Below are 115,343 nucleotides of genomic sequence, written 5' to 3'. Positions count from 1 at the left end.
GGCCCCGAAGCCCTCACCGACGCCCAACTCGCCGACCGCGTCGCCGCCGCGCTCGGCCGCCCCGTCGGCCGCGTCGCCCTCACCCCCGGCGACCTCGCCACCGCCCTCGCCGGCCAGGGCGCGCCCATCGGCTTCGCGGAGGACCTCGCCGAACTCCTCCGGGGCGCGGCCGCCGGCTCCCTCGCCGAGGTCACCACCGCTGTCCCGGACCTCCTCGGCCGCCCGGCCCGGACGGTGGACGAGTTCCTGGCCGACAACCTGACGGAACTCCGGAAGTCGGCCGACGGCCAAGGGAGTTGAGCCCGCGATTCCGGCGGGGTCAGGACCGGCGGCGCCACCATGCCGCACCCGGGTCCGCCGGCGGCTCGTGATGCGTCCGCCGCAGGAGCACCCGCGTCCGAGCGCTCCACCCGCACTGTCGTGGACGCGCACGGACCGCACGCTCAGCGCCACCGCGACGACCCCGGGCGACAACCGCTCCCGTTCGAGCACCCGCACAGCACCGTTCGCCGCACCCGACCGCCCAGGCACCGGGCCCCGTCGGGTGGCCGGGGGCAACTGTGGCTTCGGCGGGTCGAGTTGGGTGAACCGGGCCCGCCCGCCCGAGGCGTCTCGGTAGGGTCGGGCGCATGGCCGAGCCGCGCGTTCTGCATGTGATCACCGACCCGCGGGCCCGTGGCGCGCAGCGTTCGGCGCGGGATCTGCACGGCGAGTTGGTGCGCCGGGGGCAGGCGTCCGAGGTGGTGGCGCTGCATCCGCATCCGGACGCGGACCCCGGGGAGCCGGTGGCCGTGCTGGGGCCGTCCCGCCATCATCCGGACACGCTGCGGGCGCTGCGGCGGGCGGCCGGGCGGGTCGACGTGGTGGTGGCGCACGGCTCGTCGACCCTGCAGGCGTGTGCGCTCGGGCTGGTGGCGTCCCGCACCCCGTTCGTCTACGTGAACATCGGCGACCCCCGGCACTGGACGTCGACTGTCGCGCGGCGCCTGCGGGTCGGCGCGTTCCTGCACCGGGCCGCCGCCGTCGCCGCGATCTCCCCGCAGGCCGTGGACCTGCTGCGCACCCGGTTCCGGCTGCCCGCCCGCAGGCTGCACGTGCTGCCCAACGCCCGCCCCGCAGAACGCTTTTCGCCGCCCGCCGACGCCGCCGAGAAGGCCGCCGCCCGGGCGGCTCTCGGGCTGCCCGGGGACGGGCCGCTGGTCGCCTGGATCGGCGCCCTCAGCCCCGAGAAGCGCCCCGACGTCGCCCTCGCCGCGCACGCCCTCCTCCCCGGGACGGTCCGACTCGCGCTCGCCGGCGAAGGCCCGCTGCGCGCGCGCCTCACCGCCGACGCCGGCCCCCGCACCCACCTGCTCGGCCCGCTCGCCGACCCCGCGCCGCTCTACCGGGCCGCCGACCTGCTGCTGCTGACCAGCGACTCCGAAGGCGTCCCCGGCGTCCTGATCGAAGCCGCCCTCGCCGCGCTGCCCGCCGTCGCCACCGACGTCGGCTGGGTCTCCGACGTCGTCCGCCCCGGCGAGACCGGACTGCTCACACCCCCCGGCGACCCCGCCGCGACCGCCGAAGCCCTCCGCACCCTCCTCGCCGCCGACCGCACCCCGTACGGCGACGCCGCCCGCGCCCACGCCCTCGCCCACTTCGACCTCGACGCCGTCGCCACCCGCTGGCAGCACCTGCTGCGCCGGACCGCCCGCACTCGCTGACGCCGATGTCGGACCGCGCGGATACCGTCGTCCGATGGCCATGGGACACACGTATTTCGGGCGACTGGACATGGACGCGCTCCACGACACCGACGTCGTCTGGGAGGGCACGGCGCAGCTGGGGGACGCCCAGGTCGAGGCCCGGCTCTGGGCCGGACCGTCCGCCCAGCCGTCCGCCGAGGAGCTGGACGACCTCGCCGCCCGCCTCACCGACCTGCCGGCCCTCGACGCGGCGGCGCGCACGGCCCTGCGCGCGTACCTGCACGAGGACCGCTCCTTCATCGACTTCCACGTCGACGAGCTGGAGGACAGCGGGACGGCCGCCCGGCTCGTCCGCGAGGCGGCGGGCGCGGACGTCGGGCCGGACGCCTTCGTGGCGGCCATGCGCCTGACCGGCATCGGGCTGTGGCCGACCGGCCGGTCCGAGGGCCGACCCCCGGTCGTGCTGGACTACACCTTCGAGCCCGACCTCGGCGACCAGATCCTCGCCGTCAGGGCGACCCGGGCCGGGGCGGTGGCCTCGGTCGACTGGGAGAGCTGACGGCCCCGGGTGTCGGCGGCAGCGGTGATCGTGTGGCGGGGCCGGTGTTCCGGCTGGACCGGTTCGAGGTGAACGGCGTCACACCGGCCGCACCGTCCGAACCCGAACCGAACCCGAACCGGACCGGCCCTGACGGGAGTTGGCGTCCGCGCGCCGTCCCGGACGTGTAACAGCGGCGTTCCGGACGGATACCCGAGGAACCGTCCGACAGACGGACGCGTGGTGACGCATGCCCCGCCGACCGGCGGAGCGGACACCAGCCCCCGCAGGAGCCCCCCATGAACCTCCGCACGCCCGCCGCAGCCGCCCTTCTCGCCTGCTTCGTCCTCGCCCTGACGGCCTGTGACCCCGACACCGCCGCCAACCCGGCGCCCGCCACCAGCTCTGCCGCGGGCGGCTCGGCGGCCGCGCCGTCCGCCGGGGCCTCCGCCGGCGGCACCGGCGCCACCGGCGGAAAGTCGTCCGCGCCCGCCAAGCCCGCCGCTGATGTCAAGGCGTGCGGCGGCTCGGAGAAGGAGAGCGACGTCAAGGCCGAACTGACCCTCGACCGGAGCGCCGACCCGCGGATCACCGGCGTCATCAAGCTCACCAACACCACGAGCACGGACTGCGTCGTCTACGGCAAGGCCGACCTGCGCACCGACCACACCACGCAGTTCGAGAAGCTCGTCAGCGGCGTCCTCGGCTCCGGCACCTTCGCCACCGACAAGGCCAACGGCACCGTGCTGCACCCCAACGTGCCGGTGTACCAGGCCGTCACCTGGCTCGCCTCGCCGCCCGTCGCGCCCAACTCCTCCTGCACCACCGGCTCGCTGCTGGTGATGGTCCGCAACGAGGGCGTGCTGACCCTGCCCATGCCGGTCAAGGACGCCCGGTACTGCCCGGTCAAGGCGGAGGGCTCCGACCAGGTGCAGATCGGCGTCCCGCAGGCCTCCGAGGCCGAGGCCAAGGCCCAGCTGCGCGCCCTCGGCAAGTGACCCCGGGCCGGTAGGCGGGGCCGAGGTGGGTGAGCGAGCGGGGGCGCGCCCGCCCACCGGGCACCTGAGGTCCCGCCAATGTCCGGACGTCCGACGTCAGTTCGACCGCCACTGCTCCGTTCCGGCGAATTCCGCCGACCGGGGCCGGATCACCTGGCCCGCGCCCGGGCGGGCTGCCACGCTGCCCTCGTGAAGCCGCTGTTGAGAACCACCGTCCTGATCGCCGTCGCCGGGGGCCTGGTCGCCGCCCCGGCCGCCGCCGCCCACGCCGTGTCCGCGTTTCCGACCGCGTCGCACGGCCTGACCGGGAAGCAGCTGCTGACTCCCGATCAGTACCTGGCCGCCGCCAAGCAGCACCACCACGCCCCGCCCCCGGCCCAAGAGGCCCACGGGTCACAGGCCCCCGCGCCGCAGGCCCCGGCACCGCAGTCCGCCGCCCCGCAGGCCCCCGCGCCGCAGGGTTCGACGAACGGCCCGAAGGCCACCCGCACCCACGAGGCCGTCGAGTTCTTCTGGTACGACTGCATGCACTCCGCAGCCCTCGAAGCGCCGCTCGCCGACTGGGCCGCCAAGCACCGCTCCGACGTCACGCTGCGCCGCATCCCGGCGATCTGGGTCGGCAGCCCCGACGAGGCCGAACAGCGCGCCCACGCACGGCTGTTCTACACCCTCGACCGGCTCGGCGAGGTGGATCGCCGGCAGGCCGCCGTGTTCCGCGCCGTCCGCGACGAGCACGCCGACCTGACCACCGAGCAGGGCGCCGCCGACTGGGCCGCCGGGCACGGCATCGACTCCGCCAAGTTCCGGGCCGCGTACCGCTCCGCCGAGGTGGACCGGGCGGTGGAGCAGGCGCCCAAGCTGTTCGCCGACTACCAGGTCAACGAACTGCCCACGGTGATCGTGGACGGCAACGGCCGCACCTCGCCCACCCGGGCCGGCGCCGTCGACAACATGCCCGCCGCCCTCGACCAGTTGGTCGCCGAAGCCCAGTAGCACCGGCGCCTCGCGTCCGGCGAACTTCCCTGGCTAGCGCGTCAGTTCGGCCCGAAACCGTCGACAACCGGGCTGAGCTGGCGCAATCTTCACGGAACCCGCCCGCCGCCCCCACACTCTGTGTCATGGTGGTCGCCGGGCCCGGCCGGACCGCAGCGTCCGCCCGGCGCCGACACAGTCGACACAGACACCGGGCGCGGCCGTGCCGTGCCCGGAGAGGGCGGGAGTCCGTGGGGGGACAGCGCGCACAGGTCATCGACGACCGCGAGGACCGGCACCCGCCGGGCGGCGTCGCGATCCCGGACGGACCACCGCCCGAACTGGTCTTCAAACGACGGCTGCGCCCCGTCCAGGTCGCCCACGAGCTGTGGGCGGCACGGGAGTTGGTGCGCGCACTGGCCGAACGCGACCTGCGCGCCCGGTACAAGCAGGCGGTGCTCGGCTTCGCCTGGGCGGTGCTCACCCCGCTCGCGCTGTGCGCCATCTTCACGCTGGTCTTCCACCGCGCCGTGAAGATCGAGACCGGCGCCGTGCCGTACACGCTGTTCGCCTATGTCGGCCTGATCGTCTGGCAGTTCTTCAGCAACACCATGAACCAGGGCGCGCTCAGCCTGGCCAACAACCTCAGCCTGCTGAACAAGGTGTACTGCCCGCGCGAGGTATTCCCGCTGGCCACCATGCTGGTCGCCACCGTGGACATGGCGATCGGCGTCGGCGTGCTCGGCCTGATGTTCCTGGTGTTCTGGACGGCCCCCGCCGCCACCTTCCTGTGGGCGCTGCCGCTGCTGGTGATCCAGTTCGCGTTCACCTACGGCATCGCGCTGATCCTCTCGGTGGCCGTGGTGTACCTGCGCGACGTCCGCCACCTGCTGCCGATCATCACGCAGATGGGCGTGTTCGCGACCCCCGTCGCCTACCCGCTGGCCAAGATCCCGCACCGGCTGCAGGAGATCTACGTCGGCGTCAACCCGCTCGGCGCGGTGATCGAGGGCTACCGCAAGGCCCTGCTGTACGGCGAGGCCCCCGACGGGCGGATGACGCTGATCGCGGCCGCCAGCTCGGTGGTCTTCCTGGTCGGCGGCTACCTGTTCTTCAAGAAGCTGGAAACGGGGATCGCCGATGTCGCGTGACTACCCACCGGGCACCATCCGCACCCAGCAGGTCTGGAAGCGCTTCCGCGCCGACCAGCAGCGGATGCTGCTGCGCGACCGCGTCGAACAGGCCGCCCGCCGCCTGCGCGGCGACCGCGGCGAGGACTGGCGCTGGGCGCTGCGCGACATCAACCTGCACATCGAACCCGGCGAGTCCGTCGGCCTGATCGGCTCCAACGGGTCAGGAAAATCAACGCTGTTGAAGATGCTGACCCGGGTCATGTACCCGTACGCGGGCATCATCGACGTCCGCGGCCGGATCGGCGCGCTGATCGAGATCCGGGCCGGCATCCACCCCGACCTGACCGGCCGGGAGAACATCTACCTGTTCGGCGCGCTGCTCGGCCTCAAGCGCCGCGAGGTCGCCGGACGCTTCGACGACATCGTCGAGTTCGCCCGCCTCGGCGGCGCGATCGACCGGCAGGTGAAGTTCTACTCCTCCGGCATGCAGATGCGCCTCGGCTTCGCCGTCGCCGCCTACCTGGAGCCGCACGTCCTGCTGGTCGACGAGGTCCTCGCCGTCGGCGACGCCGTCTTCCAGCAGCGCTGCCTCGACCGGATGCGCGAAGTCGCCGAACAGGGCACCACCATCGTCTTCGTCTCCCACGACCTCCCCGCCGTGCAGTCGATCTGCCGGCGCGGCGTCTGGCTCGAACAGGGCACCGTCCGGGTGGACGCCGGGATCAAGGACGCGCTGGCCGGCTACCGCGACTCCATCGAGGCGCAGTCCGAGGCCTCCGCCCGGGTCGGCGAGCCGCTGGCGCTGCTGAAGTACGAGGTCCGGGCCGGGAGCGGCGAGGAGACCCTGCACACCGACGAACCCGTCACCGTCGAACTCACTCTCGGCGGCGACTACCGCGGCGACGCCACCCTGCACCTCGGCGTCAGCGAAGGCACCTCCAGCCCGATCTTCCAGATCAGCCACGAGATCCGGCTGACCGGCGGCCATCACCGGGTCGCCTGCGTCATCCCCCGACTGCCGCTGCCGCGCGGCCGCTACACCCTGTGGACCGGCGTCTACTCCATCGGCAAGACCGACGGCGGCACCCTGATGAGCTGGCACTCCGCCGGCCAGTTCGACGTGTTCGGCCCGATGCTGGACACCCCGCCGCGCGCGGTCGTGCTCGCCGCGCCGGTCTTCGTACCGCACCAGTGGGAGGAGTGAGCGTGCGTTCGGTCCGTGTCCTGGTCCACCTCAACAACCTTGCGCTCGGCGGCGCCCAGCTCAACGCCGTCGACATCGCCCGCACCCTGCGCGACCGCGGGCACCAGCCCGTACTCTTCGCCCAGGGCGTCGACGGCCCGGCGCCGCTCGTCGAACTCGCCGCCTCCCACGACCTCGACCTCGTCGTCGCCGGCGACCCCGACACCCCGCACGCCGTCATCCGGGCCCGGCTCGGCCGGCTCGCCGACGAACACGGCTCCCAACTCGTCCACGCCTGGGAGGTCCGGGCCGCCCGGAACGCCTACTTCGGCCCCGGCCGGCAGGGCCGCCTCCCGATCGTCACCACTTTCTACGGCATCCGCATGCTCCGCGGCATGCCCCGCCACCAGCCGCTCGTCCTCGGCCTCGGCGCGCTGATGCCCGACGCGCGCACCTTCGGCCACCGCGACCTGCGGCTGATCGAACCCCCCGTCAACACCGCCGAGGACGCGCCCGGCTCGGTCTCCGGCACCGCCTTCCGCGCCGAAGTGGGCGCCGGCGAGGGCCAGTTGCTGCTGTGCATCGTCACCCGACTGGTCTCCGGCCTGGAGAAGGGCGCGGGCGTGCGACGCACCATGGCCGCCGTCCGCCTCCTCGACGACCCCTCGCTGGTCCTCGCCGTCGTCGGCGGCGGCCCCAGCGAGGAGCCGCTGCGCGCCGAAGCCGCCCGCCTCAACGCCGAACTCGGCCGCGAAGCCATCGTCCTCACCGGCCAGCGCTCCGACCCCCGCCCCGCGTACCAGGCCGCCGACCTCGTCCTCGGCATGGGCGGCTCCGCCCTGCGCGGCCTCGCCTTCGCCAAGCCCGTCATCGTCCACGGCGCGAACGGCTACACCGCCATCCACGAACCCGGCCCGCTGGTCGAACCGCACGCCTCCCGCTGCATGTACGGCCACGGCGACGGGCCCGCCGACGCCAAGGCCCTCGCCGCCCAGATCCGCGTCCTCGCCGACGACCCCGACCGCCGCGCCGAACTCGGCGCCTGGGGCCGCGACTGGGTGGTCGGCCGGTTCTCCCTCGACCACGTCTCCACCGCATTCGAGGAGATCTACCGCGAACTCCTCCGCCAACCCCCCGGCCGCACCGCCTGGCTCCGCGACCTCGAACAGATGACCCGCTACGAGTACGTCAAGCCGACGGCCCGCCGCCTGCTCACCCGCTGACCGCCCCCTCAGCCTTCCGGCCGCAGGAGGAGGGTGACGAAGCCGAAGCCGTCGCGGTACTCGTGGAGCCACTGGTCGCGGTGGCGGGCGGCCGCGTCGAGGGCCTGGTCGCGGTCCGGGCCCGGCGGCTGGTCGAGGGCCCAGTCGGTGAGGGAGCCGGTCCAGGACCACTCGTAGGCGTCGAGTTCCTCGCGGGTCGAGGTGTGCCCGGCGATCGGCCACCAGCCGGCGGCGCCGATCGCGGCCAGGACGCCCGGCAGGTCGGTGAGGTCGTCGCCGAAGAACTCCCGTGCGTGGTCCGGCGGTTGGCCGTCCCAGTAGGACTCGCCGAGCAGCAGGGTGCCGCCCGGGGCGAGCAGCGGACGGGCGGCCTTCAGGGTCGGCAGCAGGCCGTCGAAGGCGTAGGCCGCGCCGACCGACAGGACGGCGTCGAACGGCTCGGGCGTGGTGAACTCCCGGACGTCGCAGTGGTGCAGGACGATCCGGCTGGTGACACCCGCGCGCTCGGCGCTCCGGCGCCCGTCCTCCAGTGCGGCCGGGTTGCTGTCGACGCCGACCGCGCGCAGGCCCGGGTGCATGGCCAACGCCCGTACCGGCCAGGCGGCTTCACCGCAGCCGAGGTCGAGCAGCCGGCCGTCCGGGCAGCGCCGCAGCTGGCGTTCCAGCAGACGGTGCACCGAGGCGTCCGACAGCGGGGCGGCGACGGGGTGGTCACGGTGGGCGATGCGCCCGATCTCCTGACGGTCCATCAGCCCATCGTGCCAGTCCGGTCGGCGCGCTGCGGGTGCGGATAGGTGCGGCCCTTCCATGCCGCGCCGCGCCCGCGCCAGTGCCGGCCGGCGGAGTCGACCGTCATCAGCAGGTACAGCAGCGCGGTGAAGGGGAGCAGCGGGGCCTCCGTCGGCGGGCGGCCGTAGTAGCGCAGCATCGGCGTGTAGGTGCAGGCCATCAGCGCCCAGGCGGCGAGTCCGGTGACGGTCGTGCGCAGGTCGCCCGCCAGAGCGCCGGTCACCGCGGCGACCGGCGGCACCAGGTAGACCAGCGCCAGGCCGACCACCGTGCCGGCCAACAGTAGTGGGGAGTAACGGAGTTGGGCGTAGGCGCTGCGGGAGACCATCCGCCACAGCGGCGCCAGCCCCGGGTAGGGTCGGACGGAGTCGACCCGGTCGGCGAGGCCCAGCCAGGTCCGGCCGCCGGTGCGCTTGACCGCACGGGCGAGCGAGACGTCGTCGATCACCGCCCCGCGGATCGCCGCCACCCCGCCCGCCCGTGCAAGCGCCCGGCGGCGCACCAGCGAACAGCCGCCCGCGGCGGCGGCCGTCCGGCAGGCGGGACGGTTGGAGCGGCGGAACGGGTACAACTGGGCGAAGAAGTACACGAACGCCGGGACGATCAGCCGCTCCCAGCCCGACGCCACCCGCAGACGCGCCATCTGCGACACCAGGTCCAGCCCGTGCGCCTCGCCCGCCGCGACCAACTCCCGCAGCGAGCCCGGCCGGTGAGCGATGTCGGCGTCCGTCAGCAGCAGCCACTCGGCGTCCCCCGCCCGCTCGACACCGTGCCGCAGCGCCCACAGCTTGCCTGTCCACCCCTCCGGCAGCGGCGGGGGCGTGGTCACCTCCAGCTCCAGCCCCGGGCCCGCCGCCAGCGCCCGCGCCGCCTCGGCGGTGCCGTCGCTGCTGTGGTCGTCCACCAGGACGACCCGCGCCCGGCCCGGGTACTGCTGCGCCAGCAGCGACGGCAGCGACAGCGGCAGCACCCCGGCCTCGTCCCGCGCCGGAACGACGACCACCACCTCCGGCCACCGCGACGGCTCCGCACCCCCGCGCGGCAGCCGCTGATCGGTCCGCCAGAACCCCCCGTGACACGCTGCCAGCCACACCCACGCCACCAGCGCCACCACCGACACCCACCACAGCACGGTCACCCCGGCAGTCTGCCCCACGGGCGACGCGCGGACGCCGAGACACGACGGCCTGCGGCCGGGCGGAAGGGGGAGGGGCACAGGGTGGGCGGACGATCGGGCCCGGAATGTCGGCGGGTGGGGGGCGGGGAGGGCGCGTCGTCGCCGAGGCGCGACGGCCTGCGGAGGGGCGGAGGGGCGGGGAGCAGTGGGCAGGTGGACGGGTCGGGCCCGGTACGTCGGCGGGTCCGGGCAGGGAGGGCGCGCGGACGCTGAGGCACGGCGGTCCGCGGGAGGGGGCGACGACGGGGGTTCGGGACTGAGGCGGGCCAGCCTGCGGCCGGGGAGCAGGGGGTGGGTGGACGGTCGGGCCCGGGCAGGAGGGGCTGGCGGATGCCGAGGCGGGACGACGGCCGCCGGGCTGCGGTCGGTCGGAGCCCGGCGCAGCGGCCGCAAGGGGCAGCCGCTCGGGCAAGCCGGCCGCCCGACGGGCCGACCTCGGGATGCGGCGCGGGGGCAGTCTGCTGCGGCTGGTCGACGCGGGGCGTGAGGGATGCCGTCGGGGCGACAGGGTGTGCTCGCGGCAGGGCGTGTCCGGTGGATCGGGTCGAGGCCCCCGGCGGAGCCCAGTGGGGGCGGGTGCCCCGGGGAGGGTCAGACCCGGGCGCCGATGAGGACTTCGCCCTGGGGGTAGTTGAGGGCGGCGGTCTGGAGGGCGGCGGGGCGGCCGGAGTGCAGGACGGTGAGGGTGCCGGCGCCGGGGGTGGGGGAGGCGATGCGGCGGAGGGCCTGGGCGGCGACGGCGTCGGCGGAGCCGTGGAAGCGTGCGGGGACGGCCAGCGCGGAGGCGATGCGGTCGTCGACGAGTTCGTAGTGGGTGCAGCCGAGGACGACGTCGGTGGTGGCGGCCGGGGTGCGGGCCGCGGCGTAGGCGATCGCGGCGGCGATGGCGTCCTCGTCGGCGTGCTCGACGGCCTCCGCCAGGCCGGGGCAGGCGACCTCGTGGACCTCGCTCGCGTCGCCGCCGAACTCGGCGATCAGGCCGCGCTGGTAGGCGCTGCCGGTGGTGGCCGGGGTGGCCCAGATCGCCACCACGCCGCCAGCCGCGGTGGCGGGCTTGATCGCGGGGACGGTGCCGATCACGGGCAGTTCGGGCTCGAACTCGGCGCGCAGCCGGGCGAGCGCGTGCACGGAGGCGGTGTTGCAGGCGACGACCAGGGCGTCCGGCTCCAGCGCGACGGCGGCGCGGGCGCAGGCGAGGGCGTGCTCGGTGATGTCCTCGGGGGTGCGGGGGCCCCACGGCATGCCGTCGGGGTCGCAGGAGATGACCAGGTCCGCGTCCGGCCGCAGGCGGCGCAGCGCGGCGGTGGCGGCGAGCAGGCCGATTCCGGAGTCCACGAGGGCGATCTTCACGAGCAACGACTCTACCTCCGGTCGGCGCGGACCCCGGTCCGGCGAGCATCGCCCACCCTTTCTTGAACGCGTTCAAACCTTCTGTGGAAGGGCCGAGCCTTTGCGAGTGGTCGGAGGGCGTCGGCAGGATGGCCCGGCAGCCGTGACCCCGGCAGAGCGGAGTGCGCCATGAGCAGCGATCCCGTCCCGACCTACGAGTACGCCACCTACCTGAAGTCGCTGCTGGAGACGGGGGAGTCGCTGCCGCAGGACCCGTGGGAGATGCCGCCGGCCGGGCGCTGAGTCCGCCGCCTGCTCCGTTCGGCTGACGGCGGTCCGGTGGTGCGGCCGGGTCGGCCGGGGCGGGCGGCGGCGGGTGCGGAGGCTTGGGTCCCATGGGACAGGTGACGACTTCGAACGAGCGGGTGCCGGCGAGCGAGCGGGTGTCGGGGACGGCGTACACCAACCTGGTGGTCGCGACGGTGGGCTTCGCGCTGACGTTCTGGGCGTGGAACCTGATCGCGCCGCTGGCCGGCGAGTTCGACAAGACCCTGCACATGACGTCGTTCGCGCAGTCGTTCCTGGTCGCCGTCCCGGTGATCGTCGGCTCGCTCGGCCGAGTACCGGTCGGCGCGCTCACCGACCGGTACGGGGCCCGGCTGATGTTCCCGCTGATCTCGGCGCTGACCATCGTCCCCGTGCTGTTGATCATCCCGGCCCGGGACTCGTACGGGGCGCTGCTGGCGGTCGGGTTCTTCCTCGGGCTCGGCGGCACCACGTTCGCGATCGGGGTGCCGCTGGTGAACTCCTGGTTCCCCGCGCACAAGCGGGGCCTGGGCCTCGGCGTGTTCGGCATGGGCATGGGCGGCGTCGCACTGTCCGGGTACTTCACGCCGCGGCTGTGGAAGCACAGCCACGACCTGCCGTTCCTGGTGATGGCGATCGCGCTCGCCGCGTACACCGTGCTCGCCGCGCTGCTGCTGCGCGACCGCCCCGACCGGGCCGTGCCGACCGATTCGCTGGCCACCCGGCTGGGCCGGGCCGGGCGGCTGCGGGTGACGTGGGAGCTGTCCGGGCTGTACGCGATCGGCTTCGGCGGCATCGTCGCGTTCGGCGTCTACCTGCCGACGTACCTGAAGACCTGGTACCACCTGTCGGCGACCGACGCCGGCACCAAGGCGGCCGGCTTCGCGCTCGTCACCGTCGTCTTCCGGCCGTTCGGCGGCTGGCTGTCGGACCGCGTCCACCCGGCCGTGGTCACCGGCTGGGCGCTCGCGCTGACCGCGGTCTTCGCCGTCGTGCAGGCCTTCGACCCGGCGCTCAGCCCGGTCGGCACGATCGCGTTCCTGCTGATGGCCGCCGGCCTCGGCACCACCAGCGGCTCGGTGTTCGCGCTGGTCTCGCAGGTCACCCCGGTCGCCCAGGTCGGCTCCGTCACCGGCATCGTCGGCGCGATGGGCGGCCTCGGCGGGTTCGTCCCGCCGCTGGTCATGGGCGCGATCTACAGCACCAAGGGCAGCTACTCGATCGGCTTCATGCTGCTCTCCGACCTCGCCCTGGCCGGCTGCGTGTACGCGGTGGGCCGGATGCGGAACATCCGGCCCACCAGCACCGCCTGACCGCCCGCCCGTACCCACACCCATGCCCGCCCGCCCAGCAGCGGACTGGCGAATCGTTACGCCCGACGGACCGTTGCGCCGTTACGCCTGGGCGCCCAGCAGGCGCTGAACGGCCGGCTCCAGACCCGACAGGATGGTGTCGAATCGGCGGGTCGAGGTGGTGGAGTCGACCTGGAGGCGGCTGATCCGCAGCGGATGGGCCGGCAGCCGGGGGCCGAGCCGGTGGTCGGAGAGGAAACCCAGCCGGTAGCCGAGCTGGCGCAGCACCGCGTCCGCCCGCTCGTCGAACCCGCCGTCCGGGTACGCGAACGCCGACGGCGCCTCGCCCAGCCAGCGGGTCAGCGACAGGTGCGCGCCCGCGATCTCCGCCCGCACCGTCGCCTCGTCGCAGCGCCGCAGCGACGGATGCCCCAGCGTGTGGTTGCCCACCGTGACGTCCGCCTCGCGCAGCGCCCGCAGGTCCTCCGGGAGCAGCTGCTCCTGGGCCGGCGGCCGGCGGTACGCGGAGACCCGCAGCTCGGCCAGGCTGCGCCGGCGGTCCGGGTCCGGCAGGGCCTTGAGCAGCGCCAGCACCCGCGCCGGGTCCCCACCGCCGGGCAGCAGCCGGGCCCGGCCGCCGTGCCGCGCCAGGAACGCCGCCTCGTGCCACCAGAACGGCTGCTCGGTGCCGACCAGCTCGGCGATCACGAACGCGGCGGCCGGGATCCGGCGCGCCACCAGCTCCGGCAGCGCGTGCCGCAGCACCGTGCGGTCCGGGTCGTCGAAGGTCACCAGCACCGAACGCGGCGGCAGCGGCCGGCCCTCGGCCAGCGAGCGCTCCACGTCCTGCACCGACACCGGGGTCGCCAACCGTCGCAGCCGGTCCAGCTGGGCGCCGAACGACCGCGGATCGGTGATCCCGTGATAGGCGAGCACCGCCAGCCGCTGCGCGGCCCGGGCCCGGAACAACGGCTGGGCCGGACTGAAGCGCAGCCAACTGCTCCGGTCCCGCGGCTGCTCCGCCCGGACGGGGGCGGCCGGGACGGCGGCAGGCTGGGGCGGGGCGCAGACGGCGGCAGCGGTGGTGGCGTACGACACGGTTCCCCCCTCGGTCGCCGGCATGCGGCGTGGCGGTACCGTCGGCAGGCGGAGCCGGCCTCCGACCCCGGGAACGGCGGCTCCGCTCCCGAGTGATCTAGCCCGCGGCGGGTACTCCCGACCCGCACGTCGGACGGCTCCTGGATCGCTCAATGTAGTGGAGACCATCGACGTGGCGGGATGGTTGTACGGCGGACGGCGAGATTTCGCAGGCGGCTTCCGGCGGCCGACCGGAAACCGTCCGAACGGCCGACCGGGGCCGCCCGACAACGGCCCGCGCGGGCGGCCGGAGACCGGCCGCGGGGCCGCTGACCAGGGCCGAAGGGCCGTGGCCCGCCGGGCGCGGCCGGGTTACCGTGGAGGGCATGGCAGACACCCCAAGTGACCGGCCGACTACGCGCTGGTCCACCGTGTTCGGCGGCTGCGCACTGCGCCGTCACCAGTTGCTGCTGTCCCTGGTCGGCGTCGGCTGCGTGGTGCTCGGCATCCTGGTCGCCTTCCTGGTCCCGGAGAGCGACGGCCCCGCCTGGGTGATGGCGGTGACCGGCTGTCTGGCCACCGGCGTGCTGCTGCTCGCCCGGGTCGGCCTGGCGCTGCTGCGGCCCGGGCGCGGCACCGCGTCCTGACCGGGGCCCCTGAACGGTCCCGGGGTGCTTGGGGCACGGCGCCACAAGGGGTGCGAACGGCCGGAAACGTTCACCTAACGGGCAGCGCCGGTCGGATCGGCCGATTTTCGGCCTACCTCCGCACTTCTTTCACTTTTCCGCAGCAGTGGCACCACACTTCCCCCTACTGTGAGACGCATCGCCCGCGCAAGCCGCGGGCCGGGGGAGACATCAGGGTCCGGTGCGGGGGCACCGCGACCGTACTGGTCCGGTGCGGGGGCACCGCGAGGGGGAAGTCATGGCGAGCAACGCCGTCGACGCCGCACATACAGGCACGAGCGCGAACACCGGCACGAGCGCGAACACCGGCACGGGCACGAGCACAGGCACGACCGCAGGCGTGAGCACCGGCATCAGGACGAAGGTCAAACAGCAGCTGGCCCGCGCGGCCGGCCGCGTCCCCGGCGAGGGCGCCACCGTCCTCATCTACCACCGGATCGGCGGCGGCACCGCCGACGAACTCGACCTCTCCACCGCCGACTTCACCGCCCAGGCCGACCTGCTCGCCGAGCTCCCGCCCGGCCGCGTGGTCTCCCTGGACGCCGCCGCCGACCGCCTCGACGCCGGCCTGCGCACCCCCAGCACCGTCCTCACCTTCGACGACGGCTTCGCCGACACCTACGACACCGCCTGGCCGATCCTCCGCGACCGCGCCCTGCCGTTCACCGTCTACCTGGCCAGCGGCATGGTCGGCGGCCCGATGCGCTGGGAGGGCTCCACCGCCAAGGGCGCCCCCGCCGTCGGGATCGGCTGGGAGCAGCTGCGCGAAATGGCCGCGTCCGGGCTGTGCACCGTCGCCAACCACACCCGCAGCCACGCCCGCCCCGCACTGCTCACCACCGGCGAACTCGACGCCTGCGGCGACGACGTCGAGGAACACCTCGGCACCCGGCCGCGCCACTTCGCCTACACCTGGGGCACGCCCGTCCCGCACATGGAGACCGCGCTGCGGGCCCGGTTCCGCACCAGCGCCACCGGCCAGGTCGGCCGCAACCTGCCCGGCGGCGACCCCGTCCGCCTGCACCGGGTGCCGGTCCGCCGCACCGACCCGATCGACTTCTTCCGCGCCAAGCTCCACGGCCGACTGCTCCCCGAACGCGCCTACGCCCGGATCGTCGCCACCGCGAAGGCGGTGGGCGCCCGTGCCTGAGCTGCGGCTGAAGGGCGACGGCGGCCGGCCGCTGCGGGTCGCCCACCTCACCACCGTCGACATGTCGCTGCACCTGCTGCTCGCCACCGAACTGGCCGTCGACGTCGAAGCCGGCCTGGAGACCTACGGCCTCAGCGCCCCCGGGCCCTACCGGCAGCGCATCGAGCAACTCGGCGTCCAGCACCGGCCGCTGCCCTCGCTCACCCGCTCCTGGCAGCCCGCCGCCGACCTCGCCGCCGCCCGCGAACTGCTCGCCGCGCTGCGCGAGATCCGGCCCGACGTGCTGCACACCCACAACCCGAAGACCGGCGTCCTCGGCCGCGTCCTCGGACGGCTCGCCCGGGTGCCCGTCGTCGTCAACACCTGCCACGGACTCTGGGCGCAGGCCCACGACCCGCTCGCGAAACGGCTGCTGGTGCTCGGCGCCGAAGCGTTCGCCGCCCGGTTCTCGCACGCCGAGCTCTACCAGAACGCCGAGGACCACCGCACCCTCGCCCGCTGGGGCGTCCCCGCCCGGCGCGCCCGCGTCGTCGGCAACGGCGTCGACCTCGACCGCTTCCCCGCACCCGGCCCCGCCCGCGACGCGCTGCGCACCGCCCTGCGCAACCGGCTCGGCGTGCGGGACGACGAGCTGCTGGTCGGCGGAGTCGGCCGACGGGTCGCCGAGAAAGGCATCCGCGAGTACGCCGAAGCCGCCCGCGCGCTGGCCGGCAAGGCCCGCTTCGTGTGGATCGGACCGGACGACCCCGACAAGCCCGACGCCCTGCGCGCCGCCGAAGCCGGACTCGAATTCCTCGGCAGCCGCGACGACATGCCCGCCGTGTACGCCGCACTCGACGTGTTCGTCCTGCCGTCCTACCGGGAAGGCTTCTCCCGCTCCGGCATGGAAGCCGCCGCCGGCGGACTGCCCATGGTGCTCAGCGACATCCGCGGCTGCCGCGAGATCGGCACCCACGACCAGCACCTGCTGCTCGCCCCCGCGGCCGACGCCGCCGCACTGACCACCGCACTCGACCGGCTCCTCACCGAACCGGCCCTGCGGGCACGCCTGGGCACGGCCGCACGCCGCCGCGCCCTCGAACAGTTCGACCAGCGCAACGTCGCCCGGATCTCCCTGGAGACCTACGCCGCCGTCGCCCGCCGACGCGGACTGCCCTGGACCACCGACTGACCGGCGCCACCCGCACCACCGCACCCGCACACGCACTCGCACGCCAAGGACCGCAGTCTCTGCGCGCCCGCAGCCCGGCGCGCCCGCAACCCGCCCCGACCGGGGCCCACAACACCACAACGCACCAACCCAGTTGGGGGAGAAATGAAGCGAGGGGGGGACCTCGCGGTCGCCGCACTGGCCGGGATCATCGCCGTCCCGCTCGGCCTGGTGATCGCCCTCCTGATCCGCGCCACCATGGGCGGACCGGTGATCTTCCGCCAGACCCGCTCCGGCCGCCACGGCCAGGAGTTCCGCATCCTCAAGTTCCGCACCATGCGCGACAAACGCTTCGAGGACGAACCCGACGCGCCACGCATCACCCGCCTCGGCGCCCTGCTGCGCCGCACCAGCCTCGACGAACTCCCGCAACTGTGGAACGTCGTCCGCGGCGACATGGCCGTCATCGGCCCCCGCCCCACCCTGCCCGAACAGGTCGTCCACTACTCGCCCCGCCAGCGCGGCCGCCTCGCCCTGCGCCCCGGCCTCACCGGCTGGGCCCAGATCCGCGGCCGCAACTCCATCAGCTGGCCCGAACGGATCGAACTCGACCTCTGGTACATCGACCACCGCACCCTGCTGCTCGACCTGCGGATCCTCGTCGGCACCGCCCGCATGCTGCTGCGCCCCACCGGCATCACCGCCGCCGGCGGCGTCAACCCGGGCTTCCCGATCCCCGCAGAGGCCCCCGCCGCCCCGCGGGTCGTCCTGCCCCGCCAGGCGACCGCCGCCGCACCCCGGCTGGCCCCGGAGGAACTGCGCCGCTGACGGAACGATTCGCCCCTGCAAACAGGCCCTCGGGTGGCGGTGGCGGATCGTCCCGCCGCCGCCCGGAGTGCCGTAAGGTCCGGGAGCAGGCGGTGAGGGGAGAGGGACACATGCTGTGGATCGCGGGCGCCGGCGGCGTCGGCCGGGAGGCGCTGGACGTCGCGATCGCGGCGGGCGTGCCCGTCGCCGGGTTCCTCGACGACCGGCTCGCGGGCGAGCGGGTGCGCGGGCTGCCCGTCCGCAAGCCCGACGAACTCCCGGCCGGCGCAGCGTACTTGATCGGCATCGCCGACCCGGCGGTGCGGGCGAGGCTGGCCGAGGCGCTGGACGCGGCCGGCGGACGGCCGGCGACGCTGGTGCACCCGCGGGCGATCGTCGCACCCGAGACCGAACTCGCCGACGGATGCCTGGTGATGGGCGGCGCCCACGTCTCCAGCAGCGTCACCCTCGGGCCGCACAGCCAGGTCCACTACAACGCCACCGTCGGCCACGACGCCCGCCTCGGCGCCCGCGTCACCGTCTACCCCGGTGCGAACGTCTCCGGCGCCGTCCTGCTGCACGACGACGTCACCGTCGGCTCCAACGCCGTCGTCCTTCAGGGCCGTACCCTCGGGCCCGCCGCCTTCGTCGGCGCCGGCGCCGTCGTCACCCGCGACGTCCCCGCCCGCACCACCGTGATCGGCTCCCCGGCCCGCCCCATGCCCTGACCGGCTGTCCTGACCGGCTGCGCCGACCGGCCCGCGGACCGGCACACCGTAGGCTCGGGGCATGGGAATTCCTGTGTTTCTGGCCGAACTGCGCGAACTGGTGGGGCAGCGGGCCCTGTGGCTGTCGGCGGTGACGCTGGTCGTGGTGGACGACGACGGGCGGGTGCTGCTCGGGCGGCGGGCCGACACCGGGGAGTGGGCGCTGATCGGCGGCATCATCGACCCGGGCGAGCAGCCCGCCGACGCCGCGGTGCGGGAGTGCCTGGAGGAGACCGGCGTAACGGTGGAACCGCAGGCGCTGACCTCGGTGACCGTCTCCCCGGTGATCGACTACCCCAACGGCGACCGCTGCCAGTACCTCGAACTGACCTTCCGCTGCCGCCCGTTGGCGGGCGAGGCGTGCGTGAACGACGACGAGTCGCTGGAAGTCGCCTGGTTCCACCCGGACGCGCTGCCCGCCGTCGACGCGTCCGTGCAGGAACGGATCGCGCTGGCGCTGGCCGGAAACAGCGCAGCGCACTTCGCCCTGTCCGGCGCGTAGCCGAGCCCCCGGGGCGCGCAACGCCGCGCCCCGGAACGCCGGTTCGCCTCAGAGCGTCCGGAACCAATCCGCGGTGCGCCGCAGCCCCTCCGGCAGCGGGACCGGCCGGACATCCGGGAACAGCTCCCGCAACCGGGAGTTGTCGGCCTGCGAATCCCGCACGTCCCCCGGTCGGGGCTCGACGTGCTCGGCGGCGACCGGCGCGCCCAGCGCCTCGCCCATCAGGGCGATCAGCTCCACCAGCGTCGTCCGGGTGCCGAACGCCAGGTTCACCGGCTCCGCGCTGACCACCCGGCGCAGCACCGCCTCGGCCAGCACCTGCGCGACCGTGCCGACATAGGTGAAGTCACGGCTCTGCAGCCCGTCCCCGTGGACCGACACCGGGCGGCCGTGCAGCGCCGCGTCCAGGAACGCCGGCACGACCGCCGCGTACGCGTGGCCGGCCGGCTGCAGCGGACCGAAGACGTTGAAGAACCGCAGCGGGAGCACACCCAGGCCGTAGCAGTGGTGGTACGCCCCCAAGTATGCCTCGGTGGCGAGCTTGGACACCGCGTACGGGCTCATCGGGGCGGTGCGCATCGACTCGCGCTTCGGCAACTCCCGATTGGCGCCGTACACCGAGGACGAGGACGCCGCCGCCACGTACAGCCCGCCCGCCCGGCGGGCCGCCTCCAGCACCTCCAACGTGCCGGTGGCGTTGGCGTGGTGGCTGGCCAGCGGCGCCGCCACCGAACGCGGCACCGACGGCAGCGCCGCCAGGTGGACCACCGCGTCCGCCCCGGCGAACGCCGCGTCCAGCAGCGCCGGATCGAGGATCGTGCCCTCGAACAGCGTGGCGTCCACGCCCGCCAGGTTGGCCTTGCTGCCGGTGGACAGGTCGTCCACCACCCGGACCTCCGACACCTCCGGACGGGACGTCAACTCCCGGGCCAGATTGGCCCCGATGAACCCGGCCCCGCCGGTGATCACCACTCGCATCGCGCACACCACCCCTCGCCGGGCCCGGGGATCCCCCCACCGGGCCGATGCGCCGACTCTAGCCGCGCCCACCCGCCCGACGGGCCGAAAACCCGCCCGGTCGGGCCCAAACCGACCCATCGGCCACACTTCGTACGACGACCGGCAGAGACCGCATCAGCGCTTCGGACGACGCCCGGTCTCCTCCGCCGCGTCCAGCACCGCCGCCAGGTCGCCGCCGGCCGTCGCCGTCGCCACCGCCGCCACCGCGCCCTCCACGAACGGCGCGTCCGCGAACCGCACCGGGAACGGCAGGCCGTGCTCGTCCGCGGCGGTCAGCAGCGCCAGCACCGTCTCCACCGCCCCGTCCAAGTCGCACAGCACCGCCACCCCGTGGCCCTGGTCGACCCGGCGGGCCGCCGTCGCCACCAGCACCGCACTCGTGCCCAGGCCGTCCGCGATCGAGCCGCCGGTCGCCACCACCGGCGCCGGATCGTCCGACTCCGCCAGCGCCAGCGCCAACGCCCGCACCGCGTCCGCCACCTCGTGGCTGTGCGAGACCAGCACCACGCCCACCCGCCCGTGCCCGGTCGGCCGGGACGGCCGGGGCACCGTCGGCGTCGGGGCGGTCAACGTGCCGGTGGCGGAGCCCACCGGCGGGGCGGACGGCGCGGTGGTGATCGGGATGACGTCGGCGCGGCTGCCGTCCCGCTGGTCCATCGGCTGCTCCCCGGTGCGTGGCTGACTGATCGTCACCCATCCCTACCTCGAACGGACCCCGGCCGCCCGCCTTTAGCACAGGTGTCGGCCGGACACGGCCGGATCGGACCATCTCGACCACCCCCGGGGCAGACCCGGCGCGATCCGCCGAGCCGCCCGCCCGCGATGGCTACGCTGGCAGCTCGACATGACCCGCAGCGGAGGGAGCACCAGGATGGCGGCACAGGCGGCGGACCGGCGCAAGATCGAGCTGGACGTGAGCGGAGCCGAATGGCAGTCCGCGGGCGACGACCCGACCGGTGTGCAGATCGCCTTCGTCGAGGGCTGCATCGCGATGCGCAACGGCGCGGAGCCCGACGGGCCGGCCCTGATCTTCACCCCCGCCGAATGGCGGGCCTTCGTACTGGGCGCACGGGACGGCGAATTCGACCCCGCGCGGCAGGAGAAGGACTGAAACCGGAGCCCCGCGAACCGAAACGGCCCCCCCGGTGTCGAATTCGGCCGCGCACGGGCCGATTTCGGCCGTTTCGGCCATGACCGGTACGCCCGGACTGCCCCGGTCCGCACCCGTCGAAACCGCTCGCAAAGATGACGAGCGGGCATACTCCGAGGTTACAAAAGAGTTCTGATGGGCCGAAACTTGTTGACTGTCCGACAAGCCTGCCAGAGAGTAAGAGCAGGCAGACGCCGTGCCGACCGCCCCCACGCGGTCTGGCACGGCGCCCGCTTGTGCTGCCCGTCACCGGCGCCGATGACGGGCCCTCCCACCCCTGGCCGCACAGAGTGCGGCAGCCGTCGCGACGGGAGCAGGCCCGACCGGGAAGAGCTACCCCCCGGCAGGGCCGAAACCCGGATTCCGCACGCCCCCACGCGGCGGTGATCCGGGCAAGGTCCGCGAACGCGACGGCTGGAGGGCCCCCGCGGACCTGGCTCGGTATTCCATATGGCTTTGTGTGCCGCCCGACCGGGCCGCCCACCGCACAACGCCTGCTGCGTCGTCCGCAGGCTCCCGCGAGGGCGAAGACCGATTGAATCAGCAAATGGTGCTTGTGAGTTCGCACGACTTGAGCTCACACGGCCACGAACGCAGTGAGGGAATGCGCGCAAGGCACGCTGCGACAAGCCGCACCCAATGGATCTCGCCCGGAGCGGCCTTCGTGCTGAACCGAACGTAGCCCGGACGGTTGCTCAGAGTCAACATTGGTCCCTGAGCGTAGATCCCGGCCTGATCGCGGACCCACTCACCGGCCCCGGCCCACCGGGCACGTACGATGGGCCCATGTCATTTCTCCGCCGTCGCTCCGGACAGCCCGCCGGCCCGGACTTCGACGTCCTGGCCATGGATCCGGGCGACTGGCCCGGCCTGTTCGGGGCCATGATCATGGCCGCTCCGGACGGCTCCTGCCAAGGCATTTTCCTGCGCTACGACCTGCTCGGCGGCCGCGGCCCGGCCATGCTGATCGGCAACGTCCCGCAGGGATCGCCCGCCCGCGACAGCGAGGACGGCGTCCCCTTCGAGGTCCGGCAGCTGCTCGCCGCCCTGGAGAACGACGAGCCGGTCGACTTCGTCTCCGCCGAGGACTTCCCGGTCATGCTCGGCGACGACCTGCTGATCGTCCGGAAGGTCAAGGTCAGCGAAGGACGCCTGTACTGCTCCCAGTTCGGGCGCAGCGACGACGTCCAGGTCACCATCGCCTCCTGGGACCGACCGATTTCGGACGACCTCTACCAGCTCCTGAAGCCGCTTCCGGCGGAGATGTTCCAGCAGGACTAGGCGCGATGCCCCGGCCGCTGCTGCTCACCCGCCGCCTGCACGTGGACCTCCGGCGCACCGCCGGCGCGGCCTGTCCGGCGTCCTGACCCACCCCGAGTCCAGGACCGCCCGACCGACCACGCCCGCCCGGAGGCCCGCCGCCATGCCCCGCACCCCCGCGCACACCCCCGCCGTCACCGCCGTCGAACCCACGGGCACCGCCCTCGAACGGGCGCTCGGCCGACTGCCCCGGGTGGTCGACCTGCTCGCCGCCCGCGCCGCCGAACACGACCGCGACGGCACCTTCCCCTACCAGGGCATCGAAGCCGTCCACGAAGCCGGCCTGCTCACCCTGACGGTCGGCCAGCGTCACGCCGGCCCGGGCGCCGGACTCGCCGACACCGTCCGGGTGCTGGCCCGACTCGGCCGCGGCGACGCCTCCGTCGCCCTGCTCACCGCGCACACCCTGCTGCACCACGCCGAACAGGCCCGCACCGCGCCCTGGCCCGCCGCGCTCTACCGGCGACTGCTCACCGAGTCCCGCCGCGGCCCCGCCCTGGTCGGCACCCTGCGCTCCGCACCCGGCCGCCCGCCCGCCGTCTCCGCCCGCCGGCACGGCGACGCCTGGCACCTCACCGGCCGCGCCGCGCACTGTCCCGGCGCCGAAGCCCTCGCCTGGCTCGCCGTCGAAGCCCGCACCGACGAACCGCAGCCCCGCACCGGCCTGTTCCTGGTCCGCGCCGACAGCCCCGGACTGGAGATCGACCCCGCCGCCGACCAACTCGGCCTGCGCGCCGCCGCCGGCCACGACGTCCTGCTGACCGGAGCCCGGGTCGGTGCCGACGCCGCCCTGCTGACCCGCACCGCCCCGACGGGCCCGCCGCTCGCCGCCGCCTGGCGTCAACTCGCCCTCGCCGCCGTGCTGCTGGGCACCGCCCGGGCCGCGCTCGACTGGTCGGCCGGCCGCCTGCGCGGCAGCGCCGCACACCGCCGCCCGATCGGCGAGCTCGACGCCCGGCTCACCGGCGCCGAGGAACTCGTGCACGGCCTCGCCGCCCGCACCGACGCCGACCCGACCGCCGCCGAACGCGCCCCGGCCGTCCAGCTGTTGGCGGCCCGTACCGCTGCCGACACCGTCCAGCAGGCGCTCACCCTCACCGGCAGCGCCGGCCTCGACCGCCGCCACCCGCTGGAGCGCCACCTGCGCGACACTCTCAGCCTGCGCACCCAACTGCCCGCCGAGGACGCCGTTCTGGACGCCCTCGGCGGAGCGCTGCTGGGGAACTGACGGCCGATCAGCGGGTGCCGACGGCCGCGCGCACCGCGCGGCGGGCCAGCCCGGCGTCGTCGTACAGCCGGCGGATCATGATCCGCTGCTCCTCGCCCGCGCCCGGGAGGTCGTGGATGCGCAGCTCCCGCATCAGCACCAGCGTCAGGTTGACCAGGAACGCGTCCCGGGCCAAGGTGCCGCCGGACTGGGCGAGTTGGCTGATCTGCCGACGCGCCGCAGTGTCGCCCGACAGCACGCTCCACAGCACCGCCAGGTCGTAGCCGGGCAGGTACCAGCCGGCCTGCTCCCAGTCGAGCAGGACCGGGCCGGTCGGGGCCAGCAGCACGTTGCCGAGCAGCGCGTCGCCGTGGCACAGCTGGCGCGGCACCGAGGACAGGCCGTGCAGCAGGGCGCGCAGGTCGCCCGCGTCCCGGTCGGTGAGCAGGCCCAGCGAGTGGAAGCGGCCGATCTCCTGCTGGTAGTCCAGCGGCTGGTCGAACACGTCCGTCGGCGGCCGCCACAGGTTCAGCGTGCGCACCGCGCCGAGCACCGCACGCACCTCGCCCGGCGTCGGCGCGTTGGCCGGGTGCCGCTCGCGGGCCGCCGGACGGCCCGGCACCCGCTCCAGCACCAGCACGCAGCGGTCGTGGTCCGCCGCCACCAGCCGGGGGAGCCGGACCGGCGGGCGGTGCCGCACGAACGCCCGGTACACCGCCACCTCGTGGTGGAACCGGTCGATCAGCTTCGCCGCCTGCGGGCCGCGCAGCGCCGCCGGGTTCAGGCACTTGGCGACCACCGGGGCCCGGCCGATGGTGCCCGCGACCAGAATGTGCCGGGCGCCCTCGCGCAGCACCTGCCGGGGCAGGAACGCGGGACATATCCGCGCGATGTTGGCGAGTGCCGCACGCACCCCCGGGGTCTGCAGCGCGGCCGGATCCACCCGATCCACGAACGCCTCCACGCCCCGCCCCGGCATCGGACGGCCGAGCCGCCCGGCCTGCTCCGGCATCGGGCGGGTCACCAGGGTGGTGCGCCCGCGCGGGTCGCGCAGCTCCACGGCGCGCGGCGCGGGACGGCCCGCACCGGCGGTCGGGGGGCGCAGTCCGGAGCGTTGGGGGCGCGTGGCCGCGCCGTCCACCCCGTTCGGGGCGGTCGGTCGCATACCGGTGGCGGCTGTGGAGTACATGGGCGGGTGAGGGTCCTTCCTTGACCGGGGGCAACGCTTCGAGGCCCGGACGGACAGGGGTCGGGGCCGCCGGGTGGAGCGCGGGCGCCGGGCACGGAGCCGGCCCGGCGAACCGGCCGCACCCTGGGGAAATGCGTCCGTCCGACCGTCCGTGCCATGCCCGGCGCCCCCGCGCCACCCGGTCGCGCCACCCCCTGGACGACTCGTCCGCGAACGGCTCCCGACAGGCCGTCGGGTCGACATCCGGGCCGGTCGGGGGCGGTTCCGACGCGAGGTCGGGGTGGCGCATACCTACCTGACACCCGATCGGTACTGGCACACCACGTAGCGCGCCCTGGCGAACCCTGGCGAATGGTCGCTCGGCATGTGCCAGAGCCATTACTGTCGGGCTCAGCCGATCACCTGGGGGCTTCAGTTGAGCAGGGGGCCGAACAGCAGACTGGCCGACCACTTCGCCCTGACCGGCTGGTCCAAGGGCGAACTGGCGAGGCTGGTCAACCGGCGGGGTGCGGCACTGGGCGAGCAACAGCTGTCCACCGACACCTCCCGGGTCCGGCGCTGGATCGAGCAGGGCGAAATCCCGCGCGACCCGGTGCCGAGGGTGCTGGCCGCCGTGTTCACCGAGCGGCTCGGCCGTGTCGTCACCACCGAGGACCTAGGTCTCGAACGGCACCGACCCGCCAGGTCCGGCAGCACGGCAACACCGCCGACGGAACCCGGGGCGCCGGACCGGACGGCCGCGGTCCTCACCGAGTTCACGGGAATGGACCTCATGCTGAACAGACGCGGACTGGTCGGCGCCACCGCAGCCCTCGCGGCGGGCGCGGTCATCGCCGACAACCTGCACGACTGGCTCACCGGCGGCGCGGTCGCCGAAGCCGCCACCCGCCCCCTCGTCGCCCGGGGCGACGGCCCCGAACCCCTGACCGAGGCCTACGAACCGGGGCCGGTCGGAAAGGACGAAGTCGCCGCCCTGGAACGCTCGGTCGAGGTGTTCCGCGCCTGGGACGCCTCCCGCGGCGGCGGACTCCAGCGCAAGGCCGTGGTCGGCCAACTCAACGAGGTCGGCGGCCTGCTCACCCACGGCCACCCCGCCGCCCTGGAACGCCGGCTCTGGACGGTCGCCGCCAACCTCGCCGTGCTGGTCGGCTGGATGTCCCACGACGTCGGCCTCGAACCCACCGCCCAGCGCTACTTCGTGATCGCCGCGCAGGCCGCCCGGGAGGCCGACGACCGCCCCCGGGCCGGCGAGGCCGTCTCCCGCGCCGCCCGCCAGATGCTCCACCTCGGCCGCGCCGACGAGGCCCTCGACCTGATGCGACTGGCCCGGGCCGGCACCCGCCCCGCCGACGGCGCACTGCCCCGCACCCGCGCCATGCTGTGCACCGTCGAAGCCTGGGCGCAGGCCTCGCTCGGCCGGGCCGACGCCACCCACCGCGCCCTCGGCGAGGCAGAGGAGCTCTTCGTCCAATCGACCGACCGGCCCACCCCGAGCTGGATGGCGCTGTTCGACGAGGCGGAACTGCACGGCATGCAGGCCCTGGCCCACCGCACCCTCGCCGAACACGACACCGGCGCCGTCCCGGCCGCCGTCCACCACGCCCAGCAGGCCATCCGGCTGCGGCAGCGGACCGGCCGGGAACGCTCCGCACTGTTCGACCGGATCACCCTCGCCTCCGCGCACTGGATCGCGGACGAGCCCGAGGCGGCCGTGGCCCAGGCGAACCGCGTCCTCGACTCGATCGGGCAGACCTCCTCCCAACGCACCTGGGACCGGCTGCGCGCAATGGACCGGCTCTCCGTCCGCCACCAGCGCCGGCCGGAGGTCGCGGAACTGCGCGAGCGAATCCGTGCGGCGCTGCCCGCACCCCGCGCCCCCCGGCCGATCTGAGGCCGGCCGACAACCTCCCGTACGCCGGGGCGCCCGCCTTCCGGAACCGGTCGATCCGGTACGGACGGACCGGGCGCCCCGGCGCGAGCGGCGCCCGAGGCCCGGTGCGGGCAGGGCGGGCGGAGGCGGCCGGAAACAGTCGTACCTGCGGAAATCCGTTGCCCTGTGTGCGGATCGGCCCCCCAGGCGGTAACCTTCGGTGATTCCGGCGCCCGGGCGCCTGAGCTGTGCCAACCGACCCCGGCGACGGAAATCCCGTTGCCACGACGACCGCCGCAACGGATGCTGACCTCATGTTCGAGCCAGTGATAGCGCCCAGCGCCAGCCTCCTCGGCCTCCTCCAGAGAGGCCGCGGAGACGGGCAGCTGCATGCGTTGGCCGCAGACCGCGACCAGGCGATCGCCGCCGTCGAGAGCTGCGTGACCAACGACCCCCGCGCCGACTGGCAGGTCGAGAACCGCTCCTTGTACTACGCGCGGCTCTACATGGAGTTGGAGGCCCCCCTCACCGGCCTCGAACTCCACCTCACCTCCCCCGAGGACGCCACCGACACCGACGAGGCCCGCACCGGCCTCGCCCTTGCCGTGCTCGGCCACCTCGCCGGCTACGGCCGCCGCGACGCCCTCGACCTGCTGCGCGCCTACACCAGGACCGGGACCAACTGGGCCTGGGCCCTCGACGAACTCGCCCTGCGCGACACCGACGAGACCCTGCTCGCCCTGGCCCCCGCCGTCCTGAACCGCTTCCCGTCCGGACCGGAGGGCGACGCCGAACTGCGCGAAGCCATCCGCGCCGCGTACGAGCCGCGGGTCTGGCGACTGTGGGCCGTCCACCACCCGCGGGTCGCCACCGCGAGCGAGCAGTCGCCGTTCGACCTGTGGCAACGGCAGCTCAACCGGCAAGGCGTCACGCCGGGCTGGTCCACCGCCGACGTCCTCGCCTGGGCCGACCAGGGCGAAGGCACCGAACCCGGAGCCCTCGCCCGGCGCGCCGCCGCGGCCGCCCGCTGCCTCACCGCCGTGGTCCGACCCGAGGACGCGCCGCTGCTGGCCGAGGCCGCTGCCGGCGGACCGGCCGGCGCCCGCTGCGCCGCGCTGCGTCACCTGGTCGAGCAACGCGACCCGGCCGCGGCCGAGTACATCGAGACCGCCGCCGCCGACCTCGACCACCGGATCGTCGCCACCGCGCTGGAACTGCTCGGCCGGATGCGAGGTCCCGAGGCGCTCAGGCACGCCCGCCGCTGGGCCGACCCGGCCACCGGCAGCGCCGACAGCGCCCTCGGCCAAGCAGCCGTCCGCCTCCTCGCCGACGCCGGCGAAGCCTGCGACGCCCCGCTGGTGGTCGCCGCACTCCATCAGTGGATCTCGCTGAACGGTGTCACCGGCACCGCCCTCGGCAGCCTCGTCGACGGCATCGGCCGGCTCCGCGCACACGCCGCGGTACCCGCTCTGCGGCACGTGTACGGCGAAGCGGCCTCCTCGGAACTGCGCGGCCGCGCCGCCCAGGCACTCGCCGTCACCGACCCGTACTTCGGGGAGGGCCCCGCGGTCGAATGCCTGTGGGACTGCGAGGAGTCCACCCGGGAACTCGCCGCCACGCACGTCACCACCACGGGAGACGCCCGCGTCCTCGAACGTCTGCGCCGACTGGCCGCCGACCCCGCCGAGGAAGCCGAAGTCCATGCCGCCGTTCGCGACCGTTTGACGGCCCGCGACCGGTAGAGTCACGCCCATGCAGCGACCGCGAGCGCCTCGCCACGCCCTGACCGCCCTGCTCAGCCTCGGGCTGGTCCTCGGAGCGGCCGGAGCCGCCAGTGCCCACGTCGAGGTCAACTCCTCGACCGCGCAGGCGCTCGCCGTCGATGCCACCGTCACCTTCTCCGTCGAGGGCGAGTCCTCCACGGCGGGCATCAAGGACGTCAAGGTCACGCTGCCCGCCGGGCTCGCCCCCGCCGACGTCAGCTCCGTCGCGACCCCCGACGGCTGGAAGTTCACGCCCACCGCCGACGGCTTCGCCGTCGAGGGCCCGGCCCTCGCGCCCGGCGCGGCCGCCGAGTACAGCGTGAAGATCCGTCAACTCCCCGCCGCCGCCTCGGTGGTGTTCAAGACCCTGGTCGACTACTCGGACGGGCATACCGACCGGTGGATCGAACTCGCGCAGGGCGACGCCAAGCCCGAACACCCCGCCCCCGCGCTCGCGTTGCGCCCGGCCGCCGCCGGAGCCAGCGCACTGCCCGCCGCGGCGCCCTCGCCCTCGTCCTCGGCGCCGGCCGCCGAGGCCTCGGTCTCCTCGGTCGCCACCGCCCCTGCGGCCGCTTCGCCGTCGGCTTCGTCCGACCCGGTCGCGAAGTCCGACGACAACGGGGAGAGCACCACCACGATCGTCCTCGGCGGTCTGGTCGCGGTGGCCGTGCTCGGCACCGTGATCGCCCTGCTGGTGCGCCGCCGCTCCCGCCGCTAGGGCCTGCGGCCGGCGGTCGCGTGCTGCTGCCGCAGTCGGTGGCAACTCCTTTGGCAGTGCTGCCCGTTGGCCGCTGCGGGTTCGGGCGGAGGCCCGAGTGGTGAAGGAGTGGTGGAAGCACCCGCAGAGTGAGCGGGCGCGGGTGCCGGGGCTCTATCGTTTCGCCGTTCACCGAAACCTGGGGAAGGGCGGGGGTTCGCCGTGGTGATGCTGCGGTTGGATGCGCAGGCGTTGACGCGCTCCCGGTTCGCGCTGTCGCCGTTCGCGGAGACGCTGGCGGCGATCGTCCAACTCGCCCGTCCCGCAGCCGATTCGTGGCATCCGGAGTGGCACGCCCGGCACCGGGTGGAGTTCCACGCCCGGTTGCGGGCGGACCCGTACGCGCGGGGGCTGGTCGGGCTGATGTCGGCGAGCAAGCACCTGCCGGACCACCTGGCACTGCCGCCGGGCGGCGGGATGGAGACCACCCTGGAGTCCGAACTCGCCGAGGTGGCACGGGTGTCGGACGAGGTGGTGCGGGAGGCCCTGCGACTGTCACTGGCGCACAGCGCGGGTGACGGGCACCTGGACTGGTGCACCGGGCGCGGCCACGGCGCGCGGGCCGCCGAGCTGTTCCGCAGCGTCTGGGACACCCACCTGGCCGCCGAGTGGCCCGCCCGGCGGGCCGTCCTGCAGCGGGACGTCACCCACCGGGCCGGACTGTTGGCCGCGCACGGGTGGCCGCGCGCGCTGCACCTGATGAACCGTCGCAGCGCGTGGGTGGGCGCGGACGCCATCCGGTTCGGCGACCGGCCCGGGAACGATCGGGCGGTCGGGGCGGACGGGATGCTGTTCGTTCCGGTCAGCGCGCGCCGCAGCTCCTGGCTGTGCCACGTGCCCGGCCGTCCGCACGCCCTCGTCTATCCCGCGCGGGGGACGGGCACCGCCGGCAGCGCGACCGGCAGCGCGACCGGCGGTGCCCGGGCGCTCGCCCGGCTGATCGGGGCCGGCCGGGCGGTGATCCTCCGCCACCTCGACACGCCCGCCACCACCAGCGAACTCGCCGCCCTGATGGCCCAGTCCGTCGGCACCGTCGGCGGCCACCTCGCGGTGCTGCGCGACACCGGCCTGGTCGACCGCACCCGCGTCGGCCGCCGCGTGCTCTACCACCGGACTGCGCTGGGCGACCATCTCGCCGACGGCGCCTCGGAGTTGTGAGGACAGCGGGGCGTCAGGCGACGCAGAACTCGTTGCCCTCCGGGTCGAGCATGATCCACCAGTGGCCGACCGGGCCCTGGTCGTGCTCCTTGAGGCGGGTGGCGCCGAGGGACTCCAGGCGGGCGACGGTGGCTTCGAGCCGGCCGTCGGAGTGGATGTCGAGGTGGAGGCGGTTCTTGCCCTCCTTGGGCTCGGGCACGTCCTGGAAGAGGATGCGGCGGCCCTTGCCGATGCCGGAGACCGGGTCGTACGGGTCCTCGGGGTGGCGGACGGCCGCGTAGCCGCGGAACTCCTTGCGCCCGTCCGGGTGTTCGCGGACCGCGGCGGCCGGGAGGCGGCCGGCGGCGAGCAGCGAGTCGATGAGGGCGGTGGGGTCCTCCCGCTCGTATTCGAGGGCGGCGGCCCAGAACGCGGCGATGGCGGAGGCGTCGGTGCTGTCCACGACCAGTTTCCAAGCGAGTGTCATGCCACCGGATCCAATCGCACATCAGATCGATTAACAAACAGGCACGTTGACAGTGTCGGCTGCCGTGCCGCGTCATGCGAGGAAGCCCCGCCGACCGGTCGCCGACGGGCGGACGTACGTGGGGAGGGTGCGCGGCGGTAGGGGTACGGAAAAGGGGCGGGCCGCCCGGTGGTTCGGGGGCCCGCCCCTTTCGCGGGGGTGCGGGTGGGGTCAGTGCGCCGCGCCCGCGTCCGGGGTGAGGACGCCGGCGGCGACCAGGCCGATGATGGTGATGCCGAGCAGGATCCGGTAGATCACGAACGGCATGAAGCTGTTGTTCGAGATGTACTTCAGGAACCAGGCGATGGCCGCGTAGCCGACCGCGAAGGCGATCAGGGTGGCCAGGACGGTCGGGCCCCAGGCGGGCGCCGGGCCCTCGCCGATCTTGAGCAGTTCGAGACCGCCGGACGCCAGCACGGCCGGGATGGCCAGCAGGAACGAGTAGCGGGCGGCCGCCTCCCGGCTGTAGCCGAGGAACAGGCCGGCGCTGATGGTGCCGCCGGAGCGGGAGACGCCCGGGATCAGGGCCAGCGCCTGGGCCGCGCCGTAGATCAGCGCGTGCGGGAAGGTCAGCGAGCTGATCGGGCGGGCGTTGCGGACCGCGCGGGAGCGGTCGGCGACGGCGAGGATCAGGCCGAAGACGATCAGCGTGGTGCCGATCAGCCGCAGATCGCGCAGGGTGGTCTCGATGGTGTCCTGGAACAGCTTGCCGATGATGCCGATCGGCAGCGTGCCGACGATCACGTACCAGCCGAGCTTAGCGTTCTGGTCGCGTCGCCACTCGGCCTTGAACAGTGACAGCACCCAGGCCTTGATGATCGCGCCGATATCGCGGCGGAAGTAGATCAGCACCGCCGTCTCGGTGCCCAACTGCGTCACCGCCGTGAATGCCGCGCCCGGGTCGTCCCAGCCGAGGAGGGCGGAGAACACCCGCAGGTGCGCGCTGGAGGAGACCGGCAGGAACTCGGTCAGACCCTGCAGCAGACCGAGTACGGCCCCGTGGAACCAGTCGATCACCGGACTACCCCCGCGGATATCGCTCGGTGGTTCAGCATGGCGTCCGTCCTGTTCGTTCGTGGGGTGGTCCGGTTGCGGCCAGGGCCTGTCCTGGGGGGTTCGGTCCGGCGTGGCCGCATGATAGGGGCTCCAGGTGTCGGGGAACTAGCAATCGGACATATGAGGTGATTTCCCCAATAGTGGGCGGCGGTCGGGTGGCGGTCGGGCGGCCGTCCGGCGTGCAGTCAACCTCTGCGCAGGGAGCGGAAGTTCGAGAGTCGGTGCGCTTGAACGCCACTCGCCTCGCGCGGCAGAATGCTCCGCGACACGGGGGGAAGAATGGTCTGGACAACTCGCCGCGCCCTGGGCGCTGCCCTGGGCGCGCTGCTGCTCATCGGCTCGTCGGGCTGCACGTCGGGATCGGACCGGCACCAGCTGGTGATCTTCGCGGTCGAGCAGGACACGCTCGCCGACCAGCCCGTGCACCTGGTGGTGGGCGGCCTGCGGTCGGGCCAGGAGGTGACCGTCACCGCCGAGGCCCAGGACGTCGCCGGCAACGGCTGGCAGTCCAAGGCCGTCTACCGCGCGGACAGTCGCGGCTCCGTCAGCCTCGACCGGGACGCGCCGATCAGCGGCTCCTACCAGCAGGTCGACGGCATGGGCCTGTTCTGGTCGATGCTCCCGACCGACGGCATCGCCACCACGCTGTTCACCCCGCCGCCGCCCGCTGTCGGCGCCGACTTCCCGATCCGCATCACCGCCACCGCCGACGGCCCGGCCACCGCCGAACACACCGTCACCCGCCGCTGGACGGCCGACGGCGTCACCGCCACCGCGCTGAAGCTCGACACCGACCACGTCGTCGGGACCCTCTACCTGCCGCCCGCCGGGACGCCCGCCAAGACCCCGATCCTGCTGCTCGGCGGCTCCGAGGGCGGCAACTCGGGCGTCGGCGCGGCCGCACTGCTCGCCTCCCACGGCCACCCCGCGCTGGCCGTCGCCTACTTCGGCGCGCTCGGACTGCCGCCCACGCTCCAGAACATCCCGGTCGAGTACGCGGTCGGCGCGGCCCGGCTGCTGGCCGAACGGACGGGCGCCACCGGCGGCATCGCCGTCGAGGGCATCTCTCGGGGCAGCGAACTCGCCCTGCTGGTGGCCGCCCAACTGCCCGACCTGGTACGGCGGGTGGTGGTGTACGCGCCGTCCGCCGACGTCAACGGCGGCCTGCCGGGCGGGGTGGCGTGGACCGAGAACGGCGCGCCCGTGCCGACCGGGCCGATCGCGCTGGACCGGATCCCCGCCTCGATCCTGGCCGTCGCCGGCGAGCAGGACCGGCTCTGGCCGGCGCCGCGCTGGGCCCGGCAGATCGGCACCCCGACCGCCGCCGCGCCGAACCGGCAGGCCGTGCTCTACCCCGGCGCGGGGCACGCCGTCGCCGGGTTCCCGTACCTGCCCACCGGGGGCACCCTGGTCGCCCTCGACGGCACGACGCTCGACCTGGGCGGCGACGCCGCGGCGAACGAGGCTGCGCATGTCGGCGGGTGGGCGAAGTTGCTGTCCTTCCTGGACAGTTGAGGGTGACGGTGGGCGGCCGTCAGGGGGTGCGGCGGGCGGCCCACTCGGTGCGGGTGAGTTCGTGGACCACGTCGCCGTGCTCGCTGCCCGGGATCGGGTCCGGCCAGTCCTCGAAGAACGTCCGGACGTGCCGCAGTCCGGCCCGCTCCAGGACCCGGCGGGAGGCGGAGTTCACCGCCATGGTGGTGCCCACCACCCGCTCCGCGTCCAGTTCGGCGAACGCCGCCTCCACCAGCGCCACCGCCGCCTCGGTCGCGTACCCCCGCCCCCAGGCGGCCGGCAGCAGGCGGCAGCCGAGCCTGAAGCCGCACAGTGCCGTGGTGGAGGTGCGGTGCCTCGACCCGGGGCAGGGTCGGGTCGAGGTCTGAGGCTGGCGTCAGGCGGTGGCTTCCAGGGCTTGTTGGACGGCTTCGGCGACGCAGGTCCGGACCTCGGGGTTGCCGAGGATGTCGCGGATGCAGCCTTCGAGGTGCAGCTCGTTCAGCTTCACCGAGACGACCGCCGTCAGGCGGGTCTCGGGGCCGAGCGCGGCCGTCACTCCGTCACGGAAGCCGTCCAGGTGGGTGCCGTCGGCGGTGCGGTGGGAGTTGGCGAATGCCGCCACCTGCGGTTCGGCGTCGCCGGCCGGGGCGAGGGCGATTTCCATGGTCCCGCCCATCCGGGCGTCCTCGCGTTCGATGACGACGGCCTGCGCCGGGTCGCCGCCGAGGAGGGCGAGGAAGTCGAGGACGCCGTCCGGGGCGTGGAAGCGCTCGGTGTGCGGGACGTCTCCGCGCGCGTCGGTCAGGGTGAGGTCCAAGGTGCGGTTCAGCATGGCGAGTTCGCGGAATCGTTCGGACAGGGTGGCGCGGTCGAAGGTCGGCGGCTGGAAGATCTCCGGGTCGGGCCGGAAGGTGATCGTCGTGCCGGTGCCCTCCGCCGGGCCTGCCGGGTGGGGCGGGGCGATCGGCTTGCCGCAGGCGTACTCCTGGCGGGTCGTCACTCCGTCGTGCCGCTCCTCCGCGACCAGCCGGTCGGAGAGTGCGTTGACCACGTACAGGCCGAGGCTGTACCGGCTGACGAGGGTGCCGCTACGGGCCGAGGTCCACCTCGGCATGATCGTCAACTGCCCTTCCAGGCTGTGCTCGGGGAGGCCGTCGTGGGTGACCCGCACACTCCCGTCGGCCAGCAGGGTGACCTCCACCCGGTCGGCACGTCCGAGCAGTACCTCGTCGACGGCCGGTTGGGCCACCTCGTAGAGCATCTGGTGCAGGCCCCGCTCGTCGGTCGAGCCGATGTACATTCCGGGCCGTTTCCTGACGGCTTCCACGCCTTCGAGCACCACGATCGAGCTGGCGTCATACGTGTGCGACACGGTTTCCCCTCCGATGTGTCGGGCAGTGCCCCAACCCTAGGGGAAATTCGGGAAAACGCCAGGTCAGAGGCGGTGCGACGGGGGCGTGTGGGCCCCGGCGCGGGGGGTTTCGGAGGGGGGTGGCCGCCACGGTCCCGGGTGGGGGTGAGGGCGTGGCGCAGGGGGTGCGGAGGGCGCGTGCGGGGCATTTCCGGGCGGTCGTGGCGGCACGAGTTCGAGGAATTTTCCGGTGGCGGCCGTCGGGCGGCGACAGGTCAGGTGAAGGCCTCCACGCGGACGCCCGCGGAGGCCAGTGCGCCCCTGACGCGCCAGGCGAGTTGGGCCGCGCCGGGGGTGTCGCCGTGGACGCAGAGGGAGCGGGCGCGGACGGCGATGGTCTCGCCGCCGACGGCGGTGACGGTGCCGTCGCGGGCGATGCCGACGGCGCGGGCGATGACCGTCTCGGGGTCGTGCACGACGGCGTCGGGGTCGCGGCGGGGGACGAGGGTGCCGGCCCAGGTGTAGGCGCGGTCGGCGAAGGCCTCGGCAACGACGGGGAGGCCCACGCCCTCGGCGACGGCAAGCAGGCGGGAGCCGGGCAGGCCGAGCAGCGGCAGCGGGCCGTCGCAGATCGCGCCGGAGCGCAGGACGCCCGAAACCACCGCCTCCGCCTGCTCGTTGTCGTGCACCACCCGGTTGTAGAGGGCGCCGTGCGGTTTGACGTACGACACCCGGGAGCCGGCGGCGCGGGCGAACACCTGGAGGGCGCCGATCTGGTAGGCGATCTCGTCGGCGAGTTCCTCGGGCGGGACGTCCATCGCGCGGCGGCCGAATCCGGCGAGGTCGCGGTAGGAGACCTGGGCGCCGATCCGCACACCGCGTTCGGCGGCCAGTGCGCACACCCGGCGCATGGTGGAGGGGTCACCGGCGTGGAAGCCGCAGGCGACGTTGGCGCTGGTGACCACCGAGAGCAGGGCTTCGTCGTCGGTGAGGTGCCAGCGGCCGAAGCCCTCGCCGAGGTCCGCATTGAGATCGATCGCCGCTTCGGCCACTTCGCCTCGCCCGCCCTTTCCCGCACGGTCCGACCCGGGGCCCCGGGTGCCCGCTCCTGGGGGTGATCGTAGGGCCTGATCGTTTCGCCGGGGGCGGTCACCGGCCCCCGGGTGACAGGTTTTACCCGCCAGTTTCCGGGCCCGTGCCGCACCGGCCACCCGCTCGGGTGCAACGCGGTCGGGGGAGCGTCCGGCGGCGCGAATTGACGCCGGGCCGGCGGGCGGTGACGAGGGGCGCGGGCGTCGGCCGCGCGACCGGGGGAGCGGTGCGGAGGGGCGGTGCGGGGGAGCGGTGCGGAGGGGCGCGGGCGTCAGGCTCGCGGCCAGGGGCGGCCCTGGATCTTCTCGATGTCGCGGTTGAAGCGTTCGAGTATCCCGGCGAACGCGGCGAGGTCCTCGGCGGACCAGTCGTCGACCACCCGGGCCAGGCCCTGGATCGACCAGTCGCGGTCGCGGTGCAGGCGGCGCAGCCCGTCCTCGGTGATGCGCAGCTTGCGGGCAACCCCGCCGTCCGGGTCGGGGATCCGGTCGACCAGGCCGGCCCGGAGCATGGCGGCGGTCTGCCGGTTGACGGTGGAGGTGTCCAGGCCGAACGCCTCGGCGAGCTGGCCGATGGTGAGCGGGCCTTCGGTCTCGATCCGACTGAGCAGGGTGTAGGCGCTGCGGTCGAGGCTGTCGGAGCTGCCGGAGGTGCGGGCGGTGGCGAGCACCTGGTGGCGGCTGAGCAGCATCATCTCCCGCTCGATCAGGGAGAGTTCCTTGGTGTGCCGCATGCTCCTCCGTCCCGTGCGTCACTTTTCGGCAGCATATCCCGCAAGACTCAAATATGTATGGTACACAATATGTGCATCATGCATATGCAGGTGCGGAGAGTCGTAGAGAAGAGAAGAACCCCATGAGTCAGGCACGCACCGGCCCCGTCGTCGGAGTGCTCGCCGGCGCGGGCATCGTGGTCTCGCTGATGCAGACCCTGGTCGTCCCGCTGATCCCCCAACTGCCCGAGCTGCTCCACACCACCGCCGCCAACGCGTCCTGGGTGATCACCGCCACCCTGCTGGCCGGCGCGGTCGCCACCCCGGTGCTCGGCCGACTCGGTGACATGTACGGCAAGCGCAAGGTGCTGCTGATCAGCCTCGCCCTGCTGGTCGTCGGCTCGGTGATCTGCGGCCTCAGCAGCTCGCTCGCGCCGATGGTGATCGGCCGCGTCCTGCAGGGCGTCGGCGCCGGCGTCATCCCGCTCGGCATCAGCATCATGCGCGACGAACTGCCGCCGCAGAAGCTCGGCTCCTCAATGGCGCTGATGAGCTCCTCGCTCGGCATCGGCGGTGCGTTCGGCCTGCCGCTGTCCGCCGTCATCGCGGAGAAGGTCGACTGGCACGCCCTGTTCTGGATCTCCGCCGCGCTCGGCGCGCTGATCGCCGGCGCCGTCCTCGCCCTCGTCCCCGAGTCGCCGGTGCGCTCCGGCGGACGCTTCGACGTGGTCGGCACCATCGGCCTCACCATCGGCCTGGTCGCCCTGCTGCTCGCCATCTCCAAGGGCGGCGACTGGGGCTGGGCGTCCGGCTCCACGCTCGGCATGTTCGCCGTCGCGCTGGTCGTGCTGCCCGTCTGGGGCTGGTGGGAGCTGCGCACCGAACAGCCGCTGGTCGACCTGCGCACCAGCGTCCGCCGTCAGGTGCTGATGACCAACCTGGCCTCCGTGGTGATCGGCTTCGCGATGTACGCGATGAGCCTGGTCTCCCCGCAGCTGCTCCAGCTGCCCACCAGCACCGGCTACGGCCTCGGCCAGTCGATGGTCAACGCCGGCCTGTGGATGGCCCCCGCCGGCCTGGTGATGATGCTGCTGTCGCCGATCTCCGCCAAGCTGTCGCGCGCCAAGGGCCCCAAGGTCTCGCTGCTGGTCGGCGCGGTCGTCATCACCGGCGGCTACCTCGCCGCGCTCGCCCTGATGGGCCACGCCTGGGGCGTCCTGGTGTTCTCCTGCCTGATCAGCGGCGGCATCGCGTTCGCCTACGCGGCCATGCCCGCGCTGATCATGGGCGCCGTCCCGGCCTCCGAGACCGCTGCCGCCAACGGCCTGAACGCGCTGATGCGCTCCATCGGCACGTCCACCTCCTCCGCCGTCATCGGCGTGGTGCTGGCCCACATGACGGTCGACTTCCACGGCCACGCGCTGCCGTCGGAAAGCGGTTTCCGTACCGCGTTCCTGATCGGCGCCGTCGCGGCCGTGCTGGCCGGTCTGGTCACCCTCGCCATCCCCGGCATCCGCCGGACGACCGCCCTGAAGGCCGTGCCCACCGACGAGGCTCCGGCCGTCGCCGCGGGCGCCGCAGAGGGCGCCGCCGCGAAGTAGCCCGACCGTGCTGAATCACGGGCCGTCCGCAGCCGCGGGCGGCCCGTGGCCTTGGGCCCTCGCCCGACGAGATCCGAAAGGACAAGATCCGAAAGGACAAGATCCGAAAGAGAGGGCCGAGCCCGAGGCGCGGCAGTAGGGTGCGCGGATGGCGACCCATGAGCGTGAGATCACCGAACCCGTCGACCTGTGCCGTCCCGACGGGCAGCTCGACCCCGACGCCGTCGGCTGGTCCCGGACCCCGCTGCACCGGGCCAACCTGCGCGGCTGGGGACGCACCAAGCGCTTCGAGTACTGGTGTGTCACCACGCCCACCCACCTGGTCGCGCTGACCGTCAGCGACCTCGACTTCCTCACCCTCGACAGCGTCCACTTCCTCGCCTGGGACGACCACGGCGTCCTGGAGGACCACGAACGCACCGCACTCGCCCCCGGCCTGCCGCTGCGCGCCACCGCCCTGCCGGAGGGGATCGCCGGCTCCGGCGGCCCGCACGGCGCGGACCTCGTCGTCGGCCCCGAGCGCCCGAACCGCCGACAGGTCCGGGTGGCGATCCGGCACGAGAAGGACGGCACCCGGCTACAGGCCCGCGCGCACACCGCCGACCTGCGGCGGCTCGAAGTGGACCTGCTGGTCGCGCTGCCCGACGGCCACGAAACACTGTCGGTGGTCGTCCCCTGGGACGGAAAGCGCTTTCAGTACACCTCCAAGCACACCGCGCGCCCCGCCACCGGCACCGTCCGGCTCGGCAACCGCAGCTACGCGTTCGACGAGGACGCGTGGGGCGTGCTCGACCACGGCCGGGGCCGCTGGCCGCGCTCGCCCGGCTGGAACTGGGGCGCCGCGTCCGGCCGCACCGACGGGCACGTCGTCGGCCTCCAGTTCGGCGGCCAGTGGACGGTCGGCACCGGCTCCACCGAGAACGCGCTCTGCGTGGACGGCCGGCTCAGCAAGATCGGCGCCGAACTCGACTGGCAGTACGACCCCGCCGACCCGCTCGCGCCCTGGCGGATCACCACCCCCGGCAGCGACCAGGTCGACCTGACCTTCACCCCGTTCCACGACCGCCGGGTCCGCACCGAGGCCGGCCTGCTCGCCAACCGCACCGACCAGTGCTTCGGCCGCTACCGCGGCACGATCCGCACCGACGAGGGCCAACTCGTCGCCGTGGACGGACTGTTGGGCTGGGCCGAGGACGTCCGGATGCGGTGGTGACCGCAGGGCCGGGCAAAAACCGGTGTCCGGCGGGCGGGCGCGGCTGGTACAACACCGCGCGTGGACAACAACCCTGACTTCGCCGGCCCCGGCTTCGCCGAGCTGCTGCGCCTGATCGACGACCGTGCGACGGCGTTCCGCGCCGCGATCGCCGCCGCGCCCGACCTCGACGCGCCGGTGCCCTCCTGCCCCGGCTGGACGCTGCGCGACCTCGCCCAGCACATCGGCGAGGGCCGCCGCGCGTGGGCCGCGACCGTCGCGGCCGGGCCGGCCGCCACCGCCAAGCAGGACCCGATCGGCGAGACGACCGCCCCCGAGGAGCGCGAGGCGCTGCTCGGCTGGCTGGCCGCCTCCGCCGCGCTCCTGCTGGACGCCCTGCGCGAGGCCGGCCCGGAGCGCACCTGTTGGGGCTGGTGGGGCAAGTCGCAGACGCCGCTGACCGGCGCCGGCGTCGCCCGCCGCCAGCTCCACGAGATCTCGGTGCACACCTGGGACGCGCAGCTCGCCGCCGGCGCGGCCGAGCCGGTGCCCGCCGGGATCGCGCTCGACGGCGTGGAGGAGTTCCTCTCCACCATGTGCACCACCACGGAGGCCTGGCCGCACGAGGCCGCCACCGCCGACTACCACGCCACCGAGGGCCGTTCCTGGCGCAACGACCTCTCCGCCGCGGGCGCCGCCCTCGTCGCCGTCCCCGCGGACGCCGCGCCCACGGCCGCCGCCGCGGGCCCGGCGTCCGACCTGTTGCTGATGTTCTACGGCCGCTTCCCGATCGAGGATCTGAAGCTCGGCGGCGACACCCAGGTCTTCGACCGCCTGATCGACTGGGACCCGGAACGCTGACCCCGCCCGCCGCCGCGGGCGAGGGTCCGAGGCTCCGGTGGGGGAGCCGAGGGTCAGACGGAGGCGGGAACCAGGCAGAACGGGTGGCCCTCGGGGTCGGTGAGGACCGTCCAGCCGTCGCCGCCGGGCTGGAAGTCGGGGCGGCCGGCACCGAGGGCGAGCAGGGCGGCGACGGCCTGGGGGAGGTCGGCGACGGTGAAGTCGAGGTGGAGGCTCGGGGCGTCCTCGGGCCAGTTCGGGGTGCGGTCGGCGGGGACTCGCACGAAGGCCAGGCCGGGGCCGGCCGGACCGGCCGAGAGGGCGGCGAAATCCTCGCCGCTGTCGGCGAGTTGCCAGCCGGTCGCCTTCTGGTAGAAGGCGGCCAGGGCCACCGGGTCGGCGCAGTTCACGGACACGGTGGCGAGCTGGGTGAGTACGGACACGGAAACACTCCTCGGGAAACGGAAGCCGTTCGCGGCTTCGCGGAGCAGCCTCGTCCACCCGGCCCGCCCGGGTCTTGAACATCCTTGCGGGCCAAGCCCGTTGTCGGACCCGCCGAGTACCGTTCGCCGGTGCTCTCGCTACGATCCGTCGCCGCCCGCCCCGACTTCGACCTCAGCGCCGTCGCCTGCCGCAGCGACCACACCCGGTGGTCACCGCCCGAAGTGCACGGCGGCCACCGGGTGGTGCTGGTCCGGAGCGGCCGCTTCCGCCGACGCTCCGGCGGGACGGCCGCCGACCTCGACCCGAGCGTCGGCTACCTCGGCGTCCCGGGCGAGGAGGAGGCGTTCGCGCACCCGGCGGGCGGCGACCGGTGCACGGCGGTCATCGTCACGCCCGCGCTCTGGCGCACCCTCGCGGGCGACGGCGAGCGGCACCGGCCCGGCGCGTTCTACGTCGACCCGGCGCTCGACCTGGCCCACCGCCGGGTGCTGCGCGCCGCCCGGGACGGGGACGTCGACTACGCGCTCACCGAGGAGCTGCTCACGCTGCTGGCCACCGCCATAGCCCGGACGACGACCGGCCCCGCGCCCTGCACGGACGAGCACCCCGACCGCGCCCTGGTCGCGGCCGCCCGGGAGGCGATCGCCGCCGACCACCCGGCCGCCGGCACCCTGCTCGGGCTCGCCGACCTGCTCGACGCGTCCCCGTACCGGCTCAGCCGGGCCTTCCCGCGCGAGCTCGGCGTCACCGTCACCCACTACCGCCACCGCGTCCGCCTCGCCCGCGCCCTCGACCGCCTGGAGGCCGGCGAGACCAGCCTCAGCACCCTCGCCGCCGACCTCGGCTACGCCGACCAGGCCCACCTGACCCGCACCGCCCGCCGCCACCTCGGCCGCACCCCGACCGCGCTGCGCCGGCTGCTGGCCGGCGGCGTCACGCCGGAAGGCCGGCCTGCCGCGGGAGCTTCCTGATCGCCGGGCCGGGCGGAACGCGAGCACGGGGGTCCGCCTATCCGTCGGTGTCGTCCGGCCGCAGTTCGATGTGGTCGGCCGCCAGGTCGGCCGCCACCCGGTGCTCCATGCCGAGGGCGGCGAGGAACTTGGCGGGCAGTTGCACCCGGCCGGTGCGGTCCAGCATGACGTACTCGCGTTCGCTGACCGTCTCCTGGCCGTGCTCGTCGGTGACGGTGCGGCGCAGCACCTCGCTGCTGGTGCGGCCGTCGCGGATGGCGACGGTGCGGCGGACCTCGCCGGCGACCATCGGGTCGTGGGTGACGACGACGACGGTGGTGCCGAGCTCGCGGTTGACGGTGCGGAACGCCTCGAAGATGCCGACGGCGGTCTCGGAGTCGAGTTCGCCGGTGGGCTCGTCCGCGAGCAGCACCGCCGGGTCGTTGGCCAGGGCGACGGCGATGGCGACGCGCTGCTGCTGGCCGCCGGACAGTTCGGCGGGGCGGCGGTGGCCCAACTCGCCGATGTCCAGGGCCTCCAGCAGTTCGGTGACGCGGGTCCGTTGCTTCTTCGCGGCGCGGTGCCCGGAGCGCAGCTGCATCGGCAGGGCGATGTTCTGGGCGGCCGTCAGGAACGGCAGCAGGTTGCGGGCGGTCTGCTGCCAGATGAAGCCGACCACCTCGCGCCGGTAGCGCAGCCGGTCCTTGGCGGTCATCGTCAGCAGGTCGCAGCCGGCCACGGTGGCGCTGCCCGCGGTCGGGGTGTCCAGCCCGGCCAGCACGTTCAGCAGGGTGGACTTGCCGGAGCCGGACGCGCCGACCAGGGCCACCAGGTCGCCCTGGTCGACCGTCAGGTCGAGGCCCTGGAGGGCCTGGACCTCGATCCCGTCGCTGCTGAAGATCCGGACCAGCCGCTCGCAGCTGATCGCCAGGTCGGAGCGGACGGCGCGGGGCGCACTGGCGGCCAGCGCCTTGCGCTGGAGCTCGTCCAGGCTCGGGGGCGGAGTGCTCATCGGTTGTCTCCCGCTCGAAGCTCGGTGGTGATCTGGCGACGGGCGGTGACGGCGGTCTCGGCCAGCACCGCGAGGGCGGCCAACAGGGCCAGCCCGAGGGCCTGTTGGAGGATCGGTGCGGCGGTGAGCCGCAGCCCGGTCGGGTCGGAGGCGCCGACCAGGGGGGCGATGTCGACGGCCGGGCCGAGCATCAGCACGCAGCAGACCGCGGTCAGTGCGCCGCCGAGGGCGGCGACCAGGGCGTGCGGCAGGGCCTCGGCCAGGATCAGCGCCAGCCCCTGCCGGGGCCGCAGGCCCATGGTGCGCAGCCGGGCCAGGGTGGCGGCGCGCTCCGGTCCGGCGCGGAACAGCGTGAGCAGGACGGAGAGCAGCGCGAACAGGGCGGTGGCGCCGACCGAGACCCAGAACCGCCGTTCGGCGGAGGACTGCAGCGGGTCCTTGGCGAGCTCGCCGACCTCCCCTGCGCGGGTGCGCACCTGGTGGCCGGGCTTGGTGCCGACGGCCGGCGGCCCGAGGTGCTTCTCGGCCAGGGCGCGCACCGCGGTGTCGTCGACGTTGCCGGCGGCGAGCCACTCGTGGGGGCTGCCGAAGCGGGGCATCAGGTCGGTGACGGCGGAGAGCGGCAGCACCACGGTGGTGCCGGCCGAGCCGTTCAGGGCGGGGGTGCCGTCGGCGACGGCGACGCTGCGGATCGGGACGGCCTCGCCGCCGGCCAGCCGGAGGTCGAGCCGGCCCTTCGGCAGGTCGCTGCTGACCACGGCCGGTATCGGCCCGCCCGGTTCGACGGGTCCGGTGAGCACCGACGGGTCGAACCGTCCGCGCCCGGCGACCTCGGCGATCTTCGCGTACTTGACCGGGTCGGCGACCACGATGTTGACCCGGGCGGACCAGTTCCCGTCGGTGACCAGCACGACGTCCTCGTCGACCCAGACCGGCAGCGAGACGTCCGCGCCCGGCAGCCGTTCGGCGGCGGCGACGAAGTCGTCGGGCAGCGATGCGAGCGAGCCGGCGCCGACCATGACGTCCGCGCCGATGTTGTACCGGGCGACGGTGGAGCGCTGCGCGGCGACCGAGCTGAGCACGGTGGAGCCGATCGCGCCGCAGGTCACGGCGAGCACCAGGGCGAGCAGCGGCAGCATCGAGGGGCGCGAGCGGGGGCCGCTGCCCCGGGCGGCCCGGGCCAGGCCGAGGAAGCCGATCGCGCCGGGGCGCCGGCCGGCCCAGCGGGCCAGCAGCCCGATCAGGGCGGGTTGGAGCCGGGCCAGCAGCAGCGCGCCGGTGAGGGCGACCAGCAGCGGCGCGGTCACCAGCAGCGGGTCGACGCCCTCGCCGAGCGGGGCCACGCCGCGTCGGACGACCTGGGTGACGGCGGCCGTGGTGGCGACCAGCACGCCGAGTTCGGCCAGCAGGCGGCGGCGACCGGACGGGCCGGCGGAGGCCTCGACGCGGAGCATCAGCGCGGTGCGGACCGGGAAGGCCAGCAGGGCGAGCAGCGTCACCGAGCCGGCCGCGACGGCGGCGGGCAGCCAGCGCGGGGTGGGCAGCAGGGTGAAGGCGAGCAGCGCGCCGAGCCCGGCGGCGGGCAGCACCGTCAACGCGCCTTCGCCGAGCAGCCGTTGCCAGATCCCGCGGGTCGAGGCACCACGGGCGCGCAGCAGCCGCAGTTCGGTGGTGCGCCGTTCGGCGGTCAGCGCGGCGGCGAGGCAGAGCACCACGGCGGCGACGCCGGCGGCGCCGGCCGGGCCGACGTAGGCGAGCGAGTCGATGGCGGACTGCCGCTTCCAGGCGTTGTCGACGAGGGTGCGCAGCTCGGTGGTGATCCGTACGTTGGACCGCCCGAGCGAGGTGGAGGTCTTGACGCCGACCGGGCCGGTGGTGACGGCGGCGAGGCCGTAGGAGGTCTCCCGGAGCCGGTCGGCGCGCAGGGCGTCGACCCGTACCGGCATCCGCCAGTAGTCCTCGGCGGCGCGGCCCCAGTCGGCGATGCGGGACATGCCCTCCGGGCCGGTGAGGGCGACGGCGTACCAGTACCGCTCCGGCGGGTCGCCGGGGCCGCTGCTGGGGGTGAGGTTCATGCAGGTGGTGAGGGCGCAGCCGAACCGGTCCCAGAACGGGTCGGACGGGTTGTCGACGGTGTACAGGCCGACCACCTTGATCCGCTGCGGGCGGAGCTTCTCCAGGTTGCGGTCCTGCACCGACCTGCCGCCGTCGTACACCGTGCCGAGCGTGAGCTTGACGGTCCTGGCGGTGGCCTCCGACACCGCGACCGGGATCGGCTCGCCCTCGGCCGCGGCGCCCGGCCACTGGCCGGCCGTCAACCGGGCGTGCTCGGTCATGCCGTGCTGGTACTGCACGGCGAACTCGGGCTCCACGCCCTCGGGGCGGTCCAGCGCGGGGTCGCCCAGCGAACGCGCCCAGCCGGCCCGGCGTCCGTACACCGGGCCGCTCGGGTCGAGCGGCAGCACCGGGCCGATGGTGTCGGTGAGCCGGGCCGCGGTGGTGTCCAGCTGCTGCGACGGGTCGCCGGTGGTGGGGACGGCGGCGGTGACCTGGATGCTGGTGGCGGTCGGGCCGGTGGTGCGCAGGAAGCTGTGCAGCGCGCCGTCCGCGCCGCGGTCCTGCGCCCGGGGGAGCGCGGCGGCCAGGAAGACCACGGTCAGCGCCAGGGCGCCGGTGAGCAGGGCGGCCAGCGGCGCGGTGCGCAGCCGGGTACGGACCCAGGGGGCCGGGGTGCTCATTTGTCCTCCACGAACCGGAGCCGGGCGGCCACGTCCCGGCGGCGGCCGCCGACCAGGAAGGCGGACAGCAGCGGCAGGGCGGCGGTCCCGGCCGCCAGGATCAGCACCTGGCCGAGCGGCAGCCCGACCAGGACCTCGGGTGTCGGCGGGGTCGCCGCCGGGGTGAGCACCACCAGCGGCACCACCAGATGGGCCAGCACGGCCCCGAGCAGCAGCCCGACGCCGGTGCCGATGCCCACCAGTACGACCTGTTCGGCGGCGGCGGTGCGCCGCAGCAGCCGCCGGGGGGTGCCGAGGGCGAGCAGCACCGCGGACTCGCCGGCCCGTTCGCCCGCCGAGGCGGCCGCGGCGGCGGCGAAGCCGATGGTGGCGAGGACGGCGGCGGCCAGCGCCAGCGCGGCGAGCGCGCTCTGCGGGGCGGCGCTCAGCGGGTCGCCGGACCGGGCGGCGACGTCGTCCTCGCGGAGCGTCAGCCGCTGGGCGGTCGCTCCGGAGCGCAGCGCGGCGGCGGCCTCGGCGGGGGTGCGGTCGTCGGGGCCGGTGGCGGGCAGCCACCACTCGGAGACCGGTGCGAGTTCGGCGCTGCGGTCGTTCAGCCAGCGGTCGGTGGTGGCGAGGTCGAGCAGCAGCGCGCTCGCGCCGTACACGGGCAGCGCCTCGACCTGGCCGGTGATCCGGACGGGCACGCTGGTGTTGCCGTCCTGGACCTTGATCAGGTCGCCGACCTTGGCGCCGGCGTCCGTCAGGTAGGCGCGGGTGGCCAGGCCCTTGACCTCGGGGCCGGTCATGCTGCCGCCGGGGGCGTACACCAGGGCGTGCTTGCTGTCGCGCACGTCGGTGGGGCTGCTGGGCGGGGACGGGGTGTAGGAGGCGGTCATCATCCGGTCCTGGTCGGGGCCGCTCACCCGCACGGGGGAACCCGACGCGACGCTCCAGGCGCCGGCGGGCGCGGGGACGGGCGTGGGCGCCGCGGTCACGGAGTCGGCGACGGCCAGCCGGCGGAGCGTCACCTCGCTGGCGGCCTCGCTGGAGCTCGCGCCGTACGTCAGCTCCAGGCCGGTGAGGGTCAGCGGCGCGGCGACGGAGCCCAGCGGTGCGGCGGTCAGCGCGTTCAGGTTGACCGAGAGGGTGGTCTCGCCGCGGATCGGCAGCTGCGGCGCCAGGATGCGGTACGCCGCACCGAACTTGTCACGCAGCTGGAGCCACAGGTCGGGCGCCGTCAGCTGCTGCTGCCGCCAGGGCGGGACCGACCCGTCGGTGGGGAGGTCGGCGACGTGGACGTCCAGGGTCAGGTCGATCCGGGACGGCGTGCCGGGCAGCGGGACGCCGGTGGGCTGCGGCTCGGCGAGCGGACCGAACAGCTCGGCGGCCGGGCGGTGGTCGAACAGGTCGGGTCGGACGTGCAGTTCGTCCGCGGCACGGGCGGTGTCGGTGAGGATCACCCGGCCCTTCCGGTCGCCGGGCAGCCACTGGTCGAACCCGGCGACCGGGAGCAGCCGGTCGCCGCCGGGCAGCGTCGCGTACCGGCCGCCCTGGCCCATCGGCGGCAGCGCGGACGCCTGAATCCGCAGGCCGCCCGCTGAGGCGAAGTCGGCCTGGTCGTGCTGCGAGTCGCGCCAGGCGGCGTGCTGACCGAGCGCCAGGACGCCGGTGGCGACCGCCAGCACCAGCAGCAGCACCGGGCCGTTCGCCCGGCCGGGGCGGCGGGCCAGCTGCCAGCCGCCGAGCGCCGGGCCGAGCCCGCGGCCGCGGGCCGCCAGCCGGGCGCCGAGCCGCGCCGCGAACGGCAGCACCCGGAGCACCAGCAGCGTTCCCGCGCAGAGCGCCAGGGTGGGCGCCGCGACCAGCACCGGGTCGATGCCCAACTGCCCGGAGGAGTCGGCCGACAGGCCGCCGGTGCGGGCGTCGAGCTGCTGGTAGGCGATCACGGCGAGGGCCAGCAGCGTCAGGTCGGCGCCGGAGCGGGCCGCGGTGGAGACCACGGCCTGCCGGCGCGACACCACCCGCTCGCCGCCGCGCCGCAGCAGGCCGGGCAGCGCGGCGAGGAGGACGCAGGCCAGCGCGCACAGCGCCGCCACCGGCCAGCGGACGGCCGTGTCGGTGTGCGCCAGCGGCAACCCGGCGAGCGGGCCCCAGGAGGTGAGCAGTTGCAGCAGCGGACCGGTCAGCAGCGGGGCGAGCACGGCGGCGGGCAGCGCGAGCAGCAGCGTCTCCAGCACCGTCCAGGCGACCAGTCGGCCCCGGGTCGCGCCGCGCGAGGTGAGCAGCGCGTTCTCCGGCGACTGGCGCTCCGCCACCAGGTGCACCACCAGCAGCAGCGCGGCGCCCGCGAGAACCGCGAGCTGCAGCGCGCCGATCAGCAGGGTGGACCGGGTGACCAGCGTCGCCGAGTTCAACTCGGCCAGCAGGGCGGGGAGTTCGGAGGTCTGCTGGAGGTCGGGGCTGTACTGCTTGGCGAGCTCCGGCAGATGCTCGGCGCGGGAACGGATCCGGTCGATGCGCTCCGGGTCGGCGGTGGAGAAGTCGGCGGTCAGCATCGCGTTCCGGCGGCCCTGCGCCAGCAGGCCGGAGGTGAACACGCCGTCGTCCACCAGCATCGGCCCGTACGTGGTGAAGCCGCTGATCTGGATCTCGCGGCCGCCCAGCGGGTCGAGCCGCCAGTAGGGGTCGTCCCGGTCGGCGACCTGGTAGACGCCGGTGACGAGGAGCGTCAGCGGCTTGCCGCCGTACCGGTCGGAGAGGGTGACCTGCGCGGGCAGGGCGTCCTCGGCCAGGCCGAGCCGGACCAGGGTGCTCTTCGGCACGGCCGCCCGGACCGTCCCGCCGGTGCCCGGGCCCGCGGCGGCGCCCTCGGCGGTCGGCCACTGGCCGGCCGCCAGCCGGACCTGCCCGTGGTCGAGCGCGGCCAGCACCGTCAGGTCCGCCTCGTGGGTCGGGTTCGGCGGGCCGGGCAGCCCGTAGGCGCGGCTGAGCGCCAGGGACTGCGTGGCGACCGGCAGCCCGTCGAACAGCCGGGCGCCGAGCGCGGCGGCCTTCGCGTCGTCCGCCGACCTGGCGTCGACCGTGTGGTCGGCGCTCAACTGCACGACCGGTCGACCGCCGCCGTGCAGGTTCCGGCGCAGGCCGGCCTCGGCGGCGGTGCGGTTGAAGGCGACCAGCGTGGTCAGCACCGTCGTGGTGATCAGCACCGTGAAGAGCACGGCGGCAGCCAGCGGCAGCCGCCCGCGAAGTCGGCGCAGGACAAAGCCGAGCATGTTCCCACTTCCCCCGTCACCGGTCAGCGTGTACCGGATGGCGGACGACTCTGTCAGATACGAACGAGCAGCGGAAGGGTCTTGCGCAAACAGGCTCGGAGGTGAGCAGAATCGATCCCCTTCCTTCACAACGGCGCGCGCACGGGGGACCAGAGAATGAACGAAACCGACAAGTCTTCGCCGATGGTCGTGGTCGAGGAGCTCTGGCGCAGCTTCGGCAGCGGGGAGCGCACCGTGCACGCACTGCGCGGGGTCTCCTTCACCGCGGCCCGCGGCGAACTCACCGCCCTCAAGGGCCGCTCGGGCTCCGGCAAGACCACCCTGCTCAACCTGGTCGGCGGACTCGACTCACCGACCAGCGGACGGATCTCGCTCGACGGCGCCGACCTGTCCGCCCTCGACGAGTCGGGGCGGCTCGCGCTGCGCCGGGACCGGATCGGCTTCGTCTTCCAGTCCTTCGGGCTGCTGCCGACGCTCACCGCCGCCGAGAACGTCGGCGTCCCGATGCGGCTGCGCCGGCTGCCCGCCGCCGAACGCGAGGAGCGGGTCCGCACCCTGCTGGCGCTGGTCGGGCTGGCCGACCACGCCGCGCAGCGGCCCACCGAACTCTCCGGCGGCCAGCAGCAGCGGGTGGCGATCGCCCGGGCGCTGGCCAACGAACCGGCCCTGATCATCGCGGACGAGCCGACCGGCCAGCTCGACTCGGAGACCGGCCTGGCCGTGATGGAGCTGCTCCGCGCGGTGGTCCGCTCGCAGGGCGTCACCGCGCTGGTCGCGACCCACGACCCGGCCCTGATGGCGCAGGCGGACCGGGTGATCGAGTTGCACGACGGCACGGTGAGCCTGCCGGAGGCCGCCGCGGCGGGCTGACCCGCACGCCCTGCGGGCCACCGACGCGAATTCGCGCCGGTGGCCCGCCGCATGTCGGTCAGGTCGGTCGGGCCGGTCGGGCCGGTCGGGTCGGTCAGGGGGAGGGGACGACCCGGGCGAAGTCGTGGTGGGTGCGGACGGCCCGGTCCCACTCCAGGGTGCGGATCAGCCGGTGCACGACCAGCAGCGGAATGAGGCCGAAGACACCGAACGACATGTCGACGAATTGCCAGAACAGCGGGATGCCGCGCAGCGGACCGCAGATCAGCGCGAGCGGGACGATGCCGCCGCAGGCGATCATCGCCCAGCGGATCACCCACACGTTGCGCACCGGATCCTTCAGCGGGCCCCAGAACGCGGCCGCGATCACCAGGTGCGCGAACGCCAGCCAGTCGGTGCCGTAGGCGAGGAACGGGTGGCTGCCGTAGCCGTCGGCGACGCCGTCGCCGACCCGCAGCACCCAGGCGTCCAGCGCGGGGAGCGCGTCGGCGAGGCCGGTGGCGTCCATGAACTTCACCAGCAGCGAGGTCTCGGTCTGCAACGGGAACGCGGTCAGCCCGCTGAGCACGAGGCAGACGATGAACAGCCACAACCAGCGCCTGATACGGCGTTGAACAAGTGCGGTGTCGGTGACGGTGGCAGGACCGGGGCCGGCGGTGGTGGAACCGGTCGGGGCCGTGGCGATGTCGGACATGGGGAATCCCCCCTCCATGACGCGGGTGCCGGAGACGGCACGCAGTGTCGCGAGAAGGACTCTAGACCTGAATTTGAACGCGTTCAACACGCTGGAACAGCTTCCCCCAAACGGGACGTTTCGGACCTGTCCACGGAAAGCCCTAATCTTGTCCCCCGTGACCGCCATCGCAGACCAGCCCACCAGGCCCGCCCCCGGACCGGCCGCCGACGAGGGACTCGCCCGCCGGCTCAAGGCGCTCGCCTGCACCGCGCCGCTGCACGACCTCGACAGCCGCAAGGTCAACCTGGCCGGCGAGTACGCCTCGTACACGATGGCCGAGATCGGCCTCGCCGCCATCGACCTGGTCACCCTCAACATGGACTTCGACACCGGGGCCGACCGCGACATAGTCCTCGGCCGCCTCCAGCCCCGGATCGCCGCCCAGAACCCCGGACGCGCCGTCACCGAGCACGAACGGGTGGCCCGCTGGGTGCTCGAATCGCTCATCAACGTCGGCAGCGTCGACCGCGGCTTCCGCGCCGTCTACGGCACCTTCGGCCCCGACGGCGAGTACACCCGCCGCGACTACGACTTCAAGCTCATCGAGGAAGTCCCCGGCCAGGACGGCGGCGTCTACCTGCGCACCACCGACGAGGCCGTCAACGTCCTCGTCGGCGCCCTCGACACCGACGTGACGAGCGCTCAGATCGCCGCCGAGGTCAAGCTGGAGGTGCTGATCCGCCGCGGCCGCCTCGCCGACGCCCAACTCGCCGCCGAACAGGCCCGCTACCGCACCGTCCAGTACGCCGAGACGCTGCGCCGCGCCCTGGAGGCCACCCGCCGCAACGTCCGGGCCGTCGACTGGATGGAGACCGTCCCCGACCTGATCGACGAGGCGCTCGACCACATCGCCGACCGGTACCGGCACGAGAACGCGATCCTCACCAACATCCGCAAGGCCCGCGACGAGAGCGCCGACGCCGAGCACAAGCGGCGCGCCGCCGAACTCGTCGACATCGTCAAGGACTGCATCCGCCGGCACACCCAGCTCCAGACCCGCCTGCTGGAGGCCGGCCCGCTGTTCCGCGCCGAACAGGACCGGCAGGCGTTCTCCGCGCCCACCGCCCGGGCCGGCATCGACCTGTACGGTCAACTCCTCGCACCCGTTCTCACCCTGCCGCTCGCGGACGCCACCCGGCCCACCGACGCGTTCTTCGCCCGCGGCACCGGACTGCGCACCCCCGTCTCGGTCCGGGTCAGCGACCTGGTCGAACTGCTGCTCACCCCGCCCGTGGAACGCGAACACCTCGGCGCCGAACTGCCCGAACCCGACCTGGTCGCCACCCCCGACGACAGCCGCTTCTCCGAAGCCCAGCTGGAGACCGCGCTCGACCTGCTCGACCTGCCCGCCGACGCGCCCCGCCGGCTCTCCGGCCTGCTCGCCGACGCCCGCGCCCGCGGCGCCGAACTCGCCGAGGACGGCGAGGAACTCGCGTACCTGGTCGCCCTGTTGGCCGTGCACGCGGCCAGCCCGCCGGTCGGCACCGCGTACCGGCAGGGCGAGGAACGCCTGCTGTTCGCCGTCGACGACGGCACCCGCCTGGACGACCCCGGCTTCGGCGGCGCGGACCTGATCGTCGGCAGCGCCCTGCTGGACGCCGCCGGCATGGCCGCCGACCGCCGGGACGCGAAGTGACACGCCCGGCCGGGGGCGGCACGCGCAGCACCTGGGGCGTGGGTCGCGCCTGCGGCGCGGGCAGCGCGAGCGGGATGGGTTGCGCCTGCGGCGTGGGCATTGCCTGTGGCGCGCACGTTGCCTGCGGCGCGGGCATCGTCCGCCGCACTGGTACCGCTGGCACGGCTCGTGGCACTGGCAGCACGCGCGCCGCCCGCACCGCCCGCACCACTCGCGGCATGCGTAGCACTGGCACTGCCCTTGGCACTTGCTTCGTCCGTGGCGCGCGCAGCGCCTGCGTCGTCCGCACCGCCCGCGGCACTGGCACCGCTCGCACCGCCCGCAGCCCTCGCAGCACGCGCAGCATTCGCACCGAAGGAGCACCTGCATGACCACCAGCACCGAGGCGTGGGCGCCGCAGGACGTCGCCGAACCGGCCGCCGCCGCTGCCGCCGCGCCCGCGCCGATCAGCCCGGCGGACGTCGCCGAGGCCGCCCGCCTGGTCTCCTTCGGCCTGCAGGCCAAGCTGCTGCCGTCCCGCGACGCCGAGTACGCCGAACTGGTCCGCCGCTACCGCGACGACCCGCCGTTCGGCCGCCTCGCCGACGCCGTCGCCACCGGCATGGGCCTGGTCGTGCTGGAGGTCTCGCCGCGGGCCGGCATGGCCGTCGCCGCCGCCGAGGACTCGGTATTCGCCGTCCGGATGGGCGACTACTCGCGCCGCGCCAACTCCGAGTCCACCGACCGCTTCCTGCACGGCCTCGCGCACCTCGCGGTCGCCGCGCTCGCCTTCCCCCGCCCCGAGGACCTCGCCGACGACGGCTACCTCGGCCGGGTCTCCGTCAACGGCGTGGACGCGTTCGTCCGGCAGGCCTGCCGCCGCCTGGAGGAACGCGCCGCCGCCGAGGGCAGCAACACCGACCCGGCGAGCGCCGCCCCCGCCCTGGAAGCCGCCTGGCGCGTGTGGGCCCGCCGCTCCGCGACCGGCGCCACCAAGGACGCCCGCCGGCTGTCCGGCTCCACCACCGGCATCGTCTCCAAGGCGGTGTCCTTCCTGGTCGACTCGGGTTTCCTGCAGAAGACCTCCGACGACGCCGGCGGCACCTACCGCACCACCGCCCGCTACCAGTTGCAGGTCCGCGACCTGGCCGGCAGCGCCGCCATGGCCGAACTCCTCGACCTGGGCGTCGTCCCCGTCAGCGACGGCACCGCCACCCTGCTGCCGCCCGACGACAGCGACGAACTGGTCGCCGACGCCGGACTGCCGTTCCACTCGCTCTGACCCACCCCCGCCACGTTCTGACCCACCCCCGCCACGTTCTGAACTGACCGCTCCAGGAGAACCACCGCACATGTACGAGCTGAACCGGGTCCGCCTGTACTCGATCGGACCGGCGGGCGCCCGCTACGCCGACACGGTGCTCGACCTGCGCGGCGTCGGCGAGCCGGTCCCCGAGCCGCAGCCCCAGCAGATCGGCCTGTTCGGCGAGGAACCCGAGGGCCCGCAGCGCCGCCCCGCACCCGCCGGCGTGCTGTTCCTGGAGAACGGCGGCGGCAAGTCCGTCCTGCTCAAGCTGATCTTCTCGGTGATGCTGCCCGGCCACCGCAACACCCTCGGCGGCGCCTCCTCCGGCGTGCTGCGCAAGTTCCTGCTCGCCGACGACTGCGGCCACGTCGCCCTCGAATGGCAGCACACCGTCACCGGCGAACTCATCGTCGTCGGCAAGGTCAGCGAATGGCGCGGCCGACAGGTCTCCTCCGACCCGCGGAAGTTCGCCGAACTCTGGTACTCCTTCCGGCCCGGCCCCGGCCTCACCCTGGACGGCCTGCCGGTCGCCGAACGCCCCAGCCTGGCCGGCGACCAGAAGACCCGCGGCCGCCGCCGCACCATGAAGGGCTTCCGCGACACCCTCACCGAGGCCGGCAAGGCCCACTCGCACCTCGACGTCACCTTCGAGGAGATCCACGACCGCTGGAACGAGCACCTCGGCGCGCTCGGCCTCGACCCCGAACTCTTCCGCTACCAGCGCGAGATGAACGCCGACGAGGGCGAGGCCGCCGGCCTGTTCGCGGTCCGCAACGACGCCGACTTCACCGACCTGCTGCTGCGCGCCGTCACCGACACCCGCGACACCGACGGCCTCGCCGACCTCGTCCACGGCTTCGCCGCCAAACTCGGCCGGCGCGCCGAACTCACCGCCGAACGCGAGTTCACCGCCGGCTCCGTCGACCTGCTCCAGCGCATCGTCGACGCCACCGCCGGACGCGAGACCGTCCGCGAGGGCCACCGCGCCGCCGAACGCCGCACCCGCCGGCTCGCCCTGTCGCTGTCCGCCCGCTCCGCCGTCGAACGCGACCGCGTCCACGACCTTGCCGTCGAGGTCGCCGCCGCCGCGAGCGCCGTCACCGCCGCCGAGACCGACCGTACCCGGCACGACCGGATCGTCGCCGAACTGACCTACCGGCACGCCACCCTCGGCCTGGAGGCCGCGACCGCCGAAGCCGGCCGACTGCGCCGCGAACTCACCGACGCCCGCGCCCAGTTCGCCTCCTGGCAGGCCGCCGAGGCGGTCCTGCGGCACCGTGCCGCAGCCGACCGCGCCGGCCGCGTCGCCGCCGCCATCCGGGAGGCCGAACTCGACGCCGCCCCCGCCCTCGCCGCCCGCGACCGCGCCGCCGGCGCCCTCGCCCGCGCCCTCGAAACCGCCGCGCTCAGCGCCGAGACCCGCGCCGACCAGGAGGAACTGCGCGCCGAGGAGCTCCAGCAGGACGGCTCCGCCGCCCAGGCCGAAGCCACCGCCGCCGCCACCGCCGCCCAGAAGGCCCGCTCCGAGGCCGAACACCTGCGCCAGCGCCTCACCGAGGTCGAGCAGGAGACCGCCGCCGCCGTCGAAGCCGGCTGGATCGACGACTCCGGTGCCGAACCCGACCCCGCCCGCGCCGCCCTGCACGCCGCCGACGCCGAACGCGCCGCCACCGAAGCCCTCGACCAGGCCCGCACCGCCGCCGACGCCGGCGCCGTCCGGGCCCGCGAGTCCGCCGCCGCCGAAGCCCGCGCCGAACTCGCCGCCGCCCGCGCCACCGACGCCCGCACCGCAGCCGAACGCGCCCTCGCCGCCGAACAGCGCACCGCCGCCCAACTCGCCGCCGAACCCCGGCTCGCCGAACTCCTCTCGCTCTCCCCGTACCAGGACGGCGCGGACGAGACCGAAGGCTTCCTGACGCCCCGTCAACTCGACGCCTCCGCCGAGGACCTGCGCGAACTGCTCGACCAGGCCGTCGCCAACGCCGAACGCACCCTGTTCGACCTGCGCACCGCCGCCGCCGACGACTCCCGGATCCTCGCCGCCCTCGGCGACGGCGGCCTGCTGCCGCCCGGCCCCGACGTCCTCGCCACCGTCGAACACCTCGGCGAACAGGGCATCCCCGCGCTGCCCGGCTGGCGCTACCTCGCCCAGTCCGTCGACCCCGCCGACCACGACGCCATCCTCGCCGCCCGCCCCGAACTCGTCGACGGCGTCGTCGTCACCGACCCCGCCTCGCTCGACCGGGCCCGCGAAGCCCTCGCCGCCGCCGCCCTGCTGCCCCGCTCCACCGTCGCCGTCGGCACCGCCGCCGCCCTCATCGCCCCCATCGAGGGCGAACCCGGCTTCTTCCTCGTGCCGCCGAACCCGGCCATGCACAACGAGACCGCCGCCGACGACGAACGCCGCGAACTGCGCGCCCGCGCCACCGCCCGCGAGGAACACATCCGCGAACTCGCCGCCCGCCTCGGCGGCGACCGCGCCCTCGCCGCCCGACTGGCCTCCTGGCACGCCAGCTGCCCGCCCGGCACCCTCGCCGAACTCGCCGAAACCGCCGCCGCAGCGGCCGACCGCGCCGAAGCCACCGCCGCCGAACTCGCCACCCTGCGCGCCGACCACGCCGAAGCCGACGCCGACCACCAGGCCGCCGCCGCCCGCCACGAGGAGTGCCGGGAGACCGCCCAGCGCACCCGCCGCCGCGCCGACGCCCTCGCCGGCCTCGCCTTCCGCCTCCGCGAACGCGCCAACTGGACCCGCCGGCAGCGCGAACTCGCCGACGACGCCACCGAATGCGAACGCCGCCAGGCGCTGTGCACCGAACGCGCCCGCACCTGCGACGAGGACCGCCGCGCCGCCCAGCGCGCCGCCGACGACGCCCGCCGCACCGTACGCACCCTGCGCGGCGAACGCGCCGAGATCGCCGCCGCCGACATCGCCGCCGACCCCGACGACACCGCCGTCCCCGCGTCCCTCCCCGCTCTCCGCGAGGCCTACCGGGCCGCCGCCCAGCTCTACGAAAAGGTCGGCGTCGGCGCCGACCTGCGCGCCGAACAGGCCCGCGCCGAAGGCGACCAGGCCGCCGCCGCAACCGAGCTGGAACGCCTCAGCAACAAGGTCAAGGCCCGCGCCGAAGAACTCCTCGCCAGCCCCGACGGCGCCGACGGCCCCGCCCGCCAGGCCGCCGCCGCCCGCGCCGAGGAACTCGTCACCATCATCGAGGCCCGCTCCGGCGCCGCCGCCGAAGAAGTCGGCCGCCTGCGCGGCGACGCCGAACGCTCCGCCCCGATCAACGGCGACGCCCACACCGACCTCCCCGAAGACCTGCTGCCCGCCGACCCCGAACACGCCCAGGCCCTGCTGCGCACCGCCACCGCACTGCTCGCCGAACGCCGCGAACGCGTCGACACCGCGCGCACCGAACACGCCGACCTCCAGCGGACGTTGGACCAGGCCCAGGCCGCCGCCACCGACTTCGAGGAACTCGCCGCCCAGCTCCGCGACGCGCTGCGCGACAACACCGGCGACGAGACCGAGACCGCCGACACCTACCTCGGCGGCCTCGCCGCGGCCCGCGCCGCCGCCACCGACACCCGGCGGGCCATGCGCACCGCCGCCACCGAACTCACCGGCGCCGAACTCGCCGTCCGCGACGCCTCCGACGCCCTCGTCCGGCACGCCAACGCCGCCCGCTACGAGGCCGTCCGCACCCCCGCCCGCCAGCAGATCCGCGAGCTGCCCGCCGCCGCCCTGCCCGACCACGCCGCCGCCTGGGCCGCCGCGTTCGCCCCCCGCCTGCGCGTCCTCACCGACGAACTCGCCCAGCTCGAACGCAACCGCGCCTCCATCGTCGACCGCCTCCGCGGCCTGGTCGAGTCCTCGCTCGCCACCCTGCGCGCCGCCCAGCGACTCTCCCGCCTCCCCGAAGGCCTCGGCGAGTGGTCGGGCCAGGAGTTCCTGCGCATCCGCTTCGACGACCCGGACCACGCCGTCCTGGTCGAACGGCTCGGCGAAGTCATCGACGAGGCCACCCGGTCCGCCGTCAAGAAGAACTCCGACCTGCGCCGCGACGGCATGTCCCTGCTGCTGCGCGGCGTCGCCGCCGCGATCGGCCCCAAGGGCGTCTCCGTCGAGATCCTCAAGCCGGACGCGGTCCTGCGCGCCGAGCGGGTCTCGGTCGGCCAGATGTCGGACGTCTTCTCCGGCGGCCAGCTGCTCACCGCGGCCATCGCCCTCTACTGCACGATGGCCGCCCTCCGCGCCAACGACCGCGGCCAGTCACAGCTCCGCCACGCCGGCACGCTGTTCCTCGACAACCCGATCGGCCGCGCCAACGCGACCTACCTGCTGGAGCTCCAGCGCGCCGTCGCCGACGCGCTCGGCGTCCAACTGATCTACACCACCGGCCTGTTCGACACCACGGCGCTCGCCGAGTTCCCCCTCGTCATCCGCCTCCGCAACGACGCCGACCTCCGGGCCGGCCTCAAGTACATCTCGGTCGAAGAACACCTCCGCCCGGGCCTCCCGACCCCCCAGGACCCCGACGGCCCGACGATCCACGGAGAGATCACGGCCACCCGGATGTTCCGCAAGCCCGAGTAGGAATCACCGTGTTCGAGGCGACCGAGGACGGGCCGGGATCACCTGGCCTGCTCGGTCGCGCGCTGCCGCAACTCACGGACATGGGTGTTGCGGTGGAACGGGCCGGTCATGGCGAGCATGGCGTCGATGCGGTCGTGGCATCGGGCGGACTGGACGAGTGGGAAATCGTCCAGCGCCCGGTGCCACGCGACGCACGCTTCCTCGATTCGTCCGGCTTCGAACTGTCGCTCGGCGAGCATCGCCCCGTACCGGACCCGGGTGCGCCGGAAGATCGGCTCGCGCAGACGATGGGATTCCTCCATCGACCTGATCGACCCGTTCAGGTCGCCGAGCTCGTAGCGGACTTGTGAGATGTGGTAATTCAGAGCTGAGGGGTCGTAGGAGCCGAACGCCTTGGCCTGGGACTCGGCCTTCTCCATCGAGGACTCGGCCTCGCCGATCCTCTGGAGAGCCACCGCCCGGTCTCCGACGATGGCGGCGGCGTGTGCCTGCTGGCCTGCCAGGAACGCGCGCATCCGGGGCGAGGCCTGGGGCGAGGCGGACGAGGCGTCGTCTGCCAGTCGAAGAGCTGTCGCGCCGTCGCCGAGATCCCCGTGCATGACGCTCATGCCACGCAGGGTGGTGCAGAAGGTGAGCCGGTCCCCGGCGGCTGCAGCCAACTCCAGTGCCTTGGCGTAGTAGCGGTCGGCGAGGCCGTCCAGACGCTCGTCCATGGCCATGTATCCGGTCAGGTAGCAGTGGTCGGAGGCGGCCGAGAGCATGGCCGTTCGGACCTCGTCGGTAGCCTCGGCGTGGAGGTAGGGCACGATCGTGTTCACCAGGAACGCTGCGGCCATGGGCCGGGCGAACCGGCCGCCGAACTGGTCGTCCAGGGCGCTGACCTGCTCCGTCATCGCAGCGACGGCCTCAACCTCGCGCATGCCGATTCGGGTGTGCGGGTTGGCCCGGATCAGCTTGAAACGGCTTGTGGCTTCCTGCCAGCCCGGAATGGCCATGGTTGCTGCGTAGAGGCCGGCAACGCCCATCAGTGCTCGGCGAGATGGGTCCATGTCCGCCCTCCCCAATTCAGCCAGTCCGGTCAGCGTATCGGCGTCGGCGACGACCGCAGATGTGGTGGCAAAGCCGGCTTCCACCGCTGTCACCGGCCGCCCGAGGCCTCGTGCCAGGACAACCAGGATCAGGTCCTGGGTCTTCCTCCGGGGCAGCGTGCCGTCGTTCAGCCAGTGACTCACCGACGACTCGTCGTACTTCAGGCGCAGGCCGGCACGGGTGCCCGCGCTGTTGATGGCCCGGGCGAACTGTCCATGCTTCCAGCCCAACTCGTCCAAAAGCCCCGCCAGGGCGGCGTTCTGATCGGCCCTCATCGGCATGGGCGACATCATGCCTGAATTCAAGTCTTTCAACTCGCGATCACGGCGAAGCAGTTCACTCCAACCATAGGTGGACGGTTGGCTGTTGGTGCGGCAGATCGGCATCCGGGCACGCCCTGGCCTGTCGCGCATCCGGTACTCGATCGAAGGGACACGCGCGATGAACATCATGGACGAGAAGATGCTGCAGGAGGCGTCGGGCCGGGTCTTCGGCGACGAGCCCGTGTACGAAGTCATGGAAACCACCGACCGGTACAGCTACAAGAAGATCTCCGGGTCGAGCGACTCCGTGCAGACGTACGACACCACTGCAGTCTGACGACCTGCGACCGGTCGTGACACTCTGCGAGGTTGCGGCCGGTCGCACCATTCCCACCGACGCGTGAAGGGACAGTCCGTCGATGTTCCAGTTCCGTATGACGCATGCAGACATCACCTACGACCGGCCCTGGAAGTGGGTTGCCGGTCGGTGGACGTGCGGGTCGTCCTGGATCAAGCCCTACCGGCACGAGTTGACCGAGCAGCTGGCTGTCACCGACGGCACTCGCACTGCATTCGTCTCGACCGTGCGAACGGCGACTGATGCCGGGACGGCCCGCCCGGAGGTCGCCGTCGTCGACTCCGCGGGGTTCCATCGCATCCTGGCCGAGATCCCGGCGAGCAGGGACGACTGGACCACGATCGACGTTTCCCCCGGCCACGCTGTTCGTCTCAGGACCGGGACCGCGTGCACCGCACCGCAGTACCTCGCCAGTGCCGGCGGAGTCCTGTACGGATCGTGGGATCTCACGGACCTGCGCGAACACCAGGATCCGGACCGGCTGGACGAGGTGGCCGTCACCCGACACCTCGGACTGCGCGCCCGCTATTCGGCGTCCACCTTCTGGCAGGACATCAGGCTTCTGACCGAACGGGCGACTGCGTCCTTCGGACCGGAGGGCTCGTTGACGATCCAGTTCCCGAAGGCGGCCGAGCACACCCGGGCGCGGGTTGCCAGAGGCGGAGCCGACCCGATCCCGCTGCTCCGGGACCTCCTCGATCTGGCCGTCACCCGGGTGCCCTGGATCGGCTCCAGAACTGCCGTGCAACTGTCGGGCGGCATGGACTCTGCGGTTGTCGCGTTGGCGATGCAGACCGCTCCCCAGGGCCGTGGGGTCACTGCCGGGGCCGTGATCCTGGACGGCGAGCGAGGAAATCAGCAGGGCGAGCGCCGGAAGCTGCTCCTGAAGTACCTCGCAGGCGGATGGGCGGACGTCACCGTGCAGGCCCTGGACCATCTGCCGTACGGGCCCGAATCAAGCTTCAGCAGCAACAACTGGATCTCTCCGAGTGCCGACATCCACACCGATGCCCTCGGTGCTCTCTCCAGCCGCTTCGCGCAGCGCGGGGTCACGGCCGTGTTCACCGGCATCGGCGGCGACGAATTGATGGCCACCACCTCGGCCGAGGACGAGGGCGGATGGGGCGGCTTCGAACCGGCCGACCTGCCGTCCTGGCTCGGGCCCAATGCCATCGATGCGATCAAGGACATCGACACGGCGATCACCCCGGCCTCTGCAGTGCCCGAGACCGCGCTCATGGCCAAGGCCGTGTGCGGCCCGGAGTTCCTGCGCCGCGGCCTGTGGCCGCTCCATCCGCTCACCGACCCGGTTCTGGTGCGGTACTGCGAGTGGCTGCCGCTGGAGTGGCGACGTGACAAGCGCGCTCTTCGGGAGGTGGTGGATCGCACCGGGTTGCCCGATGGTGTCTCCCACCCCCGGATCGTGGAGAACTTTCAGCAGGTCGTCACGATGGCCATGCGTCAATACGGCGTCCCCCGCATTCGGAAGATGCTCGCGGAGGGCTCCCCACTGATCGAGGCGGGTCTCCTGGACCCGGATCTGCTGTCCTCCACGGCTGACCGGCTGGCGAACGGCACCCTCGTGAAGGGCGACCACGAGGTGGTGTTCGTGCTGCTCGCCGACTCCGCCCTGATTCATCGTTAGGCTCTGTTTCCCGGGCGTTCCGGGCGTTCCGAAGGAGACGATCGTGTATCGGATGCGTGAGGCCACCGCAGCGGACGCGGGCCCGATCACGGACATGGTTCGGGCGAGGTCGGCGTGGCTGTCCGTCCGGGGGCTCGGCGAGTGTGCGGACCTGGCGGAGGAGTACGGCTCGCAGGCCGGGAACCCGGTCTTCCCGGTGTGGGTGCTGGAGCACGAGAGCGACGGTGTGGTCGGCTGCACCTCGCACTTCGGGAACGAGTCGCTGCCGCCGTGGGCGTTCACCGAGGACGAGCGGTCCGAGCCGACGCTGTTCCTGGCCACGACCTTCACCCGCCCGAACCGGCATCGGCTCGGACGGCTGATCGCCTGGTGGTCGTTGGACAGGGCCGCCGGGCAGGGGATGACCTGGGTGCGGCGCGGTACCGGACAGGGCCGCCTGGCCAGGTACTACCAGGAGGCCCAGGGGTGGGACTTGCTGCGAGTCTCCGACCGGCGAGGGCAGCAGGTCCACTTCCTCCAGCGGAAGGCCGAGCCCGTGCCCGGCCTGGCCGACCTGATGGCCGGCCGAGGGCTCTGAGGCCGGGCGAAGCCCACCGGGACAACGATTTCACGTCCCGGTGGGCTTCGCGTCGGGTCGTCAGCGCTTGGTCGAGACGGTGACCGAGGCGACCTTCATCGGGTGGCCCGGCTCGGTGGCTGTGGTCGGGGAACTGCCGTGTGCGGCGGGGAGGTTGCCGCCGATGGCGACGTTCAGGATCAGGAAGATGCCGTGGTGCACCGCCTGGTCCCAGGCGGCGGGTTCGACCTGGTCGGAGGTGACGGCGAAGTACTCCTGGCCGTCGCGGAGCCAGCGGACCTTCTCGGTGGCGGAGGTGCGGTCCACCTCGATCGTCCAGGTGTGGAAGGCGCCCCAGCAGTCCGCGCAGGGCTGTTCGCCGGAGCCCAGTCCGTTCGGCTCCTTGCAGGGGCCGCCCGGGGTGGTGCCGCAGTGCATCGTGCCGAAGGCGCCGCGGCCGCCGACCGATTCGAGGACGTCGAGTTCGCCGACGCCCGGCCAACCGGTGTATCCGTCACGGAGTTTGCCGCCGAGCGCCCAGAACGCGGGCCAGTATCCGGCAGCGGCAGGGCCGTTGACGGCGGGCAGCGCCAACTTCGCCTCCACGCGCAGTACTCCGCCCGCCGGTGCGGCGAAGTCCGCGCGCCTGGACTCGATGCGGCCGGAGGACCAGTGGCCGGAGGCGTCCCGGGTGGGCACGATCTCCAGTGAACCCTGCCCGTCCAGGCGGACGTTCGCGGTGGAGTCGGTCATGGTCTCGATCTCGCCGGTGCCCCACTGCGGGGCGGGGCAGCCGGGGTAGCAGGTGCCCAGGTCGTACTGCCAGTTCGCGGGGTCGGGCTTCGTACCGGCCGGGCCGTCGAACTCGTCGTGCAGCAGGGTGGTCCAGCCGTCGCCGAACAGGCCCGCCTCGGCGAGGAGTTGGTCGAGGCGCGCGGTGAGGACGACGGCCGCCGCGTTGGTCAGGTGCGAGTCGTCGCGGTACAGCAGGACGTGCTCCAGGACGGCCGGGCAGGTCCGGCCGTCGCCGGGGCAGAGCACCTGGTTGACGCCGACGGTGCGCACGCCGGGGACGCGGCCGGCGGTGATCTCCTCGGCCAGCGGGTCGGCCCACAGGCCCTCGCTGCGCGGGAAGTCGCAGGCGGAGGTGGTGTCGGGGTGCCCGGAGACGCAGGCCGGGACGTCCCGGCCGGGGATCGGGGTGTCCTGCAGGTAGACGATCGGGACGCCCAACTCCCGTAGCGGGGTGAGGGTCTGCTCCCAGCCGTGCAGCAGGGTCTCCCGGTCGGCGGTGTAGCGGTTCATGGTGGAGACCACGATCAGCTTCGGCTTCGGCCCGTCCTTGAGCCTGGCCAGGGCGTTCGTCCGCCAGGTGTCGCACTCGTGGTAGGTGCGCCCCAACTGGGGGTTGGTGACGGTGAGTTCGGGCAGCGGGCAGCCCTGCTTGACGAGTTCCTCGACGGACAGGCGGTGCTGGGCGGCGACGCCGAGCATGGCGGAGAACCACTGGCCGGCGTGCGAGTCGCCGAGCAGCACGATCCGGTCGTCGCCGGTGCCGAAGCGGCAGGGCGGGCTGGTGGTGTCGGCCGGGTTGACCTCGCAGAGGCCGTCCGGCGGGAAGTCCTGCCGGGCCTGGACGGGGTTGGGCACGGTCGGGCCGTGGGCGGGCGGGGCGGCGGCGAGCAGGGTGCGGCCGTCGCGGGCGCCCGGCGGCAGGCCGGCCGGGTCCGGGGGAGTGGAGGGGCCGAGGTTGCGGAGCGTGCCGGAGCCGACGACCAGCGCCAGCACCACCGGCATCACCACCGCGGTGAGGCCCAACGACAGTCCGCGGCGCGGGATTTCACCGAGCACCAGGCTGCGCCGCAGCGGCTGCTCCAGCCAGTGCAGGGCGGCGAGCGCGGGCAGCGCGGCGGCCGCCGTCAGGGCGACCTTGACGCCCCAGTGCAGGGCGCCCCACTGGGCTTCGGCGAGCACCAGCACCGGCCAGTGCCACAGGTACAGGTTGTAGGAGAGCCGGCCGATCGCGCGCGGCGCGCCGAGCGACAGCACCCGTCCCACCAGGTGCGTCCCGGAGCCGGCCAGGACGATCGCGGCGGTGCCGACGGTGGGCAGCAGGGCGGCGTACCCGGGGTAGGGGGTGCGGGCGTCGAAGAGCAGCACCGCGGCGAGCACTGCGGCCATGCCGCCGAGGCCCAGCAACTCCCGTATCAGGCGCGGTACTTGCCCGATCGGAAGCAGCGCGATGACCGCGCCGGCGGCGAACTGCCAGGCCCGGGTGGGCGTGGAGAGGTACGCGCCGGCGCTCCAGTGCAGGGAGAGCCAGAACGAGCCGGCGCCGAGCAGCAGCGTCAGGCCGAGCAGGGTGCGCCGTCTCCAGGCCCAGCGGGCGGCGAGCGCCATCAGCGGGGCCCACAGCAGGTAGAACTGCTCCTCGACGGCGAGCGACCAGAAGTGCAGCAGCACGCTGGGGTCGCGGCCGGCGGCCAGGTAGTCGGTCTGTTCGGCGATGAAGCGCCAGTTGGCGACGGACAGCGCGGAGGCGAGGACGTCGCGCTCCAGGTCGGCGCGGCGCAGCGGCGCGGTGAGCAGGGCGCCGAGGACGGCGACCACGGCGAGCACGACGGCGGCGGAGGGCAGCAGTCGGCGGGCGCGGCGCGAGTAGAACTCGGCGAGCCGGACCTTGCCCGTGGCGGCGCTCTCGCTGCGCAGCAGGCCGGTGATGAGGTAGCCGGAGATGACGAAGAAGACGTCGACGCCGACGAAGCCGCCGGCGAGGCCGGGCACGGCCGCGTGGAAGGCGAGCACGGCGAGCACGGCGACGGCCCGCAGGCCTTCGATGTCGGGCCTGAACTTCGGCCGTTCGACGGGTGGTTGCCCGAGAACGACGGTGAGCGGGGCGGTGCTGGTGGACACGGGAGGTGGACCTTTCAGCCCAGCCAGGGCAGCATCGGCGCCGCCCAGCCGGAGGCGAGCAGGGCGATCAGGGCGAGCGTGCTCGTGACGGCGAGGGCTTCGGGCCAGCGCCTGGGCCGCATCGCCGGGCGGGCCCCGGATTCGGTCGGTTCGGTGGCGTGCGGCCGCAGTTCGGCGTACAGGTCGCGGATCAGCGGGACGCCGAGGTGCAGCTGCACCGCGAGGTACAGGGCCAGGCCCCAGGTGTAGTGCCAGCCGTGCAGGGCGGTGGCGACGGCGATGCCGACGGTGGTGGCGGCCAGTGTGCCGGCCGTCCAGACCAGCGAGACCAGCAGCACGTTGCGGGCCATGCCGCCGGAGCGCCCGGGCTTGGCCGCGCCGGTGGGCACCCAGGCGGCGCTGCGGCCGCGGAGGGTGTGCCAGTAGGCGGTGGCGGCGGCGAAGCTCATCAGCACGTTGGCGCGCAGGACTTCGGAGCGCCAGCGGGTGCGGCTGACCCGGGGCAGCAGGACGTGCCAGAGCCACAGCAGGGAGAGCATCGGCAGCACGTACCAGGCGCGGACCTCGCCGGGGTAGGCGAACAGCATGACCAGCGGCGGCAGCGGTGCGGTGAGCACGTTCACGGCGGCGGCCAGGTAGCCGACGATGCCCTCGTCGAAGCAGCGTCGCATGCGCCAGGTCATGGCCTTGCGGGCGGTCCGGTCGCCGATCAGGTGCAGGTTGCCCATCGTCCAGCGGTACTGCTGGTTGACGAAGCTGGTGGTGGAGTCGGGCGAGGTGCCCTTGGCGACCAGCACCGGCACGTAGCGGGTGGTGAATCCCTGCTGGTGCAGGGCGAGCCCGGTGTACATGTCCTCGCTGTGGTCGAGCCGGGCGAAGCCGCCGGCGGCGTCGATGGCGGAACGCCGGTACACCGCGTTGGAGCCGCAGCAGATCGCCGCGTCGGAGGCGTCCCGGCTGGGCTGTATCCAGCGGAAGAACCACTCCTGGGCGGAGCCGGCGGCGCGCTGCACCCAGCCCATCGAGGCGTCGGTGTCGAAGCACTGCGGGCTCTGCACGATGCCGACCTTCGGGTCGCCGAAGTACGGCAGCAGGTGGTGCAGCAGGTCGGCGCGCGGCGCGAAGTCGGCGTCCAGGATGGCGACGTACTCGCCCCTGCTGAGGCCGAGCGCGTGGTTGAGGTTGCCGGCCTTCTTGAACTCGCCGCGGTTCGGCCGCACGACGTAGTGGTAGCCGAACTCGGCTGCCAGCGCGGCGACTTCGGGTCGGTCGCCGTCGTCCAGCACCCAGACGTCGAGCTGTCCGGGGTGGTCGAGCCGCGCCACCGCGCGGTAGGCGTTGGCGAGGATGTCGAGCGGTTCGCCGCAGGTCGGCAGGTACAGGTCGACGGACGGCGCCTCGGCGGGCTGCCAGGCGGCGACCAGCAGTTCGTGGCCGGCCCGGGTGAAGCGCCGGCGGCGCAGCCCGTTGAGGCAGGTCAGTGCGAGCGCGACCACATTGACGCCGAGAACGGCCAGGAACGGCCAGAGTGCGGGCGTGCGCAGCGAAAAACTGAACATGGTGGCCGCGCTGAGCACGAAGGCGAGTGCGGAGAGTAGCGGAACCCAGCGGCGCTGAGGTCCGAAATACCAGTAGAGCTCCTGATCGGAGGGTGGCGACGGAAGGTGATTGACAGTCATATGGGCCCCCCACGGCCGGTCATTGACACCTGTCGCCGGTCAGATTACCCGATTGGTATAGACCAAATGACCACAGAGGATGAACGGTGGGGCAACTCCGGTAAAGCCCGTGTGACCAGGCATGACCGTGTCAGGAAGTGCCCCCCCGGCATCCGCTCGGTGGGGCTTCTGAGGCGGTTGACGAGCAGAGTGACGAGACGGTTCCACGGTTGAACTGGCGAAGGGTCGCCGGACCGGGTGGCGAGTATTCGCCTTGCCCGGATGGTGAATTGACGGTCCGTCAGGCTCGTGGCCGGAGGCTCGGTCGGCGGCTCAGTGGGCGGCGGGCTTCGGGGTGGTGAAGCACGGCTCGGCGGCGGCGAGCACCGCATCCAGCAGGCCGGGGAAGCGTGCGGCAAGATCGCCGACGCGCAGTGTGTTCATCTTAGAGGTGCCGCGACGGTGCTGGCGGATCAGTCCGGCCTCGCGCAGGACGCGGAAGTGGTGCGTCAACGTCGATTTGGTGACCGGCAGTTCGAACGCCAGGCAGTTCAGCTCGTCGCCGCCCGCCCAGGCCAGGTCCGCGACGATCCGCAGCCGGGTCGGGTCCGCGAGCGCGTGCAGCACTGCTTCAAGGCGCAACTCGTCGACGGCCGGCTCCGGCAGCAGTCCCGGGCAGTCCTGGTGGCAGTCCTCGTCGATGGTCACGCTGCCATGGTACGAGAACTCTCGTAGTTTGACAGATCTCGTAGTACGGCGGCTATCGTACGAAGCGAAGACACCGTCGCTGTCGGGACCACAGGAAGGACGGGCCCTCGTGAGCGCCCTGTTCGAACCGATCACCCTCCGTTCGCTGACCATTCCCAACCGGATCTGGCTCAGCCCGATGTGCATGTACTCGGCCGCCCCCGAAGGCCCCGAGACCGGCGTTGCCACCGACTTCCACCTCGCCCACCTCGGCTCCCGCGCCGCCGGCGGCGCGGGCCTGGTCATGGTCGAGGCCACCGGCGTCCGCCCCGACGCCCGGATCTCCCCGTGGGACCTCGGCCTGTGGAACGACCGGCAGCAGGACGCCCTCACCCGGGTCGCGGCGCTGATCCGGCAGCACGGTTCGGTTCCGGCGATCCAGCTGGCCCACGCCGGGCGGAAGGCCTCCACCGGGAAGGCCAACGCGGGCGGCGGTCCACTGGGCGTCGAGGACGGCGGGTGGCCGGTGGTGGGCGCCTCGGCGATTCCCTTCAACGAGGAGTCCCCGACTCCGCTGGAACTGACGGAAGCTCAGATCGCGGAACTGGTCGAGGACTTCGCCTCCTCGGCCCGCCGCGCACTGGCCGCGGGCTTCCAGGTGGTCGAGGTGCACGGCGCCCACGGCTACCTGGTCCACCAGTTCCTCTCCCCGATCACCAACCACCGCACCGACGGCTACGGCGGCGACTTCGCGGGCCGCAGCCGCCTGGCCCGCGAGATCGCCACCGCGGTGCGGGCCGTCTGGCCCGCGGACCTCCCGGTGCTGTTCCGCGTCTCCGCCACCGACTGGGTCCCCGAGCAGCCCAGCTGGACGGTCGAGGAGAGCGTCCTGCTCGCCAAGGAACTCCAGGCCATCGGCGTCGACCTGCTCGACGTCTCCACCGGCGGCCTCGTCCCGCACGCGAAGATCGCCGTCGGGCCCGGCTACCAGGTCCCGTTCGCGGCCCGGATCCGCCGCGAGGCGGGGCTGCCGGTCAGCTCGGTCGGCCTGATCACCGAGCCGGGCCAGGCGGAGGCGATCCTCACGGACGGCGAGGCGGACGCGGTCATGCTCGGCCGCGAGCTGCTGCGCGACCCGTACTGGCCGCTGCACGCGGCGAAGACGCTCGGCGTGAAGGCCGACTGGCCGGAGCAGTACGGCTTCGTCGTCGCGAGGTGAACCACGAGGGGCGCGGGGGCCGGTCGGGTGATCCACCAGCCGGATCGCGACGAGGGAGAGGGGCAGCACTATCCCGCGATCTCGCCGACGGGAGTCTCCCGCTTCGCGCAGTTCCCCGCGCCCCCAGTTGTGCTCCCACTGTCGGGCTCGACCATGAACATCCCGAGCAGGACCCCCGCCACCGGAACCGCCGGCAGGACCGCGAGAACGCCCTCCGGACCGTGGGACTGGGCGATGAGGCCGAAGAGCGGGGCGAGCAGGCCGCCGACGCTGACGGCGAGGCCGAGGGTGACGCCGGCGGCGGTGCCGGGGCGGGTGGGGAGGTAGTCCTGGCCGAGTTTGACCAGGACGGCGAACGGCAGGTTGAGCATCGCGCCCGCCAGCACGGCGAAGAGGAGCGGCGCCCACGGACCCGGCGCCACCCGGAGGAGCAGCAGTGCGGGGGCGGTGAGCGCCGTGCCCCACTGCGCGGTGCGGACCATGCCGATCCGGTCGGCGAGGCGTCCGCCGCCGAGGGTGCCGACGACGCCGCCGAGCAGGAAGCAGGTCAGAGCCGCGCCCGCCAGCAGGTGGGAGGCGCCGAGGTGGCGGAGCCAGTACAGCTCGATGAAGGTGCTGACCCCGAAGAAGGCGACCGAGCGGACGATCTCGACGCCCGTCAGCACCAGGAACGGCCGCCACCGGTCCTTCCCCGTCCGGACGGCCGAACCGCCGGGGCCCCCGTACCGGCGGTGGCGGGCCCGGAACAGGACGGCGGCCATCGCGAGGGCGGGCAGCACGAACACCGCCGTCGCCCGGACGCCCCACGCGGTGAGCAGCGGCGTGGCGAGCACCGGGGCGAGGAAGAAGCCGACGCTGCCGCCCGCCGCGAAGACGCTCATCGCGCCCGCGCTGTCGCCGGCCGCCTCCCGGGCCGCCCGTCCCGCCGCCGGGTGGAACGCCGCCACCCCGAGACCGGAGAGCAGCACCAGCAGCCACACCAGGGCGTAGCCGTCGGCGAGTCCGCTCAGGCCGACGCCGAGTCCGGCCAGGGCCAGGCCGGCGGCGGACAGCCACGGCAGCGGGCGGCGGTCCACCAGCAGCCCGACCAGCGGTTGCGGTACGGCGCTGCCGAGGGTGGCGGCGAGCGTCAACCCGCCCGCGGCGACGTAGCCGTAGCCGCGTTCCAGCACGAAGTACGGGACGACGGCCGGCACCAGCCCCTGGTACAGGTCGTCCACGGCGTGCGCCGCGCCCCACAGTCTCATCCGGCGCCACACGCCGGCCTGTTGCGTCGTCATGGACCCAGCGTGGCCGCCGCACCGGCAGGCAGGCTTCCGCTACTCTGCCAACTCATGTCGCCGGCCCGCCAATTGCCACCGCACCAGAAGGAGACCGGCCCGAGCCGTCACCCCCTGGCGCACCACGAACGCATCGACTGGCACTGGCACGACGTCAACCAGCTGATCGCGCCGGGTCTCGGCGTGCTGGAGGTGAGCACGCCGCACGGCCGCTGGGTGGTGCCGCCGCACCGCGCGGTGTGGCTGCCCGCCGGGGTCGCGCACACCCACCGGGCGCACGGGCCCAGCGAGTTGAGGTGCCTGGTGTATCCGGCGGGGACGAACCCGCTGGGCCTGTCCGCGCCCGCCGTGCTGGCCGTCACCCCGCTGCTGCGGGAGATCGTCGCGCACCTGACCGGCCCGGACGCGCCCGCCGGACGACCCGCCCGGACGCTCGAACTGGCCGCCCTGGACCAGCTCGCGCACGCCCCCGAACTGCCGCTCGGCCTGCCGCAGCCCACCGACCCGCGCCTGCGCGACCTCGCGGCGCTGCTCACCGCCGACCCCTCCGACGGGCGTTCGCTGGCCGAACTCGGCCGGGCCGTCGGGGCGGGGGAGCGCACCCTGAGCCGGCTGTTCCGCCGCGAGCTCGGCCTGGGCTTTCCACAGTGGCGCACCCAACTGCGCCTCCAGCACGCCCTGGTGCTGCTCGCGCAGGGGCGCTCGGTGACGTCCACCGCCGTGGCCTGCGGGTTCCGTTCGCCGAGCGCGTTCATCGAGGCGTTCCGGCACGCGTTCGGCACCACCCCGGGCCGCCACCAGCAGCAGTGACGGACGGTCGGCTCCCGTAGCCGTGGGGCGTGGTCAGCTCCCGTACGCCGACGGGCGGCCGTTCCGGCGGTGGGCGCGTTCGCGTGAACCGTCCAGCGGGCCGGTCGAGTTGGGCGTGCGGCGGCGGGAGGCCGCGACCTGGCGGGAGACCACCACGTCTATCAGGCACCAGACCAGCACGAAGACGCCCATCGCCATCAGCGCCAGCGCGGGCACGATCAGGCCGGTGTGCGACCAGGAGGCCAGCACGGCGACTATCACCGTCACCACCGTGAACGCGAATGCGAGGCCCGCCCGGACGGCGGCGGCCCGCACCTCGTCCGGCAGCCGCCTGCGCCGACGACGCGCCATCACCCCACCCCCTGTCGGACCCCAGGTTGCCCCTGTAGGGGTGAAGGTATGCCGCTACCCGGCTGAATTCCACTCAAACCGGGCGTGTCGCGTGTCGACGGACCGTCAACCCCCCGTTCAGGATCGTATTCCGCCCGGCAAGAGGGCCCGGCGAGAGGGCCCGGCGAGAGGGCCCGACGGGGAGTCAGTCGGTGAGGGTCGCGTCCAGCTCCTCCAGCGCGCCGACCACGATGGTGCGCATCGCCCGCTCGGCCACTTCCGACTCGCCCGCGCAGATCGCCTCGGCTACCTCCCGGTGCAGCTGCACCGCGTACTCGCGCGGCCGGTGCGGCATCAGGCGGTGCTCGGTGCGGCCGGTCAGCACCGCGCCGACGGTGTCCTTGAGGTGCGCGAACATCTCGTTCCCGGACGCCCGCAGCACCGCCGCGTGGAAGGCGATGTCGTGTGCGAGGAAGGACTCCAGGTCCGCCGCCCGGGCGGTGACGGTCAGCTCGACGGCCAGCGCGCCGAGCTCCCGCCGGTCGTCGTCGCTGGCGTTGCGCGCCGCCAGCGCCGCCGCCGCCGGCTCCACCGCGACCCGCAGCGAACCGAGCGAGCGCAACTGCGCGGAGCGGTCCGCGCCGGCCAGCCGCCAGCGGATCACCAGCGGGTCGAAGACGTCCCAGTCGCTGCGCGGCCGCACCGTGATGCCGACCCGGCGGCGCGGCTCGACCAGCCGCATCGACTCCAGGATCCGCACCGCCTCCCGCACCACCGTGCGGGACACCCCGTGCTGCGCCTCCAGCTCCTCGGCGCGCAGCACGGTGCCCGCGGGCAGTTCGCCGGAGGCGATCGCCGGACCGAGGTGGGCAAGCAGTCGGCCGGGCAGGCCCTGGATCTCCATTCCGCCAGCCTATCGGCGACGTCACACCCGGCCGCCAAGGGCTCCCACCTGCGGCGATGCAGGAACGGAGCAGACAAGTATGACGATTGGGTTTCGGTGGCTTGAATAAGTCATACCTTTGGGTCTACCTTGCCCGTGACCAGGCAAGGACAGGAGCACCACCCATGGCTCTCAACGTCGAGAACCAGCAGCCGCCCGTCATCGTGGTGATGGGCGTCTCCGGAGTCGGGAAGACCACCGTCGCCCGACTGCTCGCCCACCGCCTCGGCCTTCCGTACGCCGAGGCCGACGACTTCCACCCCGCCGCCAACATCGCCAAGATGAGCGCCGGGACACCGCTGGACGACCAGGACCGCGAACCCTGGCTGCGCGCCCTCGGCGCATGGCTCGGCGAGCGGGCCGAGGCCGGCACCGGCGGCGTCGTCACCTGCTCCGCCCTCAAGCGCAGCTACCGCGACATCCTGCGGGACGCCTGCCCCGAGGCGTTCTTCCTGCACCTGTCCGGCAGTCACGAGCTGGTCGGCGACCGCATCGCCCACCGCACGGGCCACTTCATGCCGCCCTCGCTGCTGGACTCCCAGTACGCCACCCTCGAACCGCTCCGGGCGGACGAGAGCGGCCTCGTACTGGACGTCGACGCCGACCCCGACACGCTCGTCGAACGCGCCGTCGCCGGCCTGCCGAACTGACCCCCACCTCGTCACACCCGCCGCCGCCCCGGTCAGGACCCGGGCGGTGAGGGCCCGTCAATGGAGACTCGCGTGACCCCCACCCTGCTGGCCGCCGCCGCGCCGGCACTTCCCCACACGGACAGCGACGGCCAACTGCTGGTCGCGGTGCTGCTCAGCATCGGCGCGATCGTGCTGCTGATCACCAAGTTCAAGCTGCACCCGTTCCTGGCGCTGACCCTCGGCTCGGGCCTGCTCGCCGCCGTCGCCGGCGCGCCGTTCGACAAGCTGCTCAGCAGCTTCTCCACCGGCTTCGGCTCCACCGTCGCCTCCGTCGGCCTGCTGATCGGCCTCGGCGCGATGCTCGGCAAGCTGCTCGCCGACTCCGGCGGCGCCAACATCATCGCCGACACGGTGCTCGCCCGGACCGGCCCGAAGATGCTGCCCTGGGCGATGGCGCTGATCGCCGCCGTGCTCGGCCTGCCGCTGTTCTTCGAGGTCGGCGTCGTCCTGCTGATCCCGATCGTGCTGCTGGTCGCCCGCCGCGGCAACGTCCCGCTGATGCGGATCGGCATCCCCGCGCTGGCCGGCCTGTCCGTGCTGCACGGCCTGGTCCCGCCGCACCCCGGCCCGCTGGTCGCCGTGGACGCCCTGAAGGCCGACCTCGGCGTCACCCTGGCGCTCGGCCTGCTGATCGCCGTGCCCACCCTGATCGTGGCCGGCCCGCTGTTCTCCCGGGTCGCCCAGCGCTGGGTCGGCCCGCTGGAGATCCCCGCCGACACCACCCCCGTCGACACCGTCGAGCGCGAGAAGACCCCGCGCTTCGGCGCCGTCCTCGTCACCATCCTGCTGCCGGTCGTGCTGATGCTCGGCAAGGCCCTCGCCGACGTGGTCGTCGACGACCCGAAGGCCGGCGTCCAGCGGTTCTTCGACTTCATCGGCTCCCCGCTGATCGCGCTGCTCGCCGCGACCCTGCTCGCCATGGTCACCCTCGGCAAGGCCGCCGGGTTCGACAAGGGCAGGATCTCCGAGACGGTCGGCAGCTCGCTCGGCCCGATCGCCGGCATCGTCTTCATCGTCGGCGCGGGCGGCGGCTTCAAGCAGACCCTGATCGACGTCGGCGTCGGCAACGCCGTCAGCGAGTGGTCCGGCAAGTGGCACATCTCCGCGCTGCTGCTCGGCTGGCTGATCGCCGTGCTGATCCGCCTCGCGACCGGCTCCGCCACCGTCGCCACCATCACCGCCGCCGGCATCGTCGCCCCGCTGGCCGCCGACATGTCCACCACCCACGCCGCGCTGCTGGTGCTGGCCATCGGCGCCGGCTCGCTGTTCCTGTCGCACGTCAACGACGCCGGGTTCTGGCTGGTGAAGGAGTACTTCGGGATGAGCGTCGGCCAGACGCTGAAGTCCTGGTCGATGATGGAGACGGTGATCTCGGTGGTCGCGATCGCCCTGATCATGCCGCTGAGCCTGATCATCTAGCGCGCAGCACCCCGTCCCACGCGCAGCACCCCGTCCCACGCGCAGTACCCCACAGACCGCGACGCCCTCCGGATCCCGCTTCTCTCCCGGAGGGCGTCGTCGTGCGTCTACCGGGCCAGCAGCTCCGCGGTCCGCTTGCGGACCTCCTCGGTGTCCAGCCCGCGCACCGTCAGCGTGGTGCGCCGCCGCAGCACGTCGTCCACCGTGTACGCCCACTCCTGCTCGGCCGCGTACACCACCTGCGCCCACACGTCCGGCCCGTCCGGGTGGACCCGGGCGCCGAGTTCGGGGCGGTCGGCGATCAGCCGGGCGATCTCGAAGGACAGCGTGCCGTAGTGGGTGGCGAGGTGGCGGGCCACCAGCGGGTCCATCCGGGAGCCCGGCTCGCGGTCCATCAGCAGGCGGTGCGCGACGGCCTGCGGGGCGCCGATGCCGGGCAGCGGCACGGTCGCCGGGATGGGCGAGACGTCCTCGGCGAGGCCCACGCCGCGCGCGTGCTTCAGCTTCTCCAGCACCACCCGGCCGATGTGCCGGTAGGTGGTCCACTTGCCGCCCGCCACCGACAGCATCCCGGCCCGGCCCTCGGTGACGACCGTCTCCCGCTTGGCCGCGGCCGTCGCCCCCGGGCCGCCCGGCAGCACCCGCAGGCCCGCGAAGGCGTACGTGATGTCCTCGCGCCGCAGGTGCTCGTCGCGCACCGCGTGGCCCGCCTCGGACAGGATCTGGTCGACGTCCGCGTCGGTGGGACGCACGTCCAGCGGGTCGCCGGTGTACTCCTCGTCGGTGGTGCCGAGCAGGACGTGGTCCTCCCACGGGATGGCGAAGGACACCCGGTACTGGTCGATCGGGATGGTCAGCGCGGCCCGCCACGGCGCCTGCCGGCGCAGCACCACGTGCGCGCCCTTCGACAGCCGGATCGACGGCTCGGCGCCCGCGAACTCCATCCGCCGCAGGTGGTCCACCCACGGGCCGGTGGCGTTCAGCACCAGGCGGGCGTCGATGCCGAACTCGGCGCCGTCGAGGCGGTCGCGGACCTCCGCGCCCGTCACCCGGCCGCGGGTGAAGCGCAGGCCCGTCACCTCGGCGTGGTTGAGCACCACCGCGCCCGCGTCGACCGCCGCGCGGACCGTCATCACGGCCATCCGGGCGTCGTTCATCTGGTGGTCGCCGTAGACCGCGACCCGCCGCAGGCCCTCGGTGCGCAGCCCCGGCACCGCGCGGGCCGCCACCGCGGGGGAGACCACCCGGCCCAGGCCGTCGCGGAACGCCGACAGCGCCGAGTACAGGAACACGCCCGCGCCGAGCTTGGGCGCCGAGTGCGGGCCGCCCTCGTAGACCGGGACGAAGAAGGTCAGCGGGTTGACCAGGTGCGGGGCCACGTCGGTGGCCAGCGCCCGGCGCTCCTTGTGGTTCTCGGCGACCAGCTTGACCGCGCCGGTCTGCAGGTAGCGCAGCCCGCCGTGGACCAGCTTGGAGGACGCGGAGGAGGTGGCGTTCGCGAAGTCCCCGGCGTCCACCATGGCCACCTTCAGACCCGCCTGGGCGGCCGTCCACGCGGTGGCGGTGCCGAGGATGCCGCCGCCGATCACCAGCAGGTCGTAGCGGGCCCGGCCGAGCAGGTCGCGAGTGGCGGCGCGGGAGGCGACGCGGCCGGCGGCGCGCTCGGCGCCCAGGGTCGGGATGCTTGCCATGGTGTGTGCGGCGGGCCCGGTACGCGGCCGGTCCGCGTCTCCTTTCGGTGATGGGTCTCTGACAGGGCGTCAGAGCTGCGGCTGCTCGTCGTCCTGCTCGATCCAGCCCATGGTGCGCTCCACCGCTTTCAGCCAGTTGCGGTGCTCGCGTTCGCGGGTCGCCGCGTCCATCCGGGGCGTCCACTCGGCGGCCCGGTGCCAGTTGGCGCGCAGGGTGTCCGGCCCGTCCCAGAAGCCGACCGCCAGGCCGGCCGCGTAGGCCGCGCCGAGGGCAGTGGTCTCGGCGACGTACGGGCGCTCCACCGGGACGTCCAGGACGTCCGCGATGTTCTGCATCAGCAGGTTGTTGGAGGTCATGCCGCCGTCGACCTTCAACGCGGTCAGCGTGACACCGGAGTCCTTCTGCATGGCGTCCACCACCTCGCGGGTCTGCCAGGCGGTCGCCTCCAGCACCGCCCGCGCCAGGTGGCCCTTGGTGACGTACCTGGTCAGGCCGGCGATCACACCGCGCGCGTCGGAACGCCAGTACGGGGCGAACAGGCCGGAGAACGCGGGCACGAAGTACGCGCCGCCGTTGTCCTCGACGGTGCCCGCCAGGGTCTCGATCTCGGCGGCCGTCGAGATGATGCCGAGCTGGTCGCGCAGCCACTGCACCAGCGAACCGGTGACCGCGATCGACCCCTCCAGCGCGTACACCGGCGGCTGCTCGCCGATCCGGTAGCCGACCGTGGTGAGCAGCCCGTGGTACGAGTTGACGATCCGCTCGCCGGTGTTCAGCAGCAGGAACGTGCCGGTGCCGTACGTCGACTTGGCCTCGCCGACGTCGAAGCAGGTCTGGCCGAACAGCGCCGCCTGCTGGTCGCCGAGCGCCGCCGCGACTGGCACGCCCGCCAGCACGCCGACCGCCTCGCCGTACACCTCGGCGGAGGAGCGGATCTGCGGCAGCATCGCCATCGGCACGCCGATCGACTCGGCGATCCGCTCGTCCCACTCCAGGGTGTGCAGGTTCATCAGCAGGGTGCGCGAGGCGTTGGTGACGTCCGTGACGTGCCGGCCGCCGTGCACGCCGCCCGTCAGGTTCCAGATCACCCAGGTGTCCATGGTGCCGAACAGGATGTCCCCGGCCTCGGCGCGCTCGCGCAGACCCTCGACGTTGTCCAGCAGCCAGCGGATCTTCGGCCCCGCGAAGTAGCTCGCCAGCGGCAGCCCCGTCTCCCGGCGGAACCGGTCCTGGCCGACATTGCGGCCGAGCTCCCGGCAGAGCGCCTCGGTGCGGGTGTCCTGCCAGACGATCGCGTGGTGCACCGGCTCGCCGGTGTGCCGGTCCCACAGGACGGTGGTCTCGCGCTGGTTGGTGATGCCGACCGCCCGGATGTCCTCCCGGGTCAGCCCCGCCTTCTCCAGCGCGCCCCGCACCACCGCCTGCACCCGCGTCCAGATCTCCGCCGCGTCGTGCTCCACCCAGCCCGGCTGCGGAAAGATCTGCGCATGCTCCTGCTGCTCGACGGCGACGATCCGGCCGTCCGCCCCGAACAGGATGCACCGGCTGGACGTGGTGCCCTGGTCGATCGCGGCGATGTAGCTGGCAGTCATGCGGTTCCTCGGCTCGGCTCGGGGACGGGGGGACGTCAACGGGCGCGGGGTGACTCTTCGTCAGTCCCCGTGCGCGCGGGTCCGGCAAACCACGCGAGGGGCGCGGCACGCCCGGACCCTCCAGCCGCCGTTCGACAATGTCGACCGACGTTTGGAAGCCAACAGCAGCCGGACGCCCGACGTCAAGGCGTTGTGACACGCGACGCGTCCATGATCACGCCCTGCCGTCGAGCGGTCACCCGCTGCGGCTCGATCAACTGATTGCTCTTCGGTTGTGCTTTCGGTTGCTCTTCGGTCGTGCTTCGGGTCGGTCGTGCTTCGGGTCGGTCGTGCTTCGGGTCGGTCGTGCTTCGGGTCGGTCGTGCTTCGGGTCGGTCGTGCTTCGGGTCGGTCGCGCTTCAGAACCGGTGCGCGCCGAGGTCCCGCGAGATCGCCCGGGCCGCCGTCCGCACCGACGCCACCAGCGACGGCCGCACCGCGCCGCCCTCGCACACCGTCTCCACCGCGCCGCTCACGCACACCGCGCCCACCGGATTGCGCCGCCGGTCCTGGATCAGCGCCGCCACCGAAGCCACGCCCTCCCAGGTCTCCTCGACCGCGTCCGCCCAGCCGCGCTCCCGCACCAGCGCGCACTGCGCGTCCAGCGCCGCCGGCTCGGTCACCGTCCGGGGCGTGAACGCCTCCCACGGCCCGTCGCCCAACTCGCCGCGCGCCACCGGGTCGTACGCCAGCAGCACCTTGCCCAGCGCCGTCGCGTGCAACGGCTGCATCGAACCGACCTCCAGCACCTGCCGGGTGTCGTCCGGCCGGAACACGTGGTGCACCACCAGCACCCCCCGCTGGTGCAGCACCCCCAGGTACACCGTCTCGCCGGCCGCCCGCGCCAGGTCGTCCGCCCACACCAGCGCCCGGGCCCGCAGCTCGTGCACGTCCAGATAGCTCTGGCCGAGCCGCAACAGCTCCGCCCCCAACTGGTACTTGCCGCTGTCCGGGTCCTGCTCGACGAACCCCTCCTGCTGCAGCGTGCGCAGAATGCCGTGCGCCGTGCCCTTCGCCAACCCCAGCCCCGTCGCCACCTCCGACAGGCCGAGCCGCCGCTCCCCGCCCGCCAACAGGCGCAGGATCGCGGCCGCCCGCGACAGCGACTGGATCGCACCGGGCACCGGCCCACCTCCACTGACCACCGGTCGGCCATGCCGACCCCACCTGACGTCCTCCGACCGTACTACCCCGGCGACCCCGGAACCTCACACCGGTCTCACCAGGGCGTCACATCGGTCTCACCCGGGCGTCGGTCGCGCGCGGGCCTCACCCGGGCCTCACGCCGGTCTGGCGCGGGCCTCACGCCGCTGCGGCCGGATCCGCCACCCAGCCCGCCACCAGCACCAGGCCCGAGGGACGGTGCACCGCCAGGAACGCGAACGGCCGGTCGAAGCGCGCCACCGCCCGACGCGCCCGGAACCGCCGGATCATCAGGCCGGCGGACCTGGTCATCGCCACCGCCGTCACCGCACCCGCCTCGAAGCCCTCCGCCGAGAACTCCGCCACCGCCACCTGCTTCGCCTGCGACACCTTCAACGGCGCGCTCCCGCTGATGCCGCGGAACCAGTCGCCGTCCTGCGCGGCCGTCCGCAGCCCGAACAGCTCCGCGCGCGCCAGCAGGTCGTGCTCGGCCCGGACCGTGAAGCCCACGGTCCGCAACTCACCGACATCGCCGGGCTTCGACGCGTCGACCGTCGCCAACTCCAGCCCCGGCCACGACTCCCCGTCCGACAGGCCCGCCACCGGCATCCGCCACGACTCGCCCGACACCAGCCCGAACCCGGCCGCCACCACCGCCCCCGGCGCCGCACCCTCCTCGCCCAGCACCAGATGGACGTCCACCTCGCCGTCCCCGACCACCCGGACCTCCGTCACCGGGCCCGCCGAGGTCTCCGCCACCGCGATCCGCTCGTACCACTCCGCCCCGGACGCCTCCAGCATCATCAACTCCCGCCGCCCCCACGGGCCTTCGGCCACCCGCCGACGCGCCGGACGGAACGGCTCCACCCATCTGGTCCGCACCGCCACCGCCGACGCCAGCACCAGATCCGCCCCCACGACGTCCACCGGCATCCGCCGCAGCAGACCGCCGGTCCGCTCCGCCGCCCACGCGTCCAGCGCGGCCCGATCGGCGTCCGGATCACCCGTCAACCGCCCCCACACCGACTCGCCCAGCTGCGCCGCCCAGCCGGCCTCGACCTCGGTCCGCTCCGCCGTCCACACCCCGAGCGCCGCCGCACACCCCGGCACCCGCCGCACCGACGCCAACACCTCCCGCGCCGCCGCCGGAGCCTCCTGCGCCGACACCCCCAACGCCGCCGCCAGCTCCTCCCGCACCGGCCCGTCGGCCCCCGCCGCCAGCATCCCCAACAGCGGCCACACCCCCACCGCCGTCCACACCTGCCCGCGCTCGAACCCCAACTCCCGCCCCCAGCGCACCCCGAGCCCGTTCACCAACCCGACCACCCGCACCTCGAACCCCTCTCTCCACCGACCACCCACCGCCCCCCATCCTCCCCGCCCCCACCCGGGCCCGGCGGCATATCCGAAGGCGGGCGGCCACGCGGCGGCGGTACGGTGCGACGCATGACCGCCCCCGTCCCGCTCCACTTCTCCCGCACCACCGACCGCGACGTCCACGGCGACCTCCTGCTGAAGCTCGGCGTCTGGCGGCACGTCTGCGACTCGTACTACCTCGCCATCGACGAGACCCACGGCGCGGGCCTCGGCCGGCTTCTCGACCAGTGGCTGGAGCAGCTCGAACGGCTGCGGGTCCTCGGGCGCCCGGTCTTCCTGCCGTTCGACTTCTCCGACCAGTGCACCGCCTGGCTGCGCGTGTCGAGCGCGGGCGGGAGCCGGGTCGTGGTGGAGGCCGGGTGGAGCATGATCGAAGGCTGGAGCTTCTACCCGTCGGACATCGCCGAGACGGCGAGCCGGATCGACGACTTCGCACCGATCCACAACACCGACATCGAGTGCGACCTCGACGACCTCGTCGCGTCCGTCAGCCACCAGCGCGCCGAGCTCGGAACCGTCAGGAGCGCCGCCGACGGCGCAGCCTGACAACGCAGCCTGACAACGCAGCCTGACGACGCGGCCGGCCGGGCCGACTGCCAGGGCACGCACGGCCGCTCCGCATCGGCCGGGGTCCACCCGTCTCGGAACGGCCGTCCGCGCCCAGCAAGTTGGCGGTCACCCGCCGAGCGTCGCCGCCAGCTCGGCGATCCGGTCCGGTCCCACCCGGCAGCAGCCGCCGACCAGTTGGGCGCCCGCCGCGACCCAGGACGGGGCGTCGGCGGGGTCGAAGGCGGCCGGGCCCGCCCAGCCGCGGTTCGTCGCGTCCCAGTCCTCGCCGCTGTTCGGGTACGCCACCGCCGGCCGGCCCGTCACCTCCACCGCCAGCCGAACTGCCGCCGAAACCCCCTTCGGCGCACAGCAGTTGACGCCCACCGCCACCACCTCCGGCAGGTCCGCCAGCAAGGCGAACGCCTCCGCCAACGGCTCACCGCCCCGCGTCAGACCGTCCGCCGCGCCGAACGAGAACCACGCCGGCAGCCCCAACTCCCGGACGCACTCCGCCAGGACGGACGCCTCCAACAGGTCCGGCACCGTCTCCACCGCCAGCACGTCCGGCCCGGCGGCCGCCAGCACCTCCAACCGGGGGCGGTGGAAAGCGGTCAACTCGGCGGCGGACAGACCGTAATGACCCCGGTACTCGGAGCCGTCCGCCAACACCGCCCCGTACGGGCCGACCGACGCCGCCACCCACCGCGTCCGGCCGTCACCGAGCTCCGCCGACACCTCCTCGGCCGCCTGGCGCGCCAACTCCACGCTCAACGCCAGCAGTCGGTCCGCGGTGGCCGCGCCGACGCCGCGCGCCGCGAAGCCCACCCGACTCGCCTGGTAGCTCGCCGTGGTCGCCACCTGCGCGCCCGCCTCGAAGAACGCCCGGTGTGCCGCCACCAGCTGCCCGGGATCGTCCAGCAGCAGCCGTGCCGACCACAGCGCGTCCGACAGATCGCAGCCCTGCGCGGCCAGTTGGGCGGACAGCCCGCCGTCCAGCACCACCGGTCCGGTTGCCGTCGCTGCCGCCGTCGCCGCCGCGAAACCGTCGAGAGTCGTCGCCATCCCTCCAGCCTGCCGCACCGTTCGCCACCGGGCGAACCCGCGCGACCGGTCAGCCCTCGGCGGCCTGCACCGGGCGGGAGGTGACCGCGATCCGGTTGTACGCATTGACCACCGTCGCCGCCCACGCCACGAACGCCGCCTCCGGGTCGGACAGCTCCGCGCGCGCTGCACGCTGCGCCCGTGCGCCCTCCGCGTGGTCCGGAAGCCGGGTGACCGCCTCCGCGAGGGCCAGCGCAGCGTGCTCACGGGGGGTGAACAGCGGGCCGGACTCCCGCCAGGCCGCCAGCAGGCCCAGCCGTTCGTCGGTCTCGCCGGCCTTCCGGGCGGCCGCGGTGTGCAGGTCCACGCAGTAGGTGCAGCCGTTCAGCTGCGAGCAGCGCAGCCGTACCAGCTCCAGCAGCAGCGGCTCCAGCCCGGCCGCCGTCGCGGCCTCTTCGACGGCGGCGTGCAGGGCGTGCACGGCGGCGAAGGCCTGCGGGGCGAGTTCGATCAGCGGGAGCGGGGGGAGCGGGGGGAGCGTCCCCGTCGTCCCGGGTGCAGAAGTCTCGGTCACAGCGCGAGAGTAGGGGCCCGCGGTGGGGCCGACGGCACCGAACCGCGCCCCGATCACCCACTCGGGAGACCCCTTGAGGAGTCGTTGACCGTGTCCCCACATCGTGTCTGAGGCCTTGGAGTTCAACGGTCCTGAACCTGACGGTCAGTCAATTCGTGGAGTATGTCACCCGGTTGGCCCCACGCCCGGGAACCGGAGCACGTCCTGTCGGTAGTGTGACGTTCCGTGGCCAACCGCACCGATTGTGTGATGGCCACTCTTCGAACCCCGGCGGGCGACATCCGTCGGCCCTGTCCCTGGACCGGCGGACGCCGCCCGCAACAGACTCACCAGGAGAACCCACCATGACCAACTCCGTGCAGGCCGACCGCACCCAGAAGCGCTTCGACCTCTGGGACGTGAACGGCGACGGCCAGATCGACCGGGCCGACTGGGACGCCGAGGCCCAGCGCATCCTGCAGGCCTTCGGCGAGGCCCCGACCTCCCCGGCCGGCCGGGCGCTGACCGAGGCCTACCTCGGCATGTGGGGCTTCTTCGCCGACAAGGCCGGCATCGACGAGCAGGACGGCGCGCTCACCCCCGAGCAGTTCAACCACATCGCCGAGGAGCACATCCTGGAGAACGGCGGCGCCGGCTTCGGCCAGGTCGTCAAGCCGACCATCCAGGCCATGGTCGAGCTGGTCGACGTGGACGGCGACGGCCAGGTCAACCCGGCCGAGTTCAAGACCTGGCTGGACGCCATCGGTGTCGAGGGCGTCCAGCCCGCCGAGGCCTTCCGCCAGATCGACGCCAACGGCGACGGCCAGCTGTCCGTCGACGAGCTGGTCAGCGCCGTCCGCGCCTACCACCTGGGCGACCTCGACGTTCCGCTGCTCGGCCGCTGAGTGACGCCGCGCGGCCGGTGACGGCTCGACGCTGACGTACCCGGGCCCGGAGTGGGGAAGGCGCCCCCCGCTCCGGGCCTTCGCCGTGCGGCGGGGCTGTGTCGTGCGGGCCGGGCGGCGTACGGGCCTGTGTCCTACGGGCCGGGCGGCGTATGGGCCGGGCGTCCTACGGGCCGGGCCTCACAGGCGTGGGACGAACCGCACCGGCAGCTCCGGCCGCAGGTCCAGCTTCTCCCCGGTCAGCAGGTGCTCGGCCGCGATCAGCACGTTGTAGTGGTTGGGGAAGTGGCAGGCGTCGAAGCCCAGCACCGTCCCCACCCGGTGTTCGCCGACGTACACCTCGTCGCCCCGGTCCAACACCCCCGCCTTCGCGATCTCCGCGAAGCCGAGGAACCCGACCCGGTCGATCCGCGCCCCCGCCGCAGTGTCGCGCTGATCGGTCGTGACCAGCTCGTGCACCTCGCCGGCCCGCACGCAGCGGCTGGCGAACGGCTCCAGGCTCATCCCGCGGTCCGTCCGGCTGTGCAACAGCACCTTCACCAGGGTGCCCGTCACCTCCCGCTTCGGACCGTTCTCCCGTACCGCGCCCGCCGGTTGGGGCCCGCGCTGCCGGATCATCCGCGCACCTCCGCCCGCTCGGCGCGGTACGCCGCCTCGACCACCCGCAGCGCGTCCACCCCGTCCGGGCCCCGCTCGTCGTCCGTCGGGTCGTCCGTCGCGCCGTGGCTCGCGTCGTCCCCCGCGCCGTGGCTCGCGAGCAGCCCGGCGAACGCGGTGACGATGCCCTCGTACTCGTGCCACAGCGACTGCTTGAACCCGTCGTGCCCGGCCAGCAGGTCCGCCCGCAGCACCGATCCGTCCGCCAACTCCACTGCGACGTCCTTCAGTTCGCCCGGGTACGACCAGTCCAGCTCGATCTGGCCGCGCACCCCGCCCGCACCCGACAGTTCCAGGACCGCGTGCCGGTCCACCCCGTGCCCGTCCCGCACCACCTCTGCGGCGTCCAGGCCCATCGGCCCGGCCAGCAGCCGCAGCAGGTCGTACGCGTTCGGGCCGTTGTCGGCGACGCAGCCGCCGCCGCAGCGCTCCGGGTCCAAGTACCAGCGGTCCCGGCCGACATGCTCCTCGATCAGCTCGAAGTACCGTGCCGTCACCGACCGCACCGGCGCCGCACCCTCCAGCGCCCGGCACAGCTCCCGGACCGCCGCGTTGTACCGCCGGTGGAACGCCGTGAACAGCGGCACCCGGCGCTCCGCCGCCAGTGCCGCCAACTCCGCGCCCTCCGAGGCCCGTAGAGCCAACGGCTTCTCCACGCACACCGGCAGCCCGGCCCGCAGTGCGTCCCGGCAGATCGCCAGGTGCAGGTCGTTCGGGACGGTCACCACCACGGCGTCCAACCCGCCCGCCGCCAGCATCGCCCGGTGGTCCGTGAAACACCCGACCCGGCCCTCGAACTCCCGCAACAGCTCGGCCTGGTGGTCGCACACCGCCGCCAACTCCACCCCCGGGACGTTCTCCAGCGCGGCCAGGTAGAACCGCGAGATCACCCCGAGCCCGATCACGCCCACCCGCAGCGCGCTCACTCCGCCACCTCCACGGCGATCGGACGGACACCGAACTGCTGCGCCACGGCTGCGAGTTCCACCAGCAGCGGGGCTGCCAGCGGCACGCCGTCGCGGTGCGCCTCGGCGGTCCGCCGGGCCTCGTGCCAACCCGGGTAGACGACCGGCCCGACCTGCCCCCCGGCAGGCGGACAGTCCAGCACCGTGGAGAACAACCTCCTTGCGTCCTCCGCCACTTGGACCGGGTCGCGAAGCGTCGCCGGGGCGATCGCCAGGGCGAAGAGGCCGATGTCGTCGTCCCGGCCGGTCGGGCCCCCGTCGCCGTCCAGCGCGGCCGGCTCCGGACCGAGCCCCGCGCCGGGCAGCATCGCCGCCAACACCTCCACCATCAGCCCCAACCCGAACCCCTTGAACTCGGCGCCCGAACCCGACCCCAGCCACAGCAGGTGCGCCTCGCCCCGGTCGAACGCCGCCGGGTCCGTCACCGGTCGCCCGTCCTCGTCGGCCAGCCACCCCTCCGGGATCGGCCGCCCCGCCCGCGCCGCTGCCCGCACCCGGCCCGTCGGAACGGCCGTGGTGCTCATGTCCAGGACGTACGGCGGCAGTTCACCCGCCGGCGCGGCCACGCTCCACGGGTTGGTGCCGAGCAGCGCCACCGCGCCGCCCGGCGGCCGGGCGATCCGCTGCCGCCCGCAGTTCGACGCCAGCAGGCCGATCATGCCGCGTCCGGTCACCCGCGCCGCATGGTGCCCCGCACAGCCGAAGTGTGTCGCCCGGCGTACCGACACCAGCCCGATGCCGAACCGTGCCGCCCGCTCCGCCGCCAACTCCATGGCCGCACCCGCCTGCCAGAGCCCGAGCGCATTCCCCGCGTCCACCAGCACCGCAGCCCCCCGGTCGGCCACCATCACCGGCTCGGCCAGCGGATCGGCCCGCCCCTCCGCCAGTAACGGCAGATACAGCCGGGTCAGATTCACCAGCCCGTGCGAATCCATCCCCGCCGCGTCGCCGTAGCACAGTGCCTCGGCCGCCAACTCGGCCCGCTCGGGCGGTAGATGGTTCGCGGTGAACACGTCGGTGGTGAACCGGAGCAGCTCGGCGTACGGGACGCGAACGGTACGGGTGGCGGCGGAGCCGGGCGCGGATGTCACGGTGCTCATGAAGGGTGCTCTCATGCTGGGTGGCGTGCTTGAAGTGAGCTGTGTAGAAGCCGAGTTGATGGGCAGCTGGGGTTTTCGGGGTCGTTACCGGTGGGCGAAGGCCACCAGCAGGCGGGCCACTGCCGAGGCGAAGCCGTCGAGTTGGGCGAGCTCGGCGAACTCGCCTTCCGCGTGGGCCCGGTTGGTGCCGAGGTCGCCGGGGCCGAGCACCACGGTGAACGCGTCCGGCAGGCCCGCCGTCCAGATCGCGTCGCAGGTGAACGCCGGTTCGTCGTCCGGGAGTCGGGGGATGCCGGCCTGCCGGGTCAGCAGGTCCTCGAAGGCGGGATGCCGATTGTCCAGGACGGGCAGGCCGCGCTTGAGCCAGTCGAGTCGGGTGATCCGCGCGCAGTCCGCCGCCGTTCGGGCGAACTCCGGCAGCCCGCCGAACTCCCGCCGGAACGCGGCCAGTCCGGCCTCGACCGCCGCCTGCACGGCCTGCTCCGCGCGCAGGCCCGAACGGTCGTCCCGGTAGGGGAGGTTGAGCAGCAGCTCGCCGGTGCCGTACACCCGGTTGTGCAGCGGACCGGTGCTCAGGCCCGCCACGCAGACCGGGTCGCGGGGAGCCGGGACGGTCGTCAACTCCCGTGCCAGGAACTGGGCGAGGAATCCGAGCAGTACGGTCGCGTTGTGGCCCTCGACCGGGCAGTCGTCGATCGCGTCCTCGCCGCGCACCCGCAGCCGGGCGGTGGCGGCGGCCGTGGCCCGGGGCAGATACCGCAGGCCGGTCGGTTCGCAGAACACGTTCAGCGCGCCCACGTACCCGGCCTCCACCAGCGGGCGGGTGCCGAACGTGCCCAGCGCGCCGCCCTCTTCGCCCGAAACGGCCTGCACCAGCACCCCGACCGAACGGCCCACCAGGGGCTCCGCCGCGACCGCGGCCCGGATCCCCGCCAACAGGGCCACCGCCGGGCCCTTGGCGTCGATCGCGCCCCGCCCCGTGAACCGCCGCCCGTCGAATCCGACCGGCTCCAGGCCGGCCACCGTGTCCAGGTGCACGTTGAACATCACCGTAGCCGACCGGGGCAGCTCCGGGCCGAGCCGCAGCACCAGACTCGGCTGGCACGCCAAGAAGCCCTCGTCGGTGGCCTGTTGGCGTACGGTGAGCGGCACGTCCGGCCGGTCGAGGTCCGTTGCCCGGGGAGCGCCGCGGTGCACCTCGGCCAGGCCGATCGCCTCCGCCGCCCGCGCGTAGACGTCGAGCGCCTCGGGTAGGCGCGGGGGTGGCGCGCCGGGTCCGGTCTCCAGCGGGCCGGCGGTCGGAATGCGCAACAGGTCGAGCAGCAAGTCGCGCTCGCTCTGGCGGAGTTGTGCGTCCTGCGAGGTCGTTTGGGTGCCGGCGGTCGTGGTCGTGGTCGCGGCTGTGGTGGTGGTGTCACTGTTCACGCGTCACCGCCGTGGCGCGTCCGAGCCCGCCCGGCACCGCGCGCCAGCCCACCGTGGACGGCAGGAGTTCGCGCTCCACCAGCGTGCTCAACGCCCGTCCGGCGGCGACGAATCCGCTCACTGCGGTGCCGTCGGCCGCCAGACCCTGGTGCGGGCGGGTGGCGAGGTGCGGCTCCAGCGACCAGCCGCCGCTCCAGCCCCGGTCGAGCAGGTAGCGCAAGCTCTCCGTCAGGCGCGCCGTCCCGTCGCCGGGCAGCACGTAGGCGGTGTCCTCGCCGCCGCCCACCGCGTCCTTGATGTGCACGTGCGCGACATGGTCGGCGATCTGACGGAGCATCAGGAAGCCGTCATAGCCGTGCGGGACGCCGTTGCCCGCGTCGAAGAGCAGGCGCAGGGCCGGGCTGTCCACCGTGACGAGCAGGTCGAGTTGGCGTTCGGCCGAGGTGCCGGCCCAGCCGCTGCAGTTCTCGTGCAGCAGGGTGAGGCCGTGCTGACCGGCCAGATCGGTCAGGCGGGTCAGCCGGTCCAGTGCCCGGCGGCGCCAATCCGGCTCCGACAGGCCCGCGTTGGGGTAGGACATGACCCGGATCCGGTCGGTGCCGAGCACGGCGGCGCGGGTGGTGAGTGCGGCGAGTTCCGCCAGGTCCTGGTCGAAGTCGTCGGTGATCCGGCGGGACCAGTTGCCGATCCGGGACGCCAGGCCGGTCGCCCGGATGCCCCGGGCGGCGAGCGTCTCGGCGATCCGGCCGACCCGGTCGAGCGGCAGGTCGGCAATCCACCGGCCGTCCACCGTCCGCAACTCCAGCTCGTGCCAGCCGAGTTCGTCGAGGGCGTCGACCTGGCCGGGCAGGTCCGGGGCGGCCTCGTCGCCGATGCCGCCGAAGCCGATCGTCGGGGCGGGGCTCCGGCGCGGCGGGTCGCCGAGCGGCGGCTCCGGCGCGGGGTCCGCGGTGCGCGGGGCGGCGGCAGTCATCGGGCGGCCGCCGCGCGGCGCTGCACGTCGTCGGCGGGCGTCCCGCCTGCCTGCGGGTTGCCGGTCCGCGCGTTGCCCGCCTGTGCGGCGCGGTCCTGCGCGTCGCGGGCCTGTGCTGCGATCGTCTTGGCCTGGTCGAGCAGCCGCACCACCTGGGAGTTGACCGCCAGGTCGGGATGCGGGTGATGGGCGCCGGCGGCCGCGCCGCCCGCCGCGAAGTAGGCGTAGACGCGGTGCAGGAAGGTGCTGAGCGAGTCGTCGTGGAGCAGTTCGGTGCTCTCCCCGCTGTGGTCGATGACGGTCAGCCGGGCGTAGGCGTCGGCCTCGCTGCCGGGGAAGTGGCCGATCAGGGTGCCGTGGGCGAGTTCCAGGGTGACCCGGCGTTCCCGGACGGGGGAGGTGAGGTCGGAACGGATCCGGGTCCAGGCGCCGCTGTCGTGCTGGAGGTTGAGCCAGGCGGTGCCGAGCCGGGGGAGTACCTGCCCGCCGATCACCATGTCGGTGCCGCCCGCGCCGGTGACCCGGCCGGACCCGGCCAGCGAGAGGCAGAGGCCGAGGGAGTGCGGCAGTTCGATGTCGAACGCGGTGGGATGGCCGCCGCCGGCCAGCGTGCGGGAGAAGCGAGGTTTGCGCTGCACCACGTGGATCGTTCGCAGCGGGCCGTACGCCCCGCTCGCCAGTGCGGCGCGCAGCCGGTCGGTGAGGCGGCTGCCGAGCCACTGGGCGACCACCACCAGGTCCAGCGCGTGGCGCTCGCGGAGCTCCAACAGTTCGTCCAGCCCGGCCGCGTCGGCGGCGAACGGCTTCTCCAGCAGGATGCGCCGGTAGCCGAGCCGGCCGAGGGTGTCGAGCGCGGCGGCCCGTTCGGTCGGCGGGGTGCAGAGGTGGACGACGGTGTCGGCGGGGTCGGCGAGCCGGGGGGCCTCGGCGAGGCTGACGGGCCGCAGATCGATGGTGGCGGCGGGGCGTCGGTGCGGGTCGACCGCGAGTATCGGTACGGGGGCGAACAGGTGTGCGGAATCGGCGGCGGTGCGCAGCCGGCGCAGCACCGGCAGATGGAGTCCGCTGCCCGCCCGGCCCATTCCGACGAGTAAGGTCCCGAGTCCGTTCGACATGGCGCGCCGTCCTTCCGTCCGATTCGCGGGGGTCGCATCGCCGGGTATTCAACCAGCACTTCCGGCGCGGCCCACCAGAACGTCAACTCGCCTATATGCCAAGCCATTCGAACGGGTGAAGGTGTCATTTGCCCGAGGTGGACGGCGATGGTCGCGGCATAGATTCAACGGGGTGCCTCCGGGCGGTGCATCGGTGCGCCGGTCGTCCGCGGGTTTCTTCCCGCAGTTTCCGGGAGGGAATCGGAAAGCGCTTTCCGGTTGCCTCCCATCACCCGATCGGGGCGTTCGGAAAGCGTTTTCCGGTTACGCCCGGAGGCCTCCTGAACCACCGACATGGCACCACCCGCTCCCGGCGGCACCGCCCCCGACCGACCCGCTCGACCGACCCGCTCGCCCCCGTCCGACCCGACCGGCCGACCGACCCGCTCGCCCCCGTCCGACCCGCTCGCCCCCGTCCGACCCGCCCGTCCCGTACTGCCGCCCCACCCGTCCGCCACCGTCCACAACCCGATGAGAGTTCCATGGGTGCCTCCTCCGGCGTCTCCTTCTTCGATCAGACCGAGACCTTCGAATCCCTCTGGCCCACCACCCGGCGCCACCTCGACGAACTGATGGACCGGGGCAAGTACTCGCACGGCCCCAAGGTCGCCGAACTGGAGGCCGCCCTCGCCGCCCGGACAGGCGCCCGCCACGTCGTCGGCGTCAACAGCGGCACCGACGCGCTGGTCCTGCTGCTGCGCGCGGCCGGCCTGCAACCCGGCGACGAGGTGATCGTCCCGACCTACACCTTCGTCGCCTCCGCGACCGCCGTCGTCCTGGCCGGAGGCCGCCCGGTCTTCGCCGACATCGACCCGCACAGCTACAGCCTCGACCCGGCCAGTGCGGAAGCCGTCCGCACCGAACGCACCCGCATGATCATGCCGGTCCACCTGTTCCACCAACTCGCCGACCTGGACGCCCTGCTGGCCTTCGCCGACCACCACCGGCTGACCGTCGTCGAGGACAGCGCCGAGGCCTTCGGCATGAGCTGGAACGGCGTCCACGCCGGACTGCACGGTACCGGCGGCGTGCTGTCGTTCTTCCCCACCAAGACCCTCGGCGCGATCGGCGACGCCGGCGCCGTCCTCACCGACGACCCTGCCGTCGCCGACGCCGTCGCCGCCATGCGCCACCACGGCCGCACCGGCGCCACCGTCGACGACTTCCCCACCATCAACCGCCCCACCGAACTCCTCGGCACCAACAGCAAGATGGACGACATCCAGGCCGCCGTCCTGCTCGCCAAACTCGACCGCGTCGACCAGGCCATCGCCCGCCGCGCCGCCCTCGCCGCCCGCTACACCGAGCGCCTGGCCGGCACCCCCGGACTGACCCTCCCCACCGTCGTCCCGCGCGCCGCCGCCACCAACCCCGTCTGGTACGTCTACCTGATCGAGTCCGACCACCGCGACGAACTCGCCGCGCACCTCGCCCGACACGGCGTCCAGACCGAGACCTACTACCCGACGCCACTGCACCTGCAGCCCTGCTTCGCCGAACTCGGCCACCGGCGCGGCGAGTTCCCCCACGCCGAGGCCGCTTGTGCACGCGCCCTCGCGCTGCCGCTCCACCCCGACCTCGCCGACCACGACCTGGACCTGGTCAGCGACCTGGTCCGCGGCTTCCAGCACGGAAAGCACCGATGACCACCACCGCACCCCCGCAGATCCCGTTCTTCCCGCCCGACCTCTTCGAGGACGACCGCGACCTGCTGCTGGACGTCGTCCACGAGGTCGCCACCGATCCCGCCCAACGCTTCATCCTCGGCGAACGCACCGCCCGCTTCGAGGAGTTGCTGCGGACCGACCTCGGCGTCGCCGACGTCGTCGCCTGCGGCAGCGGCACCACCGCGCTCACCCTCATCCTGCGCGCCATGGGCATCGGCGCAGGCGACGAGGTGATCGTCCCCGCGTTCGGCTGCGCCCCGCTCGCCAACACCGTCCTCGGCGTCGGCGCCACCCCCGTCTTCGCCGACATCGACCCGCACACACTGGTCATCGACCCCGACGCCGCCGAGGCCCTGATCACCGCCCGCACCAAGGCGCTGATGCCCGCCCACATGTTCTCCGTGATGGCCGACATGCCGCGCCTGCGCGCCCTCGCCGACCGCCACGGCCTCCGCCTGATCGAGGACTCCGCCGTCGCCCAGGGCGCCGTCCTGGACGGCCGACCCGCCGGCACCTGGGGCGACGCCGGCCTGTTCTCGTTCGTCCAGGTGAAGTCCTTCGGCGGCCCCGGCGAAGGCGGCGTCGTGGTCACCGACGACCTCGAACTCGCCCGCACGGCACGGATGCTGCGCAACCACGGCCAGGACGGCGTGCACCGCTTCCGGCACCACCTGATCGGCATGAACAGCCGCTTCGACGAAGTCCTCGCCGCGTTCCAGCTGCGCCGCCACCCCGGCCTGGCCCGCCGCCTCGCCCGCCGCGCCGAGATCGCCGCCCACTACACCGAGCAGTTCACCCCGCTCGCCGCCGACGGCATCACCCCACCGCCACCCGACACCAACGGCCGTTGCTACTACGTCTATTCACTGCTCGCCACCCACCGCGACCAGCTCAAGCAGCACCTCGCCGCACACGGCGTGGAGAGCCACATCTACTACCCGCGGCCCCTGCCCCACCAGCCCGCCTTCACCGCGTTCGCCCCCGCCGACGCCCACTGGCCGAACGCCGAACGCGCCGCCCGACAGTGCCTGTCCATCCCGATCTATCCCCACCTGACGGACGCCCAGGTCGACCGCATCACCGCCGCGGTGCGCTCCTTCGCGGCCGCGCCCGTACCCGCCGCCTGAACCGTCGGGCCCACCACCGCGCAAGCCTTGGCGGGCCCAACAGGCATATGGCAGGCGGCTCTTGGCAACGGCCGGACCGGGCGCACGAGCCTGCCCTAGGCTTGCAGAATCCGGACCCGAACCCGGACCCGGTCGTCGAGCTGCCAAGGATGACGCATGATCAAGCGCCGTTCCCTGCTCACCCTCGCCGGCCTGGGCGGGGCCGCCGCCCTGCTGCCGGCCTCGCCCGCTCAGGCCTCGCCCGCCTTGCCGCCGTGTCCCATCGACCTGCCCGCGCCCACCGTCGGCCGGCCGGTCGGCACCACCAGCCTGCACCTGGTCGACCACAACCGGCTCGACCCGTTCGAACCCGCCTCCGGCGCACGCGAGTTGATGGTCCAGCTCTGGTACCCGGCACGCACCACCGCCGGCCGGGCCAGAGCGCCCTACCTCACCTCGCGGGTCGCCGCCGCGATCGATCGGTACCTGTCGCTGGACCCGGGCACTCTCGCGCGGCTCCGACCCACCGCCCACCTCGACGCCCCCGCCCACCCGGGCCCCCTGCCCCTGCTGCTGCTCGGGCACGGCCGCAAGGGCGGCCGCAGCAACTGCACCGCCCTGGCAGAGGAGTTGGCCGCCCACGGCTACCTCGTCGCGGCCGTGGACCACACCCGCGACGCCACCGCCGTCGAATTCCCGGACGGCCGACTGGTGTACAGCGTCCTGTCCGACGACCCGCCGGGCTGGGACGCCGCCGACCGCCTGGAGATCGCCGCCCGGGTCGCCGACCTGCGCTTCGTCACCGACCAACTCATTGGCAGCCGAATGCCGTTCAGTGTCGACGGCGGACGGATCGGCGTGCTCGGCCACTCCATGGGCGGAGCCGCCGCCGCCGAGGCGCTGCGCCAGGACCCGCGCCTGCGGATCGGCCTCGACCTCGACGGCGGCCTGTTCGGCTCACCCGTCCCCGACCTCGGACTGGACCGGCCGTTCCTGCTGCTCACCTCGCTCCACGACCACGACACCTGGCAGCGCTGGCGCGAACACCACCACGCCTGGGGACGCCAGTTGTACACCCGAGGCGCCGGCCACCTCAGCTTCACCGACCTGCCGCACGCCGCCGAACCAGGCCACCTAGCCGACCACCTCCCCGCCGACGCCTACACCGCCCTCCTCGGCACCCTCACCCCGGCCCGCGCCACCGAACTCACCCGCACCTACGTCCGCGCCTTCGCCGACCACTTCCTCCGCGACCGCCCCACCCCACTCCTCGACGGCCCGTCCCGCCGCTACCCGGAAATCGACTTCCGCTGGAGCCTGCACTGAGAACGTCCGCCAGTAGGTGCGGGATCGAAGGGATCGAACGGGTCGCGGGCTCTCTCGGCGACCGGTCCCTGGACCGCAGTAGGGTCCGTGCAGAGGAAGGAGGAACCGCATGGAGCGGGCCCGAATCCTGCTGCTGGACGCGGCTCCTGGCGAGTTGCTCGATCGGGAGCTGGAGCGTCTGCTCGGCCACGGGCTGGCCGTCACGCTGAACCTCCGGCGGGTGGCCGATCACGCCAGGGCGCGGGCTGTCTGGGCCGGCCGGGTGGACTTCACCGACTTCGACGCCTTCGACGAGTCCGCGCTGCTCGCCGAGACCGTCCGGGACGGGCTCGGCTATCACGCGGTCAAGTCCCGTGCCGGTGTGCCGCTGCGCGCCGCGTTCCTCGCGGCGGCGACCGACGCCACGCTGGTCAACCGGCTCCGGGCGGTCGGCCGGGCCGGGGTGGGCACGGATCACGTCGAATTGGCAGCGGCCGCCCGGTACGGGGTCGCTGTCACCCATACCCCGGGTTCCAACGCGAACGCGGTCGCCGAGTTCACCCTCGCCCAACTCCTCGCCCTGACCCGAGATCTCCCGGCGTACAACGAGGCCGCGCACCAGGGCCACTGGCGCGCACCGACCGCACCGACGGCAGAGCTGTCGGAGCTGACCCTGGGCATCGTCGGGATGGGCCGGATCGGCCGGGCATTGGCCGAGCGGGCGACCGCCCTGGGTATGGATGTCCAGGCCGTTTCGCGGCGCCCCGCCGAGGCCTCCGTGCCCCGGGCCCACTCCCTCGACACACTGCTGGCGACCAGCGACGTGGTCTCCCTGCACCTACCGCTCACCGTGCAGACCCGAGGGCTGATCGGTCGGGCGGAGCTGGCGCTCATGCGCCCGGGGTCGATCCTGCTCAACACCGCCCGGGGCGGAATCGTCGACGAACAGGCGCTGGCCGATGCGCTGCGCGACCCCGCGCACCCGATCGCGGCAGCCGCCGTCGACACCTTCGAGCACGAGCACGCCGCCTTCGCCTCGCCGCTCTTCGGCCTGCCGAACGCCCTGCTGACCCCGCATGTCGCCGGGATGAGCAGGAGCGCCGTGGCCACGGCGGCCCTGCGATGCGCGGACCACATCGCGGCCCTGCTCGCCGACCTCCCGGACGGCGTACCCGTGGTGACCGCGTGACGGTCCTCGTCAACAACCGCTACTGACGGACGTTCTGAGCGCCGACCTCAGCCGCCGTCTCCGGCCCGCCGGTGACGGCCGCCGCCAACTCGGTGAGCACCAGCCGGTCCGGCTTCCCCGACGCGCCCAGCGGCAACCGGTCCAGCAACAGCAGCCGCTCCGGCCACTTGTACTTCTCCAACCCGCACAACTGGCCCAGATAGTCGGTGAGTTCGACGAGCGCCAGCCCGCCGTCGGGTTCGCGCGGCACGGCGCAGACGCACATCCGCTCCCCGAGATCCGGATCCGGCACCGGCACGCACACCGCCTCCACCAGCCCCGGGTGGCCCTCCAGCAGGCGTTCCACCTCCGACAGGCCGATCGACACCCCGCCCCGGTTCACCATCTGCTTGATCCGCGCCACCACCCGCAACGACCCGTCCGCCTCCAGCACCCCCCGGTCGCCGGACCGCACCCACCCGCCGTCCACCCGCAGCCGCGCGTCCAACTCCGGCTCCCCGACGTGACACAGCGGACTCATCGGCCCCCGCGCCTGCAACTCGCCCGCCACCCCCGCCGACACCGGACGCCCGTCCGGCCCGCACACCCGGAACTCCGTCACCGCCGGATCCGGCCGACCGACCCGCAACACATCGACGTCCGAACTCTCCCACCGGGTATGACAGTTCACCCCGTCACTCGCCCCGTACACATTCACCACCGGACACCCGAACCGCCGCAACGCCGCCCCCAGAACGGCCGACGACAGCATCGCCGAACTCGACACCACGGCCTGCAAGGACGACAAGTCCTCACCCGGGGACGGCGGTTGCTCCGCCAGCCGACGCAACATCGTCGGCACCGCCGCCAGCTGAGTCGGCCGCCAACGCCCCACCGCCGCCAGCGCATCCGCCGGATCGAACCGCTCCCGCAGCACCACCGTCGCCCCGCACCGCACCAACGCCACCACCGCCAACGAGCCGTACGCCGTCGCCGGATGCACCAACAGCAACACCCGAGGCGGCGCCCCGTCCACCGTCCCCAACACCCGCTCCACGTAACGCCCCCGGCCCCCCGCCAACGCATTGTGCGAGTACGCGACCAGCTTCGGCGCGGCCTCCGACCCCGACGACACCAGAATCCGCGCCGGCGCCTCCGCATCCACCGCCACTGGGGCCCACCCCGCCCGCTCCGGCCACGGCTCCGCCCCCAGCATCACCACCTCACGCAGCCACGGCAGTTCCGACCGAAACCCGTCCACCAGCGCCTTCCACTCCGGCACCGTCACCACCGCATCCGCCTGCGACGTCCCCAACAACGCCAGCAGATCCCGCCGCCCGTGCCCCGGCACACACGGCAACACCACCCCACCCAGCGCCGCCACCGCCAGATCCACCGCCGGCCCCCGCCAATCCGCCGGCAGCTTCGTCGCCACCACCGACCCCGGACCCACCCCCCGCGCCGCCAACCCGGCCGCCAACCCCCGCACCCGCTGCGCCAGTTCGCCGAACGTCACCTCACCCCCGTCGTCCACCACAGCCACCCGCCCCCCATCGACCCCCGCCCGCTCCACAAACAACTCGTACAACCCGCGCCCCGGACACCACCCCCGAGCCACCCACTCCTCCCGCAACTCCCGTCCCACCCGATCCGGGAACTCCACACCCGCCACCGAGACCCACGCACCGCCCACAACAACCACTCCCATCACCGATCGATCCATCCGTCCAACCACCACTGAAATCCCGCCCCGGCACCGCGCTGTCGTCCCGCTCCCTGCCGCCGGCAGCCGCTCGCCAACTCCCGCCCAGCAGCACCGCGGTGAGCCGGAATGCCGCCGCCACCCTCCGCACCAGGTCGGAGCCCGCCGTTCCGCACCCGACTCGCTGCCCGCCTGCGGCCTCAGCGGCATCGCCGGACCCCTGGCCCACGCCCACACCGTCGCTGCCCGCCGCAGCCCCACCTCCGCGAGCGCCACAGCCACCGAGACACCCTCGCTGCCCCCGAGCCCACTCACCCCGCCCCACTCCCGGGCACCCCCTTCCACCTGCGCAGGAGTCCAGTCCTCCCGCACCCGCCAACCTGGGTGTCTGTACCCGGCGCACACATCGCGGCCGAGACCGGCTGCTGGCACGACCTGTCCCGGGACCGGCCACTGCCGAGACCCCACACACTTGCGACGCTGTGCAGCGGGCCACCCGACGTGCCGGGACGCCTGCTCGCTGCGGCAGGACGGCAGCCGCTGAGTCCCATGGAGCACTCCACCCGCGCCCGAGGACGGACCGCGGCTCACTCGTGCGCGCACCCGGCCGGGCTCAACTGCCTTGCAGGGAGCTGACGGTGACGTGCCGCACGGCCCGGTGTCGGTGCCGCGCCATCGCCCCGGTCCGCTGGCGGGAGACGACAGCTCTCGCGCACCTACCCGCGCACGACGTGGCCCAGCTGCGCCTGAAGACGGGTCGCAGCTCGCTCGTTCGCGCACCCGGCCGTCCTCAACTCCCCTCCAGGAAGCCGACGGTGATCTATCGCGCGGTCCGGTGTGACCGACAGATGTCCGAGGCAGGCCCCCGCAGGGTTCGGAAGGCTCCAGCCCTCGCGTGCCCACCCGCGCCAGCGCGCAGCACAGCCGGGAGCGCACCGGCCCGTCCATCTCCACCCGGTGCGAGATGTGCTGTCCGCAGCCTGCGCGCCGCTGAGGTTCGTCGCCCGCCGCGCCACCACGCCTCCCGGAACGGCCTGGTGCCGACTCACAACGGCTACGTGGCCAGGTGCGAGCTGCCCGCGCCTGTGCCGTGCCCGGCCGCACACCTCCGAGCCGGTCCGCTACCCGGGTCTGCCGTCCACTCAGGCTCCAGGGCCCCCTGCCTACCGCCCTTCCGGCCTCGGCTTCCCGAGTGCGGCAGGCCTGCTGTCGCCGAGATTCGTCGCCAGCTGCGCCGCCAGCCCGTCGGGGGCTGCCCGTTGTCGAGGCAGCGCCCGGTTCGCAACCGCCGCGCGACCAGCGATCAGTTGCCCGCGCTCTCGCTGCACCTGGCCGAGAACCTCCCCACCTGTCCACCTCATGCGACCGCGCGCTGCGCTTTTGCCGGCGGCCGCCAGCCTGCCGTCCGCTCACGCCCGTGGACGCCACGCCGGCGCAGCCCCGTTCACCTACCGCCCTCTCCGCCTCGGCTTCCCGAGTGCGGCACGCCTGCTGTCGTCGAGGTTCGTCCTCTGAAGCGCCACCGCGCCGCCGAGGACTGGCCGTTGCTGAGGCAGCGTCCGGCCCGCAACCGCTGCGCAGCCAGACACCCATCGCCCGCACACCTGCTGCGCCACGCCTGTCCACTTCATGCAACTGCGCGCCGCGCTCCGGCCGACATCGGCGTGTCGTCCGGGTCTGCCGTCTGGTCGGTCCCATGGGCGTCACGTCGGTGCGGCCTCGTCTGCGTGCAGCTCTCCCCGTCTCGGTTTCCCGAGTGCAGCATGTCTGCTGTCGTCGGGGTTCGTCGCTCGAAACCCCACCACCCTGCCGAGGACCGCGCGTTGCGGAGCCGGTGCCCAGTCGGCTACCGCCGCGCGACCAAGCCCCGATCGCCTGCGCCGTCCTCGTGCCCGGCCGCACACCTCCGAGCCGTTCCGCTCCATGCGGTCGCGCGCCGCGCTCCTGCGGACACCGGTGCGCCACCCAGGTCTGCCACCCGCTCAGGCTCCTGGGCCCCGCACCGGCGCAGCCTCGTCTGCCTACCGGCTCTCCTGTCTCGGCGGTGTGAGTACGGCACGCCCGCTGCCGTCGAGGTTCGTCGCCTGAAGCGCCACCACCCCACCGAGGACCGCCCGACTCGCAACCGCCACGCGACCAGACGCCAACTGCCTGCACCCTCGCTGCGCCTGGCCGAGAGCCCCCACACCTGTCCACCACATTCGACCGCGCGCCGCGCTCCTGCCGGCACCGGCCGGCCGCGCCGGTCCGCCGTCCGCTCAGGTTCTTGGGCACCGCATCCGCGTTCTGAGCGCGGCACGTCTGCCGTCGTCGAGGCTGGTCGCCTGAAGCGCCACCACCCCACCGAGGACCGCCCGGTCCGCAACCGCCACGCGACCAGACGCCAACTGCCCGCGCCGTCGCCGTGCCCGGCCCCACACCTCCGAACCGGTCCGCGCCATCCGGTCGTGCGCCGCGCTCCTGCCGGCACCGGCCCACCGCACCGGTCCACCGTCCGCTCACGCCCATGGTTCCCGCCCCGGCGCGGTTCCGTCCGCCTGCCCGAACACGGCACGGCTGCTGCCGAGTTCCAGTGCCGCCAGCCCCCGTCCAGCCACCGCCCGATGGCAGGGCACCGGTCCACCCGCAACCGCCGCGCTGCCAGGCCCCAGCCGCCCGTGTTGTCGCCGCGCCCGACCGGCGATCTCCGCGCCGGCCCATCCCGGCCGGGCACCTGGTTGCCCCCGGCGATGGCGGGACCTCGCCACCCCCACCCGAACGCCGGCCAGCCATACAAGCACGCCGTCCGTTCGCGGCCTTGGACCTCTCACCGCCGTGGCCCCGCCTGCTTACCACCGGCCCGGTCGCGGCCCCGCACGCCCCGCTACCCGCCCCGGCGGCCCGATCACGGAACGTCGGCCGTCGGCGGACTTCGCCACACAAAGCGCCACCACCCCACCGCGAACCGGCCTCCGCCAAGTCACTGCGCCACCGTTCGCCACCGCCACACGGTGGGTCGGCCGGCGCTCCCGGCACCCCGGGACGGTCGCTCGGACGGCGGTCCGCTCCGCGCGGCACGCTCGCTGTGCCAGGAGCAGCGCCACCGCACCGTTCGCGCCCAACGGAAGGAGCACAACGACGCCGCACGCCCGCCCGACCCCCGTCACACCGTCCGCCATCGCTGTGCAACCAGCCGCCCAGCACACCTGCCCGGGTCTCGCAGCGGCGACCCGCGCTCCGCCCCGGTCCGCCTGCCACCGTCATGGCACCTCGATCCTCACGCCTCGCCCAGGCCGACCGAGTACGGGACGTCCGCCGATCGCCAGCAGTGCCGCCACAACTCCGGGCACCGCCCGCTACCTGGGCACCGCGCCGTCCGCAACCACCATGCGGCGGAACACCAACTGCCCCAGCCCTCGGCGTGCCCGGCAGATGGCCACCTCCGCACCAGCCGACAACCTCCGGCCGACCACCACATTCCCGCCGACGCCGACCTGCCCGGCAGGTCCGTTGCCCGCTCAGTCCCCTGAACCCGCCACCGACCCGGCTCGCGCTGCCCGCCCCCAGCACGGTCGCGGCACCCCACCGCCAACCCCTGCGCGGTCCGGCACCAACCGCTCCCGCCCCTGCACCCTGCGGTCGACCCTGACCTGCCCCACACGCCATCCGTCCGTTCAGGCACCTGGACGCGCGGCCTGCTCCTCCGATCCCCACTGCGAACGCGGCGTCACACCCCACGCTCCGCACCCGGGGGACCTGAACACGGCACCACGCCGGGCGCCGCCGAGCCCCATGGCCCCTCCACGTACCGCCTGTCGGCAAAGCCGCGCCCCACCGGCAACCACTGCTCGACCGAACATCTCTCCGTCGGCCCACGCCGCCCGCCCTGCCACCGCACTCGCGCCGCCGCCGGCCTGCCCGGCAGGTCCGCTGTCCGCGCAGTCCCCGAAAGCCCCCACCGACGTGGCCCGCGCCGTCCGCCGCCAGCACGGTCGCGGCACCGCGACCCACCCTTCCCGCCCGGCCTGCCCGAACACGGCACGCCTGCCGCCGCCGACCCCCAACAGCGCCCCCACTTCTCACGACACCGCCTGCTGCCAGCGCCTCACACTGCCTGCCACCGCCACCGCCACCGCCACCGCCACGCGGCCGTGCACCGGACGGCACCCCAACCGCACCCGGCCGACCACCTCCCCGTCCGCCTGTACAGGTCAGGCCCTCACCACCACACCGCCCGCGAAGCCCACAACACCCCACAGCGGAGCACCGACCACCGCAGCCGCCACCCGCCGAAACCCCGCTGCGCCCGCGCCCGTCCGAAGCCCCCTCGGCGGGCGGGCAGCAGCGACCCCACCGCCCGTACGCGCAGCGCCTGCGGGCCCGGCCGGCGAGGCCCTTGCGGTGGGACGTCCGCCGCCCCGCCCGTCCGCACAGCGGTCGAGGGCGCCGCTCGCGCCACCGCCACCCGCTCACGTCCGGAACTCCCAGGGCGCACGGACGACCGCGCACCCCGAACCGTCCAGCGCCCCACCGAACCGCGGATCACCGGCCAGCGCCGCCAGATCCGTGCACACCTCGATCCCGTCCCCGGGGAGGCCCGGCCCGCTCACCGCCCCGCACAGCAACCGAGCCGCCGACAGCAGCGACGACTCGACCCGCTGCGCCCGCCCGGTCCGGGCCTGCGCCGTCAGGCCGGCGACAGCGGCGGTCGCGCAGACCAGCCCGCCGAGGACGTCGCACACCGTCAACAGCGTGGGTCGTGGCGGCAGGCCGGGCGGAGCCACCAGCGCGGCGAGACCCGAGCGCGCCTGGACGGGGTAGTCGGTGGTCACCCCGGGCGCACCCCCGGACGCCTGCGCGTGCACCAGGCCCGGACGAACCGCCTCCAGCGTCTCCGCGTCCAGACCCAAGCCGGCCACCTTCGACGGCGCGAGACTGTGCAGCAGCACATCCGACTCCTGCACCAACTCTCTTACCGCAGCGCGCCCTTCGGTCGAACGCAGGTCTGCCTCCAGCACCTCCTTGCCGCGGTTGAGCGCAGCGAACCGGGCCGACACCGGCTCCCCGCCGAACGCGGTCATCGGTGGCACGCCGCGCAAGGGATCCCCGCCGGGCGGCTCGACCCGCACGACCCGGGCGCCCAGCAGCCCCAACACCCGGCCGGCCATGGGCCCTTGCACGCGACGCGCCACCTCGACCACCGTGACACCGTCCAACGGGCCACGCCCACCCGCCGCAGCCTCGCGTGGCCGCGCTCCCGCCGCCTCGCCCTGCACCGCCGCGCCCTGCACCACCCGCCACGGCACCCCGCCCGCCGCCGGCCGCGCCTCCACCGGTGTCACGTCGACGCCGCACCGCTCCGCCAGCGCGGCCAGTCCGGCGAACGTCAACCGGCCTGCCGCCACGAAGAGTTCGTCGGGCAGCGGACACGTCGCCGTCCCGTACCGCGCCTGGAACGGAAGCCAGGAACGCCCCACCACCCGCCGCTCGACGCCGAGTTCGACCCAGAAGCGCAACCAACCGTCGGGCCCCAGCGCCTCCAGCTCGAACCAGACCCCGTCCGACGACCGGAACGGCGGACCACCCACCCCGACCGGCTCCGCACACGGCTCCTCGGCCGTCGCCGCCGCCAAGTACTGCGACAGGCCGAGCAGAGCGGCCTGCGCCACCGACACCTCCACCTCCCGGTACGGCAGTCCCAACTCCCGCGCCCGCAACGCCGCGAGAGTGCCACCGGCGGCCAGCACGCCGGCCGCGACCGACGCGAAGTCCACGCCCAGCAGCCGCGGTCCGCCGTACCGGCGCCCATGGACGTGCATCACCCCGCACGCCGCCTGCACGTCCGCCTCGCTCCGCAGCGGGAGCGCCACCGGCCCGGCCCACGTCAACCGGCAGCCGATACCCCCGCCGACCTCCAGCACGCCGCCGGACGCCTCCGCCACCTCGACCCCGGCGGCGCGCAGCAGATCAGCAGCGACGCCGCACGCGACACGCGGCGTCGAGTCTCGCACGCCGACGCCAACTACCGCGCCACCAATCAGCAGTTGACCGATTGCCACTCCAGCCTCCCAACCTGTCACGGGCCGGCAGCACCGACAGGCCGCCACCCAGTCGCCCTATTGCCCCGCCACCCGTTCGCCCCCCTGCCCTGTTTCCGAGCAGCGAGGGGCGAGGGGCGAGGGGCGGAACCCGACTTCACGGCTTGCGGCCGTGCACGGCGTACACCACGTTCGAGCAGGCCCGGAACCTCGGATCGGTGAACATGGCCCGCAGCTCCGCGAGTTCGTCGTCCGTCAGCCCCTCGCGCAGCAGCGCGTCCCGCAGGTGCCAGGTGTTGTGCACCTGCATCTCCAACTGCGGCGTGCCGGGAGCGAGCGTGTCGAGGTACGGCGACGCGTCCACGTCGACGAACCCGGCGCGTGCCATCGCGGCGGCACACTTCCGGCCCCACCCCTGGTCCGAACCGCGCGCCACGAAAGCCCTCAACTTGGCCTGTTGGTATCGCTCGTAGAGATCCGCGGCACGATCGTCCGGGGCGGTCAGCACCGGCGCGTACTCGGCGTCGAACTCCAACAGGTGCAGCACGCCGCCCGGCCGTAGCGCCGCGAACAGGCGCCCCAACGCGGCCTCCCGCGCGGGCAGATGGGACAGCACCAGCCGCACATGCACCAGGTCGAACGCGCCCTCCGGCAGCGCGTCCCGCACCACATCGTGCCGCCGCACCGTCAACGCGGGCCGCTCCGCCATCGGCATCGGCGCCACATCCGTGGCCAACACGGCACCACCGGGCCCGACTTGATCCGCCAGCCAGAGCGAGATGCTCCCCGCCCCGGCCCCGACATCCAGACAGCTCATCCCGGGCCGCACCCCGACCCGGCTCAGCTCGCCGATACTGATCCGGTCCAACCACCCGGCCAGACACCGATGTTGCCCACCGGCATGCGCGCTGGCGTTGTCGAACAGGTACGAACCGCCACCGCGCCCGGACGCCAACTCCCGTACCACGCCACCCATCAGGCGGCCCCGGCCGACTCGTCGACGGCCCGCTCACCCGGAGCATCCGCCACCGCGCCCTCCGCCCCCGCACCCTCCACGACCACAGTGCCCGCCCCCACCGCCCCCACCGCCCCCACCGCCCCCGCCGCATCCGACGACTCCGCCGCACGAGGCCCGGGCACCGCCACCGCCCCGGGCCGCTCCGCCGCGAACGCCAGCACCCGCTCGGCGGCCAACTTGCCCGAACGGACGGCACCTTCACTGCTCGGCCGGAGCATCACCCAGTCACCGGCGTACTCCACCGCCCGGGCCGGTCGGGCCAGGAACGCGGCACGCTCCCGCACCGCCGCCGGCGAACCCTGCGGCAGACCGAGCCGGAAGCGGTGCACCAAGGTACGGACGGTGGCGTCCCGCAGGCCCGGCAGGAAGCGCTCGGCCTCCGCACAGACCGTCTCCACGACCCGCTCGTCGGACTCGTCCAGCAACTCGGGGGAGATCCACGGCGACGCGAAGACACTCGCCAGGCCCCGCCCCTCGGGCGCGCGGCCCTCCGCCTTCAGATGGTCCAGGATCAGACCCGTGCACACCCGACTCTCGCTCTCCGGCACCGACATCGCGTAACTGGGGGAGCGGGTCGGACTCGGCAGCGGACGGTCCAGCAGACACGCGACCTTGAGCATCGGCGTGTACGTACTGGCCGCCAGGTACGGACGCGCGTCCGTCGCGGCATCTTCGTGCAGCTCCGATGCCAGCGGCGCGGGCACCGCCAGCACCACCTGCCGGGCCACCACCTCCGCGCCGTCGGCGAACCGCAGCCGCACGCCGTCCCCGCCGGGCTGCTCCCGGACGGCCACCACCCGCACGCCCACCTCCACCCGGAGGCGCTCGGCCAGCCGCCGGGCCAGGGTGTCCATGCCGTCCCGGTACGTCATCCACCGCGCGCCGGCCCCGCCGACCGACATCAGCGTCGCCACCATCGGCGCCATCGCGGACTTCTCCGGCCGCCACCCGAAGCAGTGACTGGAAAGCGGTTGCAGCATCGCGGCCAGCAGGTCCTGCCGCCCGGCCGAACCGGCGCAGAACTCGCTCAGCGTCCGGTCCCGACTGGGTGCGGTCTCCGGCCGGTCCGGGTCGAAGCCGCGCCAGGACGTGGACAGCTCCGCCGCGAACCGCAACCATGCCGCCCGCCCGCGCCAGGACAGCCCCGCACCTGTCAACAGCCCCTTCGGACGGCCCAGATGGGCATGCGCCCGGCCGCCCCGCCACAGCGCGAAGCCCGGCTCGATCACCGGTACCTCCGACTCCGGGATGCCGACCGCGCGAATCAGCTCCCAGGTCGCCTCGTACCCGGCACCCGCGATGGTCTCCGCGCCCTCGTCCAGCAGCCAGCCGTCCACCCGAGTGGACGCCATCCGCCCACCCACCCGGTCCGCACCCTCGAAGACCCGCACCTCACGCCCGGCGGCAGCCAGGTGGTGCGCCGCGGACAACCCCGCGATCCCCGCACCCACCACCGCGACATCGAGCTCGTCCACGCCCAACTCCTCCATCCGCTCCACCACCTGCCCGCCTGCCCACCGGCCACCTGCCGACCCGCCACCCACCGACCCACCGGCCACTGACCCGCGAGCTACCGCCCCACCGGCCGTCGCCCCACCGGCCACCGGCTCACGTCCACCGCCCCGTCCCGATCGGCGAACTCCCCGCCAGCACCTGCTCGCGCAACTCGTGCCGCCGCACCTTCCCGGTGGCCGTGCGCGGCACCGCGTCCCAGGGGACGAGCAGCGGCTCGGCCAGCGGCGGAAGATCGTGCACCGCGTCCTGCCAGCGCTGCGGGTCGAGGTCGCCGGCCGCGGTGACCAGCACCGGCTGCGGGCGGCCGTCCGCCACCGAGAGCAGTACCGCCTCCTCGACGTCCGGCAGCCGCTCGTGCAGCACGTCCTCGATCTCGACGCAGCTCAGTCCGGGAACCATGTCCACCTCCCGGTCCAGCACGAAGACCCGACCGTCCCGGGTGTGCACTCCGAGGTCGCCGGTGTTGAACCACGGGCCGTCGACCTTCTGCGCCCACCGTTCGGGTTCGCCGAGGTAGCCGAGGCACAGCGCGCCGGTGCGGGCGTACAGCATGCCGGTCTCGCCGCGCCGCACCGACCGCCCGGGCCGCTCGGGATCGGCCACCTTGACCCGTACCCACCCGGGCACCGGACGCCCCAGATCACGGGTGGTCGGATGCCGACCAGCGGGTGCGGAAAGCGCTTTCCGAGTTAGGAACCGGAAGCTCAACGGACCGGTCTCGCTCTGCCCCCAACCTTGCATCCACAACGGCCGCCGCCGCCGACTCGCCTGCAGGAAGGACCGCACCGTCGGCGGATGCATCGCATCGAAGGTCGAGATGAACAGCCGCACGTCCCGGAACGGATTCGCCTCGGAAGCACCGTCCTCGGCCAGCGACTGCCACCGCACGTAGTGCGACGGCATCGCCTCCAGCACGGTCGGCGGGTGGCTGCGCAGCAGCGCCGCGGCCGTCGACAGATCGGAGTCCGGCAGCAGGACGACGGTGCGCGGGGCCCGCCAGAACGCGCTGACGGTCCAGGTCAGCGCACGGCCATGGGCGAACGAGATGGCGCTGGCGACCGTGTCGTCCCCACGCACCGACAGCACCGGCCACGGCCGCGCCTCGAACGCGGACAGCCGCCGGATCAACGTCCGGGTGGAGTGCACCACCAGCTTGGGCACCCCGGTGGTCCCCGAGGTGTGAATGACCGCCAGCGGCTCGTCGTCCCCGCGCGAGTGCACCGGCGGAACCGCCCCGCCCCGCAGGTCGTCCGGCGTCAACGCACCCTCCGCAGGCCCGTCCAGGCACACCGTCCGGACGGCCAGCCGGTCCAGGTCGTGCCCGGCCGCCCGGGCGCCCGCCAGGACGTCCCGCTGGGTGACCAGCACGTCCGGACGCAGCCGATGCAGCAACGCGGCCAACCCGTCCGGCGCGACCCGGTCGGACAGCAGCGCGGGCACCGCCCCGAGCCGCGCCGCCGCGCACGCCAGCAGCACGTAGTCCCAGTGGTTGCGCTTCACGATCGCCACCGACGACCCCGGCCGCGCCCCCGCCGCCGCGAGCCAGGCCGCCGTCTCCCGCACCAACTCGGCCAGTGCGGCGGTGTCCCAGCTGCTGCCCCGGTTCGGTGCCAGATCCAGCGGACGCCCCAACTGGACGTTCACGGAAGGGCGTTGCTCGGCCAGGGTGTCGAAGAGCGGGCCGAGGTCGAGCGGCAACCGCCGCACCACGGACGCGAGTCCGCCGCCGCGCCGGGTCGCCCGGCCCGGCCCCGTCACAGCCCGCCGCCGAACACCGCGACCGCCAGGTCCACGCCCACCAGCAGCGCGCAGCACAGCCGGTGCAGGTGGATGCCCAGCCGGCGCGCGATCAGAATGTCGCCCCGGACGAACCCCAGCACCCACTGCCGGGCACGCAGCGCCATCACCGGAGCCATCACCAGCGGGAACCACCACGGCGCGATCCCGGCGACCGCCGAACCCACCAGCAGCGCCGCCTCCAGCGCCGAACACCCGCCCACGAAAGCGGCGTTGCCGCGCGGCGACACCAGCACGGCGACCGTCTTGCGGCCCACCGCCCGGTCACCCGGGATGTCATTGGTGTTGGAGTACACGCCGAACAGCAGCGGACCCAGGCCGAACACCAGCGCCTGCACCGCGACGAAGCCGTCGAAGCGCCCGGTCAGCAGGCCGTACAGCGGCAGTACGAACAGCCAGCCCAGCGCGGCCAGGAAGAACTCCTGGAAGCCGTTGTAGCTGATCCGCAGCCACCACGAGTACTGGAAGCCGCACACCGCCAGCGCGATCACCCCGGCCACCGCCCAGGCCGGCCGGGCCGGCGCCAACGCGACCGCCGCCAGCCAGCACAGCACGCACGCCGCCACCGTCGCCCAGCCGAACCTGATCGCCTGCGGCTCGGTCAACGTGCCTGCCACCAAAGGCTTTCGGGCCAGCCGACGGGCCGGCGCGTCGGGCCCGTAGTTCACCGCGTCGCTGCCGTCCCGGTAGCCGGTCACGTCGTCGAAGGTGCACATCGCCGCGCTCATCGCGACCTCGCCGCCGAGGAACAGCATCAGTACCGCCAGCGTGACGCCGACTCCTGCCCCGACCGTCGCACCCGACCCGGTCGCCACCACCATCGCGGCGACCAGCGGAACGCTCAAGTAGTAGTCGTAGATGTCGAGTTTGGCCAACCTGGCGTACGCCCGCCAGGCGGCCGGAGCGCCCGCGGGGGCGATTGCCGCCCCGGGGGCAGCGACCGCCGCCTCCGGGGCGGCGGACACAGCGACATGCTCCACGGAAACGCAGTCCTCTCAATGGCGGCCGCAACCCCGGGACGCCACTGCGCCGGGGGGCCTCAGACAACGAGCCGACCGCGCTGACGGCGCGTCAATTCGCCACGACAGGCGAGAAGTCGGCGCTGAACATGATGACACAGAGCCACCGGTTTGATGCATTTCTGTGATAAGCGCAAAAGCGGGCGGGCGGCTATTCCGCCGCCCGCCCGCCCATATTTTCGATCCGCAGAATCAGGCCCTCAGGCCGAGAAACTCCCCGCGCCACCCGGCACGTGCGTCCCGTAACCGGGCTGCACCGTCACCGACGGGCCGACGCAGAACGGGTTGCCGTACACGTGCACCGGACGGTCCGTCCGGTTGTTCAACACGTGGGCGATGGTGGGGAGTTGCTGGCAGCCGGACGGGTTGCGGTAGACGTCCAGCGGCTGCGCCTCGGTGGAGAACACCACCACCTCACCGCTCGCCGAGCGCGTCGCGGCAGGCGCGGGAGCCGCCATGCCGAGCACCGAGGCTGCAGCCATCAGGGAAACCAGAATTGTTCGCACAATCATCCTTAAACATGATCGACGCCCGGGAATGTTGCGGGCTCATCCCATCGCTATCGCGCTCCCGCGCCCGAATTCCAACCGTGCACTCCGCATTCACCCACCTGGCCGGAGCCCGGCCCCGCCCGGTCACTCTGTCCGCACCACCGCGCGCCCCCGGCCGCCCGTTGATCCGCAGTCGCCGCCGGCCCCTCGCTCCCGGCTTTTCGCTTCGCGCCCGGACCGTCATCCGATCGAACTACCATCCCTCCATGACGACCCAGCCGTCCGCCCGTCCCGCCCACTTCGGCCCCAACACGCACTGCCACTGGTGCGGAACGTCGTACCCGGCCGGCACCGCGACCTGGCCGCGCACCTGCCCCGGCTGCCACGAGACCAGCTACCGCAACCCGCTCCCGGTCACCGTCGCACTCCTCCCCGTCCACCACCCCGACGGGGACACCCGGCTCACCGTCATCCGCCGCACCATCGAACCCGGACTCGGTGAACTCGCCCTCCCCGGCGGCTACGTCGACTACGGCGAGAGCTGGCAGCAGGCCGCCGTCCGCGAACTGCGGGAGGAGACCGGCATCCTGGCCGACCCCGCCGACGCCCGCCTGGTCTCCACCGACTCCGACACCCTCGGCGGATTCCTCTGTCTGTTCGCCCTCCTCCCCGCCCGCAACCTCGCCGACCTCCCCCCGTCCACCCCCACCGACGAGACCGACGGCTGGCACCTCGCCACCCTCGACACCCCGCTCGCCTTCCCCTTCCACACCCGCGTGGCCCGCTCCTGGTTCAACGGCGAGTTCGCCCACCCACTGAGCACGCGGTAAGCGGTAAGGGCGCAGGACGAGCAGCCCGGGGGAGAGGGAAAGCGCTTACCGCCCACCCGTTCGAGGGAGCCCGACCCAACGGGAAGGCGCTTTCCCGCCGCCCGCCGCCGCGCCCCGCCCCACGCCGTGCGGCCCACTGACCCGGAAGCGGCGCGACCGAACGGGTAAGCGCTTTCCCGCCGCACCCGGCATCTGCCGCCTCGGTGGCCCGACCCAACCGGTAAGCGCTTTCCCGTCGCCACCGGACATCCGCCCGTCCTACGGTGCCCGACCCAACCGGTAAGCGCTTTCCCGCCGTCCCCCCAGCGCTGCCCTCACCCCGCCGCTACTTCCCCAGCACCGCCATCGCCGCGTTGTGCCCGGGAATCCCACTGACCCCGCCACCCCGCACCGCCCCGGCCCCGCACGCCAGGACGCGGGCGTTCTCGGTCTCCACGCCCCACCGGCCGGACGCTCGTTCCGGAACCCCGGCGCCCTCCCGAACCCCGTCCTCCTCCCGGAACGGGAACGCCAACTCCCGGTGGAAGATGTTGCCGCCCGGCAGCCGAAGATCGGCCGCCAGGTCCAACGGGCTCCGCACCTCCAGGCACGGCCGACCGTCCCCGTCGACCGCCAGGCAGTCCGCGAGCGGCTCCGCCAGCACCCCGTCGAGCGCGGCCATCACGCCCTTCAGCGCTGCCCGCCGCGCCCCCTCCGGATCGTCGGCGAACAGCCGCGCGGGCATCTGCAGGCCGAACAGCGTGAGCGTGTGCCACCCGGCCGGCACCTCCGGCCCCAGAATCGACCGGTCCGCCAGCGAGTGACAGTAGATCTCGGACGGCGCGGGGGAGGGGAGCCGCCCCGCCGAAGCCACTCGGTAAGCGCTTTCCAACTCCCGATACGACTCCGCGACATGGAACGTCCCCCCGAACGCGTCCCGTACATCCACCGCGCCGTCCCGTAGCCGAGGGAGCCGCCGAAGCAGCATGTTGACCTTCAGCTGCGCCCCCTCCGGAGTCTCCGGAGGCCCCGCCCCCTCACCCGCCGCCGCTGCGGCCCCCGCCCCCGACTCGCCACCCAACAGCCGCGCCAACTCCGCTGGCGCAGCGTTGCACAACACCCAGTGCGCGCCGACCCGCCGCTCCACCCCGTCCGCATCCAGGTACCCGACCTCGGCCGGTCGCCCCGGCCCGCCCGGATCCACCGCGACGACCTCGCACTCCGTCCGGAACTCCGCCCCGCCCGCCCGGGCCGCGTCGGCCAGCGCACCTGTCACCGCACCCATGCCGCCCACCGGCACGTCCCAGTCGCCGGTGCCCCCGCCGATCACGTGGTAGAGGAAGCACCGGTTCTGCCGCAGCGAGGGATCGTGCGCATGAGTGAACGTCCCGATGAGGGCGTCCGTCAGCACCACGCCCCGCACCACGTCGTCCGTGAACCGCCGCTCCAGTGCCTCGCCCAACGGCCGCTCGAACAGTTCCGCCCAGGCCACCGGATCGCCGACCCGCGCACGCAGTTCCGCCCGCGACGGCAACGGCTCCGTCAGTCCGGGGAACACCCGCTGCGCCACCCGCCCAGTCATCCCGTAGAACTCCTGCCAGGCTGCGAACTCCTGTTCTCCGCCCGTCAGTTCGCGGAAGGAGTCGGCCGTCCGCCGCTCGTCCGAGGCATCCACCAGCAGTCCGCCGGCCCTCCCGTCCCGCTCCCACGGCGTGTACGAGGAGATCCGCCGACGCCGCAGCTCCACCCGGACGCCCAGGTCCTCGAGGATCCGCCGCGGCAGCAGGCTCACCAGGTACGAGTAGCGGGACAGCCGCGCATCGACCCCGGGAAACGCCCGCTCGGAGACCGCCGCCCCACCCACGTGCCCGAGCCGCTCCAGCACCAGCACCCGCAACCCGGCCCGCCCCAAATACCCGGCCGCCACAAGCCCGTTGTGCCCGCCACCCACGATCACCACGTCATAAGCCACCGTCATCCCGCCGTCCTACCACCCCCCACCGCCGCCCACCACCCCACCGCCGCCCACCACCCACCGCGCAGCAGTCGCCGCCCCACTCACATGCCCGTACCGCCCCAGCACCCCGCACGGTCCACCACCAGGATGAACCCTGGACCCCCGGGCCATCACGTGGCATGGTCTGCACCGTCAGCACCCACGGACGGCCTGCCACAAGCCCATCCGTCCCCACCGGCCTGGAGACCACCACGTGAGCACCCCTCCGACTTCCCAGGACCAGCAGCCCCCGCACCCCGAGCCGACCGAGCCGACCGAGCCGACGACACTGACCGAGCCGACCGAGCGGACCGACCCGACGGCACCGACCGCCCCGCTCTGGCGCCCGGCCCCCGCCCGCGCCGCCGCCAGCCGGCTGGTCGCCTTCCAGCGCTGGGCCGCCGAGCACCACGGAGCCCCGGCCGCCCCGCTCGCGCCGGTCGCCACCGACGCCGAGGCCGCCACTCGCTACGCGGACCTCCACCGCTGGTCCGTCGAGGACCTCCCGCGCTTCTGGACCGCCGTCACCGAGTACTTCGACGTGCGCTTCCACACCCCGCCCACCGCCGTCCTCGCCGAGCCGGCCACCATGCCGGGTGCGAGCTGGTTCCCGGGCGCCACCCTCAACTACGCCGAGCACGCCCTGCGCGCCGCCGAGGACCCGGCCAACGCCGACCGCCCGGCGATTCTCCACCTCGACGAGCGGACCGCCGAGCCCGTCGCCACCAGCTGGTCCGAACTGCGCCGCCAGGTCGGCTCGTTGGCCGCCGCGCTGCGGGCCCGGGGCGTCCGCCCGGGCGACCGGGTAAGCGCTTACCTGCCGAACATCCCGCAGGCCGCCGTCGCCCTGCTCGCCACCGCCGCCGTCGGCGCCACCTGGACCAGCTGCGCCCCCGACTTCGGCGCCCGCAGCGTCCTCGACCGCTTCCAGCAGATCGAGCCGACCGTCCTGTTCGCCGTCGACGGCTACCACTACGGCGGCAAGAACCACGACCGCACCGAGGTGGTCGCCGAGCTCCGCCGCGAACTCCCCACCCTCCGCACGGTCGTCCACGTCCCGCTGCTCGACACCCCCGCCCCCGAGGGCACGCTCCACTACGACGACCTGGTGGCCGGGGAGGCCGAGCCGGTCTTCGAACCCGTCCCCTTCGACCACCCGCTCTGGGTGCTCTACTCCTCCGGCACCACCGGCCTCCCGAAGGCCATCGTGCAGAGCCAGGGCGGCATCCTGGTCGAGCACCTCAAGCAGGCCGCCCTCCACCTCGACCTCGGCCCGGACGACCGCTTCCTCTGGTACACGTCCACCGGCTGGATGATGTGGAACTTCCTCCTCGCCGGCCTGCTCACCGGAACCACGATCGTCACCTACGACGGCAGCCCGGGACACCCCGACACCGGCGCCCTCTGGTCGGTCGCCGCCCGCACCCGCGCCACCGTCCTGGGCACCTCCGCCGCCTACGTCATCGCAAGCCGCAAGGCCGAACTGCACCCCGGACGCGACCTCGACCTGTCCGCCGTCCGCTGCCTCGGCACCACCGGCTCCCCGCTCCCGCCCGACGGCTTCCAGTGGATCTACGACGAGGTCAAGCCGGACGTCTGGCTCGCCTCCGTCAGCGGCGGCACCGACGTCTGCTCCTGCTTCGTCGGCGGCGTCCCCACCCTCCCCGTGCACCTCGGCGAGATCCAGGCCCCCTGCCTCGGCGCCGCCGTCGAAGCCTGGGACCCCGCCGGCCACCCGCTCACCGACGCGGTCGGCGAGCTCGTCGTCACCAAGCCGCTCCCGTCCATGCCCACCGGCTTCTGGAACGACCCCGACGGCGTTCGCTACCACGACAGCTACTTCGACACCTACCCCGGCATCTGGCGCCACGGCGACTGGATCACCGCCACCGGCCGCGGCACCGTCGTCATCCACGGCCGCTCCGACTCCACCCTCAACCGCCAGGGTGTCCGGATGGGCTCCGCCGACATCTACGAGGTCGTCGAACGCCTCCCCGAGATCGCCGAATCCCTGGTCATCGGCCTGGAGGAACCCGACGGCGGCTACTGGATGCCGCTCTTCGTGGTGCTCGCCCCCGGTGCCGTCCTGGACGACGACCTCACCGCCCGCATCCGCACCTCGCTGCGCACCGAACTCTCCCCGCGCCACGTCCCCGACGAGGTGATCACCGTCCAGGGCCTCCCGCACACCCTCACCGGCAAGCGCCTCGAAGTCCCCGTCAAGCGCCTGCTCGCCGGCACCCCGCTCACCAAGGCAGTCAACCCCGGTTCGGTCGACAACCTCGACCACCTGCGCTTCTTCGAACAGCTCGCCACCACCCGCAAGCACTGACCCGCAAGCACCGACCCGCAAGCACTGAACCGCAAAGCACCGACCGCACACCAATGCCCCGAGGGGCCGCCGCCAACCCCCACGGTGGCAGCGACCCCTCGGGAGTCGAAGGTCCGGACGGCGCTACGCCCCGGACAACACCTGCCGCGCCGCGGCCCGCGCCTCCTCGGCCGAGTCGGCCGCCCGCGCCGCCTCCGCCGCCTGCCGGCACTGCGCCAACGATGCCTGCGCCAACGCCGAGCGCACGTACGGGATCGACGCCGCCCCCATCGACAGACTGGTCACCCCCAGGCCCGTCAGCACACACGCCAGCAATGGGTCCGACGCCGCCTCCCCGCACACCCCGCAGCTCTTCCCCGCAGCCGTCGCCGCCTCCGCCGCCGCCGCGATCAGATCCAGCAGCGCCGGCTGCCACGGATCCTGCAGCCGCGCCAGCGACCCCACCTGCCGGTCCGCCGCGAACGCGTACTGCGCCAGGTCGTTCGTCCCCAACGACAGGAACTCCACTTCCCGCAGCAACGACCCCGCCCGCAGCGCGGCCGACGGAATCTCCACCATCGCCCCGACCTTGGCGTCCAACCCCGCCTCCCGACAGGCCGCCGCGAACGCCCGCGCATCCTCCCGGTCCGCCACCATCGGCGCCATCACCTCCAGGCGCACCGACAGCCCCTCCACCGCCCGCGTCAACGCCCGCAACTGCGAACGCAACACCTCCGGGTGCTCCAACAACGTCCGCAGACCCCGCACCCCCAGCGCCGGATTCGGCTCGTCCCCGGGCGTCAGGAAGTCCAGCGGCTTGTCCGCCCCCGCATCCAGCACCCGCACCACCACCCGGCCCTCCGGGAACGCCTCCAACACCTTCCGGTACGCCTGGACCTGCTTGTCCTCGCTCGGCGCCTTCGCCGAATCGTCGAGAAAGAGGAACTCGGTCCGGAACAGCCCGACGCCCTCCGCCCCGTTCTCCACCGCCGCCGGCACGTCCGCCGGACCCCCCACATTCGCCAGCAGCGGCACCATGAACCCGTCCGACGTCCGCCCCGGCCCCGAGGACGCCGCCAACGCCGCCTGCTGCTCCGCGGCCAGCCGCCGCAACTCCTCCCGCCGCTCCGCCGACGGCTCCACCAGCACCTCGCCGGTCGACCCGTCCACCGCGACCACCACCCCCTCCGCCACCTCCGTCGCCCGCGGCATCGCCACCACCGCCGGCACCCCCATCGCCCGCGCCAGAATCGCGCTGTGCGAAGTCGGCCCGCCCTCCTCGGTCACGAACCCCAGCACCAGCGCCGGATCCAGCAACGCCGTGTCCGCCGGCGCCAGGTCCCGCGCCAGCAGCACGTACGGCTCGTCACTGTCCGGCACCCCCGGCATCGGCACCCCCAGCAGCCGCGCCACGATCCGGTTCCGCACGTCGTCCAGGTCCGCGACCCGCCCCGCCAAGTACTCGCCCGCCGCCGCCAGCAGGTCCCGGTACGCGGCGAACGCGTCGTACACCCCGCGCTCCGCACTGTTGCCCTCCGAGATCCGCCGGTTCACGTCCGCCAGCAGCTCCGGGTCCTGCGCCATCAGCGCCTGGGCCTCCAGCACCGCCTGCGCCTCACCACCTGCCAGGTTCCCGCGCGCGATCAGATCCGCCGCCACCGCCTCGACCGCGGCCTGTGCCCGAGCCTGCTCACGCGGCACCTCCGCAGCCGCGACCTGCGTGGTCGGCGGCTCCAGCACCGCCGTCCCCATGTGCCGCACCGGCCCGATGGCGACCCCGTGACTCACGCCCACACCGTGCAGCGTCCGCTCCATGGTCCGAACCCCTTCGCCCGTTGTCGCCGTCAGTTCCAGACGAACAGGTCGCCGCCGGCCGTGACCTCACCGGACTCCGCCACCCCGCTCAACTGGTCCGCCGACGCCTCCAGCGCCACGATCGGCGAAATCGGCGACTTCCCCGCCGCCTCCACCGCCGCCGGATTCCACTTGATCACCGGCTGCCCCCGCTTCACCCGATCCCCCTTGTGCACGAGCAGCTCGAACCCCTCCCCATTGAGCTGCACCGTGTCGATCCCCAGATGCGTCAGCACCCCGTGCCCGTTCTCGTCCATCACCACGAACGCGTGCGGGTGCATCGACACCACCTGCCCGTCCACCGGCGACACCGCCTCCACCGGCTCCCGCAGCGGATCGATCGCCGTCCCCGGCCCGACCATCGCTCCCGCGAACACCGGGTCGGGCACATTGGCGAGGCCGACGGCACGTCCGGCGAGCGGCGACGTCACAGTGGTCATGGTGGAGCCTCCCAGGTACGGAGTACATCGCGTGCGGCCGCGGGGCAGCGGCCCGTTGATCGACGGACCCAAAGTACGTCAACTCAGACATTTTGGTACGTAACGCCCACGCGTCGCCCGAGTGAAGATCACCCCCGACATTCACCCCGCCGTGCACGAACCGACCTTCGCGCACCCTCTCCTCCGAACCCGCCACCCTCAAGTGGTCTAGTCCTCTTGGCCAACGCGCCGCACTCTACGGCATCCGGGTGAGCCCCCCTCGGCCCCTCCCGCACGGGCTGGCGCTGCCGTCCGAGTGATCCGCTCCGGCCTCGATTAGGCACTCGGCCACCGACCCGCTATCGTTGCTCAGGTCGCCGCGCAACGGCGGTAAACAGAGCAAGTCGAGAACGTAAACCCTCGGTCAACACCGCGGAAACGATCTGATAAGCTCGAAACACGAACGAAGCGCCCGGAGGGTCCGCAGGAATGCGGCTCGAAGGAAGCGTCCGTTCCTTGAGAACTCAACAGCGTGCCAAAAGTCAACGCCAGATAT

Annotated in this window: 95 protein-coding genes (1 of these 95 running past the window's edge); 47 read left to right on the top strand and 48 right to left on the bottom strand. The window is 73.8% G+C overall.

All coding sequences use genetic code 11. The features are described 5' to 3' along the window. From ACFV4P_RS29430 to ACFV4P_RS29395, 8 genes are all read left to right on the top strand, one after another. Positions 1 to 300 carry the 3' end of an NAD(P)H-binding protein gene (locus ACFV4P_RS29430; protein WP_380476248.1) on the top strand. 582 nt of this gene lie to the left of the window's left edge, so 300 of the gene's 882 nt are visible here — the last part of the coding sequence; its start codon lies off the left edge, out of view; its stop codon occupies positions 298 to 300. 329 nt (positions 301 to 629) lie between these two features. After that, complete coding sequence (locus ACFV4P_RS29425) at positions 630 to 1,703, top strand: glycosyltransferase family 4 protein (RefSeq protein ID WP_380476246.1); 1,074 nt, start codon at positions 630 to 632, stop codon at positions 1,701 to 1,703. Positions 1,704 to 1,737: 34 nt separating this feature from the next. After that, positions 1,738 to 2,244: a DUF2004 domain-containing protein gene (locus ACFV4P_RS29420; protein ID WP_380476244.1), complete on the top strand. Its 507-nt coding sequence runs from the start codon at positions 1,738 to 1,740 to the stop codon at positions 2,242 to 2,244. Positions 2,245 to 2,522: 278 nt separating this feature from the next. Further along, positions 2,523 to 3,221, top strand: coding sequence for a hypothetical protein (locus tag ACFV4P_RS29415; RefSeq protein WP_380476243.1), 699 nt, complete (start codon positions 2,523 to 2,525; stop codon positions 3,219 to 3,221). A gap of 189 nt (positions 3,222 to 3,410) precedes the next feature. Then, a complete protein-coding gene (locus ACFV4P_RS29410; protein WP_380476241.1) occupies positions 3,411 to 4,214 on the top strand; it encodes a thiol:disulfide interchange protein DsbA/DsbL in 804 nt (267 codons plus the stop codon). Positions 4,215 to 4,444: 230 nt separating this feature from the next. Continuing rightward, positions 4,445 to 5,344, top strand: coding sequence for an ABC transporter permease (locus ACFV4P_RS29405; RefSeq protein WP_380476239.1), 900 nt, complete (start codon positions 4,445 to 4,447; stop codon positions 5,342 to 5,344). After that, positions 5,334 to 6,530, top strand: coding sequence for an ABC transporter ATP-binding protein (locus ACFV4P_RS29400; RefSeq protein ID WP_380476237.1), 1,197 nt, complete (start codon positions 5,334 to 5,336; stop codon positions 6,528 to 6,530). Before ACFV4P_RS29405 ends, ACFV4P_RS29400 begins: the two co-directional genes overlap by 11 nt. A 2-nt stretch (positions 6,531 to 6,532) precedes the next feature. After that, positions 6,533 to 7,732 carry a glycosyltransferase family 4 protein gene (locus ACFV4P_RS29395; RefSeq protein ID WP_380476235.1) on the top strand — a complete coding sequence of 400 codons (1,200 nt, stop codon included), beginning with the start codon at positions 6,533 to 6,535 and terminating at the stop codon, positions 7,730 to 7,732. Positions 7,733 to 7,740: 8 nt separating this feature from the next. On the opposite strand, the gene ACFV4P_RS29390 is transcribed toward ACFV4P_RS29395, so the two are convergent. The 3 genes from ACFV4P_RS29390 to ACFV4P_RS29380 all read right to left on the bottom strand — a co-directional run bounded on the left by ACFV4P_RS29390 (position 7,741) and on the right by ACFV4P_RS29380 (position 11,048). After that, positions 7,741 to 8,481 carry an SAM-dependent methyltransferase gene (locus ACFV4P_RS29390; protein WP_380476233.1) on the bottom strand — a complete coding sequence of 247 codons (741 nt, stop codon included), beginning with the start codon at positions 8,479 to 8,481 and terminating at the stop codon, positions 7,741 to 7,743. Further along, positions 8,481 to 9,659: a glycosyltransferase gene (locus ACFV4P_RS29385; RefSeq protein WP_380476231.1), complete on the bottom strand. Its 1,179-nt coding sequence runs from the start codon at positions 9,657 to 9,659 to the stop codon at positions 8,481 to 8,483. The genes ACFV4P_RS29390 and ACFV4P_RS29385 overlap by 1 nt, the downstream gene beginning before the upstream one ends. Before the next feature lie 630 nt (positions 9,660 to 10,289). Further along, complete coding sequence (locus tag ACFV4P_RS29380; RefSeq protein WP_380476229.1) at positions 10,290 to 11,048, bottom strand: glutamate racemase; 759 nt, start codon at positions 11,046 to 11,048, stop codon at positions 10,290 to 10,292. 374 nt (positions 11,049 to 11,422) lie between these two features. Here ACFV4P_RS29380 and ACFV4P_RS29375 point away from each other — a divergent pair, with 374 nt between their 5' ends. Next, positions 11,423 to 12,646 carry an MFS transporter gene (locus ACFV4P_RS29375; protein WP_380476227.1) on the top strand — a complete coding sequence of 408 codons (1,224 nt, stop codon included), beginning with the start codon at positions 11,423 to 11,425 and terminating at the stop codon, positions 12,644 to 12,646. An 81-nt stretch (positions 12,647 to 12,727) separates the two neighbouring features. On the opposite strand, the gene ACFV4P_RS29370 is transcribed toward ACFV4P_RS29375, so the two are convergent. Beyond that, positions 12,728 to 13,723, bottom strand: a complete 996-nt coding sequence (locus ACFV4P_RS29370; protein WP_380476225.1) for a polysaccharide deacetylase family protein — start codon at positions 13,721 to 13,723, stop codon at positions 12,728 to 12,730. Positions 13,724 to 14,088: 365 nt separating this feature from the next. Between ACFV4P_RS29370 and ACFV4P_RS29365 the strand changes: the two genes are divergently transcribed. The 6 genes from ACFV4P_RS29365 to ACFV4P_RS29340 all read left to right on the top strand — a co-directional run bounded on the left by ACFV4P_RS29365 (position 14,089) and on the right by ACFV4P_RS29340 (position 18,764). Beyond that, entirely contained in the window at positions 14,089 to 14,349 is a 261-nt protein-coding gene (locus ACFV4P_RS29365; RefSeq protein WP_380476223.1) for a hypothetical protein, read from the top strand. Positions 14,350 to 14,728: 379 nt separating this feature from the next. Further along, on the top strand, positions 14,729 to 15,538 hold the full coding sequence (locus ACFV4P_RS29360) for a polysaccharide deacetylase family protein (RefSeq protein ID WP_380476221.1): 810 nt from the start codon (positions 14,729 to 14,731) through the stop codon (positions 15,536 to 15,538). Next, the gene (locus ACFV4P_RS29355; RefSeq protein ID WP_380476219.1) at positions 15,531 to 16,709 is read left to right on the top strand and encodes a glycosyltransferase; all 1,179 of its coding nucleotides are present in this window, start codon (positions 15,531 to 15,533) and stop codon (positions 16,707 to 16,709) included. Before ACFV4P_RS29360 ends, ACFV4P_RS29355 begins: the two co-directional genes overlap by 8 nt. 144 nt (positions 16,710 to 16,853) lie before the next feature. Then, positions 16,854 to 17,516, top strand: coding sequence for a sugar transferase (locus ACFV4P_RS29350; protein ID WP_380476217.1), 663 nt, complete (start codon positions 16,854 to 16,856; stop codon positions 17,514 to 17,516). 110 nt (positions 17,517 to 17,626) lie between these two features. Beyond that, complete coding sequence (locus ACFV4P_RS29345; RefSeq protein WP_073815930.1) at positions 17,627 to 18,223, top strand: acetyltransferase; 597 nt, start codon at positions 17,627 to 17,629, stop codon at positions 18,221 to 18,223. 61 nt (positions 18,224 to 18,284) lie between these two features. Further along, a complete protein-coding gene (locus tag ACFV4P_RS29340; protein ID WP_380476216.1) occupies positions 18,285 to 18,764 on the top strand; it encodes an NUDIX domain-containing protein in 480 nt (159 codons plus the stop codon). Positions 18,765 to 18,812: 48 nt separating this feature from the next. On the opposite strand, the gene ACFV4P_RS29335 is transcribed toward ACFV4P_RS29340, so the two are convergent. Together ACFV4P_RS29335 and ACFV4P_RS29330 are read right to left on the bottom strand one after the other, a co-directional pair. Next, complete coding sequence (locus ACFV4P_RS29335) at positions 18,813 to 19,742, bottom strand: NAD-dependent epimerase/dehydratase family protein (protein ID WP_380476214.1); 930 nt, start codon at positions 19,740 to 19,742, stop codon at positions 18,813 to 18,815. Positions 19,743 to 19,898: 156 nt separating this feature from the next. After that, positions 19,899 to 20,477: a PTS-dependent dihydroxyacetone kinase phosphotransferase subunit DhaM gene (locus tag ACFV4P_RS29330; protein ID WP_380476212.1), complete on the bottom strand. Its 579-nt coding sequence runs from the start codon at positions 20,475 to 20,477 to the stop codon at positions 19,899 to 19,901. 178 nt (positions 20,478 to 20,655) lie between these two features. Here ACFV4P_RS29330 and ACFV4P_RS29325 point away from each other — a divergent pair, with 178 nt between their 5' ends. From ACFV4P_RS29325 to ACFV4P_RS29310, 4 genes are all read left to right on the top strand, one after another. After that, a complete protein-coding gene (locus tag ACFV4P_RS29325; RefSeq protein WP_380476210.1) occupies positions 20,656 to 20,895 on the top strand; it encodes a DUF397 domain-containing protein in 240 nt (79 codons plus the stop codon). 825 nt (positions 20,896 to 21,720) lie between these two features. Beyond that, positions 21,721 to 22,215 carry a hypothetical protein gene (locus ACFV4P_RS29320; protein ID WP_073815938.1) on the top strand — a complete coding sequence of 165 codons (495 nt, stop codon included), beginning with the start codon at positions 21,721 to 21,723 and terminating at the stop codon, positions 22,213 to 22,215. A gap of 5 nt (positions 22,216 to 22,220) precedes the next feature. Further along, positions 22,221 to 22,301 carry a putative leader peptide gene (locus ACFV4P_RS29315; RefSeq protein ID WP_341869173.1) on the top strand — a complete coding sequence of 27 codons (81 nt, stop codon included), beginning with the start codon at positions 22,221 to 22,223 and terminating at the stop codon, positions 22,299 to 22,301. Between the two features lie 56 nt (positions 22,302 to 22,357). Next, the gene (locus ACFV4P_RS29310; RefSeq protein ID WP_380476208.1) at positions 22,358 to 23,482 is read left to right on the top strand and encodes an acyl-CoA dehydrogenase family protein; all 1,125 of its coding nucleotides are present in this window, start codon (positions 22,358 to 22,360) and stop codon (positions 23,480 to 23,482) included. 7 nt (positions 23,483 to 23,489) lie between these two features. Here the strand turns inward: ACFV4P_RS29310 and ACFV4P_RS29305 are convergent, their stop codons facing one another. After that, positions 23,490 to 24,650 carry a phosphotransferase gene (locus tag ACFV4P_RS29305; protein WP_380476206.1) on the bottom strand — a complete coding sequence of 387 codons (1,161 nt, stop codon included), beginning with the start codon at positions 24,648 to 24,650 and terminating at the stop codon, positions 23,490 to 23,492. A 415-nt stretch (positions 24,651 to 25,065) separates the two neighbouring features. Between ACFV4P_RS29305 and ACFV4P_RS29300 the strand changes: the two genes are divergently transcribed. The 4 genes from ACFV4P_RS29300 (at position 25,066) to ACFV4P_RS29285 (ending at position 30,198) form a co-directional block, all read left to right on the top strand. Continuing rightward, the gene (locus ACFV4P_RS29300) at positions 25,066 to 26,541 is read left to right on the top strand and encodes a hypothetical protein (RefSeq protein ID WP_380476204.1); all 1,476 of its coding nucleotides are present in this window, start codon (positions 25,066 to 25,068) and stop codon (positions 26,539 to 26,541) included. 293 nt (positions 26,542 to 26,834) lie between these two features. Next, positions 26,835 to 28,262 (top strand): HEAT repeat domain-containing protein, encoded by a 1,428-nt coding sequence (locus ACFV4P_RS29295; RefSeq protein WP_380476202.1) that lies wholly within the window; start codon positions 26,835 to 26,837, stop codon positions 28,260 to 28,262. 10 nt (positions 28,263 to 28,272) lie between these two features. Then, complete coding sequence (locus ACFV4P_RS29290) at positions 28,273 to 29,001, top strand: DUF1775 domain-containing protein (RefSeq protein ID WP_380476200.1); 729 nt, start codon at positions 28,273 to 28,275, stop codon at positions 28,999 to 29,001. Positions 29,002 to 29,208: 207 nt separating this feature from the next. Beyond that, on the top strand, positions 29,209 to 30,198 hold the full coding sequence (locus ACFV4P_RS29285; protein WP_380476198.1) for an ArsR/SmtB family transcription factor: 990 nt from the start codon (positions 29,209 to 29,211) through the stop codon (positions 30,196 to 30,198). Positions 30,199 to 30,211: 13 nt separating this feature from the next. On the opposite strand, the gene ACFV4P_RS29280 is transcribed toward ACFV4P_RS29285, so the two are convergent. Both ACFV4P_RS29280 and ACFV4P_RS29275 read right to left on the bottom strand, forming a co-directional pair. Then, positions 30,212 to 30,664: a VOC family protein gene (locus tag ACFV4P_RS29280; RefSeq protein ID WP_380476196.1), complete on the bottom strand. Its 453-nt coding sequence runs from the start codon at positions 30,662 to 30,664 to the stop codon at positions 30,212 to 30,214. 210 nt (positions 30,665 to 30,874) lie between these two features. Next, positions 30,875 to 31,717: an undecaprenyl-diphosphate phosphatase gene (locus ACFV4P_RS29275; protein WP_073816083.1), complete on the bottom strand. Its 843-nt coding sequence runs from the start codon at positions 31,715 to 31,717 to the stop codon at positions 30,875 to 30,877. A gap of 321 nt (positions 31,718 to 32,038) precedes the next feature. Between ACFV4P_RS29275 and ACFV4P_RS29270 the strand changes: the two genes are divergently transcribed. Continuing rightward, the gene (locus ACFV4P_RS29270) at positions 32,039 to 33,274 is read left to right on the top strand and encodes an acyl-CoA thioesterase/bile acid-CoA:amino acid N-acyltransferase family protein (protein ID WP_380476194.1); all 1,236 of its coding nucleotides are present in this window, start codon (positions 32,039 to 32,041) and stop codon (positions 33,272 to 33,274) included. 19 nt (positions 33,275 to 33,293) lie between these two features. Here the strand turns inward: ACFV4P_RS29270 and ACFV4P_RS29265 are convergent, their stop codons facing one another. From ACFV4P_RS29265 to ACFV4P_RS29250, 4 genes are all read right to left on the bottom strand, one after another. Further along, positions 33,294 to 33,587 carry a GNAT family N-acetyltransferase gene (locus ACFV4P_RS29265; protein WP_380476337.1) on the bottom strand — a complete coding sequence of 98 codons (294 nt, stop codon included), beginning with the start codon at positions 33,585 to 33,587 and terminating at the stop codon, positions 33,294 to 33,296. Between the two features lie 63 nt (positions 33,588 to 33,650). Further along, on the bottom strand, positions 33,651 to 34,628 hold the full coding sequence (locus ACFV4P_RS29260; protein ID WP_380476192.1) for an ATP-binding protein: 978 nt from the start codon (positions 34,626 to 34,628) through the stop codon (positions 33,651 to 33,653). A gap of 254 nt (positions 34,629 to 34,882) precedes the next feature. Next, positions 34,883 to 35,659 (bottom strand): LamB/YcsF family protein, encoded by a 777-nt coding sequence (locus ACFV4P_RS29255; protein WP_380476190.1) that lies wholly within the window; start codon positions 35,657 to 35,659, stop codon positions 34,883 to 34,885. A 311-nt stretch (positions 35,660 to 35,970) separates the two neighbouring features. After that, on the bottom strand, positions 35,971 to 36,432 hold the full coding sequence (locus ACFV4P_RS29250) for a MarR family winged helix-turn-helix transcriptional regulator (protein WP_380476188.1): 462 nt from the start codon (positions 36,430 to 36,432) through the stop codon (positions 35,971 to 35,973). A 122-nt stretch (positions 36,433 to 36,554) separates the two neighbouring features. On the opposite strand from ACFV4P_RS29250, the gene ACFV4P_RS29245 reads away from it, so the two are divergent. The 3 genes from ACFV4P_RS29245 to ACFV4P_RS29235 all read left to right on the top strand — a co-directional run bounded on the left by ACFV4P_RS29245 (position 36,555) and on the right by ACFV4P_RS29235 (position 40,065). Next, positions 36,555 to 38,012, top strand: a complete 1,458-nt coding sequence (locus ACFV4P_RS29245) for an MFS transporter (protein ID WP_380476186.1) — start codon at positions 36,555 to 36,557, stop codon at positions 38,010 to 38,012. A 148-nt stretch (positions 38,013 to 38,160) separates the two neighbouring features. After that, complete coding sequence (locus tag ACFV4P_RS29240; RefSeq protein ID WP_380476184.1) at positions 38,161 to 39,225, top strand: DUF2804 domain-containing protein; 1,065 nt, start codon at positions 38,161 to 38,163, stop codon at positions 39,223 to 39,225. A gap of 60 nt (positions 39,226 to 39,285) precedes the next feature. Continuing rightward, positions 39,286 to 40,065, top strand: a complete 780-nt coding sequence (locus ACFV4P_RS29235; RefSeq protein WP_380476182.1) for a maleylpyruvate isomerase N-terminal domain-containing protein — start codon at positions 39,286 to 39,288, stop codon at positions 40,063 to 40,065. A gap of 53 nt (positions 40,066 to 40,118) precedes the next feature. On the opposite strand, the gene ACFV4P_RS29230 is transcribed toward ACFV4P_RS29235, so the two are convergent. Then, a complete protein-coding gene (locus ACFV4P_RS29230) occupies positions 40,119 to 40,487 on the bottom strand; it encodes a VOC family protein (protein ID WP_380476180.1) in 369 nt (122 codons plus the stop codon). Positions 40,488 to 40,616: 129 nt separating this feature from the next. On the opposite strand from ACFV4P_RS29230, the gene ACFV4P_RS29225 reads away from it, so the two are divergent. Next, a complete protein-coding gene (locus tag ACFV4P_RS29225; RefSeq protein ID WP_380476178.1) occupies positions 40,617 to 41,459 on the top strand; it encodes a helix-turn-helix domain-containing protein in 843 nt (280 codons plus the stop codon). Between the two features lie 37 nt (positions 41,460 to 41,496). On the opposite strand, the gene ACFV4P_RS29220 is transcribed toward ACFV4P_RS29225, so the two are convergent. The 3 genes from ACFV4P_RS29220 to ACFV4P_RS29210 are packed head-to-tail and all read right to left on the bottom strand — an operon-like array spanning position 41,497 to position 48,442. Further along, positions 41,497 to 42,450: an ABC transporter ATP-binding protein gene (locus tag ACFV4P_RS29220; RefSeq protein ID WP_380476176.1), complete on the bottom strand. Its 954-nt coding sequence runs from the start codon at positions 42,448 to 42,450 to the stop codon at positions 41,497 to 41,499. Then, complete coding sequence (locus ACFV4P_RS29215; RefSeq protein ID WP_380476174.1) at positions 42,447 to 45,188, bottom strand: hypothetical protein; 2,742 nt, start codon at positions 45,186 to 45,188, stop codon at positions 42,447 to 42,449. Before ACFV4P_RS29215 ends, ACFV4P_RS29220 begins: the two co-directional genes overlap by 4 nt. Continuing rightward, a complete protein-coding gene (locus ACFV4P_RS29210; protein WP_380476172.1) occupies positions 45,185 to 48,442 on the bottom strand; it encodes an FtsX-like permease family protein in 3,258 nt (1,085 codons plus the stop codon). The genes ACFV4P_RS29215 and ACFV4P_RS29210 overlap by 4 nt, the downstream gene beginning before the upstream one ends. Positions 48,443 to 48,598: 156 nt before the next feature. Here ACFV4P_RS29210 and ACFV4P_RS29205 point away from each other — a divergent pair, with 156 nt between their 5' ends. Then, positions 48,599 to 49,312, top strand: a complete 714-nt coding sequence (locus ACFV4P_RS29205) for an ABC transporter ATP-binding protein (protein WP_380476170.1) — start codon at positions 48,599 to 48,601, stop codon at positions 49,310 to 49,312. Between the two features lie 94 nt (positions 49,313 to 49,406). Here ACFV4P_RS29205 and ACFV4P_RS29200 read toward each other — a convergent pair whose 3' ends face one another. Further along, complete coding sequence (locus tag ACFV4P_RS29200; protein ID WP_380476168.1) at positions 49,407 to 50,006, bottom strand: hypothetical protein; 600 nt, start codon at positions 50,004 to 50,006, stop codon at positions 49,407 to 49,409. Positions 50,007 to 50,163: 157 nt separating this feature from the next. Between ACFV4P_RS29200 and ACFV4P_RS29195 the strand changes: the two genes are divergently transcribed. The 3 genes from ACFV4P_RS29195 (at position 50,164) to ACFV4P_RS29185 (ending at position 57,566) form a co-directional block, all read left to right on the top strand. Next, a complete protein-coding gene (locus ACFV4P_RS29195) occupies positions 50,164 to 51,684 on the top strand; it encodes a hypothetical protein (RefSeq protein WP_380476166.1) in 1,521 nt (506 codons plus the stop codon). Between the two features lie 367 nt (positions 51,685 to 52,051). Further along, the gene (locus tag ACFV4P_RS29190) at positions 52,052 to 52,945 is read left to right on the top strand and encodes a hypothetical protein (RefSeq protein ID WP_380476164.1); all 894 of its coding nucleotides are present in this window, start codon (positions 52,052 to 52,054) and stop codon (positions 52,943 to 52,945) included. 70 nt (positions 52,946 to 53,015) lie between these two features. Then, on the top strand, positions 53,016 to 57,566 hold the full coding sequence (locus ACFV4P_RS29185) for a hypothetical protein (RefSeq protein ID WP_380476163.1): 4,551 nt from the start codon (positions 53,016 to 53,018) through the stop codon (positions 57,564 to 57,566). A 38-nt stretch (positions 57,567 to 57,604) separates the two neighbouring features. Here the strand turns inward: ACFV4P_RS29185 and ACFV4P_RS29180 are convergent, their stop codons facing one another. Then, the gene (locus tag ACFV4P_RS29180; RefSeq protein WP_380476335.1) at positions 57,605 to 58,948 is read right to left on the bottom strand and encodes a tetratricopeptide repeat protein; all 1,344 of its coding nucleotides are present in this window, start codon (positions 58,946 to 58,948) and stop codon (positions 57,605 to 57,607) included. Between the two features lie 148 nt (positions 58,949 to 59,096). On the opposite strand from ACFV4P_RS29180, the gene ACFV4P_RS29175 reads away from it, so the two are divergent. The 3 genes from ACFV4P_RS29175 (at position 59,097) to ACFV4P_RS29165 (ending at position 61,498) form a co-directional block, all read left to right on the top strand. After that, a complete protein-coding gene (locus ACFV4P_RS29175) occupies positions 59,097 to 59,255 on the top strand; it encodes a hypothetical protein (RefSeq protein WP_380476161.1) in 159 nt (52 codons plus the stop codon). Between the two features lie 82 nt (positions 59,256 to 59,337). Further along, positions 59,338 to 60,921, top strand: coding sequence for an asparagine synthase-related protein (locus ACFV4P_RS29170; RefSeq protein WP_380476159.1), 1,584 nt, complete (start codon positions 59,338 to 59,340; stop codon positions 60,919 to 60,921). Positions 60,922 to 60,964: 43 nt separating this feature from the next. Beyond that, positions 60,965 to 61,498 carry a GNAT family N-acetyltransferase gene (locus ACFV4P_RS29165; protein WP_380476157.1) on the top strand — a complete coding sequence of 178 codons (534 nt, stop codon included), beginning with the start codon at positions 60,965 to 60,967 and terminating at the stop codon, positions 61,496 to 61,498. A 60-nt stretch (positions 61,499 to 61,558) separates the two neighbouring features. Here the strand turns inward: ACFV4P_RS29165 and ACFV4P_RS29160 are convergent, their stop codons facing one another. From ACFV4P_RS29160 to ACFV4P_RS29150, 3 genes are all read right to left on the bottom strand, one after another. Continuing rightward, positions 61,559 to 64,390 carry an acyltransferase family protein gene (locus ACFV4P_RS29160; RefSeq protein ID WP_380476155.1) on the bottom strand — a complete coding sequence of 944 codons (2,832 nt, stop codon included), beginning with the start codon at positions 64,388 to 64,390 and terminating at the stop codon, positions 61,559 to 61,561. 14 nt (positions 64,391 to 64,404) lie between these two features. Further along, entirely contained in the window at positions 64,405 to 66,069 is a 1,665-nt protein-coding gene (locus ACFV4P_RS29155) for a glycosyltransferase family 2 protein (RefSeq protein WP_380476153.1), read from the bottom strand. Positions 66,070 to 66,381: 312 nt separating this feature from the next. Next, entirely contained in the window at positions 66,382 to 66,756 is a 375-nt protein-coding gene (locus tag ACFV4P_RS29150) for an ArsR/SmtB family transcription factor (RefSeq protein ID WP_380476151.1), read from the bottom strand. 109 nt (positions 66,757 to 66,865) lie between these two features. On the opposite strand from ACFV4P_RS29150, the gene ACFV4P_RS29145 reads away from it, so the two are divergent. Further along, positions 66,866 to 67,954, top strand: a complete 1,089-nt coding sequence (locus ACFV4P_RS29145; protein WP_380476149.1) for an NADH:flavin oxidoreductase/NADH oxidase — start codon at positions 66,866 to 66,868, stop codon at positions 67,952 to 67,954. A gap of 68 nt (positions 67,955 to 68,022) precedes the next feature. On the opposite strand, the gene ACFV4P_RS29140 is transcribed toward ACFV4P_RS29145, so the two are convergent. Continuing rightward, positions 68,023 to 69,234 (bottom strand): MFS transporter, encoded by a 1,212-nt coding sequence (locus ACFV4P_RS29140; RefSeq protein WP_380476147.1) that lies wholly within the window; start codon positions 69,232 to 69,234, stop codon positions 68,023 to 68,025. A 54-nt stretch (positions 69,235 to 69,288) separates the two neighbouring features. On the opposite strand from ACFV4P_RS29140, the gene ACFV4P_RS29135 reads away from it, so the two are divergent. Beyond that, complete coding sequence (locus ACFV4P_RS29135) at positions 69,289 to 70,044, top strand: AraC family transcriptional regulator (RefSeq protein ID WP_380476145.1); 756 nt, start codon at positions 69,289 to 69,291, stop codon at positions 70,042 to 70,044. A gap of 33 nt (positions 70,045 to 70,077) precedes the next feature. On the opposite strand, the gene ACFV4P_RS29130 is transcribed toward ACFV4P_RS29135, so the two are convergent. Together ACFV4P_RS29130 and ACFV4P_RS29125 are read right to left on the bottom strand one after the other, a co-directional pair. Next, a complete protein-coding gene (locus ACFV4P_RS29130; RefSeq protein WP_380476143.1) occupies positions 70,078 to 70,395 on the bottom strand; it encodes a hypothetical protein in 318 nt (105 codons plus the stop codon). Positions 70,396 to 70,579: 184 nt separating this feature from the next. Beyond that, positions 70,580 to 71,278, bottom strand: coding sequence for a FadR/GntR family transcriptional regulator (locus ACFV4P_RS29125; RefSeq protein ID WP_380476142.1), 699 nt, complete (start codon positions 71,276 to 71,278; stop codon positions 70,580 to 70,582). 164 nt (positions 71,279 to 71,442) lie between these two features. Here ACFV4P_RS29125 and ACFV4P_RS29120 point away from each other — a divergent pair, with 164 nt between their 5' ends. Together ACFV4P_RS29120 and ACFV4P_RS29115 are read left to right on the top strand one after the other, a co-directional pair. Next, a complete protein-coding gene (locus tag ACFV4P_RS29120; RefSeq protein WP_380476140.1) occupies positions 71,443 to 71,967 on the top strand; it encodes a gluconokinase in 525 nt (174 codons plus the stop codon). Between the two features lie 60 nt (positions 71,968 to 72,027). Beyond that, positions 72,028 to 73,428 (top strand): gluconate:H+ symporter, encoded by a 1,401-nt coding sequence (locus tag ACFV4P_RS29115; protein WP_380476138.1) that lies wholly within the window; start codon positions 72,028 to 72,030, stop codon positions 73,426 to 73,428. A gap of 107 nt (positions 73,429 to 73,535) precedes the next feature. On the opposite strand, the gene ACFV4P_RS29110 is transcribed toward ACFV4P_RS29115, so the two are convergent. The 4 genes from ACFV4P_RS29110 to ACFV4P_RS29095 form a co-directional block, all read right to left on the bottom strand. Then, the gene (locus ACFV4P_RS29110; protein ID WP_380476136.1) at positions 73,536 to 75,119 is read right to left on the bottom strand and encodes a glycerol-3-phosphate dehydrogenase/oxidase; all 1,584 of its coding nucleotides are present in this window, start codon (positions 75,117 to 75,119) and stop codon (positions 73,536 to 73,538) included. Positions 75,120 to 75,188: 69 nt separating this feature from the next. Continuing rightward, positions 75,189 to 76,712, bottom strand: coding sequence for a glycerol kinase GlpK (gene glpK / locus ACFV4P_RS29105; RefSeq protein WP_380476134.1), 1,524 nt, complete (start codon positions 76,710 to 76,712; stop codon positions 75,189 to 75,191). A 398-nt stretch (positions 76,713 to 77,110) separates the two neighbouring features. Beyond that, a complete protein-coding gene (locus tag ACFV4P_RS29100) occupies positions 77,111 to 77,875 on the bottom strand; it encodes an IclR family transcriptional regulator (RefSeq protein WP_073816005.1) in 765 nt (254 codons plus the stop codon). A 178-nt stretch (positions 77,876 to 78,053) separates the two neighbouring features. Then, a complete protein-coding gene (locus tag ACFV4P_RS29095) occupies positions 78,054 to 79,256 on the bottom strand; it encodes a serpin family protein (protein ID WP_380476132.1) in 1,203 nt (400 codons plus the stop codon). Between the two features lie 84 nt (positions 79,257 to 79,340). Between ACFV4P_RS29095 and ACFV4P_RS29090 the strand changes: the two genes are divergently transcribed. Further along, positions 79,341 to 79,817, top strand: coding sequence for a hypothetical protein (locus ACFV4P_RS29090; protein WP_380476130.1), 477 nt, complete (start codon positions 79,341 to 79,343; stop codon positions 79,815 to 79,817). Between the two features lie 129 nt (positions 79,818 to 79,946). On the opposite strand, the gene mmuM is transcribed toward ACFV4P_RS29090, so the two are convergent. Both mmuM and ACFV4P_RS29080 read right to left on the bottom strand, forming a co-directional pair. Beyond that, the gene (gene mmuM / locus ACFV4P_RS29085) at positions 79,947 to 80,882 is read right to left on the bottom strand and encodes a homocysteine S-methyltransferase (protein WP_380476128.1); all 936 of its coding nucleotides are present in this window, start codon (positions 80,880 to 80,882) and stop codon (positions 79,947 to 79,949) included. Positions 80,883 to 80,931: 49 nt separating this feature from the next. Next, on the bottom strand, positions 80,932 to 81,435 hold the full coding sequence (locus ACFV4P_RS29080; RefSeq protein WP_380476126.1) for a carboxymuconolactone decarboxylase family protein: 504 nt from the start codon (positions 81,433 to 81,435) through the stop codon (positions 80,932 to 80,934). A 344-nt stretch (positions 81,436 to 81,779) separates the two neighbouring features. Here ACFV4P_RS29080 and ACFV4P_RS29075 point away from each other — a divergent pair, with 344 nt between their 5' ends. Next, entirely contained in the window at positions 81,780 to 82,319 is a 540-nt protein-coding gene (locus ACFV4P_RS29075) for an EF-hand domain-containing protein (RefSeq protein ID WP_380476124.1), read from the top strand. Positions 82,320 to 82,499: 180 nt separating this feature from the next. Here the strand turns inward: ACFV4P_RS29075 and ACFV4P_RS29070 are convergent, their stop codons facing one another. The 6 genes from ACFV4P_RS29070 to ACFV4P_RS29045 form a co-directional block, all read right to left on the bottom strand. Further along, entirely contained in the window at positions 82,500 to 82,937 is a 438-nt protein-coding gene (locus ACFV4P_RS29070) for a DUF6917 domain-containing protein (protein ID WP_380476122.1), read from the bottom strand. Next, the gene (locus ACFV4P_RS29065) at positions 82,934 to 83,902 is read right to left on the bottom strand and encodes a Gfo/Idh/MocA family protein (protein ID WP_380476120.1); all 969 of its coding nucleotides are present in this window, start codon (positions 83,900 to 83,902) and stop codon (positions 82,934 to 82,936) included. The genes ACFV4P_RS29070 and ACFV4P_RS29065 overlap by 4 nt, the downstream gene beginning before the upstream one ends. Then, positions 83,899 to 85,041, bottom strand: coding sequence for an Ldh family oxidoreductase (locus ACFV4P_RS29060; RefSeq protein ID WP_380476118.1), 1,143 nt, complete (start codon positions 85,039 to 85,041; stop codon positions 83,899 to 83,901). The genes ACFV4P_RS29065 and ACFV4P_RS29060 overlap by 4 nt, the downstream gene beginning before the upstream one ends. Before the next feature lie 84 nt (positions 85,042 to 85,125). Then, on the bottom strand, positions 85,126 to 86,466 hold the full coding sequence (locus ACFV4P_RS29055) for a M20/M25/M40 family metallo-hydrolase (RefSeq protein WP_380476116.1): 1,341 nt from the start codon (positions 86,464 to 86,466) through the stop codon (positions 85,126 to 85,128). Beyond that, a complete protein-coding gene (locus tag ACFV4P_RS29050) occupies positions 86,456 to 87,439 on the bottom strand; it encodes a TIM barrel protein (RefSeq protein ID WP_380476114.1) in 984 nt (327 codons plus the stop codon). The genes ACFV4P_RS29055 and ACFV4P_RS29050 overlap by 11 nt, the downstream gene beginning before the upstream one ends. Continuing rightward, positions 87,436 to 88,521, bottom strand: a complete 1,086-nt coding sequence (locus ACFV4P_RS29045; RefSeq protein WP_380476112.1) for a hypothetical protein — start codon at positions 88,519 to 88,521, stop codon at positions 87,436 to 87,438. Before ACFV4P_RS29045 ends, ACFV4P_RS29050 begins: the two co-directional genes overlap by 4 nt. A 554-nt stretch (positions 88,522 to 89,075) precedes the next feature. Here ACFV4P_RS29045 and ACFV4P_RS29040 point away from each other — a divergent pair. From ACFV4P_RS29040 to ACFV4P_RS29025, 4 genes are all read left to right on the top strand, one after another. After that, the gene (locus ACFV4P_RS29040; protein ID WP_380476110.1) at positions 89,076 to 90,239 is read left to right on the top strand and encodes a DegT/DnrJ/EryC1/StrS family aminotransferase; all 1,164 of its coding nucleotides are present in this window, start codon (positions 89,076 to 89,078) and stop codon (positions 90,237 to 90,239) included. After that, complete coding sequence (locus ACFV4P_RS29035) at positions 90,236 to 91,387, top strand: DegT/DnrJ/EryC1/StrS family aminotransferase (RefSeq protein WP_380476108.1); 1,152 nt, start codon at positions 90,236 to 90,238, stop codon at positions 91,385 to 91,387. Before ACFV4P_RS29040 ends, ACFV4P_RS29035 begins: the two co-directional genes overlap by 4 nt. 156 nt (positions 91,388 to 91,543) lie before the next feature. Next, the gene (locus ACFV4P_RS29030) at positions 91,544 to 92,692 is read left to right on the top strand and encodes an alpha/beta hydrolase (RefSeq protein ID WP_380476107.1); all 1,149 of its coding nucleotides are present in this window, start codon (positions 91,544 to 91,546) and stop codon (positions 92,690 to 92,692) included. 109 nt (positions 92,693 to 92,801) lie between these two features. Next, positions 92,802 to 93,860 (top strand): NAD(P)-dependent oxidoreductase, encoded by a 1,059-nt coding sequence (locus ACFV4P_RS29025; RefSeq protein ID WP_380476105.1) that lies wholly within the window; start codon positions 92,802 to 92,804, stop codon positions 93,858 to 93,860. A 19-nt stretch (positions 93,861 to 93,879) separates the two neighbouring features. Here ACFV4P_RS29025 and ACFV4P_RS29020 read toward each other — a convergent pair whose 3' ends face one another. From ACFV4P_RS29020 to ACFV4P_RS28990, 7 genes are all read right to left on the bottom strand, one after another. Beyond that, positions 93,880 to 95,547, bottom strand: a complete 1,668-nt coding sequence (locus tag ACFV4P_RS29020; RefSeq protein WP_380476103.1) for a class I adenylate-forming enzyme family protein — start codon at positions 95,545 to 95,547, stop codon at positions 93,880 to 93,882. 4,442 nt (positions 95,548 to 99,989) lie between these two features. Then, positions 99,990 to 101,531: a CoA transferase gene (locus tag ACFV4P_RS29015; protein WP_380476101.1), complete on the bottom strand. Its 1,542-nt coding sequence runs from the start codon at positions 101,529 to 101,531 to the stop codon at positions 99,990 to 99,992. Between the two features lie 184 nt (positions 101,532 to 101,715). Further along, a complete protein-coding gene (locus tag ACFV4P_RS29010; protein WP_380476099.1) occupies positions 101,716 to 102,534 on the bottom strand; it encodes a methyltransferase in 819 nt (272 codons plus the stop codon). Further along, positions 102,534 to 104,051, bottom strand: a complete 1,518-nt coding sequence (locus ACFV4P_RS29005) for a protoporphyrinogen/coproporphyrinogen oxidase (RefSeq protein WP_380476097.1) — start codon at positions 104,049 to 104,051, stop codon at positions 102,534 to 102,536. Before ACFV4P_RS29005 ends, ACFV4P_RS29010 begins: the two co-directional genes overlap by 1 nt. Positions 104,052 to 104,184: 133 nt before the next feature. Further along, positions 104,185 to 105,798 carry a class I adenylate-forming enzyme family protein gene (locus tag ACFV4P_RS29000; RefSeq protein WP_380476333.1) on the bottom strand — a complete coding sequence of 538 codons (1,614 nt, stop codon included), beginning with the start codon at positions 105,796 to 105,798 and terminating at the stop codon, positions 104,185 to 104,187. A 47-nt stretch (positions 105,799 to 105,845) separates the two neighbouring features. Then, positions 105,846 to 106,868 (bottom strand): UbiA family prenyltransferase, encoded by a 1,023-nt coding sequence (locus ACFV4P_RS28995; protein ID WP_380476095.1) that lies wholly within the window; start codon positions 106,866 to 106,868, stop codon positions 105,846 to 105,848. 239 nt (positions 106,869 to 107,107) lie between these two features. Then, positions 107,108 to 107,389, bottom strand: a complete 282-nt coding sequence (locus ACFV4P_RS28990) for a hypothetical protein (protein ID WP_380476093.1) — start codon at positions 107,387 to 107,389, stop codon at positions 107,108 to 107,110. A 275-nt stretch (positions 107,390 to 107,664) separates the two neighbouring features. On the opposite strand from ACFV4P_RS28990, the gene ACFV4P_RS28985 reads away from it, so the two are divergent. Further along, a complete protein-coding gene (locus tag ACFV4P_RS28985) occupies positions 107,665 to 108,228 on the top strand; it encodes an NUDIX domain-containing protein (protein WP_380476091.1) in 564 nt (187 codons plus the stop codon). A gap of 325 nt (positions 108,229 to 108,553) precedes the next feature. Here the strand turns inward: ACFV4P_RS28985 and ACFV4P_RS28980 are convergent, their stop codons facing one another. Further along, complete coding sequence (locus ACFV4P_RS28980; protein ID WP_380476089.1) at positions 108,554 to 110,185, bottom strand: phytoene desaturase family protein; 1,632 nt, start codon at positions 110,183 to 110,185, stop codon at positions 108,554 to 108,556. Positions 110,186 to 110,492: 307 nt separating this feature from the next. Between ACFV4P_RS28980 and ACFV4P_RS28975 the strand changes: the two genes are divergently transcribed. Further along, positions 110,493 to 112,535 (top strand): acetoacetate--CoA ligase, encoded by a 2,043-nt coding sequence (locus ACFV4P_RS28975; RefSeq protein WP_380476331.1) that lies wholly within the window; start codon positions 110,493 to 110,495, stop codon positions 112,533 to 112,535. A gap of 123 nt (positions 112,536 to 112,658) precedes the next feature. Here ACFV4P_RS28975 and ptsP read toward each other — a convergent pair whose 3' ends face one another. The 3 genes from ptsP to ACFV4P_RS28960 form a co-directional block, all read right to left on the bottom strand. Next, complete coding sequence (gene ptsP / locus ACFV4P_RS28970) at positions 112,659 to 114,329, bottom strand: phosphoenolpyruvate--protein phosphotransferase (protein WP_380476087.1); 1,671 nt, start codon at positions 114,327 to 114,329, stop codon at positions 112,659 to 112,661. 29 nt (positions 114,330 to 114,358) lie between these two features. Continuing rightward, on the bottom strand, positions 114,359 to 114,808 hold the full coding sequence (locus ACFV4P_RS28965; RefSeq protein ID WP_073816059.1) for a PTS glucose transporter subunit IIA: 450 nt from the start codon (positions 114,806 to 114,808) through the stop codon (positions 114,359 to 114,361). A gap of 348 nt (positions 114,809 to 115,156) precedes the next feature. Beyond that, a partial coding sequence (locus ACFV4P_RS28960) for a hypothetical protein (RefSeq protein WP_380476085.1) occupies positions 115,157 to 115,343 on the bottom strand: 187 nt, incomplete at its 5' end.

The organism is Kitasatospora sp. NPDC059795 (genome assembly GCF_042732175.1).
In the GTDB taxonomy this organism is placed as follows: domain Bacteria; phylum Actinomycetota; class Actinomycetes; order Streptomycetales; family Streptomycetaceae; genus Kitasatospora.
This window is presented reverse-complemented; position numbering and strand designations above follow the sequence as displayed.

Excerpts from the sequence above, each read along its gene's own strand:
- ACFV4P_RS29270 (WP_380476194.1), top strand. The coding sequence starts at position 32,039 with ATGGTCTGGACAACTCGCCGCGCCCTGGGCGCTGCCCTGGGCGCGCTG.
- ACFV4P_RS29110 (WP_380476136.1), bottom strand. The coding sequence starts at position 75,119 with ATGGCAAGCATCCCGACCCTGGGCGCCGAGCGCGCCGCCGGCCGCGTC.
- ACFV4P_RS29350 (WP_380476217.1), top strand. The coding sequence starts at position 16,854 with ATGAAGCGAGGGGGGGACCTCGCGGTCGCCGCACTGGCCGGGATCATC.
- ACFV4P_RS29180 (WP_380476335.1), bottom strand. The coding sequence starts at position 58,948 with ATGATGTCGCCCATGCCGATGAGGGCCGATCAGAACGCCGCCCTGGCG.
- ACFV4P_RS28985 (WP_380476091.1), top strand. The coding sequence starts at position 107,665 with ATGACGACCCAGCCGTCCGCCCGTCCCGCCCACTTCGGCCCCAACACG.
- ACFV4P_RS29155 (WP_380476153.1), bottom strand. The coding sequence starts at position 66,069 with ATGACTGTCAATCACCTTCCGTCGCCACCCTCCGATCAGGAGCTCTAC.
- ACFV4P_RS29190 (WP_380476164.1), top strand. The coding sequence starts at position 52,052 with ATGACCACCAGCACCGAGGCGTGGGCGCCGCAGGACGTCGCCGAACCG.
- ACFV4P_RS29340 (WP_380476216.1), top strand. The coding sequence starts at position 18,285 with ATGGGAATTCCTGTGTTTCTGGCCGAACTGCGCGAACTGGTGGGGCAG.
- ACFV4P_RS29315 (WP_341869173.1), top strand. The coding sequence starts at position 22,221 with ATGCCCCGGCCGCTGCTGCTCACCCGCCGCCTGCACGTGGACCTCCGG.
- ACFV4P_RS29310 (WP_380476208.1), top strand. The coding sequence starts at position 22,358 with ATGCCCCGCACCCCCGCGCACACCCCCGCCGTCACCGCCGTCGAACCC.
- ACFV4P_RS29250 (WP_380476188.1), bottom strand. The coding sequence starts at position 36,432 with ATGCGGCACACCAAGGAACTCTCCCTGATCGAGCGGGAGATGATGCTG.
- ACFV4P_RS29220 (WP_380476176.1), bottom strand. The coding sequence starts at position 42,450 with ATGAGCACTCCGCCCCCGAGCCTGGACGAGCTCCAGCGCAAGGCGCTG.
- ACFV4P_RS29070 (WP_380476122.1), bottom strand. The coding sequence starts at position 82,937 with ATGATCCGGCAGCGCGGGCCCCAACCGGCGGGCGCGGTACGGGAGAAC.
- ACFV4P_RS29045 (WP_380476112.1), bottom strand. The coding sequence starts at position 88,521 with ATGGGCCGGGCGGGCAGCGGACTCCATCTGCCGGTGCTGCGCCGGCTG.
- ACFV4P_RS29365 (WP_380476223.1), top strand. The coding sequence starts at position 14,089 with ATGGCAGACACCCCAAGTGACCGGCCGACTACGCGCTGGTCCACCGTG.
- ACFV4P_RS29040 (WP_380476110.1), top strand. The coding sequence starts at position 89,076 with ATGGGTGCCTCCTCCGGCGTCTCCTTCTTCGATCAGACCGAGACCTTC.
- ACFV4P_RS29375 (WP_380476227.1), top strand. The coding sequence starts at position 11,423 with ATGGGACAGGTGACGACTTCGAACGAGCGGGTGCCGGCGAGCGAGCGG.
- ACFV4P_RS28990 (WP_380476093.1), bottom strand. The coding sequence starts at position 107,389 with ATGGCTGCAGCCTCGGTGCTCGGCATGGCGGCTCCCGCGCCTGCCGCG.
- ptsP (WP_380476087.1), bottom strand. The coding sequence starts at position 114,329 with ATGGAGCGGACGCTGCACGGTGTGGGCGTGAGTCACGGGGTCGCCATC.
- ACFV4P_RS29185 (WP_380476163.1), top strand. The coding sequence starts at position 53,016 with ATGTACGAGCTGAACCGGGTCCGCCTGTACTCGATCGGACCGGCGGGC.
- ACFV4P_RS29125 (WP_380476142.1), bottom strand. The coding sequence starts at position 71,278 with ATGGAGATCCAGGGCCTGCCCGGCCGACTGCTTGCCCACCTCGGTCCG.
- ACFV4P_RS29020 (WP_380476103.1), bottom strand. The coding sequence starts at position 95,547 with ATGGGAGTGGTTGTTGTGGGCGGTGCGTGGGTCTCGGTGGCGGGTGTG.
- ACFV4P_RS29050 (WP_380476114.1), bottom strand. The coding sequence starts at position 87,439 with ATGACTGCCGCCGCCCCGCGCACCGCGGACCCCGCGCCGGAGCCGCCG.
- ACFV4P_RS29035 (WP_380476108.1), top strand. The coding sequence starts at position 90,236 with ATGACCACCACCGCACCCCCGCAGATCCCGTTCTTCCCGCCCGACCTC.
- ACFV4P_RS29170 (WP_380476159.1), top strand. The coding sequence starts at position 59,338 with ATGTTCCAGTTCCGTATGACGCATGCAGACATCACCTACGACCGGCCC.
- ACFV4P_RS28965 (WP_073816059.1), bottom strand. The coding sequence starts at position 114,808 with ATGACCACTGTGACGTCGCCGCTCGCCGGACGTGCCGTCGGCCTCGCC.
- ACFV4P_RS29140 (WP_380476147.1), bottom strand. The coding sequence starts at position 69,234 with ATGACGACGCAACAGGCCGGCGTGTGGCGCCGGATGAGACTGTGGGGC.
- ACFV4P_RS29420 (WP_380476244.1), top strand. The coding sequence starts at position 1,738 with ATGGCCATGGGACACACGTATTTCGGGCGACTGGACATGGACGCGCTC.
- ACFV4P_RS29320 (WP_073815938.1), top strand. The coding sequence starts at position 21,721 with ATGTCATTTCTCCGCCGTCGCTCCGGACAGCCCGCCGGCCCGGACTTC.
- mmuM (WP_380476128.1), bottom strand. The coding sequence starts at position 80,882 with ATGGCGACGACTCTCGACGGTTTCGCGGCGGCGACGGCGGCAGCGACG.
- ACFV4P_RS29415 (WP_380476243.1), top strand. The coding sequence starts at position 2,523 with ATGAACCTCCGCACGCCCGCCGCAGCCGCCCTTCTCGCCTGCTTCGTC.
- ACFV4P_RS29210 (WP_380476172.1), bottom strand. The coding sequence starts at position 48,442 with ATGCTCGGCTTTGTCCTGCGCCGACTTCGCGGGCGGCTGCCGCTGGCT.
- ACFV4P_RS29335 (WP_380476214.1), bottom strand. The coding sequence starts at position 19,742 with ATGCGAGTGGTGATCACCGGCGGGGCCGGGTTCATCGGGGCCAATCTG.
- ACFV4P_RS29215 (WP_380476174.1), bottom strand. The coding sequence starts at position 45,188 with ATGAGCACCCCGGCCCCCTGGGTCCGTACCCGGCTGCGCACCGCGCCG.
- ACFV4P_RS29205 (WP_380476170.1), top strand. The coding sequence starts at position 48,599 with ATGAACGAAACCGACAAGTCTTCGCCGATGGTCGTGGTCGAGGAGCTC.
- ACFV4P_RS29010 (WP_380476099.1), bottom strand. The coding sequence starts at position 102,534 with ATGGGTGGCGTGGTACGGGAGTTGGCGTCCGGGCGCGGTGGCGGTTCG.
- ACFV4P_RS29305 (WP_380476206.1), bottom strand. The coding sequence starts at position 24,650 with ATGTACTCCACAGCCGCCACCGGTATGCGACCGACCGCCCCGAACGGG.
- ACFV4P_RS29030 (WP_380476107.1), top strand. The coding sequence starts at position 91,544 with ATGATCAAGCGCCGTTCCCTGCTCACCCTCGCCGGCCTGGGCGGGGCC.
- ACFV4P_RS29295 (WP_380476202.1), top strand. The coding sequence starts at position 26,835 with ATGTTCGAGCCAGTGATAGCGCCCAGCGCCAGCCTCCTCGGCCTCCTC.
- ACFV4P_RS29400 (WP_380476237.1), top strand. The coding sequence starts at position 5,334 with ATGTCGCGTGACTACCCACCGGGCACCATCCGCACCCAGCAGGTCTGG.
- ACFV4P_RS29115 (WP_380476138.1), top strand. The coding sequence starts at position 72,028 with ATGGAGACTCGCGTGACCCCCACCCTGCTGGCCGCCGCCGCGCCGGCA.
- ACFV4P_RS29075 (WP_380476124.1), top strand. The coding sequence starts at position 81,780 with ATGACCAACTCCGTGCAGGCCGACCGCACCCAGAAGCGCTTCGACCTC.
- ACFV4P_RS29345 (WP_073815930.1), top strand. The coding sequence starts at position 17,627 with ATGCTGTGGATCGCGGGCGCCGGCGGCGTCGGCCGGGAGGCGCTGGAC.
- ACFV4P_RS29200 (WP_380476168.1), bottom strand. The coding sequence starts at position 50,006 with ATGTCCGACATCGCCACGGCCCCGACCGGTTCCACCACCGCCGGCCCC.
- ACFV4P_RS29240 (WP_380476184.1), top strand. The coding sequence starts at position 38,161 with ATGGCGACCCATGAGCGTGAGATCACCGAACCCGTCGACCTGTGCCGT.
- ACFV4P_RS28980 (WP_380476089.1), bottom strand. The coding sequence starts at position 110,185 with ATGACGGTGGCTTATGACGTGGTGATCGTGGGTGGCGGGCACAACGGG.
- ACFV4P_RS29025 (WP_380476105.1), top strand. The coding sequence starts at position 92,802 with ATGGAGCGGGCCCGAATCCTGCTGCTGGACGCGGCTCCTGGCGAGTTG.
- glpK (WP_380476134.1), bottom strand. The coding sequence starts at position 76,712 with ATGACTGCCAGCTACATCGCCGCGATCGACCAGGGCACCACGTCCAGC.
- ACFV4P_RS29060 (WP_380476118.1), bottom strand. The coding sequence starts at position 85,041 with ATGAGCACCGTGACATCCGCGCCCGGCTCCGCCGCCACCCGTACCGTT.
- ACFV4P_RS29120 (WP_380476140.1), top strand. The coding sequence starts at position 71,443 with ATGGCTCTCAACGTCGAGAACCAGCAGCCGCCCGTCATCGTGGTGATG.
- ACFV4P_RS29325 (WP_380476210.1), top strand. The coding sequence starts at position 20,656 with ATGGCGGCACAGGCGGCGGACCGGCGCAAGATCGAGCTGGACGTGAGC.
- ACFV4P_RS29425 (WP_380476246.1), top strand. The coding sequence starts at position 630 with ATGGCCGAGCCGCGCGTTCTGCATGTGATCACCGACCCGCGGGCCCGT.
- ACFV4P_RS29090 (WP_380476130.1), top strand. The coding sequence starts at position 79,341 with ATGACCGCCCCCGTCCCGCTCCACTTCTCCCGCACCACCGACCGCGAC.
- ACFV4P_RS29290 (WP_380476200.1), top strand. The coding sequence starts at position 28,273 with ATGCAGCGACCGCGAGCGCCTCGCCACGCCCTGACCGCCCTGCTCAGC.
- ACFV4P_RS29280 (WP_380476196.1), bottom strand. The coding sequence starts at position 30,664 with ATGACACTCGCTTGGAAACTGGTCGTGGACAGCACCGACGCCTCCGCC.
- ACFV4P_RS29130 (WP_380476143.1), bottom strand. The coding sequence starts at position 70,395 with ATGGCGCGTCGTCGGCGCAGGCGGCTGCCGGACGAGGTGCGGGCCGCC.
- ACFV4P_RS29390 (WP_380476233.1), bottom strand. The coding sequence starts at position 8,481 with ATGGACCGTCAGGAGATCGGGCGCATCGCCCACCGTGACCACCCCGTC.
- ACFV4P_RS29135 (WP_380476145.1), top strand. The coding sequence starts at position 69,289 with ATGTCGCCGGCCCGCCAATTGCCACCGCACCAGAAGGAGACCGGCCCG.
- ACFV4P_RS29245 (WP_380476186.1), top strand. The coding sequence starts at position 36,555 with ATGAGTCAGGCACGCACCGGCCCCGTCGTCGGAGTGCTCGCCGGCGCG.
- ACFV4P_RS29175 (WP_380476161.1), top strand. The coding sequence starts at position 59,097 with ATGAACATCATGGACGAGAAGATGCTGCAGGAGGCGTCGGGCCGGGTC.
- ACFV4P_RS29285 (WP_380476198.1), top strand. The coding sequence starts at position 29,209 with ATGCTGCGGTTGGATGCGCAGGCGTTGACGCGCTCCCGGTTCGCGCTG.